Here is a 113,491-nt window from a genome sequence, read left to right as displayed (position 1 = left end):
CTGAAGCGCGCGCCGCAGCGCTACGACATCACCGTCTTCGGCGCCGAGCCGCATCCGAATTACGACCGTATCGCCCTCTCCTCGGTGCTGGCCGGCGAGAAGACGCTCGAGCAGATCGTCATCAACAGCCGCGACTGGTATGCCGAGAACGGCATCCGCCTGATCGCCGGCGACCCGGTGGTGGCGGTGGACCGGGCGCTGAAGACGGTCACCTCCGCCGCCGGCGTGACGCTCGGCTATGACAGGCTGCTGATCGCCACCGGCTCGAAGCCGCTGGCGCCGCCGATCCCCGGCCTCGGCCTGCCCGGCACCTGCGCGTTCCGGGACATCAACGATGTCGAGCTGATGCTGGCGGCGGCGCGCAGCCACAAGCGCGCCGTGGTCATCGGCGGCGGGTTGCTCGGCCTCGAGGCCGCCTGGGGCCTGAAGCGCCGCGGCATGGGCGTCGCCCTGGTGCATCTGATGCCGACGCTGATGGAGCGCCAGCTCGACACCCATGCCGGCATGCTGCTGCAGCGCGACCTGGACAAGCGCGGCATCGCCTTCTTCACCAATGGCCAGACCGAGCAGATCACCGGCACCGACCGCGCGACGGGCGTGAAGCTGGCCGATGGGCGGGAGATCGAGGCCGATCTCGTCGTCGTCGCCATCGGCATCCGGCCGAATGTCGATCTCGCCCGCGCCATGGATCTCGAGGTGAACCGCGGCATCGTCGTCGATGACGGGCTGCGGACCACCGAGGATGCCGACATCTTCGCCGTCGGCGAGTGCATCGAGCATCGCGGCCAGGTCTTCGGCCTGGTGGCGCCGATCTGGGAGCAGGCCAAGGTCTGCGCCGCCCAGCTCGCCGGCGAGGAGGAGGCGGTCTATGTGACGCCGGCGCTCTCCACCCGGCTCAAGATCACCGGCATCGACGTCTTCTCGGCCGGCGCGCTCGCCGCCGCCGACGAGGCCGATGAGGAGATCACCTTCGCCGATGCCGCCCGCGGGGTCTATCGCAAGCTGGTGCTGCGCGAGAGCCGGATCGTCGGCGCCGTCATGTATGGCGATGTCGCCGATGGCGGCTGGTACTTCCAGATGCTGCGCGAGGGCACGGATGTCGCCGCCATGCGCGACACCCTCATCCTCGGCCGCGCCGTCGCGACGGCCGCGCTCGGCGCCGCCGCGCCGGACCCGAACGCCGCCGTCGCCGCCCTGCCCGACACGGCCGAGATCTGCGGCTGCAACGGCGTCTGCAAGGGCGCCATCACCCGGGCCATCGCCGAGAAGGGGCTGACGACGCTCGAGGCCGTCCGCGCCCATACCAAGGCCAGCGCCTCCTGCGGCTCCTGCACCCCGCAGGTGGAGAGCCTGCTCGCCCTCTCGCTCGGCGACGGGTTCCAGAAGGCCGCCGGCGAGAAGCCGATGTGCAAATGCACCGCGCATGGCCATGACGCCGTCCGCCAGGCGATCCGCGAGCAGGGGATCAAGTCCATCCCCGAGGTGATGCGGCGGCTGGAGTGGAAGACCCCGGAGGGCTGCGGCTCCTGCCGCCCGGCGCTGAACTTCTACCTGCTCTGCGAATGGCCCGGCGAATACGTTGACGACGCGCAGAGCCGCTTCGTCAACGAGCGCATGCACGCCAACATCCAGAAGGACGGCACCTATTCCGTGGTGCCGCGCATGTGGGGCGGCCTGACCAATCCGAAGGAGCTGCGCGCCATCGCCGATGTCGCGGAGAAGTACGATGTCCGCGAGGTGAAGGTCACCGGCGGCCAGCGCATCGACCTCTTCGGGGTGAAGCGCGAGGACCTGCCCGCGGTCTGGCGCGACCTGAACGCCGCCGGCATGGTCTCCGGCCATGCCTATGCCAAGGGGTTGCGCACGGTGAAGACCTGCGTCGGCTCCACCTGGTGCCGCTTCGGCACCCAGGACAGCACGGGCATGGGCGTCGCGCTCGAGAAGATGACCTGGGGCTCCTGGCACCCGCACAAGGTCAAGCTCGCCGTCTCCGGCTGCCCGCGCAACTGCGCCGAGGCGACGATCAAGGATTTCGGCGTCGTCGCGGTGGATAGCGGCTGGGAGCTCTCGGTCGGCGGCAATGGCGGCATCCATGTCCGCGCCACCGACAAGCTCTGCAAGGTCGAGACCGAGGCGGAGGTGCTGGAATATTGCGGCGCCTTCCTGCAGCTCTACCGCGAGGAGGCGCGCTACCTCGAGCGCACCGCCCCCTGGGTGGAGCGCGTCGGCATCGACTACGTGAAGCGGCGGATCGTCGAGGATGCCGAGGGGCGCCGGGCGCTGCACGCGAAATTCCTGCACGCGCAGCAATTCATGCAGGTGGACCCCTGGGCCGAGCGCGCCGCCGGCGGCGCGGTGGCCGAGCCCTTCAAGACCCTCGTGGCGGCGGAGTAAGGCGCGATGGACGGCATGGTTGTGACGGGGCGCTGGACCGAGATCGGGCAGGTCGCCGACATCCCCCGCCAGGGCGCCCGCGTGGTGGCGAGCCGGATCGGCGACATCGCCGTCTTCCGGGCGCTGGACGACACGGTCTTCGCCACCCTGGACCGCTGCCCGCACAAGGGCGGCCCGCTCTCGCAGGGCATCGTGCACGGCCATGCCGTGACCTGCCCGCTGCACAACTGGGTCATCGACCTGCGGAGCGGCGAGGCCGCGGCGCCGGATACGGGCTGCGTCAGGCGCATCCCCGTCCGCGTCGAGGATGGCCGCGTCCTGCTGTCGCTGCCCGTCTGACGCCATCCGGAGAAGGAGAGAGCCCCATGTCCTATGTGACCCCCGCGGACTTCACCCGGACGATGATCGATGCCGGCGAGGCGAAGGTCTTCATGGCGACGCGCGACACGCTGATCCGCGCCTACATGGCCGGGGCGATCCTGGCGCTGGCCGCCGCCTTCGCCGTCACCGTCACGGTGCAGACCGGCCAGCCGCTGGTCGGCGCCATCCTCTTCCCGGTCGGCTTCTGCCTGCTCTACCTGATGGGCTTCGACCTGCTGACCGGCGTCTTCACCCTGGTGCCGCTGGCGCTGCTGGACCGGCGCCCCGGCGTCACCCTCGGCGGCGTGCTGCGCAACTGGACGCTGGTCTTCTTCGGCAATTTCGCCGGCGCGCTGACGGTCGCGGTGATGATGGCCATCATCTTCACCTTCGGCTTCACCGAGGCGCCGAACGAGGTGGGCAAGCGCCTCGGCAGCATCGGCGAGGGGCGGACCCTCGGCTATGCCGCGCATGGCGCGGCGGGGATGCTCACCCTCTTCATCCGCGGCGTGCTCTGCAACTGGATGGTCTCCACCGGCGTGGTGGCGGCGATGATGTCCACCTCCGTCCCCGGCAAGGTCATCGCCATGTGGATGCCGATCATGGTGTTCTTCTACATGGGCTTCGAGCATTCCATCGTGAACATGTTCCTCTTCCCCTCGGGGCTCATGCTCGGCGGCCACTTCACCTTCGTCGACTACATGCTGTGGAACGAGCTGCCGACGGTGGTCGGCAATCTGGTGGGCGGCCTCACCTTCGTCGGCCTGACGCTCTACGCGACGCATGCCCGCACCGCGCCGAAGCGGCAGGCGCCCGCGCCGGCGCTGCATGCCGGCATCGCGGCCGAGTGAGACACGGGCGATGACGCACGCCGTCCGCACCACCTGCCCCTATTGCGGCGTCGGCTGCGGCGTCCTGGCGGCGCCGGACGGCACGCTGAAGGGCGACCCGGCGCATCCGGCGAACCGGGGCCGGCTCTGCGTCAAGGGCGCGGCCCTTGGCGAGACGCTGTCGGAGGCCGGGCGGCTGCTGCACCCCACCGTCGCCGGCGCGCGCGCCTCCTGGGATGCGGCGCTCGACCTCGTCGCCGCCCGCTTCCGCGCGACCATCGCCGAGCACGGGCCGGATTCGGTCGCCTTCTACGTCTCCGGCCAATGCCTGACCGAGGACTACTACGTCGCCAACAAGCTGATGAAGGGCTTCATCGGCAGCGGCAACATCGACACCAACAGCCGGCTCTGCATGGCCTCCTCGGTCGCCGGCCACAGCCGCGCCTTCGGCGCCGATGTGGTGCCGGGGGTCTACGAGGATCTGGAGGAGGCCGACCTCGTCGTGCTGGTCGGCAGCAACCTCGCCTGGTGCCATCCGGTGCTGCACGGAAGGCTGCAGGCGGCCCGCGCCGCGCGGGGGACGCAGCTCGTCGTCATCGACCCGCGCGGCACCGCCAGCGCGGACGGCGCCGAACTGCACCTGCCGCTGCTGCCCGGCTCGGATGTCGCGCTCTTCGCCGGCCTGCTCGTGCATCTGGACGAGGCGGGGGCGCTGGATGCGGCCTGGATCGCCGCCCATGCCGAGGGCTTCGAGGCGGCGCTGGCGGCGGCGCGGGAGACGGCGCCGAACCTCTTCCGCGTCGCCGCCCTCACCGGCCTTGCGCTGGAGGAGATCCGCCGCTTCTACGCCCTCTTCGCCGCCACCGAGCGCAGCGTCACCGTCTACAGCCAGGGGGTGAACCAGTCCGCGGCCGGGACGGACAAGGTCAACGCCATCCTCAACTGCCATCTGGCGACCGGGCGCATCGGTCGGCCCGGCATGGGGCCCTTCAGCGTCACCGGCCAGCCCAACGCCATGGGCGGGCGCGAGGTGGGCGGCCTCGCCAACCAGCTCGCCGCGCATATGCGCTTCGACATGCCGGGCGCCCTGGACCGGCTGCGCCGCTTTTGGGGCGCGCCGAACCTCGCCACGCGGCCGGGGCTGAAGGCGGTCGAGCTGTTCGAGGCGGTGCGCGAGGGGCGGGTGAAGGCGCTCTGGATCATGGCCACCAACCCGGCCGACAGCCTGCCCCGCGCCGGCCGGGTGCGCGAGGCGCTGGCGGCCTGCCCCTTCGTCGTCGTCTCCGATTGCTGGGAGACGGACACGACGCGCCTCGCCCATGTCGTGCTGCCGGCCGCTGCCTGGGGCGAGAAGGGCGGCACGGTGACGAATTCCGAGCGTCGCATCTCCCGCCAGCGCCCCTTCCGCGCCCCGCCGGGCGAGGCGCGGCCGGATTGGTGGATGCTGGCCGAGCTCGGCCGGCGGCTCGGCTGGGCGGAGGCCTTCGCCTGGGACGGGCCGGCGGCGATCTTCCGCGAGCACGCCGCCCTCTCCGGTTTCGAGAATGGTGGCGAGCGGGTCTTCGACATCTCCGCCATGGCAGGGCTCGACGAGGCCGGCTACGAGGCCATGCAGCCCTTCCGCTGGCCGCTGCCGGCGGGGGCGACGGCGGAGGGCGGCCGGCTCTTCGCCCAGGGCGGCTTCCCGACGCCGGACGGCCGCGCCCGCTTCGTCGCCACGCCCTTCCGCGGCCTCGCCGTCGCGCCGGATGCCGAGTACCCCCTGCTGCTCAACACCGGCCGGTTGCGCGACCAGTGGCACACCATGACCCGCACCGGGCAGGTGCCGCGCCTCGCCCAGCACAGCCCGGTGCCGGCGGCCGGCTTCGCCCCCGGCGATGCGGCGCGGCTCGGCTTGGCGGCGGGCGGGCTGGTCCGCCTCGCCTCGCCGCATGGCGAGACGGTGCTGCGCGTCGCCATCGAGCCGGGCCAGCGCCCGGGCGAGGTCTTCGTGCCGATGCACTGGACCGACGACTTCACCTCCTCCGGCCCGGTGGACCGGCTGGTGGGGGCGGCGACCGATCCGGTCTCCGGCCAGCCGGAGCTGAAGGCGACGCCGGTGCGGGCCGAGCCGCTGCCGGTGCGCTGGCGCGGGCTGCTGCTGCATCGCCGGGCCCTGCGGCCGGAGGCGCCGGGCCTGCACTGGTCGCGGGTGCCCGTGGGGCAGCCAGTGGGGCAGGGGATGGGACAGGGGGTGGGGCAGGGGCATGTCCTCGAGCTCACCGGGGCGCTGCCGCTGCCGGCCGAGCTCGCGCCGCTGGTCGAGGCGCTGCTGGCCGCCCCCGCCGGGGCGGAGCAGGTGCATCTGGCCGATCCCGGCCGCGGCACCTGGCGCTTCGCCGCCCTGGTCGAGGGGCGGGTGGAGGCCTGCCTGTTCCTGCTGCGCGAGGGCAGCCGGGCCAGCCTGCCCGGAGGCGCCGCGCTGGCGGCGCTGCTGGACGGGCTGGTGGCCGAGGCCGCCCGGCCCGGCCTGCTCGCCGGGCGGGCCCTGGCGGCACGGCCCGCGGAGCGCAACATCTGCGCCTGCTTCGGCGTCGGCGTGGAGACGCTGCGCGCCTGCATCCGCGACCGCCGGCTGACCACCGCCGAGGCGGTGGGGGCGGCGCTGGGCGCGGGCAGCAATTGCGGCTCCTGCCTGCCCGAGATCCGGGCGCTGCTGTGCGAGGCGCAGGATGAGACGGAGGTTGCAGCCTGAGATGGCCGGCACATTCACCGTGACCCTCGACCTGACGGAGACGCCGGTGCTGCTCGCCGGCGGCGATGCGGAGCAGGCCGAGGCGCTGCTCGCCGCCGGCGCCAGGCTGCGCGTGGTCGCTCCGGCGCCAGGGCCGGCGCTCGCGGCGCTGGCCGAGGCGGGGCGGCTCACGCTGCACCGCCGCGCCGTGCTGCCGGCGGATCTGGACGGCGTGCGGCTCTGCGTCGTCGCGCTGGAGGGGGCGGCGGGCGAGGCGGTGGCGGCGATGGCGCGCGCGGCGGGCGCGCTGGTCAGTGCCGTCGCGGCGCCGCCGCGGGCCTGCCGCGGCCGGGCCAGCCTGGTCGGCGCCGGGCCGGGCGACCCGGCGCTGCTGACGGTGAAGGCGGTCCGCGCCCTGGAGACGGCGGATGTCGTGCTCTACGACAAGCTGATCGATCCGCGGCTGCTCGACCTCGCGCCTGCCGCGGCGCGGCGCATCGATGTCGGCAAGCGCTGCGGCCGGCATGCGATGAGCCAGGCGGCGATCAACCGGCTGCTGGTCGCCGAGGTGCGGCGCGGCGGCCATGTGGTGCGCCTCAAGGGCGGCGATCCCTTCGTCTTCGGCCGCGGCGGCGAGGAGCTGGAGGCGCTGCGCGCGGCCGGCGCCGCGGTGGAGGTGATCCCCGGCATCACCGCGGCGCTGGCCACCGCGGCGCGGCTCGGCCTGCCGCTGACGCATCGCGGCCTCTCCCGCAGCCTGCATCTCATCACCGCGCATGGGCGAGAGGGAGACGTGCCGCCGCATGACTGGCGGGCGCTGGCCGCGGCCGGCGGCACGCTGGCGGTCTATATGGGCGCGCGCACCCTGCCGCGCGTGGCCGAGGCGCTGCTCGCCGCCGGCATGCCGCCCGCGACGCCGGCCATCGCGGTGGAGAACGCGACGCTGCCGGGGGAGCGCCGCATCCGCCGGACGCTCGCCGACATCGCGGCGGCGGTGGCCGAGGCGGCGGTCGAGGGACCCACCCTCACCCTGATCGGCGAGGTGGTGGCGCTGGCCGGGACCGAGGCGCCCGCCGAGGCAGCGCGCCACGCCGCCTGACCTCTCCCCGCCGCCGCCGCGCGGCCGGCTGGAGCTGCGCCTCGGCCTCTGCTCCGAGCGCGGCGCCCGGCCGGCCAATGAGGACTACGCCGCCGCCTGGCTGGGCGAGCCGGGGCGCGGCGCCGGCAAGGGGGCGATCGCCGCGCTGGCCGATGGCGTCGGCGGCGCGAAGGGCGGCCGCGTCGCCGCCGAGCTGGCGGTGCGCGGGCTGATCGACGGCCTGCTCGGCCAGAGCGAGGCGCTCGGCCTCCGCCGCGCCGCCGGCCGCAGCATCGAGGCGCTGAACGGCTGGATCCACGCCCAGGCCCGCGCCGATGCCGGCCTCGCCGGCATGGCCTGCACCCTGACGGCACTGGTGCTGCGCGGGCGGCGGATGCATGTGCTGCATGTCGGCGACAGCCGCGCCTACCGCTTCCGCGACGGCGTGCTCACCCGGCTGACCACCGACCACCTGCAGCGCGCCGGCAACGTCCTCACCCGCGCGCTGGGGGCCGAGGAGAGCGTGCGCGTCGATCATGCCGAGGCGGCGGCGCGGCCGCATGACCGCTACCTGCTCTGCTCGGACGGGGTGCATGCCGGCCTGTCGGAGGCGCGGATCGCCGCCGAGCTGGGGCGCCGCGACGCGCCGGAGAAAACGGCGCGGCGGCTGGTGGCGGCGGCGCTGGCGGCGCCGACCGGCGACAACGCCACCGCCCTCATCCTCGACCTGCTCGACCTGCCCCTGCCCGACCAGGCCGATCTGGAGGCGGCGATCGACGCGCGGCCGATCCTGCCGGTGCCGAAGCCCGGCCTGGTGGTGGATGGCTATGCGCTGGAGGCGATGCTGGCCGACAGCCGCTACAGCCGGGTCTTCCGCGGCCGCGACACGCTGGCGCCGGACGCGCGCGCGGTGGTGCTGAAATTCCCCAAGCCCGGCACCGCCGCCGAGGCCAGCTTCCGCCGCGCCTATCTGCGCGAGAGCTGGATCGCCGCGCGGGTGCGCAGCCCCTTCCTCGGCGAGGTGCTGGAGCCGCCGCCCGAGCGCGCCTCCTGCCTCTATGCCGTCATGCCCTTCTATGGCGGCGAGACGCTGGAGCGGCGCATCCTGCGCGGCCCGCCGATCGGGCTGGAGCAGGGGCTCGGCATGGCCGCCGGCCTGTGCAAGGCGGTGGCGGCGCTGCATCGGGCCGGCGTCGTGCATCGCGACATCAAGCCGGACAACGTGCTGCTGCCGCCGGAAGGCGGGCTGCGGCTGATCGATCTCGGCGTCGCCCGGCTGCCGCATATGGAGGAGTTCGCCGCCGCCGACATCCCCGGCACGCCGAGCTTCATGGCGCCGGAGCTGCTGGCCGGCAGCGGGCCGGGCGACGAGCGCTCGGACCTCTACGCGCTCGGCGTCACGCTCTGGCGGCTCTTCGCCGGCGCCTATCCCTATGGCGAGGTCGAGGCCTTCTCCCGCCCGCGCTTCGGCGCCCCGGCCTCGCTGCTGGCGCGGCGCCCGGACCTGCCGGCCTGGCTGGACCAGGTGCTGGCCCGCGCCGTGGCGGTGGCGCCGGAGGAGCGGTTCGGCGATGCGGTGGAGCTGCTCTTCGCGCTGGAACGCGGCATGGCGGGCGGCGCCCCGGCCCGGCCGCGGCCGCGGGCGCTGCACGACCGCAACCCGCTGCTGTTCTGGCGCGTGGTGGCGGGCCTCCTCGCCCTGCTGCTGCTGCTCTCCTGGGCCAGAGCGTGATCGCCTGACGCCAACGGCATGAATGCCTCATTCATGCCGAGCGCCCGGATAGGCGCCGCGGCTTATGCCGCGAAGGCCCAGGCAAACCGGAGGTTTGCGCCCGGCGTCAGGTCCCGGCCACCGGCAGATGCGCCGCCAACTCGTCCACCAGCACCCGCTTGTTCTCGGCGTAGTCGACCGGCACCGCCACCAGATGCACGCCGCCGGCGCGGAAGGCCGCCTCCAGCGTCGGGATCAGCGCGTCGACGGCCTCGATCCGATGGCCCGTCGCGCCATAGGCCTCGGCATAGCGGACGAAATCCGGGTTGCCGAAGGTCATGCCGTAATCCGGGAAATGATCGACCGACTGCTTCCAGCGGATCATGCCATAGGCATTGTCCACCAGCAGCAGGACGACGAGGTTCAGCCCGAGCCGGACCGCCGTCTCCATCTCCTGGCTGTTCATCATGAAGCCGCCATCGCCGCAGACGGCGAGCACGCGGCGGTCCGGATGCAGCATCGCCGCCATCATCGCCGAGGGCAGGCCCGCCCCCATGGTGGCGAGCGCGTTGTCGAGCAGCAGGGTGTTGGCCACCGTGGTGCGGTAGTTGCGGGCGAACCAGATCTTGTACATCCCGTTGTCGAGCGCGACGATCCCGTCCTCCGGGATCACCTGCCGCACGTCGTGCACCAGGCGCTGCGGGGTGACGGGGAAGCGGTCCTCGGTGGCGCGGTCGGCGATCCGGGCCAGGATGCCCTCGCGCAGCGGCAGCAGGGCGCCGGCCCGGTGCAGCCTTCCCTCGATCCGGTCGGCGAGCAGCTCGAGACTCGGCCCGACATCGCCGATCACCTCGGCATGCGGGAAATAGACCTGCTCGACATGCGCCGGCGTGTAGCTGACATGGATCACCTGCGGCCCGCCCGGCCCCATCAGGAAGGGCGGCTTCTCGATGGTGTCGTGCCCGATCGCCAGGATCAGGTCGGCGCGCTCGATCGCCTCGTGCACGTAGTCGCGCTCGGAGAGCGCCGCCGTGCCCATGTAGAGATGGGTGCCGCCCGGCACCGTGCCCTTGCCCATCTGGGTGGTGAAGAAGGGGATGCGGGTGCGGCGGACGAAGCCGGCGAGCCCGGCCGTGGCGCGCGGGCGGCTGGCGGCGGCGCCGAGCATGACCAGCGGCCGTTCGGCCCGCAGGATCATCTCGGCGGCGCGGTCGAGCGCGGCGCGGTGCGCGACCGGGATCTCGACCGGATGCGGCGGGATGAGGGGCTGCGGGTCCGCCACCTCCTCGGCCGCGATGTCCTCCGGCAATTCGAGATGGACGGGGCCCGGCCGCTCCTCCTGCGCCACGCGGAAGGCGTCGCGCACTAGGGTCGGGATGGTGGCGGCGGCGACGATCTGCCGGGTGAGCTTGGTCAGCGGCCGCATGGTCGAGACGATGTCGACGATCTGGAAGCGGGCCTGGCGGCTGCTGAGGATGCCCTTCTGGCCGGTCAGCATCACCATCGGCATGGCGCCGAGATGCGCATAGGCGGCGCCGGTGACGAGGTTCAGCGCGCCGGGGCCGAGGGTGCTGAGGCAGACGCCGGGCCGGCCGGTGAGCCGGCCATGGGTCGCGGCCATGAAGGCGGCGGGCTGCTCGTGCCGGGTGAGGACCAGCTCGATGCGGGAGCGCCGCAGGGACTCCACGACATCGAGGTTCTCCTCCCCGGGAACGCCGAAGATGCGGTCGACGCCCTCGTTCTCGAGCGCGGCAACCAGCAGGTCGGACGCCTTGGTCATGTCGCTCACCTCCATCGCCGATATCCGGTGGTCAGAGCGTGCTCCCCCGCCGGGGGTTCACGGCACCGGGGCCCGGACGGGCGGGGACGGCTTGCGCCCGGCCGCGCCTGTCCCACAAGCTGCGCCCCGGGACGGGCCGCCGCCACGCGAACCCGACGGCCGGACTGGGCCGGCCAGACACAGAAGGACCAGCAATGTTCGAGCGCATCAAGGCGACATTGCTGTATTTCGACCGCGCCGTGCCGTTCCGGCTGAAGCCGGCGATCGTCACCACCCTGTTCTTGATCGCCCTGCTGCTCGTGCCGGTGCCGGAAGGCCTCACGCCCAAGGCCTGGGGGCTGGTCGCCATCTTCCTGACCACGATCCTGGCCATCATCCTCAAGGTGATGCCGATCGGCGTCATGGCGATGATGGCGATCGTGATCGTCTCGCTGTCGCAGGTGACCTCCACCTCCTCCCGCGGCGCCGTCGCCGATGCGCTGGCGAGCTTCGCCAACCCGCTCATCTGGCTCATCGTGGTGGCGATCCTGATCTCGCGCGGCCTGAAGAAGACCGGGCTCGGCAGCCGCATCGGCCTGATCTTCATCGCGCTGCTCGGCCGGCGGACGATCGGCATCGGCTACGGCCTGGCGATCTGCGAGCTGGTGCTGGCGCCCTTCACGCCGAGCAACACGGCGCGCGGCGGCGGCATCGTGCATCCGATCATGCGCTCGATCGCCACGGCCTTCGACTCCGATCCGGCCAAGGGCACCGAGCGCAAGATCGGCACCTACCTGGCGCTGGTGAACATGCATGCCAACACCATCACCTCCGGCATGTTCGTCACCGCCACCGCCCCCAATCCCCTGGTGGTCGACTACGTTGCGAGGGTGACCAACCAGACCTTCCACCTGACCTGGACCACCTGGGCGCTGTGCATGCTGGTGCCGGGCCTCGCCTGCCTCGTGCTGATGCCGCTGGCGATCGCCCGGCTATCGCCGCCCGAGATGCGCGTCACCCCGCATGCCGTCGAGTACGCCACGGCGGAGCTGCGGCGCATGGGGCCGGTCACCGCCAGCGAGAAGGTGATGATCGGCACCTTCCTGTTGCTGCTGGTGCTCTGGGCCAACCTGCCGGCGCTGCTGTTCGGGCCGGCCCTCACCCTCGACCCGACGGCGGTGGCCTTCGTCGGCCTCTTCGCCCTCATCATCACCGGCACGATCGACTGGGACGACGTGCTGTCGGAGAAGAGCGCCTGGGACACGCTGATCTGGTTCGGCGCGCTGGTGATGATGGCCGAGCAGCTCAACAAGACCGGCGTGATCGCCTGGTTCTCCAACGGCCTCAGGGACGGCATCCTCGCCGCCGGCCTCGGCTGGCAGGCGGCCGCGGCGCTGCTGGTGCTGCTCTTCGTCTTCTCGCACTACTTCTTCGCCAGCACCACCGCGCATATCAGCGCCATGATGCTCGCCTTCCTCACCGTCGGCGTGCAGATCGTGCCGCCCGGCTATCACGGGCTGTTCCTGCTCATGATGGTCGCCGGCTCGACCATCATGATGACGCTGACCCATTACGCCACGGGCACCTCGCCGATCATCTTCGGCAGCGGCTATGTCATGCTCGGCGCCTGGTGGCGCGTCGGCTTCCTGATGTGCGTCGGCGAGCTGCTGCTCTACGCCCTGCTCGGCGGGCTGTGGTGGAAGCTGCTGGGCTACTGGTGAGGCGGCGGCGCCGGCCGCCGCCCCGCCCTCAGGACACCCGGCGCAGATGCCGCACCGGCCGGCCCGGCGCCACCGCCGCCGCGGCGGCGACGATGGCGCGCACGTCCAGCCCGTGCTTGCCGTAGAGGTCCTGGATCGTGCCGGTCTGGCCGAAGCGTTCCACGCCGAGCGCCCGCTGCCGGTGGCCCTGCACCGAGCCGAGCCAGCTCAGCGTGGCCGGGTGGCCGTCCAGCACGGTGACCAGGGCGCAATGGTTGGGCAGCGGCGCCAGCAGGCGCTCGACATGCGAGACGGCGTCATGCTGCCCGGCCTCGCGCAGCCGCTGCGCCGCCAGCCAGCCGGCATGCAGCCGGTCGGCCGAGGTGACGGCCAGCAGCCCGACATCGCGCCGGTCCTCGGCCAGCAGCCCCACCGCCTGGATCGCCTCCGGCGTCACCGCGCCGCTGCAGGCGATGACGATCTGGGCATTCGGCCCGGGCGGCCGCAGCCAATAGGCGCCCTGCAGGATGTCGGCGGCGAGGGCGGGCGTCATCTCTCGCCGCGGCTGCTCGAGCGCGCGCGTCGAGAGCCGCAGATAGACCGAGCCGCCGGCCTCGTCCTGCAGCAGCGAGTCCGCCGGCGCCTCCTCCTCCCGCTGCACATGCGCGAGGGCGAAGCGCAGCACCACCGCCAGCTCGTCGAGGAAGGCCGGCTCGAAGCTCGCCAGCCCGTCCTGGGAGAGGCCGATCAGCGGCGTCTTGATCGACTGATGCGCCCCGCCCTCGGGCGCCAGGGTGACGCCGGAGGGGGTGGCGACCAGGATGAAGCGGGCATCCTGGTAGCAGGCATAGTTCAGCGCATCGAGGCCGCGCTCGATGAAGGGGTCGTAGAGCGTGCCGATCGGGATCAGCCGCTCGCCCTCGATGCTGTGGGCGAGGCCGAGCGCCGAGAGCATGAGGAAGAGGTTCATCTCGGCGATGCCGAGCTCCATGTGCTGCCCGTCGGGCGAGAAGCTCCAATTGAAGGTCGAGGGGATGCGCTCGCGCCGGAACAGGTCCGCCATCTCCTCGCGGGCGAAGAGGCCGCGGCGGTTCACCCAGGCGCCGAGATTGGTGGAGACGGTGACGTCGGGGCTGGTGGTGACGATGCGCCGGGCCAGCGCGGTGTCGGACTTCGCCAGCTCGTGCATCAGCAGCCCGAAGCCCTGCTGCGTGGAGGCGACGGGCTGGGCGGGCACCGGCAGCGCCTCCGGCACCGGCAGGGCGGGGGCGGAGAGGCGGCGCGGCCCGCCCTGGGCGAAGGGCACGGCGTCGAGGAAGGCGCGCAGCTCGGCCGCGGGCAGGTCGAGCCCCTCGAAGGGCTCCCATTCATGCCCCTCCCGCACCTGCATGGCGCCGCGCAGCACCTCGAGCTGCGCCGGGGTCATCAGCCCGGCATGGTTGTCCTTGTGCCCGGCCAGCGGCAGGCCGAAGCCCTTGATGGTGTAGGCGATGAAGCAGACCGGCCGGTCATGCGCCCGGGCCGCCTCGAAGGCCTCCAGCATGGTCGCCAGGTCGTGGCCGCCGAGATTGCCCATCAGCGCCGCCAGCTCCGCGTCGGAACGGCGGGCGATCAGCGCCGAGACCTCGCCCTGGTCGCCGAGCTCGTCCTGCAGCCGCTTCCGCCAAGCGGCGCCGCCCTGGAAGGTCAGCGCCGAATAGAGCTGGTTCGGGCAGGCCTCGATCCAGTCCCGCAGCCGCTCGCCGCCCGGCTCGGCGAAGGCCGCCTGCTGCAGCCGACCATGCCGCAGCACCACGACGTCCCAGCCGAAATTGCGGAAGGTGGCCTCCAGCCGCGACCACAGCCCCTCGCGCACCACGGCATCGAGGCTCTGGCGGTTGTAGTCCACCACCCACCAGCAATTGCGCAGCCCGTGCTTCCAGCCCTCGGTCAGCGCCTCGAAGATGTTGCCCTCGTCCATCTCGGCATCGCCGATGAGGGCGACCATCTTCCCCACCGGCCGGTCGCCGCCCCAGCCCTTGGCGCGCACATAGTCCTGCACCAGGGCGGAGAAGAGGGTCTGCGCCACGCCGAGCCCGACCGAGCCGGTGGAGAAATCCACCTCGACGCCGTCCTTGGTGCGGGAGGGGTAGGATTGCGCGCCGCCGAAGCCGCGGAAGGCCTCCATCTGCTCCCGGCTCTGCCGGCCGAGCAGGTAGTTGATGGCGTGGAAGACCGGCGAGGCATGCGGCTTCACCGCCACCCGGTCCTCCGGCCGCAGCGCCGCGAAGTAGAGCGCGGTCATGATCGTCGCCATGGAGGCAGAGGAGGCCTGGTGGCCGCCGACCTTCAGCCCGTCGCTGCTCGGCCGCAGGTGGTTGGCGTTGTGGATCATCCAGGTCGCCAGCCAGAGGGTCTTCTTCTCGAGCGCCGTGAGGGCGCGCAGCCGGTCGAGGGCCATGACGTTCCTGCCTGTTTCTTCGCGGGCATCCTAGGCCGCGATCTGGGGCGTTTCTCGTCGGATTGCATTGTCCCGAAGCGTCCCGGTGGCAGATTCTGCCAAAATAGATGGGGATTCGGGTGGGTCATGGCCGAGAAGGCGCTGGACGAGACGGATCGGCGGATCATCGCCATCCTGCAGGTGGAGGGGCGGCTGGCCATCCAGGAGCTCGCCGCGCGCTGCGGCCTCTCGCCCTCGCCCTGCCTGCGGCGCGTCCGGGCGCTGGAGGCGGCCGGCATCATCACCGGCTATGCCGCGGTCATCGACCAGGCGCGGGTCGGGCTGCCGGTGAGCGTCTTCGCCTCGGTGAAGCTGGAGCGGCAGCGGGAGGATGCGCTCGACCGCTTCGAGGCCAGCGTCGCCCGCTGGCCGGAGGTGGTGGATTGCTACCTGATGACCGGGCAGCGGGACTACCTGCTGCGCATCGTCGTGCGCGACATCGAGGCCTATGAGCGCTTCCTCAAGGACAAGCTGACGCGCCTCGACAGCGTCGCCTCCATCGAATCGAGCTTCGCGCTGGGGCAGGTGAAGCGCTCCAGCGCCCTGCCCATCGCCTGAGACCGAGCGCAGGCCGGTTGCACCACCCTGCGCCTTAGAGCGTGAATCACGCGATCAAACAACGGCCCAGACCATGGTCCGTGAACCCGAGTGAACGGATCATGGTCTGGGCGCCAGGCGCAAACCTCCGGTTCGCCTGGCTGCGCGGCATGAGCCGCGGCGCCCGTTCGGGCGCCCGGCCTTGCGGGCCGCGGGCCAGAACGTCGAGCGCCCGGCATGCGGCAGGCCTCAGTCCAGCTTCACATTCGCCGCCTGCGCCACGGCGCGCCAGCGCGTCACCTCCTCGGCGATGAAGCGGGCGAACTCGTCCGGCGGCAGCGGCGCCGCCACGGCGCCCAGCTCCTCGACCCGCGCCGCGAAGGCCCGGTCGCGGACCAGCGCCAGCACCGCCTCGGCGAGGCGGCCGGCGATCGGCGCCGGCAGGCCGGCGGGCGCGATCAGCCCGGCCCAGCCATTGGCCGAGAAGCCGGGCAGCTCGGCCGCCTCGGCGATGGTCGGGATCTCGGGCGCCTGCGGCATGCGCTGCGGCGCGGTGACGCCGAGCGCGCGCACCCGCCCGGCCCGGATATGCGGCAGGGCGGCGGCGAGGCTGTCGAACATCAGCGTCACGTTGCCGGCGATGAGATCGGCCATGGCCGGGCCGGAGCCGCGATAGGGGATATGCGTCAGCCGGATGCCGGCGCGCTGGGCGAAGGCCTCGGCGGCGAGGTGCAGGCTGCTGCCCGGCCCGCCGGAGGCGTAGTCGATGCTGCCCGGCGCCGTCTTCGCCCGGGCGATCAACGCCGGCAGGCCGGCGATGCCGAGCCGCGGATGCGCGACGGCGACCAGCGGCGTGGTGAAGACGAGCGCGATCGGCGTGAAGTCCCGCGCCACGTCATAGGGCAGCGTGTCCATGACGGCCGGGTTGATCGCCAGCGGGCCGGAGGAGGCCATGCCGAGCGTGTAGCCATCCGCCGGGGCATGCGCGATCGCCTCCATGCCCGGGATGCTGGCGCCGCCGCCGCGATTCTCGACGACAAGACCCTGCCCGGCCCCTTGGCCGAGCCGCTCGCCCAGCCGCTCCGCCAGCAGCCGGGCCATGATGTCGGTGGCCTGGCCGGGCGGGAAGGGCACCACGATCCGGATCGGCCGGGCCGGCCAGGCGGGCTGGGCCGCGCCCGGCTGCGCTGCGGCGGGCCGGGCCAGGGTGGGCAGGGCCAGGCTGGGCAAGGCGAGGGCGGGCAGGCCCGAAGCGAGGCCGGCCAGCGCCAGCAGGGCGCGGCGGCCTGGGCCGCCGGGTGAGGGTGGGGGCGGGGTCACGCCGCCTCCGCGCGGTTGCGCATGTGCCGGGCCAGCCCCTCGACCTGCGGCAGCACCAGCGGGCCGAGCGTGGGGTCCGCCACCTCCTCCGCCCAGGCGCGGCGGAAGCAGGCGAGCCAGCCCTCGATCTCCGCCCCGGCGATAGGCGCGTGCAGGTGGCGCCGGCGCAGCATCGGCGGGCCGTATTTGTCGGTGAAGAGCGGCGGCCCGCCGAGCCAGCCGGAGAGGTACTCGAACAGCTTCTGCTCGGCGCCGGCCAGGCTCTCCGGATGGAGGGCGCGGCAGGCGGCCGCCTCCGGCAGGCTGTCCATCAGGGCGTAGAAGCGGCGGGTGAAGCGGCGCAGCCCCGCCTCGCCGCCGATCCGCGCATAGGGCGTCGCCGCCGCCTCGCTCATGCCGGGCGCTGCGCGGCCAGCGGCTGCTGCAGCCGCAGCCAGCCCAGGGCGCAGACCGCGACCATCAGCAGGACGATCGAGTACCAGTTCAGCGGCGCCCAGCCGAGATGCTCGTGCAGGAAGCCGGCGAGGAAGCTCGCGCTCGCCGTGGTGCCGAAGACCAGGAAGTCGTTCAACGCCTGGGTCTTGCCGCGCTCGCTCGGGCGGTAGCAGGTGGTCACCATGGTGGTCGCGCCGACGAAGAGGAAATTCCAGCCGACGCCGTTCAACATCAGGGCGATGCGGAAATTCCACTCCGTGACGCCGCCGATGCCGGTGGCGATGCCGAGCAGCAGGATGGCGATGCCGGCCGCCATGACCGGCAGGGTGCCGAAGCGGTTGATCAGCGTGCCGGTGAAGAAGGCCGGCACGAACATGCCCAGCACATGCAGCATGATGACCAGATGCGCCTCGGTATGCGGCAGGCCGCAGGCGACGATGGCGATGGGCGAGGCGCTCATCAGGAAGGACATCAGGCCGAAGGCGGTCATCGCCGAGAGGACGGCGACGATGAAGCGCGGCTGCGCCGCGATCTCGCGCAGCGGCCGCGGCGGCAGCGGGTCGGCCGCCTCCCTCGCCTGCCCCGGCGCGGCGACGCCCGGCGCCTGCATCGGCGGGAAGCGGATGAAGGACATGATGGTGAAGACGGCGAGATGGACCCCGACCATGGCCGCATAGGTGCCGAGATAGAGCGGCGCCAGCTGGTGGTAGGTGAGCTTGACCAGGCTCGGCCCGAGGAAGGCGGAGATCACGCCGCCGGCGGTGACCCAGGAGATGGCCCGCGCCCGCCAATCCGACGGCACCAGCTCCACCGCCGCGAAGCGGTACATCTGCAGGCTGGCCACCGCATAGCCGAGGATCAGCCCGCCGATGCACATGGTGACGAGGCTGGCATGGTAGAGGCCGAGGCCGACCGTCGCCGCGCCGGTCATGCCGAGCAGCGAGCCGAGCCGGAAGCCGAAGCGCCGCCCCATCCGCTGCATCAGCAGCCCGGCCGGGAAGACCGAGAGCATGACGCCGAGATGCTGCATCGTCACCGGCAGGGTGGCGAGGTCGCGCTCCGGGAAGAAGGTGACGACCGAGATCGCGGTCGCCGCGAACATCATGGTGTTGCCGGACTGGCCGATCGCCTGGCAGCAGGCGAGGAGGAAGAGGTTGCGCCGCATGGCGCCATCGAGGTGCTGCTGCATCGGCCTTCAGGCGTTTCCCGCCGCGATCATCGCCGCCGGCCGGGGGCGCGGCAAGGGTGGCCCCGGCAGGGCAGGCATGCCGCCGGCGCCGGCCGGGGCGGCAGCGGCGGGCTGGGCAGCGGCGGGCCGGGCGGCGCGGGCCCGCGCCCCGGGTGCTCCCGCCCCCGGCCGATCTGGTCTATGGAGGCGGCAGGAGCCGTATCATGAACGCCATCGCCGACGAGATCGCCCGCCTGTTCGAGTCCGCCGCCCGCGCCGCCCGCGCCGCGGCGGAGCAGCTCGGGCGCGCGCCGCGACCGGCGAAGGATGCCGCGCTGCGGGCCGCCGCCGCCGCGCTCCGCGCCCGGATGGGGGCGATCCTCGCCGCCAATGCCGAGGACCTGGCTGGCGCCCCCGGCCTCTCCGCGGCCTATCGCGACCGGCTGACCCTCACCCCCGCGCGGGTCGAGGCGATGGCGCGCGGCCTGGAGGAGGTGGCGGAGCTGCCCGACCCGGTCGGCCGGACGCTGGCGGAATGGAGCCGGCCGAACGGGCTGCGCATTCGCCGCGTCGCCCAGCCCATCGGCGTCATCGGCATGATCTTCGAGAGCCGGCCGAACGTCACCGCCGATGCCGCGGCCCTCTGCCTGAAATCCGGCAATGCGGTGATCCTGCGCGGCGGCAGCGAGAGCCTGCGCAGCGCCGCCGCCATCCATGCCTGCCTCGCCGAGGGGCTGCGCGCCGCCGGGCTGCCGGAGGCGGCGGTGCAGGTCGCCCCCACCGCCGACCGCGCCTTCGTCGGCGCCATGCTGCGCGGCGCCGGGCTGCTCGACCTCATCATCCCGCGCGGCGGCAAGGGGCTGGTGACGCGGGTGATGGAGGAGGCGCGGGTGCCGGTCCTCGCCCATGCCGAGGGGCTCTGCCACACCTATGTCCACGCGGCGGCCGACCCCGCCATGGCGCGCCGCCTCCTCGCCAATGCCAAGATGCGCCGCACCGGCATCTGCGGCGCCACCGAGACGCTGCTGATCGACGCGGCCGTCGCCCCGGCCCTGCTGCCGGTGCTGGTCGCCGATCTGCGGGCGCTCGGCTGCGACTTCCGTGCCGATGACCGGGCCCGGGCCATCTGCCCGGAGCTGCCCGCGGCGGCGGCGGCGGATTTCTCCACCGAATGGCTGGATGCCCGGCTCTCCATCGCGGTGGTCGATGGCGTGCCGGCGGCGCTCGAGCACATCCGCCGCCATGGCTCGGAGCACACCGAGGCGATCGTCACCGAGGATGCGGCGGCGGCCGAGGAATTCCTCGCCGGCCTGTCCTCGGCCGTCGGGATGTGGAACGCCTCGACCCAGTTCTGCGACGGCGGCGAGTTCGGCTTCGGCGCCGAGATCGGCATCGCCACGGGGCGGCTGCATGCCCGCGGGCCGGTCGGGCTGGAGCAGCTCTGCACCTATCGCTACCTGGTGCTGGGGACCGGCCAGACGCGGCCCTGAGGGCCCGCCCGGGGCCCCGACCATGCGCTAGGCCGCTGTTTTCAGAGCATCTTCACTCATTCGCGGGATTCCACCCAAGGAGGATCTGCTCTAGACCATGGTCCGCTCACGCCGGTTCGCGGGCCATGGTCCAGCGCCTTGCTCGGTCGCGTGATTCACGCCTTCGGTGATTCCACCCCAGGCGATCACGCTCTAGCGTTCCGGCAATGATTCGCCTGGGAGATGCGCCCTTGCCGTCCCGTCCTCCCGGCCGCGCCCCGTCGCCGGCGCCCGGCCATACGCCATCCGGGCCGGCCGCGGGACCGCCCCCCGCCCGCCGGCGGCCGCGGTGACGGCCGGGCCGGGGCGCTGGGGCGACAACCGGCGGAGCCGCATCGGCCTTCTCGGCGGCAGCTTCAACCCGGCGCATGCGGGGCACCGGCACGTGGCCGAGAGGGTGCTGCGCCGGCTTCGCCTGGACCAGGTCTGGCTGCTGGTCTCGCCCGGCAACCCGCTGAAGCCGCGGCAGGGCATGGCCCCCTTCGCCGAACGGCTGGCGAGCGCGCGCCGCGTCGCCGATGGCCGGCGGATCATCGCCACCGATCTCGAGGCGCAACTCGGCACCCGCTACACCATGGACACGCTGACCTTGCTGCGCCGGCGCTTCCCGCGGGCTCGCTTCGTCCTGGTGGCCGGGGCGGACATCCTCGGCCAGCTGCCGCGCTGGAAGCACTGGCGGCGCATGGCGCGGGCGACGCCGATCGCGGTGCTGCCGCGGCCGGGCGAGACGCGGCGGGCGCTGCGGGGCGCGGCGGCGCAGGCGCTGGCGCGGCACCGCCGGCGGCCGGCGGCCCTGCTGGCCGGGCCGGCCCCGCCCCACGCGCCCTGGTGCCTGCTGCCGGCGCGGGAGCATGCGGCGAGCGCCACCGCCATCCGCGCGGCGCGCGCCGCGGGCTTGCCAGCGGGTGGGTCGCCGGGGCAAGGGGGCACGGATCCCCGGGGCGGAGCCCGCCCCGCGGGATCGCCCGAACCGACCATGCTTCGGGATGCAGGCTCCCCACCGGGCCGCCCCGCGCTGTAGACTGCGGCCGGGACGCGGCCAGGAACCGAACAGGAGGCGCATATCGCGCGCAGCCCGAAGGCCCCCGGCGGGGGCGAGAAAGCAAGCCGGCCCCGGCCAGCCACCGGCGCCGCGCGGAAGGGCGCGAAGCCCGGCCCGGCCCGGCCGGCCGCCAAGGGCGAGGCGGCGGCCGCGCCGAAGCGCGCCGCCCGGCCGCGCGTCGCGGCGCCCGCGCCGGCGCGCGCCCCCGCGGGCCCGAAGGCCGGCGCGGCGCTGCGCAAGCGGCAGATCGCCGCCGGGCCGGATGCCGTGCCGAAGCGGTCGCGCAAGCCGAAGGTCTCGCCCGACCGGCTGCAGCAGCTGATCGCCGCCGCGCACACCAGCCTCGAGGACGACAAGGCCGAGGACATCAAGGTTCTCGACGTCACCGGCCGGTCCGACTTCACCGACTGCATGATCATCGCCACCGGCCTGGTCGAGCGGCAGCTGCAGGCCATGGCGGTGCATGTCGAGGAAGCGCTGGAGAAGGCCGGCCTCAAGCTGCGCCGGAGCGACATCCAGGCCTCGCCGGACTGGGTGCTGATCGATGCCGGCGACCTGGTGATCCACCTCTTCCGGCCGGAGGCGCGGGCGACCTATGCGCTGGAGCGCATGTGGGGGCCGGAGAGCCCGGCACCCGAGGGCGCCGGCGAGCCGGCCGGCCAGGATGCCGCCGGCGGGGATGCGGCGGGCGGCTAGCCCGCCGCCGCGGCCCGACGCCCGGTGAGGCTGCCCTGAAGCCGCCGCGCCTGCTGGCCATCGGCCGGCTGAAGCCCGGGCCGGAGGCGGCGCTCTTCGCGCATTACAATGCCCGGCTGCGGCCGCCCTTCCAGGTGACCGAGCTGCCGGAGGCGCGCGGCAGCGCCGCCGAGACGCGGCGGCGGGAAGGGACGGCGCTGCTCGCCGCGCTGCCGGAGGCGGCGCTGCTGGTGGCGCTGGATCTCGGCGGCGCGGCGCCGGGCAGCGAGGCGCTGGCGGCGCTGGCGGAACGCTGGGAGGCGACGGGCCGGCCGCTCTGCTTCGCCATCGGCGGCGCCGAGGGGCTGGACGCGGCGGTGCTGGCGCGGGCCGATCACCGTCTCTCGCTCGGGCCCCTCACCTGGCCGCATTTCCTGGTGCGCGGCCTGCTGGCGGAACAATGGTACCGGGTGCAGGCCATCCGTGCCGGGCATCCCTATCATCGCGCCTGGCGGCCGGGCTGACCGGCCGCGCGTCGCGCTGGACAGCGATTGCCGGCGGCAGGACAGTCCGCCGGCACGGCTATCGGACGGGAGGCTGCATGCCCTGGCTGCTGCTCGCGGCGCTGCTCTGGATCGGGGTGCATGTCGGCATCGCCGGCACGCCGCTGCGCGGCGCCATCGTCGCTCGGGTCGGCGAGCCGGCGTTCCGCATCGGCTTCTCGGCCGTCTCGGTCCTCGCCATCCTGGCGCTGGTGAGCGCCTGGCGCCAGGCCGGGACCACGCCGCTCTGGTTCGCGCCGGACTGGCTGCGCTGGGGGCTGGTGCTGCTGATGCTGCCCGTCCTCATCCTCTTCGTCGCCTCGGTCGCGCGGCGCAACCCGACCGCGGTCGGCGGCGAGGGGGCGCTCGACGCCGAGCCCAGGGGCATCCAGCGGGTGACGCGCCATCCGATGCTGTGGGCCTTCGCGACCTGGGCGATGGTGCACATCCTGGGCAATGGCGACACGGCGGCGATCGTCTTCTTCGGCGCCTTCCTGGTGACGGCGCTGGCCGGCATGCCTTCGATCGACGCCAAGCTGGCGCGGCGGGCGCCGGCCGCCTGGTCGCGGCTCGCCTCCCGCACCTCCATCCTGCCCTTCGGCGCCATCGCCGCCGGCCGCAACCGGCTGGTGTTCGGGGAGATCGGCTGGGTGCCGCCGGTGGTCGGGCTCATCGCCTGGGCCGCGCTGCTGCACCTGCATCGCAGCCTGTTCGGCGTGGCGCCGGTGGCGATGGGCGGCTGATCCCGCCAGGGCTCGGACCGGCGCGCCGGCCGCAGCCCCGGCCGCCGGCAGACGGCCTCAGCCCTTGGCGTGCCTGGCGGCGAGGGCGAAATCCTGCTCCGGGTCGGCCGCGTCTCCCCGTCCCGCCCTGGCCCTGGCATTGAGGCTCTGCCGGATCTCCTGGGCGAGCCGCGTGCCGACGGCGTCCCAATGGAAGAGGTCCATGGCGCGGTGGCGGCCAGCCTGGCCCATGGCGCGGGCGCGGTCCGGATCGGCGAGGAGGCTGGCGAGGGCCTCGCCGAGGGCGAGCGGGTCGTTGGGCGGGACGAGCAGGCCGGTCTGGTCGGGCTGGACGATCTCGGCGAGGCCGCCGACCGCGGTGGCGACGACGGGCAGGCCGGCTGCCATGGCCTCGATGGCGGCGATGCCGGCGGGCTCGACGAGGCTCGGCATGCAGAAGACCGAGGCGGCGGCGAAATGCGGCGCCAACTGTTGGGGCGGCACGCGGCCGAGCGTCTGGATGCGCGGATGCGTGGTGGCCGGGGCGCAGCCGGCGATGGTGAGCTGGGCCTCGGGGAAACGCTCGGCGAGGCGCTCGAAGGCGGTGAGGAGGGTGGGGCCGCCCTTGCGCTCCCACTCGATGCCGACGAAGAGGATGCGTCCCGCCTGCCGGCCGGCTTCCGGGGCCGCAGGTGTGGGCGCGACATTGGCGCCGATGAAAACGGTGGCCACCCGGTTGGGATCGCAGCCATAGCCGCGGGTCAGCGTGCGGCGGACATGGCTGACGCTGACCAGGATCTTCTCGGCCCGGTGGTAGAGGTCGCGCTCGAGGGCGAGGAAGGCATCGGAGAGGAAGATGCGGTCGTCCTGCGCCGCGTACTCGCGGTTGCTGAGGATCGTGTGGTCCGTATAGACGAAGAGCGGCCGGCCGGGCAGGGCGGCGTTGCACAGGCCCTGGGTCTGGAAGACGAAGTCGAAGCTGTCGGCCTCGGCGGCGAAGCGCTCCTGGACGATGCGGGACAGCTTGCGGAAGAGATAGGGCGTGCGGAAGAAGAAGGCGTGGCGATCGGCCTGGCTGCGCAGGATCGACGGGCCGTAGGTGGCGACGCTGATGAGGAGGTTCGCGGCAATCTGGTCGTAGCGGCGCCGGATCTCGTCCTTGACGTCGAAGACGGTGAGATCGTGGTTGGGGAAGCGGCGGGCGAGCTGGGCCTGCAGCGCGGCGTTGGTGTGCGAGAAGGGGCCGAGCTGCACGAACAGGATTCGCCGGCGCCGGCCGGGCTGCCGGACCAGGGCCGGGTTGGCCAGGATGGCGGCCGGGGCAATCGGCGGGACCACCGGGGGCGGCGTCCGGAACGCAGGCAGAGTCATCATCTCCGATCCCACATCAACGCGATCCAATCGCGTGGCAGCGCTGGCGATGGCGCTGCGCGAGCCTGAACAGTCGGGGCAGGCGCCAATGCCCCCGGTGAACGCAACGCACCCCGTGTCGGCGGTCACGGGATACGCGTGGCAAGGTGTCTGGGTCCTGCGGTGCCGATGCGTTGGACGTCGTGCTTCCCGCATCCGGCCCGCCGCGCGTCCGGGCCGTCGCGCTGTGGCGCGGCCACGGATCGTGCGACGCGCCCTTGGCATCGGCCCCGGCGCCAGGCCGGGCCGACCGGATGGGTACGATGTCCGTCGCCATCGCCTCCGCAGGCCAGTCCTCGCCAAGGGGAAAGCTGTTACATGCCTTGGGTTGCTTCGGCGGGGGCAACGTCCGTCGCGTGGCGATCTGCTTCGATTGCGGATGATCGCATCGACGTCGTCACCAGGCCGGGTGCGGCCGGCGCTCCACGCCATCCGCCCCGCGCCGTCCGCCGCGGCGCCGCGGCGCGTTGCAAAGGGGGCGGGACGGGCCGCGCCATCGCGTCCGGCAGCGATCCGAAGGCGGCATCGTCGATGCTCCGCACTCGGTCATGCGCCGGAGGGCCGTTCCATGGTTTCGCGGCCGTCAGGCCCGGGCGGCCATCGGCCCGTGGCCGCCGGCGCGGCGGGCCGCGTCCATCGATGCGCAACCAGCGTGTCCGGGAGACCGGATGGTGGCCTGCGCCATGGCTGAATTGCCCCGGCGCCTGCCACGTCATGGGCGATTGCCGCCTGCCGCGGATGCCGATCACGTCCAGGCGATGCCTCTCGCAGGATCGGCCCGCGCCCCGCGCGGCGCTATCCCGGCCGGCGCCGCACGCCATCCGCCACCAGCGAGCAGCCGGCGACGGCGAGCAGGATCGCGAGGCCCGGCCACACCGCGGCCAGCGGCGCGCTGAAGATCATCTCCTGCGCGCCCGACAGCATGTTGCCCCAGGACGGCGCGGGCGGCTGGATGCCGAGGCCGAGGAAGCTCAGCGTGCTTTCGGCGAGGATGGCGCCGGCGACTGAGAGGGCGGAGGCGACGGCGATGGGCGTGACGATGTTGGGCAGCAGGTGCCGGACCAGCAGCCACGCCTCGCTGGCGCCGGCGATGCGCGCGGCCGCGACATAGTCCTGGCCGAGCTGCGCGAGGGCCGCCGCGCGGGCGAGCCTCGCCACGGGCACCCAGCCGAAGGCGACGAGGATGCCGGCGATGCGCAGGATGTCCGACAGGGCCTCGCCGCGCGGCAGGCCGATGCGGCTGGTATCGACCGCGGCCAGCACCACGAGCAAGGGCAGGCTCGGCAGCGCCAGCAACCCATCGGCGATGCGCATCAGCACCGCATCCGTCCAACCCCCGGCCCAGGCGGCCAGCAGCCCGATCGCGGTGCCGAGGCCGCTGGCGCCGAGCGCCACGGCGAGGGCGACGGCGAGGGAGACGCGGCCGCCATGGAGCAGCCGCAGCAGGATGTCGCGGCCGAGATCGTCGGTGCCGAGCGGATGCGCGCGGGAGGGCGGCTCGAAGCGCGCGAGCAGGTCCGGCAGGAAGGGATCGTGGCCGAGCCAGGCCTGCACCAGCGGCGCCGCCGCCGCCCCGGCGGCCAGCAGGCCGAGCAGCGCCAGGCCGAGCCCGAGCCGCGTCAAGGCGCCAGCCTCGGATCGAGCAGGCGCTGCGCGATGTCGGCGGCGAGCGTCGCCAGCATCGTCACCAGCGCCGCCAGGAGCAGGGCAAGAAGGGCGAGGTTGTAGTCGTTGCCCATGATCGCGTCGTAGATCAGCTTGCCCATGCCGGGGCGGGCGAAGATCGTCTCCGTCACCAAGGCGCCCGAGACGAGGCTGCCGGCATCGAGGGCGAGCAGCGTCACGATGGGGATGGCGGCGTTGGGGAAGGCGTGGCGCCAGAGGATGGCGCGTTCCGGCAGCCCCTTCATGCGGGCGGTGCGGACATAGTCGGCGCCGAGCTCGGCCTGCAGCGCCGCCTGGCCGTGCCGCGCATAGGCGGCGAGGTTGACGATGGCGAGGGTGGCGACGGGCAGGACGAGGTAGCGCAAGGCCTCGCCGGGCCCCGGCGCCTCGGCCGCGCCGCCGGCCGGCAGCCAGCCCAGCTCCACCGCGAAGAGGATGATGAGGAGGAGGCCGAGCCAGAAGGTCGGCGTCGACTGGGCGAGGATGGCGATGGCATCCACCAGCCATGCCGCCCGGGGCCGCACCGCGCCGAGGGCGCCGAGCGCCAGGCCGAGCAACAGGGAGAGGGCCAGGGACCAGCCGAGGAGCACGAGCGTCGAGCCGAGGGCGGGCCAGAGCACCTGCGCCGCGGGCACGGCGAACAGCCTGGAATGGCCGAAATCGCCCCGCAGGACCGCCGTGATCCAGGCCAGGTAGCGATTCGCCAGGGGCTGGTCCATGCCATGCAGGACCCGCATCCGCGCCACGTCCTCCGGCGTCAGATGCGGGTCCGACAGCATGGCGAGGTCCACCGGATCGCCCGGCATCGCCCCCATGACGAGCCAGGTGAGGGCGGAGACGAGGAGCAGCGTGACCGCGATCTGCAGGAGCCGGCCGGCGAGGAGTCGGAGCATCGGGGCCCGAGTCTATCGCGGGTCGCCTCCGGAATCGAAGGCTCCGCCGCTGCGGGTGGGCGTCGGCTCAGTCCACGATGTGGTAGCCGCCATCGACGTAGAGGGTGTTGCCGGTGATGCGGCGCGCCGCGTCCGAGACCAGGAAGGCCGTGGTCAGGCCGACATCCTCGATATCGACCAGGGCGCGCGCGGGCGCCTTCTCGGCGGCGCGGTTGAGCAAGGCGTCGAAATGCGCGAGGCCCGAGGCGGCGCGGGTCCGCAGGGGGCCGGGGGAGACCGCGTGCACGCGGATGCCCCGCGGGCCGAGCTCGGCGGCCATGTAGCGGGCCGCCGATTCCAGGGCGGCCTTGACCGGCCCCATCATGTTGTAGCCCTCGACCACCTGCGTGCTGCCGAGATAGGTCATGGTGACGAGGGTGCCGCCATCCGGCATGAGCGGCACGGCCAGCTTCGCCATGCGGATGAAGGAATGGCAGGAGACGTCCATCGCCGTCAGGAAGCCCGCGCGCGAGCAGTCCACCACCGGCCCGTGCAGATCCTCCTTCGGCGCGAAGGCGATGGAGTGCAGCAGGAAGTCGAGGCGGCCCCAGGCCTCGGCGATGCGGCCGAAGACCGCCTCGAGCTGTCCCTCCTGGCGGACATCGAGCGGCAGGAGCAGGGGCGCGGCGAGGCGGCGCGCCAGGGGCTCCACATGCGGCCGCGCCTTCTCGTTCAGGTAGGTGACCGCAAGCTCGGCGCCGAGGTCGCGGAAGGCCCTGGCGCAGCCCCAGGCGATCGACTGGTCGTTGGCGATCCCGGTGACGAGGCCCTTCCGGCCCTGCAGCGAGAGTTTGGACGTGTCGCTCATGCCGGTCTCCGTCGCGGCGGTGGTGGGACGGCGTCCATGACGCCGGGCCCGGGGCCATGGCCGGCGGCCTCCGCGAGGCCATCCGGCCGTGCCCCGGGGGCGGGGCTCAATGGGCCTGTCGCCCGATCACCGTCATCAGCCACATCGCCATCACCGCGAGTGTGATGAGGAGCCAGCGGACCGGGCGCGACAGGTGGGATGCATCCGCACCGATGACGACCAGGAGGAAGGCGGATAGCTGCACCAGCTTGGCGCTGATCGACATGACGGTGGACGCTGGCATCTCCCTCCTCATCCGAAGCCGCGCCGACCGGCCGGTGAAGCGACGCGGACCTTGCTGTCCCGCTGGCGACCGGAGGGGAGGGCGTCGTTCCTGCTCCGTTTCCCTCGGCGGGGCGTCAGGCGACAGGCGCCCTCCGCATCCTGGGATGTAACGCTGCGGCGCCGCATTTGCTGCGCCGCGATGCGGCGCAGGGCGCCGCGGCGGGTAATTCTGAAATAGAAATGGAATCCATGGAGGGCTCTCGGCCAGGCGCGGCAGGACCGGCCCTGAAACATGGCACGCCGCGCATGAACATCACGGCGACCACGCCGATTCGAGCCCTAATCCTCGCGCCGGTATTTTATTGCGATATCAGGACGAGACTGGTGATACCGAGAGTTACCGACCAAAGAGAGGAAATTTCACTTTCAAATTCCCTTGATTGTTGAAAAATAGCCCTGTTAGTAGCGCGCATCCAAAGAGCATCAACTCTGAGTAGATGATCCGAACCCCTCCTGGAGGCATCGCGCTGCATGGCGACGACACTCGGCTCCCTTGGCTTCGCGACCCCGCTCGGCGAACTGTCGACCCTGAGCGACGACCAGCTGAGCGCGGAACTGGCCGACTACAAGGCGACGGGCGCCACCTGGCTGCGCACCGACTTCTGGTGGGACCTGGTCAAGCCAACGGCCAATGGCGACTATGACTGGTCCACCGTCGATCGCGTGGTCGACGCCGCAACGGCGCATGGGCTCGAGGTCATCGGCGAGCTGCTCGGCCTGCCCTCCTGGGTGCAGGACAGCGGCGGCGTGGCCGCGAATGTCGATGCCTATGGCGATTTCGCCAGGGCCGCCGCGCAGCATTTCGGCGACCGAGTCGACTATTGGGAGATCTGGAACGAGCAGAACCTCTCCGGCTTCTGGGGCGGCCAGCCCGATGCCGCCGCCTATACCCAGATCCTGAAGGCCGCCTACACCGCCATCAAATCGGTCGATGGCAATGACTTCGTCATCTCGGGCGGCCTCTCCCCCGCCCCGGATTCGGGCAGCGGCTGGCAGAGCGCCGTCTCCTTCCTGCAGCAGATGTACGCCAACGGCGCCGAAGGCTATTTCGACGCCGTTGGCTTCCACCCCTATTCCTGGCCGCTGACGCCGGATGACGCGGCGTCCTGGAACGGCTTCCAGATCATGCAGGATGGCATCCGCGACCTGATGGTGGCCAATGGCGACGCCGACAAGCAGATCTGGATGACCGAGTTCGGCGCGCCCACCGATGGCGGCAGCGGCGCCGTCAGCGAGGCCGACCAGGCCACCATGCTGCAGCAGGCGATCGACTTCCAGAAGGACACCGCCTGGGCCGGCCCGATCCTCTACTACTCCTACAAGGACCGCGGCAGCGACAGCTGGTCCGGCTACTCGACCGAGAGCTTCTTCGGCCTCGTCCATACTGACGGCTCGCACAAGGCCGCCTATGACGTGTTCGCGGCCGCGGCGCTCGCATCCCCGGCGGAGGCCGCGCCCATCGTCACGACCGAGCCCGTGACGGCGACGCTCGGCAGCGGCAGCGACGCGCTGGTGCTGAAGATCTCGCAGGACGCCTATCAGGGCAGCGCCCAGTACACCATCGCGGTCGACGGCATCCAGGTGGGCGATACCCTCACCGCCGGCGCCGCCTACGGCACCGGCAGCGACACCGTCACCCTGCTGGGCGATTTCGGCGACGACGCCCAGACGATCACCGTGACCTTCCTCAACGATGCCTGGGGCGGCAGCAGCGACACCGACCGCAACCTGCATGTCGATGGTCTCTCGCTGAACGGCGAGGAGGTCGACGGCACCGTCGCGACCCTCGGTACGACCGGTTCGGTCGATTTCACCGTGAAGGCCGCGAAGACCGCCGCCTGATGCCGAGCGCAGGACGGTTTCACCGTCCTGCGCCCTCGGATGCCGGGCGCAACCCTCCGCTTTGCCTGGGCTTCGCCGCACTGGCGGCGGCGCCCGCTCGGGCGCTTGGCCCTGCGGGCCGCGGGCCAGCACGGCGTGCGCCGAGTATGATCTCCTGCCCGCGAGGTTCGTGGGTCAACCCACGGGCCTCGCGGACCGGCAGGCCGCTGAAGCAAAGACTGGTGTCGCCTTCGGAGCCTCTTCGCCCGTCCGAGGGTTTCCCCGCGAACGGGATCTGCTCTAACGCGGCGCCGCCGTGCCGCGCGCCGCGCCGGCGAGCTCGATCACCTCGGCGGTGATGCTGTCCTGCCGGATCTGCCGCTCCTCGGTGCCGAGCTCCGCCAGCATGCGCTCGATGTTGCTGCGCGCCGATGCCATGGCCGCGACGCGGGCCTCGTTCTCCGCGGCGAAGGCGATGGCCACCGCCTCCTGCAGCAGCGCATGGACGTATTCCTCCGCGAATCCCTCGACGAGCTGCCTCGGCGGCAGGTTGACGAGCGGCGGCTGCGCGGCGGGGCGGCCGTGGAAGCGGCGGTGGTCCAGCGGCAGCAGGGCGCGCGTCTCGACCTGCAGGCCGCGGTCCTGGCCCCAGTCCGGCAGGATGATGTCGATGCGCGACAGGCCGCGGTCGCGGATGGCGGCGTAGAGGGCCTCGCCGAGCCGGCGGGCCAGGCGCGGCAGGCCATCGACATGCGAGGCCATCGGGGCGCTCCAGGCCGCGGGCAGGCCCCGTTCGGCGGCGCGCGCGACGCCGCGCGTGCCGATGAGGAACAGCAGCGCGCCGCCGGCCTGCTGCCCGAGCCTTTCCAGGACCCGCTCGGTGAAGGCGCCGGCGAATCCCTGCTCGCCGCAGAAGGCGACGAGGCCGGGCGGGCCGGAGGCGCCGGCGGGCCCTGCGGCCCGGTCCGGCACCAGGGCGAGCGCCTGCGCCATGGCATCGGCCGCGACCTGCGCATAGGTGCGGATCGCCGGCAGCAGGTTGCGGCTCTGCTGGGCGCGCGCGGCCGCCATGCCGCGCATGGCGCCGACCACCGTGCCCAGCTGGCGGACCGTGTCGAGCCGCGCCGAGATCTCCGCCAGCCGGTCGGTCACGGCGCCGGCCCGGCCTGCCGCCCGGCAAGGGTGCGGAGGGCGGCGAGCAGCGCCGCGCGGTTGGCCGCGTCGAGCTGCCGCGTGCGGCCGATGGCTTCGACCTGCGCCGGCGCCTGCGCGTCGAGCCAGGCCGGCAGGGCCTGGCGGAAGGCGGCGATCTGCGGCGCCGCCAGGGCATCGAGCAACCCCTCGCGCAATGCCAGGGCGAGCGCGACCTCGTCGACCATGCGCAGCGCGGCGAAGCGCGGCTGGCTCAGCAGCAGGCGCATCCGCTCGCCGCGCGCGAGCTGCATCCGGACGCGGTTGTCGGACACGCCGCCGAAGCGCGTGAAGCTCTCCAGCTCGAGGAACTGGGTGTAGTCCAGCCGCAGCGTGCCCGAGACCTGGCGCAGCGCCGGCGCCTGGGTCTTGCCGCCGACGCGGCTCACGCTGGTGCCGACATCGACGGCCGGCTTCTGCCCGGCATGGAACAGGCCGGCATCGAGCACGATCTGGCCGTCGGTGATGGAGATCAGGTTGGTCGGGACATAGGCGCTGAGGTTGCCGGCCTCGGTCTCGGCGATGGGCAGGGCGGTCAGCGAGCCGCCGCCGAGCTCGGGCGAGAGCTTCCCGGCCCGCTCCAGCAGCCGGGAATGCAGATAGAAGATGTCGCCGGGAAACGCCTCGCGCCCCGGCGACTGGCCCGTCAGCAGGGCGATCTCCCGATGCGTCGCGGCGTGCTTGGTCAGATCGTCGACGACGATCAGGGCGTGCTGGCCGCGATCGCGGAAATACTCGGCCATGGTGAAGGCGGCGAAGGGCGCGATCCATTGCAGGCCGGGCGCGTCGGCCGCGCCGGCGACGACGAAGAGGCACCGCTCGGGCGCGCCGTGCCGGCGGACCGCGTCGATCACCCGCGCCACGGTGGCCGATTTCTGGCCGATGGCGACATAGACGCACACCATGTCGCTCGCCTGCTGGGCGATGATCGTGTCGACCCCGACCGCGGTCTTGCCGGTCGTGCGGTCGCCGACGATCAGCTCGCGCTGCCCGCGCCCGAGCGCGAAGAGGGCATCGACCACCAGCAGGCCCGTCTGCACCGGCTCCGTCACCAGCGCGCGGTCGATGATGCTCGGCGCCGGCCGCTCGATGGGCGCGCGCCCGGTCGCGGCCGGGGCCTCGCCGCCATCCAGCGGCCGGCCGAGCGGATCGACGACCCGCCCGAGCAGCGCCTCCCCGACCGGGACGCGCACCACCTCTCCCGTGCCGTGCACCACGTCGCCCGCCTCGATGCCGGTGTCGTCGTCCAGCAGCACGCAGCCGATGCGGTCCGCTTCCAGGACCTGGGCGAAGCCGAGCTGCCCCTTGTCGAAGCGCAGCACCTCGGAGAGCCGGGCCCGAGGCAGGCCGGAGACCAGGGCGATGCCGTCCCCGACCCGCTCCACCCGCCCGATCTCCTCCCGTTCGGGGGTCAGGTCGGCGGCCTCGACGCGGCGGCGCGTCTCCTCAAGCCAGCTGCTGGACATCGCGGACCTGCGGGGCGAGGGGGAGGGCGCGTGCCAGCCGTTCCAGGTCGGCGCGCCAGTTGCGGCGCAGCAGGGTGTGCGGCCCGCGCAGCTCGACGCCGGCGATCAGGGCCGGCTCGTGCCGGAATTCGAGGCGCGGCCCGGCGCCGAGCCGCTGCGCCACGTGGTCCCGCCATTGCGCCTGGATCTCCGGCGCCAGCGGCGTCGCGGTGGCGATGACGATGGCGTCGGCGGTGGCGAGGTCCCGCCTCGCGGCCTCCTGCAACTGGTCGATCTCCGTCGCCAGGCCGTCGAGCAGGGCCAGCGTGACCTGCCGCGGCGGCAGCAGGTCGAGCAGGCGGCGGGCCATCGCGACGGCAAGCTCGCCCGCCTCGGCCTCGAGCGTCTTGCGCTGCGCCGCGCGGTCCCGGTCGAGCACGGCATGCGCCTCGGCCAGGATGCGCCCGGCTTCGCCGCGCGCCTGGTCGAGCATCGCCTTGCGCTCCGCGGCCGCCTGGGCATGCGCCGCGGTGAGGATGGCGTCGCCCTCCCGCTGGAAGTCCCGCCGCCTGGCCTCGACGGAGGCCAGCTCCGCCTGCGCCGCGGCACGCGCCGTCTCCGCCTCCTGCAGCAGGCCGGCGGCGGCGGCGCGCCGCGCCTCGATCACCGCCTTGATGGGCTGGAAGAGGAAGTGCCGCAGTAGCCAGACCAGCACGAGGACATTGATGGCCTGGAGGCCCAGGGTCCACCAGTCGATATGCATCGGCTAGCCCCGGAAGGGGTTGGCGAAGAGCAGCAGCAGGGCGATGACCAGGCAGTAGATCGCGCAGGTCTCGATCATGGCGAGGCCGACGAAGAGGGTGCGCGAGACGACATTGGCCGCTTCCGGCTGCCGCGCGATGGCATCCATGGCCGCCGCGATCGAGCGCCCCTGGCCAAGCGCCGGGCCGATGGCGCCGATCGCCACGGCGAAGGCGGCCCCGAGGATGCTTGCGACCTCGATCAGGTTCATCTGTCGTTCCTCTCCCGTGCCTCGCCCGGCTCCCCCTCGACGGCACCGCCGATGAAGACCATGGCCAGCACGCTGAAGATGTAGGCCTGCACGGCGCCGGTCAGCAGCTCCAGCGCCATCAGGGGGACCGGCACCAGGAAGCCGACGAGGGACAACACGATGCCGATGACGAAGACGCCGCTCATCACGTTGCCGAAGAGCCGCACCATCAGGGCGAAGCTGCGGGTGAGAGTCTCGAGGATGTTGAGCGGCGCCATGAGGATGTTGGGATAGAGAAAATTCCGCAGGTAGCCGCGCCACCCGCGCACGCGCACGCCATGGACGATGACCGCCACGAAGACGATGAGGGCGAGCGCCGCGTCGGTCTCGATGCTGGCGGTGGGCGGCTCGATCCCCGGCACCAGGGAGGACCAGTTGGCAGTCAGGACGAAGAGGAAGAAGGTGCCGATCAGCGCGAGATAGGGCTCGGCGGGGACGCGCATCGTCTCGCGGATCTGCTGGTCGATGGTCTCGACCACGAGCTCGAGGGCGGCCTGGGCCCTGCCCGGCCGCAGCGCCAGCCGGCGCGTCAGCAGCCAGCTGCCGCCGGCCAGGGCCAGCATGAGGCCCCAGGTGACGAGGACCGGCGCCGAGAGCGGCAGCGGGCCGAGATGGAAGGCCGGATGGGTCTCGAGCGGCGACTGCATGGCGGCTATTCCCCGGCCGCCAGGGGCGGCGGCCGCACGAGGAGGCAGCGGGCCAGCAGCCACCCGGCTGCGACCGCCAGCAGCGGCCAGGCGCCCTGCAGCGCCGCCAGGACGAGGCCGCCCGCCGTCGCCGCCAGGCGCAGCGCTTGCAGCGCCAGGCCCCGGCCCGTGCGGCCGGCGGCGTAGAGCGCGGCGTTCCGCTCCAGGCCGCGGAAATGCAGCAGGCCGAGCAGCAGGCCGGGCAGGACCCAGAGGAGGTGCAGCAGGGTGCTCATGGCTTCTGCATCCATCGCCAGCCGGACCAGCAGCCGAGCCCGACGCCCAGCATCAACAGCGGCGCGCTCCAGAAGATGCCGGTCCCGAGGCTGCGGTCGATCCAGCGCCCGAGGAACAGGGCGAGCAGCGCCGGCACGACGATCATCCAGCCGAGCGTGCCGATCTGCGCCAGGTAGCGCGCCACGCTCGGCGGCCCCTCCCGGCGCGCCTGCCGCTCGCGCGCCGCGCGCAGCCGGGTGGAGCGGAACAGCGGGTCCTTCTCCGCCTCCTCGGTTTCCGTCACGAGGACAGGCCCAGGCTGTCATGGCCGGCGTGCAGGATGCGCACCACCTGCCGGATCACCCGCAGATGCCGCTGCGCCTCGGCGACGCGCTCGGTCCGCTCGGCATCGGCGGCGGCGAGGAAGTCGGCGAGCACCGTCCGCTCCAGCGCCTCGACGCTGTCGCCGAGCCGGCCCTCGCGCGTGGCGATGGCGATCTCGCGGCCGCCACGCACCGTCATGATGCCGCCGCGCACGGCGCAGTAGCCCGGCCGGCCATCGGCGCGCCGCCAGGACAGGACGGAGACGGCGAGCAGCGTCAGCAGGTCGGCATGCCCGGGCAGGATGCCGAAGGCGCCGCTGGCATCCTCGGCGCGCAGCGCGACGACGTCGCCGTGATCCGCGATCACCCGCACCGGATCGGTGAGGAGCAGCCTCACGCCGCCGCCTTCGCCTGGCGGGCCTTCTCCTTCTCCCGCGCCTCGTCGATCGTGCCGATCATGTAGAGGGAGCTTTCCGCCCAGTCATCCGTCTCGCCCTCCAGGATCGCGCGGCAGCCGGCCAGGGTCTCGGCGAGCGGCACCGAGCGGCCCGGCGTGCCGGTGAAGGCCTCCGTCACGCCGAAGGGCTGGGTGAGGAAGCGCTGCAGCCGCCGGGCGCGGTTGACCGCCTGGCGGTCGGCGCTGCCCAGCTCCTCGACGCCGAGCAGGGCGATGACGTCCTGCAATTCGCGGTAGCGGGCGAGGACCTGGCGGGCCCGGCCGGCGAGCGCCTCGTGCTCCGCCCCCACCACCTCGGGATCGAGCAGCACCGAGGCCGAGGCCAGCGGGTCGATCGCCGGATACATCCCCTCGGCGGCCATGGCGCGCGAGAGCGAGATCATGCTGTCCACATGCGTGGAGATGGCCGTCACCGCCGGGTCGGTGAAGTCGTCGGCCGGGACATAGACCGCCTGGATGGCGGTGATCGCCGCGCCCTCGACGGAGGCGATCCGCTCCTGCAGCGCCGCCACCTCGGTCGCCAGGGTCGGCTGGTAGCCGACGCGGGAGGGCGGCCGCCCGAGCAGGCCGGACACCTCGCTGCCGGCCTGGACGAAGCGGAAGACGTTGTCCATCAGCAGCAGCACGTTGCGCCGCTCGGCGTCGCGGAAGTACTCGGCCACGGTGAGCGCGGTGAGGCCGACGCGCCAGCGCGCGCCCGGCGGCTCGTTCATCTGGCCGTAGACCAGCACGGTGCGGTCGAGCACGCCGGAGCCCCGCATGTCGTCCAGCAGCTCATGGCCCTCGCGCGAGCGCTCGCCGATGCCGGCGAAGACGGAGATGCCCTGGTACCGCTCCGCCATGGCGCGGATGAGCTCCATCACCAGCACGGTCTTGCCGACGCCGGCGCCGCCGAACATCGCCGCCTTGCCGCCCTGGCCGAGCGGGACCAGCAGGTCGATCATCTTGATGCCGGTCTCGAACATGCGGACCGAGGCGCTCTGCCGGGCCAGGGGCGGCGGCGGGCGATGGATCGGCCAGCGCGGCGTCTCCGCCGGCAGCGCCCGGCCGCGGTCGCGCATCCGGCCCGCGACATCGAGCAGGCGCCCGAGCACCGCCTCGCCGACCGGGACCAGGAGGGGGCCGCCCAGCGGCTGCACCGGCGTGCCGCGCTGCAGCCCCTCCGTCGCGTCCAGCGCGATGGCGCGCACCGTATCCGGGCCGAGATGGGACTGCACCTCGAGCAGGATGTCCCCGGCCTCCGGCCGGGCGATCCGCAGCGCATCGTCGATGGCGGGCAGGGCCCCGGCGCCGAAACGGATGTCGAGCACCGCGCCGCGGACCGCGACGACCTGGCCCGGCGCATCCGGCCTGCCATCCGCCGCCATCACGGCCCCGGCATCCTGGTTGAGCATGACGCTCATCCTTCACCCGCACCTTGAGCGACCGGAGCAGATCGCGTTCGGATGGACGCATCCGAACGCGTGAAGATGCTCGCAAAACCACACGCTGGAGCATGCTGCGTGAACGCATGTGAACGCAGCATGCTCCATGCCGCGTCGGCACGGTAGCGCCGTCGCCCCGTCGGCGTCGAGGCGCAATGCCGCTCGTTACGGCGGGCGCGGTCAGCCGAGGGCGAGGAGGATCCGGTCGGCCAGCAGGGCGAGGCCTGCCGTCAGGACCGTCGCGGCCAGGACGGTGGTGGCGCGGCGACCGCGCCCGGCCCGCTGCAGCCAGGCCAGGACCGGCAGCAGCAGGGCGACGGCGGCGAGCTGCCCGGCCTCGACGCCGAGGTTGAAGGCCAGCAGGGACCAGACCAGCATCTCCCGCGGCAGCTCCAGCTCCAGCAGCGCGCCGGCGAAGCCCAGCCCATGCACCAGGCCGAAGGCGAAGCCCTCGATCCAGCGCCGCCGGGACGGCCGGGCCAGCAGCAGGTTCTCGGCGGCGACATAGACGATCGAGAGCGCGATCAGCGGCTCGACGATCTCCGGCGGCACCGAGACGATGCGCAGCACCGCGAGGGCGAGGGTGAGGCTGTGCGCCAGCGTGAAGGCGGTGACGATGCCGAGGATGCTGCCGAGGCCGCCGCCGCGCAGCAGCAGCGCGCCGAGGAACAGCAGGTGGTCGAAGCCGGTCAGGATGTGCTCGATGCCGAGCCGGAAGAAGGCCGCCGCGCTCGTCTCCATCGGGGGCGCGGGATCCGCTTCGGCCGTGCCGAGGGCGATCTCGACCACGCGCCGATCCGGCTCGAAGACGAATTGCCGGACCGCGTCCGGCAGCGCGATCCGCGCCAGGGTGTGGAAATCCGGGCCCAGCCGGTCGACGAGGTCGTCGCGCAGCGTCAGGCGTTCGATGCCCGCCGGGCAGGCATAGTCGACGGTCGCGACCAGGGAGGCGCGCTCGGCGGAGGGCGGCGCGACGCCGCCGGGCACCGGCGCGCAGGGCGTGCCGTCGGCGCGGATCTCGACATGGCGCGCGATGAGGGAGGGCAGGCTGTCATAGGCGCCCCCGAGCGGCGCCAGCGCATCCGGCCCGAGGGTGAGGCGATAGCGCAGGGTGCTGCCGAGCAGGCTCACATCGGCATAGCCGGTGCGCCCGGCGACATGCGCCGAGGACCAGGAAAGGGACGCCAGCAGCAGGGCGAGGCCGCCGAGCAGCGCCAGCCAGGCCCGGCGCGGCCGGAAGGTCACGGGTCGGCCATGGCGGTCAGCACGGCCTCCCATTCGGCGCCGACGAAGCGGGACATGAGATAGAGCCGCGCATCGCCCTTGAGCCGCATGTATTGCAGGAACTCCTCCGGATTGCGGGCGCCGAACGAGGCCGTGACGAGCGCCGCGCCCGCCTCGTCGTAGAGAGCGAGCCGGAGCGCCGGCGGATCCAGCCCGAAGGGCGCGGCGTCGAGCCCGGCCAGCTCCTCCGGCTCCATCACCCGCACCGGCCCGGCGTTCCGCATCATCTTCAGCGCCGTCTCGATGCGCGCCGCCACCGCCTCCGGCGGCCGGCCTTCCGCCATGGCCCAGCCCGCCCCGTCCCGGCGCAGCCGCAGCGGGCGCCCGGCCGCGCGGCCGAGCTCGATGCGGCGCACCTGCTCGGGCGCCGCCGCCATCACGCCCTTGGCCTCGAAGCGGGCGAACTGGCGCTGCACCGGCATGGCGCCGCTGACGACCATGGCCCCGAGATAGGCCAGGGCGAGCAGCGCGAGCAGCGGCGCCAGCAGGCGAGGGCGGGTCATCGGCGCCGCCACCAGACGATGCCGCCGAGCGCGACGGCCAGCAGCGGCATGAGCAGCACGGTGAGGACGAAGATGAAGGTGAGCTGCCGCCCGGTGAGCGCGACCAGCGGCGCGACGGGGATGCGGGCGGCGACCGCCGCCTGCCGCTCCTCCCGCGCCAGCCAGCGTGCGGCGCCGAGCAGGAGGTCGCTGTTCGCCATGTAGGGCAGGAAGGAGTTGCTGGCGAAGTCGCCATCGCCGATGACGATGGCCCGCATCGGCCGCTCCGCGCCGTCGAGCCGGCCCTCGGCCGCCACGCCCAGCACCCGGATGCCGGCCCGCGGCGTGGCGTCGGCCACCTTTGCCCCCGCCCGTGGCCCCGCCCCTGGCCCCGCGCCGGCCTCCTCGGCCTCCTCGACGACGCGCGTCGGCACCGGCGCGACGGGGCGCGCATAGCTGTCCCGGCTGCTCGAGAGCAGCGGCCGCACCTCGAGGCCGGCCTGCGGCGGCAGCAGCGTGAAGGGGCGGATCCCGGGATAGAAGGTGAGCGACACGGCGCGGGTCACCGGATGCGGATCGTAGCCGGTGACCGCGACCATCTCGGGATCGGTCGAGTAATGGCTGAGCGGATCGACGACCACCTGCTGTTCGGCCCGCAGGCCGAGGGCGTCGAGGAGGCGGGCGAGCTCGGGCTCGACCACGAAGCCGAGGTCGAACAGCAGCAGGGCCGAGCCGCCGCGGCGCAGATAGGCGCGCAGCGCCAGGCTCTCGGCCGGCAGGAAGGTGGTGCGCGGGCTCGCATCGATCAGCAGGGTGCAGTCGGCCGGCACCTCGGGCCGCAGCGCGAGCAGGAGGCGGCGGACATCGTAGCCCTGCGCCTCGAGCGCGCGGCGCAGCCGCCCGGCGCCGTGCCCCGGCATCTCGACCACCTGCGAGGCGGCGTCGCCATGGCTGTGGCCGCCCAGGCCCTCGAGATGCGTGTGGTACTCGAAATTGTCCATCGGCAGCTCGCCATGGCCTTCGAGGAAGCAGGCGGTGATGCTGTGCCGGCGCAGGGCGCGCTGGATGCCGAGCGCGATCTCCGTCTCGTCCGTGCCCTGGACCAGCACCCGCCGGCCGTCCGTCTCGATGACGGCGGCGTTGTAGATCTGGATGGACTGCCGCCGGGCCAGGCTCGGCTCCCGGTCGGGATCGACCACCGTCACCTTCAGCAGCGGGTTGCGGCGGGCCATGACCTGGAGGAGGTCGCGCGTCCGCCGGGCCTCGGCATCCTGGCCGCGGTAGAAATAGGTGAGCGACACCTCCTGCGGCAGCGCGTCGATCGCCTGCATGGCGGCGGCCGAGGGCGTGTAGGCCTGCTCGCGCGTCAGGTCGATATGGGCGTCGTGCAGGGTGAGGGCGAGATTGGCCAGCACCGCGGCGCCGAGGCCGGCGAGGAGCACGGCCAGGCCGTAGAGCCGCGCCTGCCAGCGGGGGCGGCGGAGCTGCAGCGGCAGGCCGAGGGCGGCGACGAACAGGACCAGCGTGGCGACGAGCCAGCCCGCGCCCCAGAGCAGCGTGCCGAGATCGGGGCCGTCATGCTCCATGGTCAGCGCCGCACCAGGGCGCGCACCGTGAGGAACAGCCCCAGCAGCGCCAGCACCAGGAAGAAGCCGAAATCGGAGAGGTACATCGCGCCGACCGCGAAGGGGGTGAACCGCGCCAGCAGCGACAGGCCGAGCACCCAATTGTCGGCCGGGGCGGGCAGCACCGCGGCCCAGCTGTCGATCGCCCAGAGCAGGCCGAACAGGCCGAGCGAGACCACCGCCGCGACGATCTGGTTGCTGGCGAGGGCGGAGACGGCCAGCCCGATCGCCACCAGCGCCGCGCCCAGCAGCAGCAGCCCGAGATAGCCGGAATAGACCGGCCCCCAATCCGGCGCGCCGAAGCGGCCGAGGATCAGCGCATAGACCAGGGTGCCGGCGATCATCGCCAGCAGCAGCAGCATCGAGGCGGCGAATTTGGCGAGCACGATCTCCGCCTCGTGCACCGGGGCGGTCAGCAGCAGCTCGAGCGTGCCGCCGCGGCGCTCCTCGGCGAATTGCCGCATGGTCACCAGCGGCACGAGCAGGATGAGCTGCACGGCCGCCTGGAAGAAGATGTGCGCGAGCGTCGCCTGCTTGGTCAGGAACAGCGTCACCGCGAAGGTGTAGCCGTTCAGCAGCAGGAAGACGGCGATCACCGCATAGGCGATGGGGGAGGCGAAGAGGGCGCGGGTCTCCTTCTCCGCCAGGGCCAGGAAGCGCGTCAATGGATCGCCTTGCTCGCGGTCAGCCGCAGGAAGAGGGTCTCGAGGTCGGAGGGGGCATCGAGCGGCTCCAGGCTGGCGAGGCCGAGGCCGTGGAGCCGGGCGGCGATGCGCCCCGCCGCCGCCGCATCCTCCGCCTCGAGCCGCCATGCGGCGAGGCCCGGCTCCGCCTCCGGCTCGGCCGCCAGGCCAAGGAGGCCCGGCACCGCGCCGAGCGCCTGCGCCACCGCCGCCGCCTGCGCCGCGGGCGCGCGGAGGCGCAGCCCGATGCGCTGGCGGCGCTGGCCGATCCGCTGCACCGTCAGCAGCCTGCCATCCAGCAGGATCGCCACCCGGTCGGCCACGCGCTCCATCTCGGCCAGGATGTGCGAGGTGACGAGCACCGCGCAGTCGCGCGCCATGTCGCGCAGCAGGCCGCGCAGCTCGATGACCTGGCGCGGATCGAGGCCGTTGGTCGGCTCGTCGAGGATCAGCAGCCGCGGCCCGTGCAGCACCGCCTGGGCGATGGCGACGCGCTGCCGGTAGCCGCGCGACAGGCGGCCGATCGGGGTCTCCGCCACCGCGTCGAGCGCGAGGCGGCGCCGGGCCTCCGCCATGCCGCGGCGCAGCGCCGCCTCGGGCAGCCCGTGCAGGCGGCCCATGAAGTCGAGGAATTCGTTCACCCGCATATGGCCGTAGAGCGGCGCGTTCTCCGGCACGTAGCCGATCCGCGCCCGTGCCGCCCGGCCATCCCGCACCACGTCGATGCCGTCGATGCGCACCGTGCCGGCGCTCGGCTGCAGATAGCCGGTCAGGATGCGGAGGATGGTGGTCTTGCCGGAGCCGTTCGGGCCGAGGAGGCCCAGCACCTCCCGGTCCTGGACCTCGAAGCTCACGTCATCGACGGCGCGATGGCGGCCATAGGCCTTGCTCAGCCCCTCGACGGAGACGACGACCATGGGGCGAGGGTTCCTGCGATCCATCCAGGCGCGGGCCATTCAGGCGCGGGCCGGCCCCGGGGCCGGCCCGTTGCGCGTCGGCCGGATGGGCTCAGTCGTAGAATTCCGGGGCCTTCTTCATGGCCTTGAAGGCGTCCGGGTCGTGCGCCGTGAAGAAGTTGGCGTTCTGCGTCGCCATCATCATCCGGATCCACTCGAAGGCGGTGAAGAAGCCGGTCGGCGAATAGGCCAGGCTGATGCTGGGCGGCACGTTCTTCTCGACGTTCTCGCGGAAATAGACGTTGTCGCCGGTGAGGATGGTGAGGCCCGTGTTCTTCAGCCGCACCGTCATCATCTGGCTGCCCGGCGTATGCGCGACCCAGCGCTTCACGATGAGCGTCCCGTCGCCGAAGAGGTCGAGATCGCCATCGAGCTGGATCATCTTGACGGCGTTCGGGTTGTCCGTGTTGGCCGAGCGCAGCGGCATGACGTCGCCGATCATGTAGGGCCCGCCGGTCCCCGGCTCCGGCCAGAAGGCGTTCTGGATCTCCGTCTTCTGCACGACGATGGTCGATTTCGGGAATTTCCCGACATTGCCGCCATGGTCGAGATGCAGGTGGCTCGGCACGACATAGGCGATGTCGTCCGGGGTGAGGCCGATCTTCTTCAGCTGCGCGTCGATCGCCACGTCGGGCGTGTTCACCGGCTTCATCGCGGTGAAGGCGGCGCCCCAATAGCCGGGGTCGGTGATGATCCGGTCGTTGTTGCCGGTGTCGAACAGCACGTTGCCCTTCGGATGCCGGATGAGATAGAAGCCGACTGGCACCTGGATGGCGGGCTCCATCGGCGCGTTGTTCACCAGCGCGCCCTTGCCGAGCGTCAGCGCGCCCGAGCTGAAGGCGTAGAGCTTGAGGTCCTGCGCCCTGGATGGATGGCCGAGGCACAGGCCTGCAACGATGGCAGCCATGGCTGCCATGCCCTTCCGGAACATAAGCCCCTCCCCTTCTGCTTTTGGCTCGCGCAACGAACCGCGACCTATTACGCGCGGCGCGTCACCGCGCGTCAAGCATCTCCCCAGTCAGCGCAAGGGGAGGGCGCAAGGCGCGGGGCGGCGGCCTACAGGCTGGCCACCAGGCTGAAGCGCACCGCCAGGGGCTCGACCGGGTGGAAGTGGCGGTCGGCGATGCCCTCCGGCGGCTCGCCCGGCAGGCGCGAGGCGTAGAAGTAGTCGATCTGGCTCGCCTTGATATTGAACAGGTTGTAGGCGTCGAGGAAGGCCTGCAGGCCGTTGGCGAAGCGGTAGCCGATGCGCGCATTCACCAGCGCGGTGGCGCGGGAGCGTTCGCTGTCGTCCTCGGTGAGGGGGCGCGCGCCGAAATAGCGCAGCCTCGCCGTGCCGAACCAGCCGAGCCCCCGGTCGAGCGTGACGCCGGCCGCCATGACCAGGTTGGGCGCGCCGGGGATGTGCCGCCCCGCCCCCTCGCCATCCGAGAACCGCGCCCGCGTCGCGCTGACATCGAGGTCGAGGCCGAGCCAGGGCAGCGGCCGGTAGTGGTTGGTCCATTCGATGCCGAGCCGCCGGCTGGGCCGGCTCGCCTCGGTGGTCCCGGCATCGCCGACGAACAGGATCTCCGAGCCGAGGGTGAGCGCGAAGACGGCGAGGCGGCTGTCGAGATCCGGGATGGCGCGCGTGGCGATGCCGATCTCGGCGCCGCGCGCCCGCACCAGCAGCGGCACGCGGGAAAGCGGGGTCAGCCGGTCGTTCGGATCGACCTGGATGGTGGCGCCGCGCAGGTCGTTGCTGTGGAAGCCGGTGCCGGCATTGAGGAAGAGCTCCGTCGCCCACCAGGGGCCGAGCACCAGGCCGAGCTTGGGGCTGGCGATCCACTCGCCGGCCTCCCCCGAATTCGCCGCCGTGTCGCTGCGCACCCGGCCGCCGACCCAGTCGCCGCGGAGGCCGCCCGTCAGCCGCAGCCAGTCCAGCGGCCGGATCACCGTGTCGCTGAAGACGCCGAGGCTGTGCTGCTCCACCCGGTCCTCCCGCACCGTCGAGAGCAGGCTGCGGCTCGCCGAGCGGAACAGGCCGAGGCGGATCGCGTCATGCCGGGCCTGCACCCCGATGCGCGTCTCGGCGGCGCGGCCGAACAGGGTCCAGGGCAGGCTGTGCGTCGCCTCGCCGCCGAGGATCCAGCGCCGGTCCCGCTGCAGGAACTGGTCGCCGTTCACCGGATCGTCGAGGAAGTAGGTGAAGTTGTTGTAGAGATCGAGCGTCGAGCGGATGGCATAGGCGCTCACCCGCGTGGTGCCGTAATCGCCGGTGCGCGCCCAGCGGCCGGAGAGGCTGGCGCGCCGGGCGCGGCCGCCATCGGTCGGGTCGAGCGTGCCGAAGCGGTCGATCAGGCCCTCCGAGAAGGCGCGCGCCGCGACCTGGTCGGTGGAGTGCCAGCGCCCGGCATAGGCCATGCCGGTCAGCGAGACGCCGTCCAGCTCGGTGCCCTGGCTGTAGCGCAGCATCCCGTTGGCGCGGCGCAGCGCATCCGGGCGGTCCCAGGGCCCGTCATAGGTCGTGGCCTCCACCGCGCCGAGCAGGCGGCCGGCGCCGAGCGCCGTCGAGCCCGCCGCCAGCCCGCGCCAATAGCCGAAGCTGCCGACCGTGCCCTGCAGGATCGGCCGGTCGAGCGTGTTGACCAGGCCGAGGCGCAGGCTGCCGGCCGTGGCGAAATCACCGTCATCGGCGTAGTAGGGGCCCTTGCGCACCCGGATGCCGTCGAGCAGCTCGGGGATGAGGAAATTGGTGTCGGCATAGCCCTGGCCATGCGCATGGGTCGGCATGTTGACCGGCATGCCGTCGATCTGGATCGCAAGGTCGGTGCCGTGGTCGAGGTTGAAGCCGCGCAGGAAATACTGGTTCGCCTTCCCCTCGCCGCTGTGCTGCGTCACGATCAGGCCGGGCGCGGCCTCCAGCACCTCGCCGGTCCGGGCGATGGGACGCGCGGCGATCTCCTCGCGCGGCACATCATGCGCGCTGGCGGCGGGGTCGGGCTCCGGCGCGGCGTCGGTCACCTCGAGCGGGGGCAGCGTCAGGGTCTGCGCTGCGGCCAGGCGCCCGGAGGCCAGCATGGCCAGGCACAGCAGGGCCCCCGCTCCGGCACGGCGCATCCCCCCTCCTTCGCGCTCCTCATACGAAGCGTTCGATTGCTCATACCGACCTTGCCGATGATGGCGGCGGGCGGACAGGATGTCGATATCGGGAGGCAGGCTTGGACCGCATCACCATCACCATCGACGAGGCGCTGCTGGCGACGATCGACGCGCTGGTGGCGGAGAAGGGCTATGGCAGCCGGTCGGAGGCCATCCGCGACCTGGTGCGCGCGGCGGCGAAGCGCGACGCGGCCCCCGAGCTGCCCTGCATCGCCACCCTCTCCTACGTGTACGACCACGCCGTCCGCGGCCTGGCGCAGCGGCTGGCGCAGGCCCAGCACGACCATCACGATCTCGTGGTGGCGATCCAGCAGGTGCAGCTCGATCATCAGGCCCGGCTCGAGATCGTGGTGCTGCGCGGCCCGTCGGACGCCGTCCGGCGGTTCGCGGATTCGGTCACCAGCCAGCGCGGCGTCCGCCACCATGCCCTGCACCTCGTCCCGGCCCGGCTTGAGGAGACGCGCCACGACCATGGCGCCGGGGCGCACCGGCATCTGCACGTCCATGCCTGAGGCCGGCGGCCCGCGCCAGGCGCGGGGCCGGCCGCGGCGGCGGCGAGGCGGGGCATCAACAATACGCTGCCGGACAGGCCTGTGAATCGCCGCCCCGGTTGCCGTCGGATAGCCTGTCGCCGTGTTCCGATGCTGCGTGGATCCGCTGCGACCGGATCGGCCGGGCTTGTCGTCGTGCGCCCACTGCGCGCCGCAGAGGGGCCGTGACGGCACGGGCGGGCCGGGGCTGCGGGCCAGGGGGCGCAATGGGTCGCGGCCGGTTCGCCGCGCGGCAACCGGAGAGGCGGCATGGCGAGGATGATCGCGGGGGACAGGACCGGGCCGACCGGCAGGCGGGGCCGGCCCGGCCTCGCCTGGGTCGCGGCGGCGGTCCCCGTCCTCGGCCTCGTGGCCGTCCTGCTCCACCGCATGATCGGCGCCGCGCCGCCCTCCGACTGGTCGGCCATCGCCGAGGCGGCCGGCCGGGAGGCGGTCGCCCAGGCGCTGCCGGCGGGCGAGGCGAGCCCCGACTGGCGCGAGCTGGTGGTCTATCGGTTCAACGCGGCGCTCGAGGAGGAGCGCGGGGTCTGCGGCCGCGTGCTGGCCGGCCCGCGCACCGGCGGCACCTGGGCGGATTTCGCCGTCCGCGTGCGGCTGGAACGGCCGGCGAGCGGCAGCCGGCCGGCCACGACCAGCACGGAGGTCTTCCTCGCCGACGGGCCGGGCGGCATGCGCGCGCTCTATCTGGCGCGGCAGCGCTTCTGCCGCGACGCGACGGCCTCCCCGCCCGTGCAGCCCGCGCCGACGACGGATGCGCCGCCCCCGGCCGCCCCGCCCATGGCGCAGGGAGCGCCCGCTGGCCCGGCGGCGCCGGCCGCCGTCACCTCCGGCGCCCCCGCCGCCGCGCCGGCCGAGGGCGGCGGCGCCCGCCCGGCCGCGCCCGTGCTCGGCCGGATCGCCGTGCGCTCGCCGGTCAACCTGCGCACCGGGCCCGGCGGCGGCGCCTCGGTGATCGGCGTGCTGCCGCGCGGCAAGACGCTCGACATCCTCGAGCGGGCGCCCGGCGGCTGGATGCGCGTCGGCGACCCGGCCCCGCTCGGCTGGGTGCATGCGAGCCTCGTGCAGACGCTGGAGTAGGGCGGCCGCGGCGCGGCCCCGCGGCCTGCGGGCCGGGGCGCGATCCGCTATGCTGCGGCGCGAGTCGCCGGACGAGGCCGCATGCATCGCCCCGAGGATGACGCCGACCTGGCGCTGGAGACGGAGCTCTTCGGGACGCTGGTCGTGCCGCAGGGCGCGGCGCGTGCCGAGGCGCTGCGGGCGCTGGCCGCCCGCGCCGCGGTCTATGCCACCCGGGCGCGGGGCGAGGGCACGCGACGCGCCTACCGCTCGGCCTGGCAGGCCTATGCCGGCTGGTGCCGCGGGCTCGGCCGCAACCCGCTGGCCGGCGACCCCGAGACCATCGCCATGTATGCCGTGGGCCGGGCGGATGCGGGCCTCGCCGTGGCCAGCCTGCGCGTGCACCTGGCGGCGATCCAGGCGGCGCATCGCCTGGCCGGCGTGCCGCTCGACCCGCGCGACCCGCGCCTCGCCATGGTGCTGGAGGGCATCGCCCGCAGCCACGGCGTCCGGCCGCGCCGCCGCGCCGCCGCGGCGGGGCCGGAGGCGCTGCGCCTCATGCTCGCCGCCTGCCCGCCCGGCGGCACCGCGCGCGGGGCGCGCGACCGGGCCATGCTGCTGCTCGGCTTCGCCGCGGCGCTGCGGCGGAGCGAGCTGGTGGGCCTTGCGCTCGGCGATGTCGAGCTGGTGCCCGGCCGCGGGCTGCGCCTGCTGGTGCGCCGCTCCAAGACCGATCCGCAGGGCCGCGGGGAGGAGGTCGCGGTCTGCGCCAACCCGGAGGAGGACGGCTTCTGCCCGGCCGCCGCCCTGGCGGGCTGGCTGGCCTTCCGGCGGCGGGCGCCGGACCTGGCGGGCGGCGGCAGCGATGCCGGGCGGCCGCTCTTCTGCGCCGTGACGCGGCGGGACCGCCCGACCGGCGCCGGGCTGTCCGACAAGGCGGTGTGGCGGCTGGTGAAGCAGGCGGCGGCGGCCGGCGGGCTGCCCGATCCCGGCCGCTATTCCGGGCACAGCCTGCGCGCCGGGCTGGCCACCGCGGCGGCGGAGGCGGGCGCCGGGCTCGGCGACATCATGCGCCAGACCCGGCACCACTCCAGCGAGGTCGCGCTGCGCTACCTGCGGCCGGCCGATCTCTGGCGCAACAACGTCACCGGCCGCGTCCTCCGCCGCAAGCCCGACGCGGCCTCCTGAGCCCGGGCCGGGCAGCCCGCATCAGGGCCTCACGCCGTTGCCGGCCCTTCGGGAAAAGCCTGTTTCGTTTGTGATTCGCAACTAGATTCTGTACTGATGATTATGGCTCGGTTCCCATAGGAACTACTCGCTGGTTCGTCTGCAATAATGCAACGACAATGGGACTGAGCAATGCAGGCAAAATCCTTGCTGGGGTTGGCCTTTGGCCTCCTCGCCTCCGCCGCGGCCGTCGTCGCGCCGCTGCGCCCGCACCCCGCCGCGGCGGCCGCGACGACCGCGACCATGGCGGTGTCCGCGACCGTGCTGTCGACCTGCCTCGTCGTCGCCCTGCCGATGGTCTTCGGCAACTACGCGCCGACCGCCGCCTCGGACGCGCAGGCGGACCTGACCGTCACCTGCACGCCGGGCACCACCTACACGCTGAGCCTCGACAAGGGCCTCGGCAGCGGCGCCACCCTCGCCCAGCGCGCGATGAGCTTCCTGACCAACTCCCTGACCTACTCGCTCTACACCACGGCGGCGCGCAGCGTGGTCTGGGGCGACGGCACCGGCGGCACCGCCACCGTGACCGGGACGGGCACCATCCTGCCCCAGCTCATCACCGTCTACGGCCGGATCCCCGCCTCGCAGAACACGGCGCCCGGCATCTACACCGACGTGGTGACGGTGACGCTCACCTACTGAGAACGCCCCACGAAACCGCTGCGCGGCTACGCGGCGGCCCCATGGAGCCCCGCCTGCCCAGGGCCCGCCTGCCGCGGCAACGCCGCGGCAGGACAAGGGGCGGCGACGGGTCCGATGGGCGCCCTGAACCGGCGGGGCCGCGGCCTTCGACGAGGAGCACCACCATGGTCCGCAAACTCATCCCGATCCTGGCCGGGGCTGCGCTGGCGATGCTGGCGGCGCTCCCCGGCGGGCCCGCCCGGGCGGCCTCGATCGAGGTCGCGCCGGTCGTCATCGCCCTCGCGCCCGATCAGCGCAGCGCCGTCGTCACGCTGACCAACAGGAGCGGCGAGCCCACGGCGGCGCAGCTGCGCGCCTTCGCCTGGCGGCAATCGGCGACGCAGGAGGAGCTGGCGCCGACCGAGGAGCTGCTGGTCAGCCCGCCGGTCTTCCGGCTGGCGCCGGGCGCGTCGCAGGTGGTGCGGCTGGTCCTGCGCCCGGCCGCGGCGGCGGCCGAGCGCAGCTTCCGGCTGCTGGTGGACGAGCTGCCGCCGCCCATCCCCGGCGCGACCGGCGTGCGCATGGCGCTGCGCCTGTCCCTGCCCGTCTTCGCCCCGCCGCCCGCCGCGCCGCCGGCGGCGCTCGCCTGGCGGCTCTCGCCGGAGGGCCGGCTCAGCGTGACCAACACCGGCCAGCGGCATGAGCGGCTGACGGAGCTTCGGCTCACCGCCGCGGATGGCAGCGTGATCCCGCTGCAGGCCCCGGCGACGCCCTATGTCCTGGCCGGCGCGGAGCGGCACTGGGTGCTGGCCCGGGCGCAGCGGCCGGGCCAGGCGATGCGCCTGGCCGGGCGCGCCACGGGCGGCAGCTTCGAGGTGACGCTCGGGCCCGCGCCGCGCTGAGCGGCGTGCCCGCGCCGGGGGCGGTCCGGGGAGAGACCGTGCCGCCCCGGCCGGCGCCCCGCGGCCGGCCTCGTGCCACCCTGACGGGGCCCGTGGCGCGCCGGGTCCGTCGCGACCAAGTCATCAACCTATTAGTTTATTTCTTGATAATAACGAAACCACCGCGGCGAAGACTCCCAGCCCTCACCGAGCGATGCGATGTGGCCTGTTCTTGGAGGCAAGACGGCGATCCCCGGGGCGGGCCGAGAGCGGCTCCCAAGGGCCGGGCCGCGCGCCGCCCTTGCCTGCCTGCTCGCCATCGCCCCGGTCGCGGCGGCCGGCGCCGGCGAGCGGCCGCTGCTGCTCGAGGTGGTGCGGAACGGCCAGCCCATCGGCAAGATCGGCGAGTTCCTCGACCAGGACGGCGCCCTCTCGGCCGCGGCCGAGGAGCTGCGGAGCCTCGGCATCGCCGTGCCGCCGGAGGCGCAGGGTCGGGTCGCGCTGCAGGGCCTGCGCGGGCTGCGCTATCAGCTCGACGAGGCCGCGCAGCAGATCCGCCTCACGGCCGAGGATGCCGCCCTCCTCGCCACCGAGCTCGGCCCGCCGCCGCGCCAGTTCGTCGCGCCGGAAGCGGGGTGGGGCGGCCTGCTGAATTACGACCTCCTCGGCACCTCGGCGGCGGGGCGGGCGCTCGGCGCCGGCTTCCTCGAGGCCCGCCTCTTCAGCCCCTTCGGCCTGCTCTCGAACAGCCTGCTCGCCTATACCGAGCGGCAGGGCGCCCAGGCGCCCGTCATCCGCCTCGACACCAGCCTCGTGCATGACGACCCGGACTCGCTGCGCCGCTACACGCTCGGCGACGTCATCAGCGGCGGCCTGGCCTGGACGCGCCCGGTCCGCATGGGCGGCGCGCAGGTGGCGAGCCATTTCGGCATCCGGCCCGACCTGGTGACCTTCCCGGTGCCCAGCATCGGCGGCTCCGCCGCCGTGCCCTCCAGCGTCGACGTGCTGGTGAACGGCGTCCGGCAATTCTCCGGCACGGTCGAGCCGGGGCCCTTCGCCGTGCGCCAGCTTCCCCTCTTCACCGGCGCCGGCGAGGTGGCGGTGGTGGTGCGCGACGCGCTGGGCCGCGAGACCACCAGCACGCTGCCCTTCTACGCCACCGGCTCCCTGCTCGCGCCCGGCCTCGCCGCCTATTCCGCCGAGGCCGGGCTGGTGCGCCGCAGCTACGGCCTGCGCAGCGACGACTACCGCGAGGCCGCGCTCAACGGCACGCTGCGCTACGGCCTCGCCGACTGGCTCACGGCCGAAGGCCATGCCGAGTTCGCCGGCCAGCTCGCCATGGGCGGCGCCGGCGCCGTCCTCGCGCTCGGCACGCTCGGCATCGCCTCCGCCGCGGCCGCGGCCAGCACCTCGCGGAGCGCGGCCGGCGCCAGGAGGGGCACGGGCTGGCAGCTGGCCGCCGGCCTCGAGCGGGCGGGCCGGCGCTTCAGCCTGGCCGGCTCGATCATCATGGCCAGCCGCGACTTCAACGATCTCGCCGGCCTCGCCGGGGATCCGGTGCCCCGCCGGGTGGCCCGCGCCAGCCTCGGCCTGCCGCTCGGCGATCTCGGCACCCTGGCCCTGGCCTTCGCCCATATCGACCGCGGCGACCGCCTCCCGGCTGCCGATGCCGCCCTGGCCGGGGCGGTCACCGGCCGGACCACGATCCTCTCCCTGACCTACACCCGCGGCCTGTTCAACCGCGCCACCCTCTATGCCACCGCCTATGGCGATCCCGGCGGCCGGCAGGGCGCCGGCGCGATCCTCGGCCTCTCCTTCGCGCTCGGCATGCGCAGCGCCGCCAATCTGAACGTCGGCCATGACGGCGGCGGCACCTATGGCGGGATGCAGGCGAGCCAGTCGGCGGCGCTGCCCGGCGAGTGGGGCTGGCGCCTCTACGACACCGAGGGCAGCCTCTCGCGGCATCTCGGCGAGGTCGAGTACCGGGCGAACTGGGCGCGGATGACGGCCGGCCTGGACCAGGTGGCGGGCCGCACCGCCGCGCGGGCCGGGATCCAGGGCTCGCTCGCCACGCTCGGCGGCGGCGTCTTCGCGGCGAACCTGATCCAGGACAGCTTCGCCGTCGTCGAGACCGGCCAGCCGCAGGTGGCGGTGACGCAGGAGAACCGGCCGGCCGGCCGCACCGACGGCGCCGGGCGGCTGCTGGTGACGGGGCTGCGCTCCTACGACAACAACCGCCTGGCCATCGACACCGGCAACCTGCCGATCGACGCGGCGGTGGGCGAGACCAGCCGCGTGGTGCGGCCGCTCAACCGCTCCGGCGTCCTGGTGCGCTTCCCGATCACCCGCGGCACCAGCGCCCGGGTGCGGCTGGTCGATGCCGCGGGGGCCGAGCTGCCGATCGGCGCCGTGGCGGTCCTGGCGGCGAGCGGCGCCGCGGCGCCGGTCGGCCATGGCGGCGAGACCTTCTTCGACGGCCTCGCGGCCGAGAACCGGATCGCCGTCACCTTGCCCGATGGCCGGGGCTGCGCCGCCCGCTTCGCCTTCGCGCCGAGCGCGGACAGCCTGCCCCTGCTCGGGCCCGTCCCATGCCGATAGGAGACCCCATGCGCCGCATCGCCTGCCTGATCCTGCCGGCCTTCGCGGCGCTGCTCGGCGGCCCGCCGGCCGCGGCGCAGGTCTGCACCGTCTCGACCGCCGGCACCGCCTTCGGGGTCTACGACCCCTTCGCCGCCGCGCCCACGGACTCGGTCGGGTCGGTCACGGTGCAGTGCCAGGCCGCCGTGGCGATCGGCATCTCCTACAGCGTCGCGCTGGGGCCCGGCGGCAGCGGCAACGGCGCGGCGCGGCTGCTGCGGAGCGGCGACAGCAGCCTCGGCTACCAGCTCTACAGCGACGCGGCGCGCACGCAGGTCTGGGGCGACGGGACGGGCGGGGGCCGGGCCGTGTCCGGGCTGCTCCTGCTCACCCTGGGGCGGCTGTCGCTCCTCAACAGCCTGCCCGTCTATGGGCGGATCGCCGCCCGGCAGAACGTCGCCGCCGGCTCCTATGTCGACACCATCCAGGTCCTGCTGACCTATTGAGGCGGCCAGCAAGGCCGGGCGGCGGCGCCTACCAGCGATGCACCAGGCTGCCGATGATGGTGCGGCGCAGCCCCCAGAAGCAGGAGGAGGCGCTGCCGCAGGAGGCCACGTACTCGGTGTCGAACAGGTTCGAGACGTTGAGGGCGAGCTGCGAGCCCTTGAGGCGGTCGGAGAGCTGCGCGAGGTCGTAGCGCAGGGCGGCATCGACCAGCGTCACCGAGGGGACGATCAGCGCATGCGCGTTGCCCGCCGGGGTGTTGCCCTGGAAGCGGATGCCCGCGCCGATGCCGAGCCCGGCCAGCCGGCCGGCGGCGGGATCGAAGGCGTAGTCGGCATAGAGCCCGGCCGTGGTCATCGGGATGCCGTTCGGGCGCTTGCCCTTCTCCGCCGCGACGTTGCTCTGGGTGATCTCCGGGTCGAGATAGGTGTAGGCGGCCCGGAGGCTGAGGCCGCGGGAGAGGGTGGCGACCCCCTCCGCCTCCACGCCGCGCACGCGGATCTCGCCGGTCTGCACCTGGTTGAGGGCGTTGTTCGGATCGGTCGTCAGCACGTTCTGCTGCGTCAGGTGGAACAGCGCGAGCTGGGCGAAGCTGTTGCTGCCGGGCGGCTGGTACTTGACGCCCACCTCGTACTGCTCGCCGGTCGTCGGCACGTAGGTCTGGCCGAAGAAGCCGGTGCCGAGCTGCGGCTGGAAGGAGGTGGCGTAGCTGACATAGGGGGCGAGGCCGTTGTCGGCGAGATAGACCAGCCCGGCGCGCCAGGTGAGCCTGCCGTCGTCCTGGCTCTGCTTGCTGCCGGCGCCGATGCGGCTGCGGGTGATGGTGTCCACCCAGTCCTGGCGCAGCCCGACGGTCAGGGCCCAGCGGTCGAAGCGGATCTGGTCCTGCAGGTAGAGGCCGAACTGGTTCGCCGCCTGCCGGCTGTTCGACAGCGGCGAGAGCGCCGGCGTCGATCCGCTGTAGACCGGCGCGTAGAGGTCGATCGGGCTGGCGACGGCGCCCTGCTGGCGGCTGGCATACAGGCTGTTCGCATAGTCGAAGCCGGCCAGCACGGTGTGCCGCAGCGGGCCGGTGGCGAAGCGCGCCTCGCCCTGGTTGTCCACCTGGAAGGAGGTCAGGGTGTTGTAGGCCTGGAAGGCGTAGCGGTTGAGCGTGCGCTGGTCCGGCCGCAGGCCGAGGCCGTAGGTCTGGTACCAGTCGATGTCGGTATGGGCGTAGCGGACGTTCTGCCGCACCGAGAAGACCTGGTCGAAGCGGTGCTCGAGCTCGTAGCCGATGCCGTACTGCGTCCGGTCGAAGTGGTCGGTGTCCTTGTTGCCGGTGAAGCGGTTGGTCGGGATGCGGCCGTAGACGGAGGGGTAGACGGTCCCGAGCGCCGGCAGGAATTCGTCGCCATGCGTGGCGTCGCGCTGGTAGTAGCTGAGCAGGGTGAGCTTGGTGTCGGCGCTCGGCCGCCAGGTCAGGGCCGGGGCGATGAAGTAGCGGTCGTTCTTCACCTCGTCGACCTGGGTGCCGGAATCCCGCGCCAGCCCGGTGACGCTGTAGGAGAACACCCCGTCGCTGTCGAGCTTGCCGCTGCTGGTGAAGGCGGCCTGCAGCCGGTCGAAATTGCCGGCGGAGAGCCGCACCTCGTTCTGCGGCGCCTCGGTCGGGCGCCGCGACACCAGGTTGACGACGCCGCCCGGGGCGATCTGGCCGTAGAGGACCGAGGCCGGGCCGCGCAGGACCTCGATCCGCTCCATGCCATAGGGCTCGAGCATCCCGGTCAGGTTGCCGAAATGGTAGCGCAGCCCGTTCAGGAACACGCTGCTGGTATCGGCCTGGAAGCCGCGCAGGAAGAACCAGTCGTAGCGGTTGTCCGGCCCGTAGGGCTCGCCCCGCACGCCCGGCGTGTAGCGCAGCGCCTCGCCGACCGTCTGCACCTGCCGCGCGTCCAGCTCGTCGCGCGTCACGACGGAGACGGATTGCGGCACCTCGAGGATCGGCGTGTCGGTCTTGGTGCTGGTCCGGGCGTCGGAGGCCACGAAGCCCTGCACCGTGCCGCCGCCGCGGCCTTCGACCTCGAGCGTCGGCAGCGCCACCGTGCCGGCGCCCAGGGTTGAGGCGGGGGTTGCGGCCGGGGCGGGGGCCGGCTGGGCCCGCGCGGCCTGCAGGCCGAGGCCGAGCAGGGCCGGCCCGGCCATGAGGGCACATCCGAGGCGCCTGCGCCCTGCCACCGACAACGCCATCCGTTCCACGCTCCTGTGCCGCACCGCAACGGCGGGAGCGCCCTATGCAATTGATTCTCAATCCCGACAACCGGTTCGGGCGGTCTCGATACGTATCCATTTCATGGCCGGCGCATGACGGCCGCGGCATCTGCGCGAGGCCACGGCCCGCGGGGCCGAGCGCCCGGCCGGGCGCCGTCGCCAGTGCGGCGAAGGCCCAAGGCAAATCGGAGGCTTGCGCCCGGCGCTTGAGGAGGCGGGACGGTGCGACCGGCCTGCGCTCGGTCTCAGGCGGCGCTGCGCGTGCCCTGCGGCGGCATGGCCTCGGCGAGCCGCGTCGCCTCCGCCGCCGGCATGGGCCGGCCGAGCAGGTAGCCCTGCACCTCGTCGCAGCCGACGCCGGAGAGGGCGGTGAGCTGCTCCTCGGTCTCCACGCCCTCGGCGGTGATGCGCAGGTCGAGGCTGTGGCCGAGGCCGATGATCGATTCGATGATCGCCGCCGCCTTGCCGTCGCGCCGCAGCTCCCGCACGAAGGCGCGGTCTATCTTCAGCGTGTCGAAGCGGAAGCGCCAGAGATAGGCGAGGCTGGAATAGCCGCTGCCGAAATCGTCGAGCGCGATCTCGACGCCGAGGGCGTGCAGCGCCTCGAGCGTCGTCAGCACCGCCTCGGTGTGCTCGAGCAGCAGGCCCTCGGTGATCTCGAGCGTCAGCCGCCCGGGCGCCAGGCCGCTCTCCGCCAGCGCGCTGCGGACGGCCTGCAGCACCTCGCCGCGGCGGAACTGCGCCGGCGAGAGGTTGACCGCGACGCCGACCGGCGCCGGCCAGCGCGCCGCCTCCCGGCAGGCGGTGCGCAGCACCCAGGCGCCCACCGGCAGGATCAGGCCGGTCTGCTCCAGCAACGGGACGAACTCCGCCGGCGAGACCACGCCGCGGCCCGGATGGCTCCAGCGCAGCAGGGCCTCGAAGCCCATCAGGCGGCGGCTGCGCAGGTCGAAGACCGGCTGGTAGTGCAGCGCGAATTCCTCCGCCGCGGCCGCCTGCCGCAGCGCGCCCTCGAGCGAGTGGCGGGCGGTCAGCGCCGTGTCCATGCCGGCCTCGAAGAAGCGGGCGGTCCCCTGGCCGTCGGCGCGCGCGCGCTCCAGCGCGATGCCGGCGCGGCCGAGCAGGGCCTCGGCCGTGAGGTCCGGGCCAGCGACGGCGATGCCGGCAATGGCGCCGCAGATCAGCGGCCGGCCGTCCAGCGTGTAGGGATGCGACAGCGCATGCACGAGGCGGCCGGCGAAGCGGGCCGCGGCCTCGGGCTGCAGCCCGCCCCGCTGCAGCACCGTGAACTCGGTCGGGCCGATGCGGGCGATGACATCCTCGTCCCGGGCGGCGGCGTGCAGCCGCTCCGTGGCCTGGCGGACCAGGGCATCGACGCCGTCCTGGCCCTGGGTGTCGCGGATCGCGGCGATCCCGTCGAGCTCGAGCAGGATGAGCGCGGCGGGGCGGTCCGGCTGCGCCGTGGTCAGCGCCGTCGCCAGCTCGGCCTGGAGCGGGTCGGCCTCCGCCGGGCCGCCGGGGCGGCGCGCCGCGCGGCCCGTCTCGCCTGGCGCCGGGGGCCAGGCCAGCAGCGCGGCGAGGGCGAAGAGCCCGGCGGCGCAGGCGGCGGCCTGGCTGGGCGTGGCGCCGATGAGGCTGGCGCCGCCCAGCAGGCCGCATCCCAGGCCCGTGACGGTCGCCGCCCCGAGGGCACGCGCGCCGTGGCGGTGCCAGGCGGGCGGCGTGGTCGAGACGCTTGAGGGCATGGGGGGTCTGTTCCACACGATAGCGGCAGGTTGCGGTGCGATTGGTTGAGAAACGGCTAGCGGAACCGTACCGTGCCGCTTGTACCGTTCGGCGCAGATGCATGGCCCGGCCAGGCGGGCATAGCTTGGCGACTGCGAAGCGCGAGCGGCTATTGCAGCGGGAGCGGCCGGGACTCCATCGTTTTCTGCCTGAATTGTACTTAGGGAATTTATACCGAAAGTTGCCAATTCCACGCGAAAAACCAGTTGGTTTATTTAGCATATGTATCCATGGACTGTTATGTGACTTACAAAGAAACAAGAATTTGATTAAAGTTGTGCATTCGTAACTGTAAAAATTTCCATCTGAAATCTAGTCCCTGGTAATGGCCGCGCACCGCGCGCGCCACAGGACCGGCAGCACGCATGGAGCTTGACATGGTTATCAGTGAGTCAGGGCAGAACTCGAGTTTCGGGACCCTGGCGCGCCTGCTGCAACGGCTTCCCTCCTATCTCTCGGACATCCGGCGGCACCCCCGCTGGGCCGCCATCCTGCTGCTCGGCCGCTTCGTGCCGGCGCGCGACGTGGCCCGCGGCATCGCCGCCCTGGCCAAGCCGGCCGCGGTCATCCCGGAAACGACAGCGGACGCCCTGTCGCCCATGAAGATCTCGGAGGCGGTGACGGAATTGCGGGACGCCGGCATCTGCACCGGCCTCACCCTGCCGAGGACTACGGTCGCTGCCATCCGTGACTTCGCCGAAACCACGGCCTGCTACGGCAACCTCGACCGCCGGCAGCCCTTCCTCGCCTCCGAGCACGCGGCGGCGGAGCAGCGCTACGACCGCCGCATCCTCGTCGCGCATTTCCTCGACCGGACGCTCGACTGCCCGGCGGTCCGCGAGGTGGCGCAGAACCGCTGGCTGCACTCGGTCGCCACCGGCTATTTCCGCGCCGCGCCGACCCTGCTCGACACCCGCCTCTGGTGGAGCTTCCCGACCAGCACGCCCGACCAGTCGGAGCTGGCCATCGCCTCGCAGGACGCCTTCCACTTCGACCTGGACGACTGGAAGCAGCTCAAATTCTTCTTCTACATCACCGATGTCGACATGGAGGCCGGCCCGCATCGCTTCGTGCGCGGCAGCCATGCGCGGCGGCCCCTCTCGCACCAGTTCTCCATGTTCGTCGGCCGCAGCGACGAGGAGATCACCCGGGTCTACGGCACCCGCGCGATCCAGACCCTGACCGGCCCGGCGGGGTCGGGCTTCGCCGAGGACCCCTTCGGCTACCACACCGGCACAAGGGTGCAGCGCGGCCGGCGCCTCATCCTCGAGGTCTCCTACGGCATCAGCAACATGACGATGAAGCCCGGCTCGCACTGAGGCGGGGGCGCCAGGGCCACCAGGCCGGCGGGCATCGCCGGACGACCATCCGAGCGGAAGAACTGCCATGGCCGGCGGGCGCCAAGCCCGCCGGCCATGGCAATTGCGGGCCGTCCCGTCCGCCGCCGGGATTTGCCAAGCCGGCGAGGCTGCGACAGGCTCGCCCCGGACAAGGCCGCCCGCGGCGCGGCCCAGGCAATCCCCGGGGGGCGGAACACCATGAAGCTCGGTCTCGCGCTCGGCTATTCCGGCGCGCATTTCAACCTCCCGGTCGAGCTGGCGCAGCGCGCCGAGGCGCTCGGCTACGACACGGTCTGGACCGCCGAGGCCTATGGCACCGATGCGGTCTCGCCGCTCGCCTATCTCGCCGGCAAGACGCGGCGCATCCGCCTCGGCACCGGCATCATGCAGCTCGCGGCGCGGAGCCCGGCCAATGCCGCGATGTGCGCCGCGACCGTCGATGCGCTCGCCGGCGGCGGCCGCTTCATCGCCGGGCTCGGCGTCTCCGGGCCGCAGATCGTCGAGGGCTGGTATGGCGAGCCCTGGGGCCGGCCCTATTACCGGCTGAAGGACTATGTGGCGATCATGCGCAAGATCTTCCGCCGCGAGGCGCCGGTGACGCATGCGGGCAAGGAGATCAGCCTGCCCTATACCGGCGAGGGGGCGCTCGGCGTCGGCAAGCCGCTGAAGTCGATCCTGCACATGAATCCCGACATCCCGATCTATCTCGGCACCGGCAACGAGGCGACGGTGAAGCTGACCGCCGAGATCGCCGATGGCTGGCTGGCGCTCGGCTTCGTCCCCGGTTCCCTGCCGGAATACCTGCCCTGGCTGGAGGAGGGGTTCCGCCGCGCCGAGGCGGCGACCGGCCGCCGCAAGACCCGCGCCGACTTCACCATCCAGGCCTCGGTGCATGTCGAGGTCGCCGAGGATGTCGGCGCCGCCTTGCAACGCTTGAAGCCCGAGGTGGCGCTCTATGTCGGCGGCATGGGGCACCGCGACAAGAATTTCCACAAGGACATGATGATCCGCCGCGGCTTCGGCGAGGCGGCGGAGCGGGTGCAGGAGCTCTACCTCGCCGGCCGGAAGGAGGAGGCGATCGCCGCCGTGCCGGATGAGTGGGTGGACCAGAAATCCCTGGTCGGCCCGCCGGCCCGCATCCGCGCGCGCTACCGCGCCTGGGCGGACTCCGGGGCGGATGCGCTGACCGTGCGCTCCCGCCAGCCCGAGGCGATCGAGGTGATGGCCCAGGCAGCCGGGCTGAACGGCCCCGGCGCCGCGACGGAGGACCGGGCATGAGGATCGGCGTCTTCTACTTCCCGACCGATTACGGCATCGATCCCGGCGAGCTCGGCGCGGCGCTGGAGGCGCGGGGCTTCGAGAGCCTCTTCGTCTGCGAGCACACGCATATCCCGGTCAGCCGGCGCTCGCCCTTCCCGGGCGGCGGCGAGCTGCCGAAGCGCTACATCCACACCCACGACCCCTTCGTCGCCCTCTCCTTCGCCGCCGCCCGGACGCAGCGCCTGCGGCTCGGCACCGGCGTCTGCCTGGTGCCGCAGCGCGACCCCATCGTCACCGCGAAATCCGTCGCCAGCCTCGACCGTCTCTCCGGCGGCCGCTTCGAATTCGGCATCGGCGGCGGCTGGAACGTCGAGGAGATGGAGGATCACGGCGCCCGCTACCCGACGCGCTTCCGGCTGATGCGCGAGCGCGTGCTGGCGATGCAGGCGCTCTGGACCGAGGAGGTGGCGGGCTTCGCGGGCGAGTTCGTGAAGATCGAGCCCTCCTGGCTTCACCCCAAGCCCTTGCAGCGCCCGCATCCGCCGGTGCTGCTCGGCGGCGAGACGGACCACACGCTGAAGCGCGTGGTGGAGTTCTGCACCGGCTGGTTCCCCCGCGCCGGCGCCGGCTTCGACCCCGCCGAGGCGCGGCGCCGGCTGGATGCGGCGGCGAGGGGGGCCGGGCGCGACCTGAAGACGCTCTCCATCACCGTCTTCCGCGCGCCGCCCGAGGCCGCGGCGCTCGCCCCCTACCGCGCCGCCGGCATCGACCGCGTGCTGCTCGAGGTGCCGGATCTCGACCGCGACGGCATCCTCCGCCGCCTCGACGAACTGGCGCCGCTGGCGCGGGGCTGAGGGCATGGGGCTGGCGATCGGCCTCGGCCTGATGGACTACCCCTTCGCCAGCGCCGCGGGGTTCTGGCGCTGGGTCGATCTCTGCGAGCAGGCGGGGGCGGATTCCCTCTGGCAGACCGACCGGCTGGTCAGCCGCGCCCCCATCCTCGAATGCCTGACCATGCTGGCCGCCGTCGCCGGCCGCACGCGACGGCTGAAATTCGGCATGAACGTGCTCTCGCTGGCGCAGCGGGAGCCGGTGCTGGTGGCCAAGCAATGCGCCACCATCGACATGCTCTCCGAGGGGCGGCTGCTGCCCGCCTTCGGCATCGGCAGCCCGCTGGCGCCGGAATGGGCGGCGATGGGCCTCGACACGGCGACGCGCGGCGGCCGCACCGACGAGGCGCTCGAGGTCATCACCCGGCTCTGGCGGGAGGAGAGCGTCGATTTCGCCGGCCGGCATTTCCGCCTGGCCGCCGCCAGCATCGCGCCGCGCCCGGCGCAGGCGGCGCTGCCGGTCTGGATCGGCGGCAGCTCCCCGGCGGCGATCCGCCGCACCGCCCGCTTCGGCACCGGCTGGCAGGCGGGCGGCGAGACGCCGGAGGAGGCGGGCGAGGTCATCGCCGCCATCCGGCGGGAGGCGGCGGCGCTCGGCCGGCGGATCGACGCGGACCATTACGGCGCCGGCTTCGCCTTCTGGTTCGGCCGGCCGGAGGAGGCGCCGGTGCAGCAGGCGATGGCCGCCTATCGCGCCCGCACCGGCCGCGACCCGGCGCGCGGCATCGTCGCCGGCGGCGCCGAGGAGATCCTCGCCCGCATCGCCGGCTATGCCGCGGCCGGGGTGAGCAAGTTCATCCTGCGCCCGCTCGGCCGCGGCAACGAGGCGCCGCTGGCGCAGACCCGGCTGCTGCTGGAGCAGGTGCTGCCGCGCCTCGGCGAATTGCGGCCCGCCATGCCCCCTGGCCCGCCCGCCGCCGCGCATTGACAGGCGGCGGGGGCTGCCCCGCAATGCCGACGAGAGCACGAGAGCGGGGGCCAGCATGGATCACCCGGGCACGGCCGACCCGGTGGCCGCCGCGGCGGCGCTCGGCCCGCTGATCGCGGCCTCGGCGCCCGGCATCGAGGCGAGCCGGTGCTTCCCGCCCGAGCTGGCCGAGGCGCTGCACCGCGCGCGGCTGCTGCGCCTGCTGCTGCCGCGCTCGGCCGGCGGCGAGGAGGTCGATCCCGGCACCTATCTGCGCGCGATCATCGAACTGGCCGGGCACGATGCCTCGGTCGCCTGGAACACCTATGTCGCCAACAGCGCCACGCTGATCGCGGCGATGCTGGAGCCGGAGGCGGCGGCGGCGATCTTCGCCGATCCGCGCGCCGTCATCGCCTGGGGGCCGCCGAACGGGGTGGTGGCCGCGGTGGTGCCGGGCGGCTACCGCGTCTCCGGCCGCTTCGACTTCGCCAGCGGCTGCCGCATGGCGAGCTGGATGGGCGTGCACTGCCCGGTGCGCGAGGCGGATGGCAGCCTGCGCCCGAACGCGCTCGGCCGGCCGGCGATCCGCACGTTGCTCTTCCCGGCCGGCGCGGCGCGGCTGATCGAGAGCTGGGACGCCATCGGGCTGCGCGGCACCGGCTCGGACTCCTATGCGGTGGAGGATCTCTTCGTCCCGGAGCGCTTCAGCGCCAGCCGGGAGGAGCCGGAGAGGCGGCGGGAGCGGGGGCCGCTCTACGCCTTCACGCATCAGGGCCTCTATGCGGTCGGCGCCAGCGGCGTCGCGCTCGGCACGGCCGGGGCGATGCTGCGCGCCTTCATGGCGCTCGCCATGGGCAAGACGCCGCGCGGGCAATCCCTGCTGGCCGAGGACGCGCTGGTGCAGGCCGAGGTGGCGCGGGCCACGGCGCAGCTCGGCGCGGCGCGCGCCTGGCTGCTCGAGATGCTCGGCGAGATGCAGGCCGCGGCCCGGCCGGAGGCGCCCCTGCCGGTCGAGGCGCGGGCGCGGCTCAGGCTCGGCTGCGCCCATGCCATCCAGGCGGCGATCACGGTCGGCGATGCCGCCTACCGCGCCGCCGGGATCGACGCGATCCGCCCCGGCAGCCCCTTCGAGCGGCGCTTCCGCGACCTGCACACGCTCTCGCAGCAGATCCAGGCGCGCAGCGCGCATTTCGCCGCCGCCGGCCAGGTGCTGCTCGGCAGCCTGACCCTCGCCGCGCCGGCCCTCCGGCAGGCCACGGCGCAAGGGGCGGCCGAGGCGGGCTGGCCGAACCGCGAGATCCAGCTCGTCACCGGCTTCGGCCCCGGCGGCGGCACCGATCTGGTGGCGCGCGCCATCGCCGCGCATATGGAGAAGACGCTCGGCGTCTCCATCGTGGTGCGCAACACGCCGGGCGCCGGCGGCACGCTCGGGCCGACGCGCATCGCCCAGTCCAAGCCCGATGGCTACACCTTCGGCCTGGTCGGCTTCTCTGCCCTGGTGGTCGCGCCGCTCACCATGGACCTGCCCTACAGGCCCTGGGAGAGCTTCGACTTCCTCGGCGTCACCTCGGAGCTGCGCATCGGCATCCCGGTCGGCCCCTCCCTGCCGCATGTCCGGACCCTGGCCGAGTTCATCGCCGAGGGCCGCAAGCGGCCGCTCGCCATCGCCAGCACCAATCCGGGCTCGGCCGTCAGCTTCTTCGACCTGCAGCGCCTCGCCGGGCTGCAGATGACCTATGTGCAGATCCCGAGCATCGCCGAGGCCGGCACCCAGGTCGCGGGCGGGCATATCGACAGCTACACCGGCACCTCGGAGATGATCGGCCTGGTGAAGGGCGGCACCGTCCGCATGCTGGCCAGCGCTAGCATCGACCGCTGGCCGGAATTCCCCGAGGCGCCGACGCTGATCGAGCAGGGCTACGAGACGGCGACGCGCCAGCTCATCATCTGGGCCGGGCCGGCCGGGCTGCCGCCCGGCATCCGCGACCGGCTGGAGGCGGCGCTGCTCGCCGCGGCGCGGGCGCCGGAGGTGATCGCGCGGCAGGAGGCGGCGAGCATCGCGCCCCGCCCGCTGCCGCGGGCCGAGGCCCTGGCGGTGATGCAGGCGGTGCGGCCGGGCGTCGAGGCCGCGCTCGCCGCCGCCGGCATGGTGCGCAAGCGCGGCTGATCCCGGGGCGGCCGGTCCGCCGGCGGGCGCGATGCGGGCTCGCCGTCCGGCGCGCCTTGTGGTCTTTTGGCCGGCTCTGGGGCTGCCGAGGACGCCAATTTGCCTGCAAAGCTCACGCCGCGTGCGCATCGCCTCGCGCTCGCCTCGATGGCAGGGCTGGTCGGGATCACGGGCGCGCTGCTCTGGCGGGAGTTCGACAGCACCCGCGCCGCCGCGGCCTGGGTCCAGCACACCTATGCGGTGCTCGACGCCTCGCGCCGGCTGCAATTGCTGCTGTGGGAGGCCGAGACCGGGCAGCGCGGCTTCCTCCTCACCGGGCGCGAGGACTATCTGCGGCCCTATGAGGACGCGCTCGGCCAGATCACCCTGCTGCAGGGCGACCTGCGCCGGCTGACGGCCGACAACCCGACGCAGCAGGAGCGGATGCTGACCCTGGCCGCCACCATCCAGCGCCGGCTGGAGGTGATGGCGCAGGCCATCCGGCTGCGCCGCGACCTCGGCCTGGAGGGGGCGCAGCAATTCGTGCAGGGCGATCTCGGCCGCGTCCTGATGGGCAGCATCGAGTCGATCCTCAGCGAATTGGAATCGGGCGAGAACCGGCTGCTGACGCAGCGCATCCGCGAGTCCGAGGCGACGCAGCTCCGGGCGCGCTGGCTGGCCGTCGCGGGCACGCTGCTCTCGATCGGGCTGCTGCTGCTGGCCGGGCGCCTGCTGGGCCTGGCGCGTCAGCGGCTGGCCAATGCGGAGGCGGCGCAGCGGACCCTGGCGCAGCAGCTCGCCACCTCGATCGACAGCATCAGCCAGGGCATCGGCGTCTTCGATGCCGAGGGCCTGCTGCAACGCTGGAACCCCTGCTTCCCCGTCCTGCTCGCCCTGCCCGAGGCGGCGTTGCGGCCCGGCCTGCCCTATGCCGAGGTCGCGGCCCGCGCCGCCGAGGCGGCGCGGACGGAAGCCTTCCTCGAGACCACGGCGCAGATCCGGCACGGCCGCGGCGGCCGCTCGCCGCGCGAGCCGGTGGTCTATGAGCGGCATCGCGCGACGGATGACCGCAGCCTGGAATTCCACCGCACCCCGATGCCGGAGGGCGGCTTCGTGCTGACCGCGACCGACGTCACCGAGCGCGTGCGCAGCGCCGCCACCGCCCGCGACGCGCAGCGCATGCAGGCGATGGGCCAGCTCACCGGCGGCATCGCGCACGACTTCAACAACCTGCTCGCCGTCATCCTCGGCAATCTCGAGCTCATCCGGCCGAAGCTCGATCCCGGCAGCCCCCTGCTGGTGCGCATCGACCGGGCGATCTGGGGCGCGCGGCGCGGCGCCGCGCTGACCCAGCAGCTCCTCGCCTTCGCGCGCAAGCAGCCCTTGGCGCCGGCGCCGATCAACGTCTCGGCGCTGCTGCCGGACATGGCGAACCTGCTGCGGCGGACGCTCGGCGCGCATATCGAGGTGCGGGTGGTGGACGCCGCCGGCCTCTGGCCCGCCATGGCGGATGCGACGCAGGTGGAGAGCGCGCTGCTGAACCTGGCGCTGAACGCCCGCGACGCCATGCCGGAGGGCGGCCGCCTGACCATCGAGGCGGCGAACAAGGTGCTGGATGCCGATTACGCCGCCCGCCACGCCGAGGTGACGCCGGGCGACTACGTGATGCTCGCCGTCTCCGACACCGGCTGCGGCATGCCGCCCGAGGTGCTGGCGCGGGTCTTCGAGCCCTTCTTCACCACCAAGGAGCCGGGCAAGGGCACCGGGCTCGGCCTCGCCATGGTCTTCGGCTTCGTCAAGCAGTCGGGCGGGCATGTGAAGGTCTATTCCGAGCCGGGCGAGGGCACGACGGTGCGGATCTACCTGCCGCGTGCCATCGCCGGCCTCACCGCCGGCGCGCTGCATCCGGTCGCGCCGGCCGCGCTCCCGGGCGGCAATGCCGCGGTGCTGCTGCTCGAGGACGATGCCAGGGTGCGCGAGGTCACCGCCGCGATGCTGCGCGAGCTCGGCTATGGCGTGCAGGAGGCGGGCGACGGCGCCGAGGCGCTGCGGCTGGTGGAGGCAGGGGCGCCGATCGACCTGCTGCTCGCCGATATCGTGCTGCCCGGCGGGATGAAGGGCAACGAGGTGGCGCGGCGCCTGGCGCCGCTGCGCCCCGGCCTGCGGGTGCTGTTCATGTCGGGCTACACCGAGAATGCCATCGTGCATCACGGGCGGCTGGATGACGGCGTGCATCTCATCGGCAAGCCCTTCACCCGCGAGCAACTCGCCCTGAAGATCGCCGAGGTGCTGCGCCGGCCGGCCGCCTCGGCGCAGACCGCCACGCCGGAGGGCTAGAGCAGATCCCGATCAGGTGGACACACGCGAACGGAACATGCTCCCGCGATGCGGCGCGCGGCCGTCGCAGGGACTCGGCGGGCGCGCCCCCGGCGCCGCCGTGCCGGGCGTCACTCCGACAGCGCCGCCGGCCGGGCCAGCGCCAGCAGCAGCCGGCGCGGCGGCCGCGGCGCCGCGCCGGCGGCGGGGCCGAGCGCCGCGACCACCGCCTCCGCCTGCTCCTGCGCCAGCACCCGCGGCAGGCCCGGCCGCAGGACCACGAGATGCGCCACCAGCTCGGCGAAGGCGCTGTCGGGGTCGCGGCCGCGCGCCAGCAGGCGGCGGTAGCGGCAGGCGGCCCCCTGCAAATGGGGCGGCACCTCGGGCAGAGCGCCCGGCGGAGGCGGTGAGGGGGCGTCGGCCATGGCCGGACTAGAACATAGCATGAACAAACTTTCCAGCGGGACCGGCGCCTCGTCTGCGTCGGAGGGCAGGCGGTCCCTGGATCCTATTTTCACTCTCCATGATGATGGAATGTGGCCCGGATGGGCGGGTAATTCTTGACAGAATCGTCGTGATTTCGCAGCTTGCGTCATGCGCGGTCGGAGATCGGCGGCGCGGGCCCTGGAGGGGGACGCATCGGATCGGGCGACGACGCTGCGACGACAAGGAGCTGGAGCCATGGCCGCGACCGCGCGTGAACGGATGATGCTCTGGGGCGTGATCGCTTGAGGCGGCTGCACCGGACGCCTGAATCACGCGGTCGAACAATGGCCTGGAGCAGATCCCGATCAGGTGGACTCACCTGATCGGGTGACGATGCTCTGAAAACAATGGTCTAGGGCGCCTCACCTCCCTTTCCCACTTGTCCGAACGAACCCCCGCGGTCGTGCCGCGCTGCCTAGGAGCTGCCATGCCCATTGCCTGCCCGACCCCCCGCGCCGCGCGCCCGTCCCGCCCTGGCCCTGGCCCGTCCCGGCCCATCGCCGCGGCGCGCCGGGAGGCCGCCCGAGGATGATCGGCCAGGCGCTCCGCACCCTGCTGGTCTTCGCCGCGCTGCTCGGCGCCCTGACGATGGCCGGCCTGGTGCAAGTGTCGCACCCGCCATCGCCCGCGCTCGAGCGCCTGCGCTGAGGCGAGGGCCGCGGGCCCGCCCCGATCCGGGCGCGATTCCCTGGTGACGGGGCCGCCCGCCGCCCCGCATGCTTGGGCCAGGCCGGGCGTCCGACCCGGGCGGGGGATACGGAGGAACGTCGCATGGCCCACCCGCTGCAATTCATCGGCATGATCTCGCACCGGCGGCAGTCGGAGATCCATCCGCCGGAGGGTGCGGTGGTGGACCCGCCCTACATCGCCCGCTTCGCCCAGGCGCATGAGGCGGCCGGCTTCGACCGCATCCTCGTCGCCTGGGGCAGCAGCAGCCCGGATGCCTTACTCGTCGCCTCGCACGCCGCCGCGGCCACGACGCGCATCGGCTTCATGGTGGCGCACCGGCCGGGCTTCATCGCGCCGACGCTCGCGGCACGGCAATTCGCCAGCTTCGACCAGTTCTCCGGCGGCCGCGCCGGCATCCATGTCATCAGCGGCGGCAGCGATGCCGAGCAACGCAAGGATGGCGACTTCCTGCCGCATGACGAGCGCTATGCCCGCTCGGAGGAATACCTCGCCCTGCTGAAGCGGCTCTGGACCGAGCCGAAGCCCTTCGACCATGCGGGCCGCTACTACCGCTTCGAGGGCGGCTTCGCCGAGGTGAAGCCGCTGCAGCGGCCGCACATCCCGGTCTTCTTCGGCGGCTCCTCCGACATCGCCATCGAGATCGCCGGCCGGCTGGCCGATGTCTACGCCTTCTGGGGCGAGACGCTCGACCAGGCGCGCGAGACCATCGCCCGGGTGCGGGCCAGCCTGGCGCGGGCCGGGCGCGACCCGGCGGGCCTCCGCTTCAGCATGTCCTTCCGCCCGGTGCTGGCGGGGACCGAGGCGGCAGCCTGGGCGCGGGCCGATGCCATCATCGAGCGCATCCGCGCGCTGCGCGCGACCGGCTCGGGCGGCCGCAAGCCGGAGAGCATCGGCTCGCAGCGGCTGCTCGAGGCCGCCTCGGGCGGCCGGGTGCGCGATTCCCGCCTCTGGACCGAGGTCGCCGCGGCGGTCGGCGCCGGCTCCAACACCACCGCCCTCGTCGGCACGCCGGAGCAGGTGGCCGAGAGCCTCGCCGCCTACCACGCCCTCGGCGTCGACACCTTCCTCATCCGCGGCTTCGATCCGCTGGAGGATGCCGAAGAGTATGGCCGCAGCCTGCTGCCGGCGGTGCGCGACGCGGTCGCCCGGCGCGGCGTGCCGGCGGCGGCGGAATAGCGATGCGCCTCGGCCGCCGCGCCGCCCTCGCCACCCCCGCCGCGCTGCTCGCCGCGCCGGCGCGGGCGCAGGACTTCCCCGAGCGCACGGTGCGCCTCATCGTGCCCTTCACCCCGGCCGGGCAGACCGACATCATGGCCCGGCTGGTGGCGCAGCGCCTGCAGACGGATTGGGGCAAGCCGGTCGTCGTCGAGAACCGGCCGGGCGGCAATGCGCTGATCGGCGCCGAGACGGTGGCCAAGGCGCCGCCGGATGGCCATACGCTGCTCGCCTGCACGGTGACGCATGCGATCAACGCCTCGCTCTTCCCGCAGGCGCCCTATGATTTCCTGCGCGACCTGCGGGCGCTGACCCTGCTCGGCTCGCTGCCGCTCGTCGTCGTGGTGCGGCGCGAGGCGCCCTGGGCGGACCTCGCGGCCCTCGCCGCGGCGGCGCGCGGCGGGCAGCGGCTGAATGGCGGTTCCTCCGGCACCGGCTCGGCGCCGCATCTGGGGCTCGAGCTGTTCCGCCGCGCCGCCGGGGCGGGGGCGAATCTCGTGCATGTGCCCTATCGCGGCGGCGCGCCCTCGGTGACCGACCTGGTCGCCGGCAATCTCGACCTCATCGTCTCCAACTTGCCGGAATGCATCACCCAGGTGCAGGCCGGCACGCTGCGGGCGCTGGCGGTGACGGAGCCGGAGCGGCACCGCCTGCTGCCGGCGGTGCCGACCAGCGCCGAGGCCGGGCTGCCGGCGCTGCGCATGACGAGCTGGACCGCGATCCTCGCCCCGGCCGGCCTGCCGGAGCCGCTCGCCGCCCGCATCGCCGCGGCGACGCGCCAGGCGCTGGCCGATCCGCTGCTGCGCGACAAGGCGGCGGAGCTCGGCTTCGCGCTGATCGGCGCCGGGCCGGAGGAGAGCCGCCGCTTCGTCGCGGCGGAGGTGCAGCGCTATGCGCAGATCATCGCCGAGGCGGGGATTCGGGCGGACTAGATCCCCACGACGTCGCTGCGCGCCGTCGTGGGGGCCCCGGTGAGGCTCTCAAGCGCAAGATGCGTCACAGCCAGCCGAGGCAAAGCCTCGGCTGGGCAACGGGAGGCGCGGGGTGGGGCGGGCGTGCTGGCGCCCCGCGGCAGCGCGCAGCGACGTTCGCGGGGCGCTCTCAAAGGCGCCGCAGCAGCTCCGCCTTCTTGGCGGCGAATTCCTCGTCGCTGAGGATGCCCTTCTCCCGTAGCCCCGCCAGGCGCTCGATCAGGGCGAGCGGGTCGCCGCCCTCCGGCGCGGCCTGCGGCGGCGGCGCCATGGGCGATGCGGCCGCGGCAGGCGCGGGTGCGGAAGGCGGCGCCATGGGCGGCGCGGCGGGCGCTGCATCGAGCGGCTGCAGCTCCTCCAGCCGCACCGTGCCCTGGTCGGTCGAGAAGCTGAGCGACTGCCCCGCCCCCTGCTGCTGCGAGGCGCCGTAGATCTGCCGCGTGCCGGTGTCGTAGAGGCTGGTCCGGCCGCCCTGCTGCACGGCGAGCCGCCGCGCCGCCGGGAAATAGGCATAGCGCATGTCGTTCTGGCCGCCGCTGCTCGCCGGCGCGCCGAGCTCGGCCGGCCACCAATTGCCGCCGAAGCCGCCGCCGAACCCCTCCCCGAACCCGCCCGCCGCGGCGCCGGGCGCGGGCGCGGCGAAGACCGGCCCCTCCCGCAGCAGCCCGGCCAGCTCGGTGCAGAGCGCATCGACCCGGGCGCGCAGGCCCTGGTTGAACATATCGCCCACCATGATCATGCCGCCCTGCGACCACTGGCCCATGCCGCCGAGCTCGGGATGGCTGAACTGCGCCATGCCGCCGCCGCCCTGCACCAGGGCCTGCAGCAAGGTCGCGGCGGCGTCGGCGCTGACGCCGTGCCGCGCGGCGATGTCGTCGAGGCGCCGGCGCGCCTCCGGGGTCAGGTCCTGCATGCGGGGGCTCCGAGGGGGTGACGCCTTCCATAGGGGAATCGGTCGCCGCGGTCATTCACGCCTCACGGCGCGGCGGAGCCCGGCTTGGTCGGCTGCCGGGGCGTGCCAATATCGACCGGATGGCCCCCCTCTCCATCCTCGACCTCTCGCCCGTGCCGGACGGCAGCGATGCCGGCCAGGCGCTCCGCAATTCCATCGACCTCGCGCAGCATGCCGAGGCGCTCGGCTATCGCCGCTACTGGATGGCCGAGCACCACAACATGCCGGGCATTGCCAGCGCGGCGACGGCGGTCTGCCTCGCCCATGTCGCGGCGGCGACGCAGCGCATCCTGGTCGGCGCCGGCGGCATCATGCTGCCGAACCACGCGCCGCTGATCATCGCCGAGCAGTTCGGCACGCTGGCGGCGCTGCATCCCGGCCGCATCGAGCTCGGCCTCGGCCGGGCGCCGGGGACGGACCAGATCGCGGCGCATGCGATGCGGCGCAACCTCGCCTCGGACGAGGACCAGTTCCCGCGCGACGTGGTCGAGCTCATGCGCTACTTCGCGCCGGCCGAGCCGGGGCAGCGGCTGCGCGCGGTGCCGGGCGAGGGGCTGCAGGTGCCGCTCTGGATCCTCGGCTCCTCCACCTTCGGCGCCCAGCTCGCCGCCATGCTCGGCCTGCCCTATGCCTTCGCCTCGCATTTCGCGCCCGGGATGATGATGCAGGCGATCGCCCTCTACCGCGAGCGCTTCCGCCCCTCGGCGCAGCTCGCGGCGCCGCGCGTCATGCTCGGGCTGAACGTCTTCGCCGCGCCGACCGACGAGGAGGCGCGGTATCTCTATTCCTCCTTGCAGCAGGCCTTCCTCAACCTCCGCCGCGGCATGCCGGGCAAGCTGCCGCGGCCGGTCGAGGGCTTCGAGGCGCGGATCGATCCCGGCGGGCGGGCGATGCTGGAGAATGCGCTGGCCTGCTCGGTGGTCGGCGGGCCGGAGACGGTGCGGCGCGGCCTCGCCGACTTCCTCGCCCGCACCGGCGCCGACGAGGTGATGGTGACGGCGCAGATCCACGACCCTGCGGCGCGGAAGCGCTCCTTCGAGATCCTGGCGGCGGTGCAGGCGGGGATGGCGAAGGCGGCCTAACGACGTTTCCCGTGTCACAGGATCCGTGGCATTCCCGCCGAGAATGACGTCGTCGTCAAACAAGCCAAGCTCCGCAACTATACGGGCATCGGCGCCGGCGGCAGTCTGCAGCGCTATCTGCCGCTCGGTTACTTTACCGTAAGCAAGGGCAGGGTAGAGCTGCCTATGGACCGGATCCTGGCGGCCTGACCATGCACTACGCCCTGCCCCTGATGCTCCTGTTGGCCGGCTGCGGCTCGATTGATGCCGTCAGCCAAGGCCGCTCCCTTTCCTTCATTGAGCGAGAGCGGCACGGGCAGATGGTCAGCATGATCGGCATCCGCCGCTCGCAATTCCTGGGCGCCTTCACGGTCGAGGACGAGCAGATCATTGCCGCCGAGGGCGGCAAGATTGCCGCCCGCCTTTGCGGCGGCGAGACCGAGCTGGTCAGCGCCGTGCGCGTTCGTCCCTCGTCCACCGTCGATCTCCGCTATCGCTGCCTCTAGGCTTCTGCTCCTGAGAGCGTGCCGGTGAGCCTCGATACGCTTCAGGTATGTCACAGCCTGCCGCGGCGAAGCCGTGTCAGGGCAACGGAAGGCGGCCGGTCGGCGCCCTCAGCCGGCGCCGAGCAGCCGCCGGATCTTCCGCACCGCGCTGTCCGGCGTGGTGAAGACCGGCCGGCCCGTCGCCTCGGCGACCAGCGGCGCCGCCCGCGCCAGGCTGAACTGCGCCAGCGCGATCACGTCGCACGTGGCCAGGCGCCGCGCCGCCTCGGCGGCCAGCCGGTCATGCGTCGCGCCGTCGCCGGCATCGAGCGCGGCGAGCGAGCCCTCGGCATGGCAGGGGACGAGCTCGACATCGGCCGGGAATTCCGGCGGCATGCTCTGCAGCGTGGGCGCGAAGCTCGCCAGCAGCCCGATCCGCGGCCGCCTTCCGCCCGCCGCCTCGCGCGCGGCGGCCACCGCCTCCTCGATCATCGCCTCGTTCGGCTTCAGCACCGGGCGCGGCGCCTGCTCGGCCGCCACCGCCTCGATGCAGGGGCCGAAGGCGGAGCAGGTGAAGAGGATGCCGGCCGCCCCGGTGCCCACCGCATAGCGCGAGAGGGTCAGGAACCGCTCCGTCATCGCCGGGGTCAGCGCGCCGGCCCGCGCCAAGTCGGCCGAGAGGCTGTCATCCAGCAGGTTCATCAGCACCGCCTCGGGCCAGGCGCGGGCGAAGGCGGCCTCGATCGGCGGCGGCGAGTGCCGCAGGGCGTGGATCAGCGCGATGCGCATGGGGCGGGTTCCGATCAGCGCGCCATGGTGCAGCGCTTGAGCGTCGAGGGGAATTCCGAGCAGCCGGGGAAGGCGATCTCGTCCGGCCCCTTGCGCTCCACCTTCAGCGCGTTGGGCCCGGCGGCGCAGCCGAAGCCGGCATCGGGCGCCGGCCGCGCGCCCATCGGGCCGAGCACCGGCGCGGCCTGGGCGAAGCGGAATTCCAGCCCGTTCGCCGCCTCGGCCACCGTCTCGATGATCCGCTCGCGATAGGCGGTGTCGAGCACCGAGACGCGCATGACGATGTCGCGGGTGAAGATCACCGTCGGGTTGCCGAAGCAGGCCGGGGTGCCGGCATCGCCGGGCGGGAAGATGCCGCCGGTCCAGGCCCCGAAGACCCATTCATGCGGCGGCCCCTGGCGCGGCTGCGCCGGGCTATCCGCACTGCGCGGCTGCGCCGGGCTATCCGGGCTGCGCGGCTGCGCCTGGGCGTCCGTGCTGCGCGGCTGCGCCTGGCCAGTCGTGCCGCGCGGCTGCGCCGCGGCATCCATGCCCCCCATCAGGGGCAGCCCCAAGGCCAGCAGCAGGGCCCAATGCCGCATCCGACGTCCTCCGCTCCGAGTCTGGCGCCTATCTAGAGCGGATGGCCCCGGGGCGGAAATGCCCGGCGGCGTGAATCGCCCGTCATGCGCCGCTCAGGCCAGCGCCGGCCGCGGCGCCGGCGCCGGGTCCCGCACCGGCAGGTGCACCAGCGCGGCGAAGGCGGCGGCGAGGATGCAGATCACCCACATCAGGTCGTAGCTGCCGGTGCGGTCGAAGACCACGCCGCCGAGCCAGGCGCCGGTGAAGCCGCCGATCTGGTGGCCGAGGAAGACCAGGCCGAAGATCGTCGCCAGCCAGCGGGTGCCGAAATTCCGCGCGCAGAGCGCGACCGTCGGCGGCACGGTCGAGAGCCAGAGCAGCCCCATCACCGCCGAGAAGGCCAGCACGCTCACGGTGGTCTTCTCGGCGAAGAAGAAGATCGTCATCACCACGGCGCGCGAGGCGTAGATGGCCACCAGCAGCTCCCGCCGCCGCCAGCGGGTGGAGAGCTCGCCCGCCCCGAGGGCCCCGGCGATGTTGAACAGCCCGATCAGGCTGATCGCCCCCGCGCCCACCGCCGCCGGCAGATGGCAGGAGGCGACGAAGCCTGGCAGGTGGATCGCCAGGAAGGAGACATGCAGGCCACAGACGAAGAAGCCGCAGAAGAGGAACCAGAAGCTCGGCGTGTGGATGGCGAGGCGGAGCGCCTCCATCGCCGTCTGCTCGGCCACCGCCAGGGCCGGCTTCGGCGGCGGCCGGTCGTTCAGCGGCAGGGCGAGGGGGATCATCAGCAGCGAGCCGAGCGCGACCGCCACCAGCGCCGCCTGCCAGCCGAGGCCGAGGATGCCGAGCTGCACCACCGGCACCACCAGGAACTGGCCGAGCGAGGAGCCGGCGGTGCCGAGGCCGGTGGCGCGGCCGCGCTGCGCCTCCGGCAGCAGCCGGGTGAGGCTCGCCATGATCACCGGCATGCCGGCCGCCGAGACGGCCGAGCCCATGACCAGCCCGGCGAAGAAGGTGAAGAAGGGCAGGCCCTCCGAGAAGGCCATGCCGAGCACGCCGGTGAACTGCAGCAGCGCCCCGGCCATGATCACCTGCCGGGCGCCGATGCGGTCCGCCACCTGCCCCCAGAGCGGCTGGGTGAGGCCGTTGACCAGCACCTGCAGCGCGATGGCGAAGCCGAAGCTGGAGGCCGACCAGCCATGCGCCGTGGTCATGGGCGCCAGGAACAGGCCGAAGGTCTGGCGAAACCCCATGGCGAGCGCGGCGCAGGCCACGCCGCAGGTGATGAGCAGCCCGACCGGGACGCCGCCTCCTGCCATCCGGACGCGCATGCCACCCCTCCTGCCCTACATCCCGCAAGCCATGATCCCATTGCGGCCCTGCTTGGGACAACTGCGTTGGATGCATGGCGAGAGGGGGCCGGCATGGGCGCATCGCAGGGCAGGGCCGGCCGGACACGCGCTCGGATGTTGCGCTGCGGCAGGCAATCGTGCCAAGCCGGCCCCCTCCGGCGCGGCCCCGCCGCCGGGGCCGTCGTTCCACCGCATGCCGCGCCGCCCAGGGCCGCCCCCAGGACCACCGGAGCGGTGGCCGGCGCAAGGGATCCGAGAATGTTGCGTGCCCTCTATGACCGCGTGCTGGCGCTGTCGGCGCATCGGCGCGCGCCGGCCTGGCTGGCCGGCGTCAGCTTCGCCGAGAGCAGCGTCTTCCCGATCCCGCCGGACGCCATGCTGATCCCGATGTGCATCGCGCGGCCGGACCGGGCCTATCGCTATGCGCTGATCTGCACCATCGCCTCGGTGCTCGGCGGCATCGCCGGCTATGCCATCGGCTATTTCCTGTTCGAGACGCTGGCCGAGCCGGTGCTGCGCGCCTACGGCTATGCCGATGCGCTGCTGCGCTTCGAATCCTGGTACGAGCGCTGGGGCGCGCTGGTGATCCTGATCAAGGGGCTGACGCCGATCCCCTACAAGATCGTCACCATCGCCTCCGGCGCCGCCAAGTTCAGCTTCCCGATCTTCCTCGCCGCCAGCCTGGTGACGCGGGCGGCGCGCTTCTTCCTGCTCGCCTTCCTGCTGCGCCGCTTCGGCCCGCCGATCCGCGACTTCATCGAGCGGCGGCTGACCCTGGTGACGACCGGCGCAGCGGCCGGCATCCTCGCCGGCTTCCTGGCGTTGCGATACCTCTAGCAGTCCCCACGACGTCGCTGCGCGCCGTCGCGGGGGGCCGTGATGCGCTCAGGGCCCGATGCGCGTCACAGCCTGTCGCGGCGGAGCCGCGCCAGGACAACGGGTGGCGACCGTATCCGCCTCCGCCATCCGTTTGGGACGCCCGCCGAACCTGTCGCTTCCCGTTGCCCTGCCACGGCTTTGCCGTGGCAGGCTGTGACGCATCTGCGACCCGAGGGCCCCACCGGGGTCCCCATGACGTCGCGCAAGCGATGTCATGGGGAATCACTCCCGCCAGGGATGCCTCTCCCACAGCGCCGCGTAGTGGCGCTGCATCGCCACCAGCTCGGCACGGTACTCGTCCGGCCCCAGCAGGCGCAGCGGCAGGGCAAGCTGGGTGGCCAGCGCCTGCCATTCGGGATCGGCGACGGCCCGCTGCGCCGCGGCGACGAGCCGCTCCAGCACCGGCCGCGGCAGGCCGGCCGGGGCGGCGAGGCCGCGCATCGAGCCCTCCACCACGTCGAAGCCCTGCTCGCGGAAGGTCGGCACCTCCGGCATCACCGCCCAGCGGCGGAGGCCCATCTGGCCGATCGGCCGGAACAGCCCCTGCCGGTAGTCGCCGATCGCCTCGCCCATATTGGTCACCGCCAGCTCGATCTGGCGCGAGACGGTGGCGGTGCGCACCGGGGCGCCGCCGGCGAAGGGAACATGCAGGAATTGCGTGCCCGTCACCCGCTGCAGCGCCAGCATGGCCAGGTGGTCGTCGGAGCCGATGCCGGAGGTGCCGTAGCTGATCTGCCCCGGCCGGCGCCGCGCCTCCGCCACCAGCTCGGCGACGCTGCGGATCGGGCTGTCCGGCAGCACCCAGATGGCGCCCGGATCGTCGACGATGTTCAGCAGCGGCAGCAGGTCGTCCAGCCGGAAGCGGGCCTGCGGCCGCTCGAGCGGGATGGTGACGATGGTCGGCGTGTTGAGGAAGCCGATGGTGTAGCCATCGGGCTTCGACCGGGCGAGCTCGGTGAAGCCGATCTCGCCGCCGGCGCCGGGGCGGTTCACCACCGCGATGGGCTGGCCGAGATACCGCTCCATGATCCGCGCCAGCGGCCGGGCGGCGACATCGGTGCCGCCGCCGGCCGGATAGGCGAGCACCATGGTCAGCGGCCGGTCGGGGAAGGGGCCGGCGCCCTGGGCTTGGCCCTGGGTCTGGCCCGGGGTCTGGCCCTGGGCCTGGCTTTGCGCCAGGCCGGGGCGGGCGAGCGGCGCGGCCATCAGCCCGGCGAGAAGGGCGCGTCTCTGCATGATGGTTCCTCCCGGGCGGGCACGTCCGCGCGCGCTTGGCGGGGATCGGACCATGGCGGGGAGCGGGGGCGCAACAGCATCCTCGGGAGACGCCGGCGCGCGTTGGGGCAGGCGGGCCGCCGGCCCGGGCCGCGCCCACCGGCGACGGAACGGCAATTCAGGGAGAGATCGACATGGAGGTGGCATTCCTCGGCCTGGGCCAGATGGGCACGGGCATGGTGGGCCGGCTGCTCGAGGCCGGGCACCGGGTGACGGTCTGGAACCGCGACGGCGCCAAATCCGCGCCCTTCGCGGCCCGCGGCGCCCAGGTCGCGGCCAGCCCGGCCGCGGCGGCGCGGGCCGGCACCGCGATGACGATGCTGGCGAACGACGCGGCGGTCGAGGCGGTGGTGTTCGGCGCGGCGGGGCTGCTGGCGGCCGGGCCGGGCCTGCTGCATGTCTCCTGCAGCACGGTCGGCACCGCGCTGACCGAGCGGCTGACGGCGGCGCATGCCGCGGCGGGGCAGCGCTTCGTCTCGGCGCAGGTGCTGGGGCGGCCCGAGGTGGCGGCGGCGGGCCGGCTCTCGGTGATCGCGGCCGGCCCGCCCGCGGATCTCGATGCCGCGCAGCCGCTCTTCGAGGCGATCGGCGCCGGCACCACCCGCATGGGCGAGCGGCCGGTGATGGCGACGGCGGCGAAGATCGCGCTCAATGCCGGCATCCCGGCGATCATCCAGATGCTGAGCGAGCAGCTCCGCATCGCCGGCGCGCATGGCGTCCCGCCCGCGCGCCTGCTCGAGCTGCTGCGGGCGGCGGATTACGGCAACCGCATGATCGGCAGCTACGGGCCGCTCATCGCCGAGCAGCGCTTCGAGCCGGCCGGCTTCCCGATGCGGCTGGGGCGCAAGGATGTCGGCCTCGCCCTGGCGGCGGTGGAAGGGGCGGCGGTGGAGGGGGCGGCGGCGGATGCGGCCGGGCTGCCGCTCGTCGCCTGGATCGCCGCCCGCATGGACGCGATCATCGCCGCCGGCGGCGGCGAGCGGGACTGGTCGGCGCTCGGCCAGCCGCCCGCGGCGGGGTGAGCGGAGCGAGGTCTGGAACACCTATCGAAGCCGTCGCTGCCCGGGGCCTTGCCGCGGCAGGCCGTGGCGTTCCTTGGGCAGGCGGGGACTCCCCGGGGCCCCGCGAAGCCGCGACGCGGTTGCGTGGGGCGTTCTCACTCCTTCCAGGGATGCATCGCCCAGAGCTTCGCATAGTGCTCGCGCAGCGCCAGCAGCTCGGTCTTGAAGGCGTCGGGGCCGAGGAAGCGCAGCGGCAGGCTCTGCTGCGCCGCCGCCTTGCGGAATTCGGGGTCCTCCACCGCGCTCCGCACCGCCCGGGCCAGCCGCTCCAGCGCCGGCTGCGGCACGCCGGCCGGCGCCGCGACGCCGCGCATCGAGCCCTCGACGAGGTCGAAGCCCTGCTCGCGCGCCGTCGGCACGTCCGGCGTCACCTCCCAGCGCCGGGTGCCGAGCTGGGCCAGCGGCCGCACCAGCCCCTGCCGCGCATCGGCGACGCCCTCGGCCATGTTCACCACCGCGACCGGCAGGTTCTTCGAGAACAGCGCGGTGCGCACCTGCGAGGAGCCGGCGAAGGGGATGTGCAGGAAGCTGGCGCCGGTCTGCCGTTCCAGCGCCAGCATCGCCAGGTGGTCGTCGGAGCCGATGCCGGTGGTGCCGTAGCCGATCGTCCCCGGTGCCTGCTTCGCCGCCTCCACCAGCTCCTTCAGGCTGCGCCAGGGGCTGTCCGGCAGCACCCAGATGCCGCCCGGATCGTCGACGATGTTGGCGATCGGCACGAAATCCTCGAGCTGGAAGCGCGCCTGCCGCTCGATCGGGATGGTGACGATGGTCGGCGTGTTGATGAAGCCGATCGTGTAGCCATCGGGCTTCGACCGGGCGAGCTCGGCCCAGCCGATCTCGCCGGCGGCGCCCGGGCGGTTCACCACCACCACCGTCTGGCCGAGATCCTTCTCCATCGACCGCGCCAGGGTGCGCGCCGCGGTGTCGGTGCCGCCGCCCGCGGCATAGGCGACGATCATCGTCACGGGGTGGTCCGGGAAGGCCGGCTGCGCCCGGGCCGGGGCCGCGGGGAGGAGGGGGGCGGCAAGGCCCAAGGCGGCGACCAGGGACAGATGACGACGGCGCATGGACGATTCCCGGACCCGGCGCCGCGCCGGACGCGCGGCCCGCGGTCATTGCTGTTGCGGCCCGGTCTGCCGCGGGCCCTCGGGCCGGATCGGATCATGCCGGCCGCGGCAAGTCCATCCCCGCCCCGCCGGCCGGCGCCGCCGCATGCCCGGCGCACGCCGTTCCGGCCCGCGGGGCCGAGCGCCCGGATGGGCGCCGCCGGTCACGCCGCAAGGCGCGCCTGTCCGCGCGACGCGGCGAAGGCCCAGGCGAACCGGAGGGTTGCGCCCCGTCTCAGCCGCCTTCGCCCCTGGCCTGCGCCGCATGGCCCGGCAGGACGCTGGCGAGCGCCGCGGCCAGGGCGTGCCGCTGATAGGGCTTGCGCAGCACGGCGACCGCGCCGGCCTCGCGCCCCTCCAGCGGCCCGGCGCTGCCATAGCCGGTCGCCAGCAGATAGGGCACGCCGCGGGCCGCCAGGGCCTCGGCCACCGGGAAGATCAGCTCGCCGCCGCCGAGATTGATATCGAGCACCGCCGCGGCGAGGCGGGGCTCGGACGCCGCCAGCCGCTGCGCCTCGGCCAGGGTGCGGGCCGGGCCGACCACCTCGCAGCCGAGCTCGCGCAGCCCGGTCTCCAGCTCGAGGGCCAGCAGCGCCTCGTCCTCGGCCACCAGCACGCGCGGCGGCGGGCCGCCCGGATCGGTCCAGGCCGGGCGCGGCGCCACCGCGGCCGGGCGCCCGGACCGGTCCAGGCCGGCCGCGGCCCGGGCCGCCGGCGCGGCGTTGTCCAGCGCGGCGTTGTCCGGCGCGGCGCGGGCGGCCGGCAGGGTGAGGGTGGCGCGCAGACCGGCGGGATCCCAGTCGAGCGCCAGCCGCGCCCCGAGCTGGCGCTCGGCGAGCTGGGTGACCAGCCGGATGCCGAAGCTGCGGCGGGCCGGCGGGCCGTCGAGCCCAGGGCCGCCGCGCTCGGTCCAGGTCAGGCGCAGCGCCTGGTCGGCGGGCAGGAATTCCCAGGCGATGCACACCTCGCCGCCCGGCACCGAGAGGGCGCCATGCTTGGCGGCGTTGGTCGCCAGCTCGTGCAGCAGCATGGCGACGGGCTGCACCGCCTCGGCCGAGAGCCGGGCCGGCGGGCCGGAGAGGCGCACCTTGCCCATATGCGCGGGCAGCTCGCTCTCGGCCAGGGCCCGCAGCTCCGCCCCGGTCCAGGCGCCGCGGGCGAGCAGCGCATGGGCGCGCGCCATGGCGGTGATGCGGCCCTCGGCGGCGGTGGCGAAGGCGGCCGGCGTCACGTCGCGCGGCGCGAGGCGGATGAGGGAGAGGGCGACGGCGAGCGCGTTCTTGGCGCGGTGGTCCACCTCGCGCAGCAGCAGCACCAGGTGCTCCTCCGCCTCGCGCTTCGCCGCCGCGCGGGCGCGCAGCGCGGCGCCGGTCTCGGCGAGGGCGGCGCGGACCCCGGCGACCTCGCGCACCCGGGCCGGCGGCCGTGGCGGCGGCGGCTGGTCGCGCGCCACCACCGCGGCATCGGCGCCGAGCGCCTCGATCTCCTCGCCGAGCCGGGCGCCGAGGGCCAGGGTGAGGAGGGCGGCGAGCGAGACGGCCAGCACCCCGCTCGCCGCGGCGATGAGCACGGCCCGCCGCAGCGGCCCGTCGATGGCGGCGCGCGGCACGGTGAGGGCGAGGGTCCAGTGGCCGACGGGCAGGCGGCGCAGCGCGGCGTAGCTCGGCACGCCGGCGCGCGTGACCGCCCGGACGGTCGCCGCCGCCGCGCCGCCCTGCTGGAAGGCGGTGACCCAGTCGATCGCCGGCTGCGCCAGATAGGCCTCCTGCTGCGTCGACCGGGCGAGGATCGTGTGCCGCTCGTCGATCAGCGTGGCGATCCAGCCCGGCGGCAGGTGCTGGCTGCCCAGCGCCAGGCCGAGGCTCTCGGGCCGCAGGGTGGCGGCGAGCAGGCCGATCCGCTGGCCCGCCCGCTCGACCGGCAGGGCGACGCCGACCACCAGCCGGCCATCGGCCGCCTCGACGAGGAGCGGCGAGACGGTGAGCGGCGGGGTGGCGGCGATGCCGTTCCAGGGGAGCTGCTGCGGGCCGGGCAGGCGCAGCGGCGCCGGGCCCGGCGGCGGCCCGCCGGGCGGCAGCAGGGTATCGACCCGCGCCTGGCCGGCGGCATCGAACAGGATGATGCCGTGCAGCACCGCCGGGCGGTCCCGGACGAGGAGCTGGGCGCGCCGGTGGAAGACCTCGGGGTCGCCGCTGCCGGGCGGCGCGGCCAGCGCGGCCTCGAGGCTCGGGGCGCTGGCGAGGACGCGGAGCGCGGCCGCGGTGATCTGCAATTCCCGGTCGATATCGGCCTGCAGCGCCTCGGCGGTGCGGACCAGCTCGTGCAGCGCGGCGGTGCGGGCATTGGCCGCGATCCACCAGGCGAGGCCGATGGCGAGGGCGAGCAGGGGCAGGCCGGTGACCAGGGCGAGCCCGAGCAGGTGCATGCGGAACCGCATCGGCCGGCGCCGCCGCGGGACAGGGCCGGGCATGGGCGGGCGAGCCTCCGTCGGGCTCCCGCGACGATCCATCACACCCTGTCCTCCCGGGCGGTTTTCATGTCCAGGAATAGAATAGGGCTGGATCGCAAGCGGGAAGGGTCAGGCGGACGATCGTTCCTGGCGGGGACCGGCGGCGCGGATGCCCGGCGCCGCGCGGCCGGGGCGGATGCGCCCGGGCGGCGGGCCGCCGGCCCTCAAGCCGGCGGCCGGCGATGGCGACCCATCCAGGGCCCCACCGGCGGTTCCCTCGGCGCCGGGCGCGACCCTTCGGTTCGCCCGGGCCCTTGCGGCATCGCACCGGCGGTCGCGCCGGACGGCGCGACCCGCGGCGCTCGGCATGAGCGCAGCCGTCATGCCGTCGGCGTCAGTCGGCGGCGAGCGCCATCCGGCTACGGTTCAGGCGGGCGAGGACATGGTCCTCGGCCGCATCCACCACCTGCTCGGTCTCCTCGGGCGTGAAGACATGCCCGGCGCCCGGCAGGATGCGGTAGTCGATGCTGATGCCGCGCTGGGTGTTCAGCTTGTCCACCAGCTTGCGGACCGAGCTCTCGGGCACCAGCTCGTCCTCCGCCCCGTGATAGATCAGCCCGTTGCAGGGACAGGGGGCGAGGAAGCCGAAATCATAGTGGCTGGCCGGCGCGGCGATGGAGACGAAGCCGCCCATCTCCGGCCGCCGCATCAGCAGCTGCATGCCGACATAGGCGCCGAAGGAGTAGCCGGCGACCCAGAGGCTGTGGGCATTCGGGTTGACCGCCTGCAGGAAGTCCAGCGCCGAGGCGGCGTCCGAGATCTCGCCGATGCCGCCGTCGTAGCGGCCCTGGCTGCGGCCGACTCCACGGAAGTTGAACCGCAGCGTGGAAAATCCCATCGCCTGGAAACGCTGATACAGGGCGTGAATGACCCGGTTGTTCATCGTCCCGCCATGCAGCGGGTGGGGGTGGAGCAGCAGAGCCACCGGCGCATTCGGCTGCTTGGAATGGTGGTAACGGCCTTCGAGCCGGCCATCGGGGCCGGCGAACATGACCTCAGGCATCGTCCCTTGGGTCCAATTCCTGTTGCGCCGGGTCTGCTCGGGCCATCGGCGCGGGCGCATCCCGCACGACAGCCCAGGCGCGCCGTGGCGCTTGGTGGGGAAGACCTGGCTGACCACGCCCGGGCTCCCCTCGGCACTGAGTCAGTGATGCCGAGAGGAGCCCGGGAGCGCCACCCACTGGCCGATCGGTACCGACTGTCACGCCCCAATAGTTGACTGGGTCAGTCGGGTAATCTAGCCTGCCGATCGACGCCCTGATGGGGCGCCGGAGGCGGAAGGCATCGGTACCGGTGTCGTCCAGTCGTCCCTGGGGCTGTCTCCCGTCCCCCAGGGTGGCGGGACTATAGAGACGCAGCGGCGAGTTTCATAACGGAATCAAGGCATGGCGCCCATGTTTCCCATTCCTGGCCGGCGCGCTGCCCCTGGCCTCTCCATTGGAGGATAATAACCGCCATGCGCCTTTCCACCCGTGGGCGATATGCGGTCATGGCCATGGTGGAATTGGCCGTGCGCCAGCAGCCCAATTCAACCGCCATACGTGATTGCCGTCCTGTTAGCCTGGCGGAGATCGCGCATGCTCAACTCTTGTCGCTTGCCTACCTGGAACAACTCTTCGGCCATCTGCGGCGCGCCGGGCTCGTCGCCTCCGCCCGCGGCCCGGGGGGCGGCTACCGCCTGGCGCGGCCCGCCGCGGCGATCACCATGGCCGACATCATCGAGGCGGTGGACGAGCCGATCCGCGCCACGCGCTGCGAGGAGGGCGCCGCCGGCTGCCTCGGCGGCGAGCGCTGCCTCACCCACGATCTCTGGTCCGAGCTCAGCGAGCAGATCCACCTCTTCCTCGCCCATGTCACCCTGGCCGATGTGGTGCGGCGGCAGGTGAAGGGCCGCGCCGCGCCGCCCGCCCTCGCGGCCGGCTGCCCCGCCCCGCCCACCCCCGACAGCCCGCCCGGCCCCGGCCTGACGGAGGCGGCGCAGTAGCGCCGGACCGGCCCTGGACCCGCTCTATCTCGACGCCAACGCCACCGAGCCGCTGCGGCCGGCGGCGCGGGCGGCGGCGATCGCCGCGCTGGAGGCGGGCGGCAACCCCTCCTCGGTGCATGCCGCCGGCCGCGCCGCCCGCCGGCGGCTGGAGGAGGCGCGCGAGGCCCTCGCCGCCCGCTTCGGCGCCCGCCCGCGCGACGTCGTCTTCACCGGCGGCGGGACGGAGGCGAATGCGCTGGCGATCCACGGCCTCGGCCGCGGCCGGCGGTTGCTGGTCGGGGCGACCGAGCATCCCGCGGTGCTGGCGGCGGCACCCGGGGCCGGGGTGATCCCGGTGCATCCGGACGGCACGGCCGACCTCGCGGCGCTCGCCGCGCTGCTGGCCGAGGGCGGCCCGGCCCTGGTCTGCCTGATGGCGGCGAACAACGAGACCGGCGTGCGGCACCCGCTGGCCGAGGCCGCGGCGCTCTGCCGCGCCGCCGGGGCGCTGCTGCATGTCGATGCGGTGCAGGCGGCCGGGCGGCTGCCGCTCTCGCTCGCGGCGCTCGGCGCCGACAGCCTGGCGCTCTCGGGCCACAAGCTCGGCGGGCCGGCCGGGGCGGGGGCGCTGCTGCTGCGCCCGGGGCTGGAGCTGCCGCCGCTGATCGCCGGCGGCGGGCAGGAGCGCGGCCGCCGCGGCGGCACCGAGCCGCTGCCGGCCATCGCCGGCCTCGCCGCCGCGCTGCTGCCGCCCGAGGCCGCCGCGGCGGAGGCGGCGCGGCTGGCGGCGCTGCGCGACCGGATCGAGGCCGGGATCAGGGCGATCGCGCCCGAGGCGGTGATCGCCGGGGCGGCGGCGCCGCGCCTGCCGAACACGAGCTGCATCCTGCTGCCCGGGGCGCCGGCGGAGACGCAGGTGATCGCGCTCGACCTGGCGGGCCTGCGCGTCTCGGCCGGGGCGGCCTGCTCCTCGGGCAAGGTGGCGCGGAGCCCGGTGCTGGCGGCGATGGGCTTCGGCGCGCTGGCCGGCTGCGGGCTGCGCGTCTCGCTGCCCTGGGACGCGCCGGAGGAGGCGCCGGAGCGGTTCCTGGCGGGGTGGGCGGCGATGCGGGGGAGGGTGGGGCGGAGGGTGGCGTGAGGGAGCGCACGGTTTCCGCCTCTGCCGCTTCGCGTGGCCTGAGCATGCCACAACCTGCCGCATTGATGCCGTTCGCGCGGCGGCAGCTATCTGAGATGAATGGAAAGCAAATTTGCAGTTATCGTCGCGTCTTATGCCGGACTATGGCTACAACCGATCCATCATCCGTCTGTTTCACTCCTACTAATTCCCATTCATGAGGAATTTTCTCGGTGTTCTTGGTGATGATATCACGCCACTTAGCGATATCGGCTAGTGTGGGTAGGCCTGGAATTTCTGGAAGGCTTTCATAATGCTCATTCTTGTCCATTTTTGTCTCCGTTAGACGCGTTACTGCTGGAGGATGTAAGTCCGTCATCACGGATTTGCGAGCTAGAGCTAAGGTATTTACGCCTGAGTAGCAGCCGAGAGTGAAGCTTATTGCTGATCCGAAAGCTGCCAAGATGCCCAGCCAGAGCGGCACCATATGAAAGGGCTTCGCGCTCGTATCTTCATTGAAAAGGCGAAGCTGGGTGATATAAGCCATAATAAATCCAAATAAAACACTCACTATGCCAGCGCAAAACCAGAAAAGAGACGAACTTAAATCAGGTGAGTGTGCAGAAGATTCAGATTTCGATGATATTGCTCCGAGATAGGACAGAACGGCAATAGCCGATCCTCCATTTGTAATTGCCAGCATTTTTAATGCTTCGACAGATATGGTGCCGAGGCTTTTAAACGTCTCCGTCTTGTGCCAGTCACTCATTTTCTTTTTGTTGGCCTGGGCTCGACTGGTTTTGCAAGTCGTTGGTCATGACTTCGGGCGGTTTTTCCAAACACACGCTCAAAAGTCTGTCCCTTTTTCGCCAGGTCTCATCGCCAGAGCAGTCTCTATAAACTGCGCGGATTGCGTTTTTTCCTCTCTCTTTTCGATGCGAACTTTGGGCTTGGGACCCATCTTGCCCCTCACTGGGTTTAGCCGTTCCGTACGCTAAGCGCTTGCCTACTACGCCGTGCACCGCTCGCTCGATGCGGGGGAAGCTACTGAAGCTAAGGACCCGCCGCGCGTTATAACGGAAATCGTACTCGGCCAGATAGCGGTGAAGGTGTTGCTCCCGGAGGTGCTGGTGGATGCTCTTTAGGCCCCACTTCGCGTATGCCTTCCCGGCTGCAATGGGCCATGAACCACGCGGCCTCGTAGCCAGTCTCCAGGGGGCAGTGGATCTGGTACGCTGAGACGCCTTTCTCACTCGACGCCATGCTAATTTTCCTATTATACCTCACCGGTTGCGCGATGGAGGTCCGCCATGGGTCCGTCCGTACTGTCGCCGCCGGCCTCCCCGCCTGGGTCCCTCCCTGGCGCGCGCCTCGGCCTCAACCCACCCCTACCGCACCCCGCCGGGGATTTGTCCGAACGCCGCAACCGCCGCCCCGATCGCGGCAACCACGCTGGTGCCATACCCGCCGGCAGGGGCTTTGTCCGAAACCGTCCCGACCGCCGCCACCCCACCCCCGGGGTATTTGTCCGAATCCCACACCCACCCCACCCATGCGCCGCACCGATCCCGGCCATCGCCCGCCGCACCCTCCCGCACCGCCGCCCGGGGTGCCACATACTCCCCGCCATGCCGCGCCCGAACCGCCCCCTCTATCTCGACAACCAGGCGACGACGCCGGTCGATCCGCGCGTCCTCGCCGCCATGCGCCCCTGGTGGGAGGAAAACTTCGCCAACCCCCACAGCGTCGAGCACGCCATGGGCCGGGCGGCGGAGGAGGCGGTGGAGGCGGCGCGGGCCGAGATCGCCGAGCTGATCGGCGCCGAGGCGCGGGAGATCGTCCTCACCTCCGGCGCCACCGAGGCGAACAACCTCGCCATCAAGGGCGCCGCCCGCTTCGCCGCCGGGCAGGACAGCCCCCGCCGCCGCATCGTGACCCTCGCCACCGAGCACAAATGCGTCCTCGAGAGCGTGCGCGACCTCGCCGCCGAGGGGTTCGAGCCGGTGGTGCTGCCGGTGCGGCCGGACGGGCTGGCGGATCTCGCGGCGCTGCGGGCGGCGCTCGATGATCGCACCCTGCTGCTCTCGGTCATGGCGGTGAACAACGAGACCGGGGTGGTGCAGGACCTTGCCGCCATCGGGGCGCTGGCCAAGGCGGCCGGGGCGCTGTTCCACACCGATGCGGCGCAGGCGGCCGGGCGCATCCCGCTCGATGTGGAGGCGATCGGCGCCGACCTGCTCTCGCTCTCGGGCCACAAGATCTACGGGCCGAAGGGGATCGGCGCGCTCTATGTCCGCCGCCGGCCGCGGGTGCGCCTGGCGCCGCTCTTCTCCGGCGGCGGGCAGGAGCGTGGCTTGCGCTCCGGCACCCTGCCGGCGCCGCTGGTGGTCGGCTTCGGCGAGGCGGCGCGGATCGCCGCCATCGAGGGGCCGCTCGATGCCGGCCGCATCCGGGAGCAGCGGGACATCCTATTCAACGCCCTGGCGCGGGCGGTGCCGGGGCTGCGGCTGAACGGCCACCCGGAGCAGCGGGTGCCGGGCAACCTCAACCTCACCTTCCCCGGCGGCATCGATGCCCAGGCGCTGATGCGGGCGGTGCCGGAGCTCTGCGTCTCCACCGGCTCGGCCTGCTCCTCGGCGGCGGTCGAGCCCTCCTATGTGCTGCGGGCGCTCGGGATTCCCGAGGCGGAGGCGCGCGCGACCTTGCGGATCGGGATCGGCCGCTTTACCTCGCCCGCGGATGCGGACCAGGCCGCGGCGCTCCTCGCCGGGGCCTGGCATACCCTGACCCAGGCGGAGCAGTAGGACACGATGCCCAGGATGACCTTCATCGAGCGCGACGGCACGCGCCGCGAGGTGGACGCGCCGCTCGGCCTCTCGGTCCTGGAGATCGCGCACAAGCACGGCGTCGATATCGAGGGCGCCTGCGAGGGCTCGCTCGCCTGCTCCACCTGCCATGTCATCGTCGACCCCTCCTGGTTCACCCGGCTGCAGGCGCCGACCGAGGATGAAGAGGACATGCTGGACCTCGCCTTCGACCTGCAGGAGACCAGCCGGCTCGGCTGCCAGCTCATCATGACCGAGGCGCTGGACGGGCTGGTGGTGTCGCTGCCGGCCGGCACCCGCAACGCGGGCGGCTGAGGGCATGGCGGCGGCCCGGACGGCTCCCTCCAATGCCCCTTGGGAGGATGGCTTCGGCCGGGAGGGCGGGCTGTTCCGCCGGCTGCGGGCGGCCTGCGCCGCGGACTGGCAGGCCTATACCTGGCATCCCTTCGTCCAGGGCCTCTCGGCCGGCACCCTGCCGCTGCCCGCCTTCCGGCGCTACCTGATCCAGGACTACCTCTTCCTGATCCATTTCGCCCGCGCCAAGGCGCTCGCGGTCTTCAAGGCCGAGAGCATCGAGGCGATGCGGGACAAGACCACGGCGATCGCGGCGATCCTCTCCGAGACGCTGATGCACCTGAAATACTGCGAGGGCTGGGGCATCCCGGAGGCCGAGGTGCGGGCGACGCCCGAGAGCGCCGAGACGGTGAGCTACACCCGCTACGTCATCGATCGCGGGCTTGCCGGCGACATCCTCGACCTCGAGGTGGCGCTCGCCCCCTGCACGGTCGGCTATGGCGAGGTGGCGCTGCGCATCCTCGCCGACCCGGCCCGCCGGGGCGAGGGCAATGCCTATCAGAGCTGGATCGACACCTATGCCGACCCTGGCTACCAGGCGATGGCCCGGGCGGCGGCGGCGCGCATCGACGCGCTCGGCGACAGCCATGGCGGGGAGGCGCGCTTCGCCACGCTGAGCGCCACCTTCGCCGAGGCGGCGCGGCTGGAGGCGCGCTTCTGGCAGCAGGGCCTCGACGCCGCGGCCGGCCAGACGGCTGCCTATGAGCGGGCGCAGCCGTGATGGCGCGGCCATGAGGATGCTCGTGGCCCCCCTCATGGCGCAGCCATGAGGATCCTGGTCGCCATGTCGGGCGGCGTCGACAGCAGCGTCGTCGCCGGCCTGCTGCGCGAGCAGGGGCATGAGGTGATCGGCGCCACGCTGCAGCTCTACGACCATGGCGCGGCGACGGCCCGCAAGGGCGCCTGCTGCGCCGGGCAGGACATCCACGATGCCCGCCGCGTCGCCGACCGGCTCGACATCCCGCACTACGTCCTCGACAAGGAAAGCCGCTTCGGCGAGGCGGTGGTGCGGGACTTCGCCGACAGCTACGCCCGCGGCGAGACGCCGATCCCCTGCGTGCGCTGCAACCAGTCGGTCAAGTTCCAGGACCTGGTCGGCCTCGCCCGCGACCTCGGCGCCGAGGCGCTGGCGACCGGCCATTACGTGCGCCGCATCGAGGGGCCGGGCGGCGCCGAGCTGCACCGCGCCGTCGATCCGCAGCGCGACCAGAGCTACTTCCTCTTCGCCACCACGCCGGCGCAGCTCGGCGTCTGCCGCTTCCCGCTCGGCGACTATCCGGACAAGGCGGCGGTGCGGGCGGTCGCGGCGCGGCTCGGCCTGCCGGTGGCCGAGAAGCCGGACAGCCAGGATATCTGCTTCGTGCCCGAGGGCCGCTACCACGCGGTGGTGGCGAAGCACCGGCCGGATGCGGCGGAGCCGGGGGAGATCGTGCATCTCGATGGCCGGGTGCTCGGCCGCCACCAGGGGATCGCGCGCTACACGGTGGGGCAGGGGCGGGGCCTCGGCACCGCCTCGCAGGATGGCGCGGAGCCGCTCTATGTCGCCGGGCTGGATGTGGCGCGGCGGCGCGTGCTGGTCGGGCCGCGCCAGGCGCTGGCCCAGGCCGAGGTGGTGGTGGGCGAGGTGAACTGGCTCGCCCCGCCGCCCGAGGGCCCTTTCCGCTGCGAGGCCAAGCTGCGCGCCCGCGAGGCGCCGCGGCCTGTGGTCGCGGCCTGGGATGCGGCGGCGGGCCTGCTGCGGGTGCGGCCGGAGGAGCCGGCCATCGCCGCGCCGGGCCAGGCCTGCGTGCTCTATGCCGGGGAGCGGGTGCTGGGCGGCGGCTTCATCCGCCGCCGCGAGCCCCTCGGCGCCGTGGCCTGACCCCCGGGAGGGGCGCACCGCACGCATGCCTGCCGCGAGGCGCCGCCAGGCCTGCGCCGCCGGCGGCACCCCATCTCCTGCAGCGAGGGACCGGTGACCGGGGCGCATGGGGCGTCCCGCCACCCGAGTGTGATCGCCTGAGGGGGACTCCACCGAAGGCGTGAATCACACGATCAAACAACGCGCTAGACCACGATCCGCGAACCGGAGTGAGCGGATCGCGGTCTAGGGTCTCGCGGAAGGAGAAGGACCATGGTCTCCGTCATCGGAGGCTTTCTGACGCTGACCCTCGGCACGGCGCTGTTCGGCTGGGGCGCGGCGGTGCGCGGCGCCATGGAGCATGACGGCACGCTGCGCCAGGCCGGGCGCCTGCCGCGCGGCGCGGCGCAGGAAGCGAGCTGAGCTGCATGGCCTGATGGGGGACCGCTCCCCCACCAGGCCGCCGGGCCGGAACCTGGCATCGGCCGGCGCTGTTGCTGCTGGGCGTCCGGGCAGAGGGGGCCGCCTTGCAGATGTCGCTGCGTCGCCAGCCATGGCTCGTCGCCACCGGCTTCGTCATCGGCCTGCTCGGCCTGGCCTTCCTCGGGCTCGGCCTCTGGCTGGTCGCCCTCGGCGGCAGCCTCTACTACGCGATCACCGGCCTCGCCCTGCTGGCCTGCGGCCTGGCCCTGACGATGCGGCGGGCCTGGGGCTTCTGGCTCTATGGCCTGATCCTGCTCGGCACCCTGGCCTGGGCGGTCCATGAGGTCGGCCTGGATGGCTGGCAATTGCTGCCGCGCCTCTTCGCGCCCGCCCTGTTTGGTGTCTGGCTGTGCATGCCCTGGGTCGCGGGCCGGCTCGGCGCGCGGGGGATCGGCGGGCGCTGGCGCTGGTCGGGCGCCCTGGCCTGCCTGGCGCTGGCGCTGCTGGTCATCGGGGCGGGCTACCGCACCACCGCGGCGCGCCATGTCCAGCATGCCCCGGTCGCCACGGCCGCCGCCGCGCCGGCCACGGACCCCGCCCTGCCCGAGGATGAGTGGCGCCATTACGGCCGCGGTGCCGATGGCCGCCGCTATTCGCCCCTGGCGCAGATCACCCCGGACAACGTGGCGCAGCTCGCCCTCGCCTGGAGCATCCGCACCGGCGACCTGCCGCGCGAGGCCGAGACGAAGAACGGGCGGGAGTTCAACTTCGAGGCCACGCCGATCAAGCTCGGCAACCGCCTCTATCTCTGCACGCCGCACCGGCACGTCATCGCCCTCGACGCCACGACCGGGCGGCAGCTCTGGCGCTTCGATCCGGAGAACGACACCAGCGCCAACGAATACCTGGCCTGCCGCGGCGTGGCCTATGCCGAGGCGCCGGCCGAGACCGGCTGCCCCCGCCGCATCGTCAGCACCACCGCCGATGCCCGGCTCTTCGCGCTCGATGCCGAGACCGGCCGCCCCTGCCCAGGCTTCGGCGAGGGGGGCTTCGTCAGCCTCACCGACCATCTCGGCCCGACGCCGCCGGGCTTTCACTTCATCACCTCGCAGCCGCTGGTGGTGCGCAACCGCATCGTGTTGGGCGGCTGGATCTACGACAACCAGGCCGAGGGCGAGCCCTCCGGCGTGGTCCGCGCCTATGACGCCGTGACCGGGGCGCTGGCCTGGGCCTGGGACCTGGGGCGGCCCGACCCGACGGCGCCGCTGGCGCCCGGCGAGACCTATACCCGCGGCACGCCGAATGGCTGGGGCACCTACACCGCCGATCCGGCGCTCGGGCTGCTCTATGTCCCGCTGGGCAATGCGACGCCGGACTATTACGGCGCCCGGCGCCGGCCCTTCGACGAGGCCTATTCCAGCGCCCTGGTCGCGCTCGACATCGAGACCGGCCGCGAGCGCTGGCACGTCCAGACCGTGCATCACGACCTCTGGGATTTCGACCTGCCGGTCGGGCCCTCGCTGGTCGATCTCCCGGGCCCCGGCGGCGGCACCGTCCCGGCGCTGGTGCAGACCACCAAGATGGGCAAGCTCTTCCTGCTCGACCGCCGCGACGGGCATCCGCTGGCCGAGGTGCAGGAGCGGCCGGTGCCCGGCGACCCGCTGCCGGGCGACCGGATCTCGCCGACCCAGCCGGACCCGGTCGGCATGCCCGATCTCGGGCCGCCGCCGCTCGCGGAGGCGGATAGCTGGGGCGCGACCCCGCTCGACCAGCTCTGGTGCCGCATCGAGTTCCATCGGCGGCGCTACGATGGCCCCTACACGCCGCCATCGCTGCAGGGCAGCCTCTTCTACCCGGCCTTCGACGGCGTGATCGACTGGCACGGCGCCGCGATCGACCCGACGCGCCACCTGCTCATCGCCAATGCCAGCTACATCCCCTTCGTCGTCGACACCATGCCGCGGGAGGAGGCGCTCCGGCGCGGGCTCATCAAGCCCTGGGCGGGCTTCGACAGCCAGGAGCCCTATCCGAAGCCGAGCCGCTTCGCGGTCGGGCCGCAATACGGGACGCCCTACACCACCGTCGTGGATCCCTGGCTCGGGCCGCTCGGCGCGCCCTGCCATGCGCCGCCCTGGGGCAAGCTCGTCGCCATCGACCTGCAGACCCGCAGGATCGCCTGGGAGCGCGTGGTCGGCACGACGCGCGACATGAACCTGTTCGGCACGCACGCCAATCTTCCCCTGCCGACCGGCATGTTCAACATCGGCGGCACGATGGTCACGGCCGGCGGGCTGGTCTTCATGGGCGCGACGGCGGACGACTACATCCGCGCCTTCGACCTGCGCGACGGCCGGGAAGTGTGGCGGGCGCGGCTGCCGGCCGGCGGGCAGGCCAATCCGATGAGCTATCGGGGCAGCGACGGGCGGCAGTATGTCGTGATCGCCGCCGGCGGGCATGGCGGGCTGCGCACCAGGAGCGGCGACTACGTCAAGGCCTATGCGCTGCCGCCGGGGGCGGGGACGGAGGCGGGCGGGGCGCGATAGGGGCGGGACGACCCGGACAACACGCCCCGGGGCAACGCGCCATGGAATGGTACCTGGGGCCGGACTTGAACCGGCGACCCCGGCATTATGAGTGCCGTGCTCTAACCAGCTGAGCTACCCAGGCGCGCGGTGCCGGGGTATGGCGGCTTTCGCCGGCGAAGGCAAGCCGTCCCGAACCGCCGGTCCGGCCGCGCAGCTATCCGGGCCGTGCTTTGTCTGCCGGTCCCGCTCCGGCTATGCCGGCATGGGGAACGCAGCGCCCGTCGGGGACGTTGGCATTCCCCGGTCGGGGCCGAAGCCGGGGTGGCTGTAGCATGGGCGGCGAGGTCGAGCAGACGGGTCTGACCGAAGCCGTCCTTGCCGGTGGCGGCGAGCTGTCGCGACTGATCTTCGCCTATCCCTGGGAGCGGACGCCGCTCGGCGCCATCGCCGGCTGGCCGTCGAGCCTGCGCACCACCATCGGCCTCATCCTCCGCTCGCCGGTGCCGATCGTCACGCTCTGGGGCGAGGACGGCATCATGATCTACAACGATGCCTATTCGGGCTTCGCCGGCGGGCGGCATCCGCGGCTGCTCGGCTCCAAGGTGCGCGAGGGCTGGCCCGAGGTCGCCGACTTCAACGACAACGTCATGAAGGTCGGCCTCGCCGGCGGCACCCTGTCCTACCAGGACCAGGAGCTGACGCTGCACCGCTCGGGCGTGCCGGAGCAGGTCTGGATGAATCTCGACTACTCCCCGGTGATCGGCGAGAGCGGCCGGCCCGAGGGCATCGTCGCCATCGTCGTCGAGACCACGGCCAAGGTGCAGGCCGAGCGCCGGCTGCGGGAGACGGCCGAGGCGCTGGCGCAACTCAATGCCGAGCTCGAGCGCCGGGTCGAGGAGCGCACGGCCGAGCGCGACCGCATCTGGCGCAACTCCCGCGACCTGCTCGCCGTGCTGCGGGCGGATGGCGTGTTCCGCACGGTCAACCCCGCCTGGCGCGAGATCCTCGGCCATGCGCCCGAATCGCTGATCGGCCGGCATTTCCGCGACATCATCTGGCCCGAGGATGCGGCGCTGACCGAGGGCGTGGTGGCCGCGGCCGCGGCCGGGCAGGACCTCACCGGCTTCGAGAACCGCTACCGCCACCAGGACGGCACGCCGCGCTGGATCTCCTGGCACAGCTCGGCCGAGGGCGAGGACATCTTCGCCTATGGCCGCGACATCACCGCCGAGAAGGGCCGCGCCCAGGCCCTTGCCGAGGCCGAGGAACGGCTGCGTCAGGCGCAGAAGATGGAGGCGGTCGGCCAGCTCACCGGCGGCATCGCGCACGACTTCAACAACCTGCTGACCGGCATCGTCGGCAGCCTGCAGATGATCCAGACGCGCATCGCCCAGGGCCGGGTCGATGGGCTCGACCGCTACATCCTGGCCGCGCGCGGTGCCGCCGACCGGGCCGCGGCGCTGACCCATCGCCTGCTCGCCTTCTCGCGCCGGCAGACCCTCGATCCCCGCCCGCTCCAGATCAACCGGCTGGTCGCCGGCATGGAGGAGCTGATCCGGCGCACGGTCGGGCCGGCCATCGCGCTCGAGGTGGTGGCCTCGGGCGGGCTCTGGACCACGCTGGTCGATGCCAACCAGCTCGAGAATGCCCTGCTCAACCTCTGCATCAACGCCCGCGACGCCATGCCCGAAGGCGGCCGGCTGACCATCGAGACCGCCAATCGCTGGTTCGACGACCGGACGGCGCGTGGCCATGACCTGCGGCCCGGGCAGTATGTCTCGCTCTGCGTCAGCGACACCGGCGTCGGCATGACGCCCGAGGTCGCGGCGCGCGCCTTCGATCCCTTCTTCACCACCAAGCCGCTGGGGCAGGGCACCGGGCTCGGCCTGTCGATGATCCACGGCTTCGCCCAGCAATCCGGCGGCCAGGCGCGGATCTATTCCGAGCCTGGGCAGGGGACGACGGTCTGCCTCTACCTGCCGCGGCATCTCGGCGCCGAGGCGGATGCCGATGGGGCGCCGGCGCCGGCGCCGGCGCCGCGGGCCGAGCGGGGCGAGACGGTGCTGGTGGTGGATGACGAGCCGACGGTGCGCATGCTGGTCGGCGAGGTGCTGGGCGAGCTCGGCTATGCGGCGCTCGAGGCGGCGGACGGCGCCGCGGGGCTGCAGATCCTGCGCTCGGCGCGGCGCATCGACCTGCTGGTGACCGATGTCGGCCTGCCCGGCGGCATGAACGGCCGCCAGCTCGCCGATGCGGCGCGCGAGCTGCGGCCCGGGCTGAAGGTGCTGTTCATCACCGGCTATGCCGAGAACGCGGCGATCGGCCATGGCCATCTCGCGCCGGGGATGCAGGTGATGACCAAGCCCTTCTCGGTGGAGGCCATCGCCCGGCGCATCCGGGCGATCATCGAGGCGCGGTAGGGGCGGCGCCCCGGCGGGCCGGGGTCGAGGGTTGCCCCGCGGCGCGGCGGTTCGCTCAGTGCAGCCGCGGCGCCTTGAGGAAGGCGCGGCGGTCGGCCGAGGCGAGGGCGACCTCGCTCTGCCCGTCGTCGCGGAGGATGCTCAGCCGCACCCTCGCCCCGGCATTGCCGCTGGCCCAGACCGCCCGCCAGAGCCCGGCGAGGTCGGAGACCGGCGTGCCGCCGACCGCGAGGATGCGGTCGCCCTCCTGCATCCCGGCCTTCTGCGCCGGGCCGCTGCGGGCCATGGAGCTGACGACGACGCCGCCCTCGTCCTCGGTCGCGTAGAGGCCGAGCCAGGGCCGCGCCGGCCGGTTCGGCCGGCCATAGGCCAGCAGGTCGCCGAGGACCGGCGGCAGCAGGCTCGCCGGCACCACCATGTTGAGGTCGACGCGCCGCCCCTTGCCGTCCTGCTGCTGCATGACGAGGGAGCCGATGCCCATCAGCCGGCCGTCGCCGCCGAGCAGCCCGGCGCCGCCCCAGGAGGGATGCGCCGGCGCGGTGAAGATCGCGTCCTCCACCATGTATTCCCAGTAGCCGGCGAATTCCTGCCGCGCCGCGATGGTGCAGCGCAGCGCGTGCTTGCGGCCGCCGGCCGAGGCGAGGACGCAGGTGTCGCCCGGCCGCGGCGCCGCCTCCGTCTCGATCGGCAGGGCGGGCAGGTCCAGCCGGCCGAGCGCCTGGATCAGCCCGAGCCCGGTTTCGAAATCATGGGCGAGGGCGTGCCCCGGGATCGCCCGGCCGTCATGCGTGGTCAGCCAGATGGTCTCGGCCTCGGTCACCAGGTAGCCGATGGTGGCGATGAGGCCGTCCGGCCGGATGACGACGCCGCTGCCGGTGCGTTCGGTGCCGAGCGTCTGGGCGGTGAAGGCGTCCGCCGGCACCAGGGCCTTCACCGCGACGACGGAGCGCAGCACCTGGTCCAGGTCGAACTCATGCTCGGTTGGGTCCGGCTGCAGGTCCGACGGGATTTCCCATTCGCTGCTTGGCATCCTCTCTGTCCGCTCCGTTCCCGGGGGTGGCCCTCCGGCCGACTATCGGCCGAACCGGCCGCGCCGCCAACGCGGGATGGCCGCGAGCGGTTGGCGGCGATGGGGAGGAGGAGGCGCGGATGGCGGTGAAGATGCTGATTCTTGGCGCCGGGGGCCATGGGCGGGCGCTGATCGAGCTGATCCGCGACCTCGGCGGCATCGAGATCGCCGGCCTCGTCGATGCCGCGCCACGGGGGCCGGCCATGCTCGGCGTGCCGGTGCTGGGCGACGAATCGGCGCTGCCGGGGCTGCGGGCGGCCGGCATCGGGCTCGCCTGCCTGGCGATCGGCGCCGCGCCCGCCCGGCTGGCGGCGGCGGCGCGGCTGGCGGCGCTCGGCTTCGCCTTCCCGCCGCTGCTGCACCCTTCCGTGATCCGCGCCGGCAGCGCCGAGCTCGGCGAGGGCAGCGTGGTGCTGCCGCGCGCGGTGCTCGGCGCCGCATCCCGGGTCGGGCGCTTCTGCATCGTCAACACCGGGGCGATCCTCGAGCATGACGTGGAGCTGGGGGACGGGGCGCATTGCGCGCCCGGCAGCGTGCTCTCGGGCGGCGTCCGGGTGGGGGCGGGGGCGCTGATCGGCGCCGGGGCCGCCTGCCGGCCGCTGGTGGCGATCGGCGCCGGGGCGGTGGTCGGCCTCGGCGCGGCGGTGACCGAGGACGTGCCGCCCGGCGCCGTGGTCGGCGGCGTGCCGGCGCGGCGCCTGAAGGATGCCTGATATGAAGCGCCCATCGGCAGCCCCCTGGGCGCCGGGCGCGCACCTCCGGTTCGCCTGATCGGGGCGGTTGCCTCGGGCTGGCTGATGGACCGGATGGACGGCAACCTCGTGATCGCCGCCTGCTTCGGGCTGACCGCGGCCGCGGTCCGGGCGATCGGCCAGGCGGCGGGCCAGACGGCGCTGCTGGTCAGCGCGCGGCGCATCCGGCGGAGCCCAATATCCCGTCGCCCTTTTGCCGCCGCTTCCGGCAGGATGCCGCAAGCCTGGGCAAATTCGGGCCGGGCCGCCGCCCTGGCGCCGCCTGGGGCCGGGCAGGCGTGGCACGCATGCTGCTAGGTTTGCTGCAACGGCCCCGTCCGGGCCATCGCAACGGAGACCGCCGACCTGCACGGCACCAGCCCCCTGCAGCCGACCGCCGCGAAGGCGCGCGGCGCCATCGAGTTCGCCGCCGTCACCAAGCGCTTCGCCGGCGGCGCCGTCGCCGTCGATGCGCTCGACCTGCGCATCGCCGCCGGCAGCTATGTCTGCCTGCTCGGCCCCTCGGGCTGCGGCAAGACCACGACGCTGCGGCTGCTGGCCGGGCATGAGCAGCCGACCACCGGCGACATCCTGCTCGACAACACGAACATCGTCGGCCTGCCGCCCGCCCGGCGGGGCACGGCGATGATGTTCCAGTCCTATGCGCTGTTCCCGCATCTCTCGGTGCTCGACAACGTCGCCTTCTCGCTGCGCATGCGCGGCATCGGCAAGGCGGAGCGGCACGCCAAGGCGCAGGCGGCGCTGCGGCTGGTGGAGATGGACCCCTACGCCGCGCGGCTGCCGGCGCAGCTCTCGGGCGGCCAGCAGCAGCGCGTGGCGCTGGCCCGCGCCCTGGTGACCAACCCGGCGACGCTGCTGCTGGACGAGCCGCTCTCCGCCCTCGACCCCTTCCTCCGCGGCCGGGTGCGGGCCGAGCTGAAGCGCTTCCAGCGCGAGCTGGCCATCAGCTTCGTTCATGTCACCCACAGCCAGGACGAGGCGCTGGCCCTGGCCGACCATGTGGTGCTGATGCGCGCCGGGCGGATCGAGCAGCAGGGCAACCCGGAGGCGCTGTTCGACCGGCCGCGCACCGCCTTCGTCGCCCGCTTCATGGGCGGGCACAACGTCTTCGCGCCGGAGGGCGGCCGGCTGTTCGCCGTGCGCTGCGACCGCACCCGCATCGCCGCCGAGGGCAGCGGCGCGGCGGGCGTGCCGGCGACGGTCACCGGCGTCGAGTACACCGGCACCGGCTTCGCTGTGGCGCTCGCCGGGGCGGGCGGCGAGGACTACTCCGTCGCCCTGACCGAGGCGGCCCTGCACGCGCATCCCGTCGCGCCCGGGCAGCGGGTCACGCTCGCCTGGGATGCGCAAGACAGCCGCCCGCTCGCGGATGCCCCCGCGGCCGGGCCATGACCTGAGGAGGAAGACCATGGACCATACGGGGATCGGCCGGCGCGGCGCGCTCAAGGCCGCGGCCGGCATCGCCGCCGGGCTGGCGGCGCCGGCGGTGCACGCGCAGGGCGCGGTGTCGCTGCGCTATGTCGGCACCGCGGTGAACCAGCACCAGGGCATCAAGGACAAGGTCAAGGAAGACCTCGGCATCACCCTCGACTACATCCCCGTCACCTCGGACGACGTGGTGCGGCGGGCGGTGACGCAGCCGAACAGCTTCGACATCCTCGATTCCGAATACTGGATGCTGAAGAAGATCATCCCCTCCGGCAACCTGGTCGGCATGGATGCGAAGCGGATCAAGCGCGCCGACGAGATCACCAGCGTCTTCCTCAAGGGCGAGGTCGGCGGCAGGAAGATCGGCGGCCAGGGCACGGCGCCCTGGAAGGTGCTCTACCTGCCGGCGGCGAGCGCGAAGAGCTTCGCGCCGTCGCAGACCGAGTACCTGACGCTGATCCCGACCACCTACAATGCCGACACGCTCGGCATCCGGCCGGACAAGATCGGCCGGCCCATCGGCTCCTGGGCCGAGTTGCTGAACCCGGAGTTCAAGGGCCGCGCCTCGATCCTCAACATCCCCTCGATCGGCATCATGGACGCGGCGATGGTGGTCGAGGCCACCGGCCAGCACAAATACGCCGACAAGGGCAACATGACGAAGGCCGAGATCGACCTCACCATGAAGGTCCTGACCGAGGCCAAGCGCGCCGGCCAGTTCCGCGCCTTCTGGAAGGACTTCAACGAGAGCGTCAACCTGATGGCCTCGGGCGAGACGGTGATCCAGTCCATGTGGTCGCCGGCCGTCACCAAGGTGCGCAGCATGGGCGTGCCCTGCGTCTACCAGCCGCTGAAGGAAGGCTACCGCGCCTGGGCCGCCGGCTTCGGCCTGCCGAAGACCCTCTCCGGCCGCAAGCTCGACGCCGCCTACGAGTTCATCAACTGGTTCCTCTCCGGCTGGGCCGGCGCCTTCCTCAACCGGCAGGGCTACTATTCGGCGGTGCTGTCGACGGCGAAGGCCAATATGCAGCCCTATGAGTGGGATTTCTGGATGGAGGGCAAGCCGGCGGCGCAGGACATCAAGGCGCCGGACGGCACGGTGATGGAGAAGGCGGGCGCGGTGCGCGACGGCGGCAGCTTCGAGGCGCGCATGGGCGCCGTCGCCTGCTGGAACGCGGTGATGGACGAGAACGACTACATGGTCAGGAAGTGGAATGAGTTCATCGCGGCCTGATCCGGTGCGGCCCGAGCCGGTGACGATGGCCGAAGGGCGGGGCGGGGCGAGCCTCGCCTCGCCCGAGGCGGTCCTGGAGGCGGGCGCGGTGGCGGCCCCGGCGGCCGCGCCCGCCCCGGTGCTCGCCGCCGCGCCGCCGCCGCGCCGCGCCTGGGCGCCGCTGCTGCAGGCGGCGCCGCTCTGGCTCGTGCTGCTGCTCTTCTTCGTCTTCCCGCTGCTGGCGACCGGCGTCGTCAGCCTGTGGAACTACACCGAATACTCGCTGGTCCCCGACATCACCCGGCGCAACTACGTCGAGATGTTCGAGGGCTGCGGCAACCTCTCGGACGGGCTCTGCACCACCTTCCGCACCTATCTCTCGACGCTCCGGCTCTGCGGCATGGTCTGGGCCATCACCCTGCTGCTCGGCTTCACCGTCGCCTATTTCCTCTGCTTCCACATCCGCTCGGACGGCGTGCGCATGGCGCTGTTCCTGCTCTGCACCGCGCCCTTCCTCACCTCCAACGTCATCCGCATGATCTCCTGGATCCCGCTTCTGGGGCGCGAGGGGGTGGTGAACCACGCGCTGCTGGCGATGCGCCTGGTGGACCAGCCGCAGGACTGGCTGCTGTTCTCGGAATTCTCCGTCGTGCTCGCCTTCGTCCACCTCTACACGCTGTTCGTGGTGGTGCCCGTCTTCAACAGCATGATGCGCATCGACCACCGGCTGCTGGAGGCGGCGCGGGATGCCGGGGCCAGCGCCTGGCAGACCATCTGGCACGTGGTGGTGCCGCTGGCCAAGCCCGGCCTCGTCATCGGCTCGATCTTCGTCATCGTCCTGGTGATGGGCGATTTCGTGACCATCGGCGTCATGGGCGGGCAGCAGATCGCCTCCGTCGGCAAGGTGATCCAGGTGCAGATGTCCTACCTGCAATTCCCCGCCGCGGCGGCGCAGGCGATGGTGCTGCTGGCGCTGGTGCTGGTCATCATCGCGGTGATGACGAAGCTGGTCGACATCCGGCGGGAACTCTAGCCATGGAGGAACGCCGCGGCCTGGGCTTCTGGCTCCTCGCCCTCTTCTTCGCCCTCTTCGTCCTGTTCCTCTACGGGCCGACGCTGACCATCCTCGTGCTCTCCTTCCAGGGGGTGGATGGCGGGCTGACCTTCCCGCTGCAGGGCGTCTCGACGCATTGGTACCAGACGCTCTGGAAGGGCGTCGGCGTGGTCGATATCTGGGCCGCCTTCCGCCGCTCGGTGAAGCTCGGCCTCGTCGTCATGCTGCTGACGACGCTGATCTCGCTCTCGGCCGGCTATGCCTTCCGCCGCCGCTTCCCGGGCCAGGGGCTGCTCTTCCACCTCACCATCGCCAGCCTCATCGTGCCCTCGATCGTCGTCTCGCTCGGCATCGCCCTCGAATTCCGGCTGATCGACGATGCGGTGAAGGCCTATGCCGAGGCGCATTCGGTGGGCTGGCTCGCAGACTACGCCACCGCCATGGGCCTCTTCACCTCCGGCCTCGGCGCCCACCTCACCTGGACGCTGCCCTTCGGCCTGCTGATCATGTTCGCCGTCTTCAACCGCTTCCCTGCCCAGCTCGAGGAGGCGGCGCGGGATCTCGGCGCCTCGCCCTGGCAGGTCTTCCGCCATGTGGTGCTGCCGCTGATCGCGCCGAGCCTGGTGGGCGTCGCGCTGTTCGGCTTCACCCTCTCCTGGGACGAGATCGCCCGCTCCTCCCAGGCGATCGGCGACCTGAACACCCTGCCGCTCGAGCTGCAGGGGCTGACGACGACGGTGACGACGCCCGAGATCTACGCCCTCGGCACGCTGACCACCGGCGTCTCGGTGCTGGTGATCGGCCTCTCCTTCGCCGCCATCGCCCTCTGGCGGCGGCTGCGGCTGAGATCGGCGGCGTGAATGGGACATTCATGCCGAGCGCCCAAATGAGCGCTCTAGGCTCCTGTTTTCAGAGCATCTTCACCCGATCAGGTGGGCTCACCTGATCGGGATCTGCTCTGGTGGCACGCAGCCAAGGGTTGCGGAGCAAATCGCCCGGCATCTGAGGGTCGCTGTTGATGTGCCACCATCGACAGCCATCGGCATCAGGCGCGCCTGACGTTCCAGGGATAGGGCGAGGTGCCCTTCAGCACGCCCGTCAGGCCGCGATGGGCGGTGCGGATGAAGAACTGGCCGAGCGGCAGGAAGGGCACGGCCTGCCAGCTCTCCTGCTGGATCGCCTCGGCCAGCCGTTGCTGCTCCGCCGCGCTGTCGGCGAGGAGCCAGGCGGCGGTGAGCTGCTCGACCGTGTCGTTGCGGTACCAGCCGAACCAGCCGCGCTCGCCCTGGCCGCGGATCGGTGCGTTGACCGCCGGGTTCATGATGGAGATGCCCGGCCACCAGGTGTGGAAGATGCTCCAGCCGCCCTTGTCCACCGGCTCCTTGCTGGTGCGCCGCTGCACCAGGCTGCCCCAGTCCATCTCCTGCAGCTCGACGGTCATGCCGCAGCGCTGCAGCAGGTCGGCGGTGATCTGGCCGAAGGGGCCGATGGTCGGGAAGTCGGTCGGGTTGAGGACGACGACGCGCTCGCCCTTGTAGCCCGCCGCCTGCAGCATCTGCCGCACCCGCGCCGTGTCGCGCGGCCCGTCCAGCGCCCCGCTGCCGGCCGTGGTGCCATAGGGCGTGCCGCAGGGCCACATGGAATGGCAGACGCGCCAGGCCTCCGGGTCGTTGGCGGTCACCGCGCGGACATAGTCCTCCTGGTTCAGCGCATGCAGCACGGCGCGGCGGATGGCCGGGTTGTCGAAGGGCGGCTGCAGGAAATTGAAGCGGCAGACGCCGATATAGCCGAGCAGGTTGTTGATCTCGACGGTGATGCCGCGGCCGCGGCGGAGCGCCGGGATGAGGTCGGCGTTCACCTGCTCCCACCAATCGACCTCGCCCGATTGCAGCGCCGCGGCGGCGGTGGCGCTGTCGGGGATGATGACCCATTCCACCCGCTCGAAATGCGCCAGCTTGCCGCCGGCGGTGCGGCTCGGCGGCTCCTGCCGCGGCACGTAGCCGGCATGCCGCGCATAGACGACGCGGCTGCCCGAGACATACTCGCCGGGGACGAAGCGGTAGGGGCCGGAGCCGATGATCTCCGGCACCTGCTGGAAGGGATCGGTCCTGGCCAGCCGCTCCGGCATGATGAAGGCGCCGTTGGCGAAGGGCTTGGCCAGCGCTTCCAGCAGCAGCGGGAAGGGCGCTTTCAGCCGGATGCGCAGTGTGCGGTCGTCGACCGCCTCGAAGGCCTCGACCGCGGCGCCGAGCGACTGGCCGAAGGTGTCGCGCCGCGCCCAGCGGGCGAGGCTGGCCGCGCAGTCCCGCGCCAGCACCGGCTCGCCGTCATGGAAGCGCAGGCCCTCGCGCAGCCGGATGGTCCAGGTCCGGCGGTCCTCGGAGGCCTCGTGCCCCTCGGCCATCTGCGGCCGGACCTGGAAATCGTCGGTCAGGCCGAAGAGCGTGTCGAAGACGGTCCAGGCATGGTTCTCGGTGACGCCGGCGGTGGTCCAGATCGGGTCGAGCGAGGTGAGGTTCGCCTGCGGCACCATGCGCAGGGTGCGGGCCCGCGGGTCCTGGGCCAGGGCGGGGCCCGCGAGCGGCGCGGCTGGCAGGGCGGCCGCCGCCTTCAGGAGGCTGCGTCTGTGCATGGCAGGGCGTCCGGACGTCTCTGTCCGCCATGCTGCCACCCTTTCCCGCCGCGACGGAAGCGCGCCCGACCTCAGGCGCCCAACCTCAGGCGCCCAACCTCAGGCAGGCGAGAGCCGGGTCAGCTCCGCCTCGATCCGCGCCAGCGGGATCGGCTTGATCAGGACCGCGTCGAAATCCGCGAGGCTCTCCGGCTCGGTCAGCGGCAGCAGGGCATCCGCCGTCGCCGCCACGACGCGGCCGGTATAGCCGCCCTCCCGCAACTGCCGGGCCAGGTCGCGCCCGTCGGTCATCGGCAGGTGGCAATCGACCAGGATCAGGTCGAAATGGCCGGCCGCCAGGGCCGCGGCGGCGCCGACGGCATCCATGCAATCCTCGACCTCGGCGCCGTTGGCCTCGCAGGCGATGCGCATCAGGCGCCGGGCCGCCTCGTTGTCGTCGACGATGAGCACGCGCGTCGCCGTCACGGCCGGCCGGTCCTTCCCGCCATCTGCGGGACGCCCGGCGCCCCGACATCCAACATCCCCGCCTCCCTGCCATTCCCGCCCGTCCCCGGCCTGCCCCGGGGAGGATCCCACCCCGCTGCGGGGGCGCCGTCCGGCGCCGGCTGGTCGGCCGCCGGCCAGGCTCGCGCCACACTGGGCCTCGACACACTCGGTCCCCCCACGCGATGCGCGCTATGAGGCGCTGCAATAAAACTTTCAGGGGCGCGGCGCGCCTCACAAGAGCGCCAGGGCGGACCAGGCCCTGGCCTGGGCCCGCGCCTGGCGGGCACCGGGCCGCTACGCCGCCTTGACCGTGTTGCGCAGCCGGCCGATGCCGTCGATCTCGCACTCGATGACATCGCCCGGCTGCAGCGTGCGCGGCGGCTGCATGGCGTAGCCGACGCCCTCGGGCGTGCCGGTGATGATGACGTCGCCCGGCCGCAGCGTGAAGCCGATCGAGAGCTGGTGGATGATCTCCTTCACGTCGAAGATCATCTTCGAGGTGTGGCTGTCCTGCCGCTTCTCGCCGTTCACCCAGAGCCGGATGCCGGTGTTCAGCGCGTCGAGCTCGGCGGCGGGGATGATCCAGGGGCCGAGCGGGCAGGAGCGGTCGAGCGACTTGCCCTTGAACCACTGGCCGTAGCGCCGCTGCAGGTCGCGCCCGGTCACGTCGTTGCCGATCGTCCAGCCGAAGACGTGGTCGAGCGCCCGCTCCTTCGGGATGTCGTGGCCCTCGGTGCCGATGACGACGGCCAGCTCCACCTCGTAGTCGAGCCATTCGGTGACGCCCTTATGGGCGGGGATCCAGTCCTCCGGCGCGATGACGCAATCCGGCGCCTTGGTGAAGAATTGCGGGTATTTCGGCAGCTCCGAGCTGGTGATGCCGCGCGTCCGGTCGCCCTCCGCGACATGGTCCATGTAGTTGCGGCCGACGCAGAAGACGTTGCGCCGCGGCCGCGGGATGGGGGCGAGGAGCCGCCAGGCGCCGGCGTTCAGCACCGCGCCGGGGGGCGGGGTCTCGGCCAGGGCCCGGACGGCGGCGAGCGCCGCCGGGCCGGCCTCGATCAGCGCCAGCATGTCGCCGGCGCCGGGCGCGCCGGGGACCGCCGAGAGGTCGAGCATGCGCCCGTCCTCGAGCGCCACGCCGATGCGCGGGCCCTTGGCGTCGGTAAAGCTGGCCAGCCGTGTCATGAGTCGTTCCTCCCCGTCCTCGATGCTCCGCGCCGCAGGGGAGCCCGCGCGACGGCCCCTGGCAAGCCCCGGCCATCCAAGCACTTTGTTTATGCCTTGCCGCCTAGCCTGCCGCCGATAGCGATCGTGAAGGTGGCATGCCCCAGGACGATGATTTCGCCCGGTTGGCTGCGGCGCTCGGCGTGCCGGGGCTGCTGTACCGAAGCTTCGGCAACGCCCCGGTCCGGCCCGGCGAGGCCGCGTCGCCCGCGCCCCCGGCGCTGGGCTGGGCGATGGGGCCGGGCCGGGCCGGCCGCCCCGAGGCCGGCGCCGGCTGGCGGCCCCGGCCCGTCGCGGCCCCCGAGGCCTGGCCGTTGCTCGCGCCGCTCTTCGCGCCCGCCGCCGCCGGGGAGGCGCCGGCCGGGACCCTGGCCCGCCTCCGCGCCGCGCCGGGGGCCGCGGAGCGCCGGCCGGCCGCCACCCCCTTCCTGCCCGACCCGCTCTTCGCCCCGCGCCCCGCGCGCGGCGCCGGCCTCCGCTGAAGGCCCGCCGCCGATGCCCCTGCTCTGCATCGCCTCGCCCAAGGGCGGCGTGGGCAAGACCACCCTCGCCGCCAACCTCGCAGACGCCCTGCGGCGCCAGGGGCGCCGCCTGCTGGCGATCGATCTCGATCCGCAGAACGCGCTGCGCCTGCATTTCGGCGTGCCGCTCGAGGAGCGCGCCGGCTTCCTCGCCGGGCTGCCGCGCGGCATCGCCTGGCGCGACGCCATCCGCCGGACGCCCTCCGGCGTCGCCCTGCTCCCCTTCGGCACCATCGCCGCGGCCGAGGCCCTGGCGGTGACGGCGGCGCTCGAGGCCTCGCCCGCGCTGCTCACCGGCCCGGTGCGCGAGATGCTGGCGGATCCCGCCCTGCTGGTGGTCGCGGACCTGCCGCCCGGGCCGTCGCGGGCGCTGGAGCTGCTGGCACCGCTGGCGAGCCTCGTCCTCGTCGTGCTGCTCGCCGACGCCCAGGGCGTGGCGCTGGTGCCCGAGATCGAGAGTGGCCGCTTCCTCGGCCTCGGCGGCCTGGCCGGGCCGGCCCCTTCGCGGCTGCGCCTGGTGCTGAACCAGGTCGATCAGGAGGCGCGGCTCTCGCGCACCGTCGCGGCGGCGATGGCGCGGCATCTCGGCCCCCGCCTGCTCGGCGCCCTGGCGCGCGAGGAGGTGGTGGCCGAGGCGCTGGCGGAGCAACGCCTGCTGCTCGACAGCGCGCCCGCGAGCCAGGCGGCGCAGGACCTGCGCGACCTGGCCCAGGATGTCGCCGCGGCCCTGCCCCGCGTGGCCGAGCCGGTCGCCGCGGGGTGGGCGCGATGAACGCGCCGCTTCGCCGCGAATGCCTGGCCGGGCTGCCGCTGGCGCGCAGCCGCGTCGGCGGCGCCCTGCTGGCGGCGCTCGGCCTGGTCCTCGCCGCCATTATCATCCTCACCCCGCTGGCGCCGGAGGCGCAGGGCGTCTTCGCACTCGGCGGGCTGCTGGTCGCCCTGCTGATCGGGCGCTTCCGCGGCCGCGCCGCGACGCTCGCAGCCTCGAGGCGCGGCTGGCGGCGGTGGAGGCCGCCATCGCCCAGCGCGACTGGGACAAGGCGAATGCCCTGCTGGTCGAGACCCGCGCCATGGCGCCGGACGACGCGCGGGTCTCGCTGATGAAGGCGCGCATCGCCCGCGCCGCCGGCCAGGGCGGCCGGGCGCCGCGGGCGCTGGAGCGGGCGCAGCAGCAGATGGCGGCGCGCGGCGGCGCCATGCCGGCCGTGGCCATCGGCGCCGCAGCCGGGGAGGGCGGGCAGGGCAACCCCTTCCGCACCCCGGCCCCGGGGCCGGCGGCCAGCCTGCCGCCCGGCCTCGACCCGGTGGCCGCGGAGGTGGCGCGCGAGCTGACGGCGGTGCGGGAGGAGACGGCGGGGCGGCTGCAGGCCACGCTCGGCCTGCGCGTCCGCTCCGGCACGGCGGGGCTCGATCGGCTGGGCGAGGTCTCGGCGGCGCAGAGCGTCGCGCTGCCCGGGCGGCTGCTCGGCGGCCAGGTCAGCGCCTCGGTGACGCCGGTGGCGATCACCACCGGCCAGATCGAGACCGGCAACCTCGCCCTGTTGCGCAGCGTCGGCACCAATGCCCTGGCGCCGGCGCTGCGCCAGCCGCCCGGCCAAGCCATGGGGCCGAGCCAGGTGGCGCGCGACCGCGCCGTGCCGCGCGACGACAGCGCGGCGGGCGTCGCCCTCGGCCTCGCCTACAGCTGCAACGCCGTCACCGCCGATATCGGAACCACGCCGCTCGGCTTCCGGCAGCAGGCCGTCATCGGCGGCGTCGAGCTGGCGCCGGCGCTGAACGACACGCTGCGGCTGCGGGTGACGGCCGGGCGGCGGGCGGTGACGGACAGCCTGCTCGCCTGGGCGGAGGTGCGGGACCCGAATTCCGGCCAGTCCTGGGGCGGCGTCACCCGCCATGGCGGGCGGGTGCAGCTCGAGATCGGCAGCAAGCCGGTCGGCTTTTATGTCGGCGGTGGCTATGCCGAGTTCCGCGGCGACCACGTGGCGAAGAACAGCCGCGTCGAGGCCGGGGCCGGCGCCGCCTGGAGCATCCTGCGGCGGCCGGAGGAGACGCTGATCGCCGGGCTCGACCTGGTCTATTTCGGCTACGACAACAACCAGCGCCTCTTCACCTATGGCAATGGCGGCTATTTCAGCCCGCAGAGCTACGTCGCGGCGAACATCCCGCTCGACTGGCGGCGGCGCGAGGACGACCTGGCCTGGCGGGTGGGCGGCACCATCGGCTACCAGGCCTACAAGGAGGATGCGGCGAGATACTTCCCGCTCGATCCCGGGCTGCAGGCGCAGGCCGAGACCGCCGCGGCCGGCGACCCCTCGCTGCGCGCGGCGCAGCCTTCCGCCACCAAGTCGGGCGTCACCGGCGGCGTGCGCGGCGACATCGAGTATGCCGTCACCGGCAATCTCAAGCTCGGCGGGCTGCTCCGCCACGACCGGACCGGCGACTGGAACGAGGCGCGCGGCCTGCTCTTCGCGCGCTACCGCTTCGGTCCCTGATCCGGCCGTGGCCTCACCCGCCGGCCGGCACCGCGATCTCCAGCCAGCCGCGCGCATCCATCCGGGCGGCATCGCCCGGGCGGAGCAGCACGGTGGTGGTGGCACTCTCGACGATCGCCGGCCCGGCGATGGCCTGGTCCGGGGCGAGCGTCTCGAAGCGATGCACCGGCGCCGCCACCTCGCCGCCGGCGAGGCGGATGCGGCGCGTGCCGGCCGGCGCCGCCGCTGCCCCGCCCTCCCGCCCCGCCACCGCCTGGCGCGGCAGCAGCCCGGTCGCGGCGAGGCGGGCATTCACCAGCACCACCTCCTCCTCGGGCAGGTCGTAGGTGAAGAGGGCGCGGTGGCGGGCATGGAAGGCGGCGCGGATCTGCCCGGCGAGGTCGGCGCCCTGCCAGTCGATCTCGTCGAGCGGCACGGCGATCTCGAAGACCTGCTCGCCATAGCGCATGTCGGCGGCGCGGCGGGCCACCACCTCGCCGCCATGCCAGCCGGCCATGCGGGCGCGGCCCTCCGCCTCCAGCCCGTCGAAGAGGTCGCGCAGCGCGGCATCCGGCGGCAGGCCGCCCGGCGTCACCACGCTGCGCGAGAGCTCGTAGCGCAGGTCGGTGTGCAGCATCCCCCAGGCCGAGAGCCCGGCGGCGAAGAGCGGCACGGCGGCGCGGCGCAGGCCGAGCTCGCGCGCGACGGCCGTCGCATGCAGCCCGGCGGCGCCGCCGAAGGCGAGCAGGGCGAAGTCGCGCGGATCGACGCCGCGGCGCACCGTCGCCAGCCGCACCCCATCGGCCATGCGGGCATTGACCAGGTCGTGGATGCCGGCGGCGCAGGCCGCGGGGGCGATGCCGAGCCGCCCGGCGAGGCCGGCGACCGCGCGCTCGGCCGCGGCGCGGTCGAGCTGGCGCGCCCCACCCAGGAAATTCCCGGCATCGAGATAGCCGAGCACGAGGTTGGCGTCGGTGACGGTCGGCTCGGTCCCGCCCTGGCCGTAGCAGGCCGGCCCCGGCACCGCGCCCGCCGAGCGCGGCCCGACCTGCAGCGTCCCGCCCGGGCCGAGATGCGCGACGGAGCCGCCGCCGGCGCCGAGCGTCACGATGTCGAGGCTCTCGAGGGCGATGCGCTCGCCGCCGACGCTGCGGCCGCGGCCGAGCGTCGCCTCGCCGCCGGCGACCAGGGCGATGTCGGTCGAGGTGCCGCCCATGTCGAAGGTGACGAGGTCCTGGCCGAGCCCCTGTTCCGCCAGCGCCACCGCCGCGGCGACGCCGCCGGCCGGGCCGGAGAGGGCGGTGCCGACCGCGAGCCGCGCCGCCTCGGCCAGCGGCGCGACGCCGCCATGCGAGAGGATGACGAAGAGCGGGCCGCGATAGCCCGCCGCCTCCAGCCGCCCGGCCAGCCGGCCGAGATAGCGGGAGACCACCGGGCCGACATAGGCGTTCACCGCGGCGGTCGAGAAGCGCTCGAACTCCTTGATCTGCGGCAGCACATCGGCCGAGCAGGTGACGAAGGCGTCCGGCAGGGCGGCGGCGACCGCCGCGGCCGCGGCATGCTCGTGCGCCGGCGCCGCCCAGCTGTGCAGGAAGCCGATCGCCACCCCCTCCACCTTCTCCTCCCGCAGCCGGGCGATCGCCGCCTGCAGCGAGGCGGGGTCGAGCGGCAGTTCCTCCCGCCCGTCCGGCCGCAGCCGCTCCCGCACGCCGAGGCGCAGCCGCCGCGGCACCAGCGGCTCCGGGGCGGGCAGGCGGAGGTCGTAGCGCTCGGGCTTCAGCCCCTCGCGCATCTCGATCACGTCGCGATGCCCCTCGGTGGTCAGCAGCCCGATGCGGGCGCCCTTGCGCTCCAGCAGGGCGTTGGTCGCCACCGTGGTGCCATGGACGATGCGGAGCGTCTGCTGCAGCAGCTCGCCCAGGGTGAGCTGCAGCGCGGCGGCGAGGTTGCGCAGCCCCTGGATCACCCCTTCCGACTGGTCGGCCGGGGTGCTGGCGGCCTTGGCCAGGGTCTGGCTGCCGTCGCCGGCGATGCCGACCACATCGGTGAAGGTGCCGCCGACATCGATGCCGATCCGGTAGGTGCAGCCGGCCGGGCGGCGGCGGCCGGGCTCCTCGGGGGCGAGGCAATCGGGCGGCGTCATGGCGTGTAGCCCTCGGCCGCGTCGCGCGCCCGGGCGGCCGGGTCGCGCCGCGCCGGCGGCCCCCAGCCACCGCCGCCGCCGGCCTCGATGAGCAGCCGGTCGCCGGGCGCGATGGCGATGCCGACCTCCTTGGTGCGCAAGACCCGCTCCGTGCCGTCGGCGCGGCGCAGCCGGTAGCGGTGCGGGCTGCCATCCTGGCCGCCCAGCAGGCCGGCGGCGCCGTGCCGCACGCCGTCGCCGGCGGTGTTGGCGCGGCAGGGCCCGTCGCTCTCCACCCGGAGGGTGAGCTGGCCGCCCAGGCCGCCGCGATGCTGGCCGTCGCCGGCCGAGCCGGGCAGCAGCTCATGCGCCTCGAAGAGCAGGGGGAAGCGCGCCTCGGCCATTTCGACGCTGCCGAATTTCAGCCCGCCGGCGGAATGCCATTCGCCGGCGCTCGACCAGCCATCGCCGCCGGAGGAGCCGCCGCCGCCCGGCCGGGCGTGGAAGAGGTGCCAGACGAAGGGCCTTCCGGCGCGGCGGGCGTCCTGGCCGGTGATCGCCACCCGGAAGCGCCGCCCCCAGCCGCCCATGGCGCGCTCCGGGCAGCAATGCTGCAGGGCGCGGATGATGGCCTCGACGATCTCGTTCGAGCAGTGGGAGGTGCACATGGTCACCGGCGCCCCCTCCCGCGCCCAGACCACGGTGCCCTCCCGGGCGATGACCTCGAGCGGGCGGAAGGCGCCGTCGTTCTTCGCCACCTCCGGGTCCAGCAGGAACGCGAAGGCCATCGCCACGGCGCTGCGCATGTTGGGATAGCTGGAGTTCACGAAGCCGGTGGTCTGCGGGTCGCTCTCCGACAGGTCGACCACCAGCGTCTCGCCCCGCTTCGTCACCCGGGCGCGGATCGCCACCTCCTCGCGGTCGAAGCCGTCGTCGTCGAGGAAGGCCTCGCCGAGCCAGCTCCCGTCCGGCCAGGTGGCGAGGATGCGCCGCGCATGCGCCTCGGACAGGTCGAGGATGGCGGAGACGGCCTCCGCCATGGCCGGGGCGCCATAGCGCGCCAGCAGGGGGTGCAGCCGCATCTCCCCGAGCCGGGCCGCCCCGATCATCGCCATCAGGTCGCCACGGAAATCGCGTGGGATGCGGGTGTTGGTGGCGAGCATGCGGAGCAGGTCCTCCCGCAGCCCGCCGCCTTCGCCGAGCCGGATCGGCGGGATGCGCAACCCCTCCTGCCAGATCTCGCTCGCGCCTGGGTTGTAGCCGCCATGGGTGGCGCCGCCGATATCGGACTGGTGGGCGCGGACGACGGACCAGAAGCGCAGCGCCGCATCGGCGAAGACGGGGATGACGATGGTGAGGTCGGGCAGGTGGCTGCCGCCATGGTAGGGGTCGTTCAGCAGGAAGGTGTCGCCCTCCCGGATGTCGCCGGCGAAGGCCTCGGCCACCGCCCGCGTCGCCCAGGGCATGGCCCCGACATGCACCGGGATATGGTCCGCCTGCGCCACCAGCCTCCCCTCGGCGTCGCAGAGCGCGATGGAGAAATCGCGCGAGGAGTTCAGGATCTGGCTATAGGAGGTCCTGAGCATCGCCTCGCCCATCTCCTCCACGATGGCGCGGAGGCGGTTGTCGAGGACGGCGAGGGTGACCGGGTCGGGCGCGGGGCGCCCGCCGGAAGCGTCAGCGGGGGTGGCCATGCCGGAACGCTCGGCCGGGCGCCCCGGGGCCGTCAAGCCACGCTGGCGGAATGGCGAGTCCCCGGCCGGCCTCCCCGTGATAAGGACCGCGCCTTGCGCCTGCCCCAGGACGCCGGCCCGCCGGCGCGGAGATCATGAGCATCACTTATCTGCGCAGTCCGCAGCCCGGCCTGCTGGCCAGGCCGCTGGCCGCGGCCTCGCCGGCGGCACGGCTGCGCCGCCTGATCGAGGCGAGCTTCGTGCCGCTGCTGTTCCTCGGCGCCGCCCTGCTGTTCCGCGGCATCGGCTTCACGGTGACGGTGATCGACACCGATGAGGGCCTCTACCTGGTGCAGGCGCGGGAATGGCTGCGCGGCGCCTGGCCGCTGGTCGCGGTCTGGGACATGCACCCGGTTGGCGCGCCGGCGCTCTACGCCGCCGCCATCGCGCTGTTCGGCGAGAGCATCGCCACCATCCGCATGCTCGGCATCACCTGCGTCGCCGCCACCGGCTGGGCCCTCTACGGCCTGGTGCGGGGGGCTGGCGGGGCACGGCCGCTGGCGCTGGCGGCGGGGCTGCTCTACATCGCCCATACCGTCGTGCTGTTCGGCCTGGCCAGCAACACCGAGGTGCTCTTCGCGCCCCTGGTCGTGGCGAGCGTCGGGCTCGGCCTCAGGGCCGCGGTGCGGGCCGGGACGACGGGCGAGGGGCCGCGCTGGGGCGAGCTGGCGCTGATGGGCCTCGCCATGGGCTGCGCCTTCACCATCAAGCCGGTGGTGACGCCGGAGGGCTGCCTCGCCTTCGGCCTGCTGACCCTGCCGGCGCTCTGGCGACGGGCGCTGCGGCCGGGGCGCTTCCTCGCCATGGCGCTGGCCTATGCGGCGCTGGTGCTGCTGCCGACCGCGCTCTTCGCCCTGGCCTATGCGTCCCAGGGGCATCTGGCGACCTTCGTCGACGGCTCCTTCCTGGCGCCGATGCGCTATTCCGAGGCCCGGCTCAGCCTCGCCGAGGCGCTGCAGCGGGTGCAGGTGGCGGTCATGGTGCTGCTCTGGCCGCTGCTGCTGGCGCTCGTCGCCCTGCTCGGCTGGGGGCGGCGGCGGGGCACCGGGGGGCGGCTGACCCGCGTCGCGCTGCTCTGGTTCGCCTGCGCCAGCCTGGCGATCATCGGGCCCGGCTACTACTTCCCGCACTACTTCCTGATCTGGCTGCCCGCCCTCTCCGTCCTCGCCGCGCTCGGCGCTTGGCGCCTGGCCCGGCTGGCGCGGCCGCGGCGCGCGCTCGCGGTCTTCGCCGCGCTGGTGACGGTGGTGGCGGTCGAGGCCTGGCGGCAGGAGGCGACGGTCCGCGTCGGCCGCGGCACCGGCATCTGGAACCCCGACCCGGTGCAGGAGGTGGTGCGGGCGGTCCGCGCGCGGCTGCGGCCGGGCGATGCCGTCTTCATCGCCAATTACCATCCGGTGGTCTACGCGCTGACCGATGCGCGGCTGCCGACGCGCTTCGTCTTCCCGGCGCACCTGACCGGCAATTTCACCGAGGTCGCCGATCTCGACACCGATGCCGAGCTGCGCCGCATCCTGGCGACGCGGCCGCGCGTCGTGGTGGTGGACCGCGGCTGGTGGTGGCAGATGCGCCCGGATGCCGCGGCGCTGCTGACCGAGCTGCTGCAGCGCGACTACGTGCTGGAGACGACGGTGGCCGAGGAGCGCGGGCCGATCGAGCTCTGGCGGCCGAGGGAGGGCGCGGGTTTGCATCCCCCGCCGGCTGACGCATCATCCCCCTGACAGAACGGGGGGAACGCCGATGAGCGATGCCAAAGACATGCGGATCATGGCCGAGGGGCTGCGCTTCCCGGAGGGGCCGATCGCCCTGCCGGACGGCAGCGTCATCCTGGTCGAGATCGCCGCCGGCCGCATCACCAAGGTCGCGGCGGACGGCACGACGAGCGTCCTCGCCACGCCGGGCGGCGGGCCGAACGGCATCGCCATGGGGCCGGGCGGCAAGATCTTCTGCTGCAACAACGGCGGCTTCCTCTGGCATGAGGAGCCGGGCGTCCTCCGCCCCGCCGGCGTGCCGGCCGACTATGCCGGCGGCCGGATCGAGGTGATCGACCCGGCGACGGGCGACGTCACCCGGCTGTATGACCGCTGCGGCGAGCACACGCTGAAGGGGCCGAACGACCTCATCTTCGCGCCCAAGGGCAGCCCTGGCGAGGGCGGCTTCTGGTTCACCGATCTCGGCAAGGTCCGGGGGCGGGACCGCGACCATGGCGGTGTCTACTGGGCGGCGAGCGACGGCTCGAGGATCGTCGAGGCGGCCTTCCCGATCTTCGGCGGCGCCAATGGCGTCGCCCTCTCGCCGGATGGCCGCACCCTCTACGTGGCGGAGACCGAGACCGGCCGGCTCTGGGCCTGGGACATCGAGGGGCCGGGCGTGGTGAGGAAGGACCCCTGGCCCTCGACCAATGGCGGCCGGATGATCTGCCAGTTCCCCGGCTATCGCCGGCTCGACAGCGTCGCGCCGACGGCGGCGGGCAATGTCTGCGTCGCCACGCTGGTGAGCGGCGAGATCACCACCGTCTCGCCCAAGGGCGAGATCCTGCGCGTGGTGAAGATGCCGGAGCGCATGCCGACCAATATCTGCTTCGGCGGCAAGGACATGCGGACGGCCTATGTCACGCTGTCGCTGACCGGCAAGCTGGTGGCGTTGCCCTGGGACGAGCCGGGGCTGGAACTGCCCTTCGGCTGAG

Annotated in this window: 98 protein-coding genes and 1 tRNA gene (1 of these 99 running past the window's edge); 54 read left to right on the top strand and 45 right to left on the bottom strand. The window is 73.3% G+C overall.

Features of this window, described 5'->3' with window-relative positions:
* The 6 genes in view from nirB to DOO78_RS07140 are tightly spaced (at most 28 nt apart) and all read left to right on the top strand, a layout consistent with a single transcriptional unit that may run on beyond the window.
* Positions 1–2,394: the 3' portion of a nitrite reductase large subunit NirB gene (nirB, locus tag DOO78_RS07165; RefSeq protein WP_111469089.1), read on the top strand. 75 nt of this gene lie to the left of the window's left edge; 2,394 of the gene's 2,469 nt are visible here — the last part of the coding sequence; its start codon lies beyond the left edge, outside the window; the stop codon is at positions 2,392–2,394.
* 6 nt (positions 2,395–2,400) lie between these two features.
* Positions 2,401–2,733, top strand: a complete 333-nt coding sequence (nirD, locus tag DOO78_RS07160) for a nitrite reductase small subunit NirD (protein WP_111469042.1) — start codon at positions 2,401–2,403, stop codon at positions 2,731–2,733.
* A 26-nt stretch (positions 2,734–2,759) separates the two neighbouring features.
* Positions 2,760–3,605: a formate/nitrite transporter family protein gene (locus tag DOO78_RS07155; protein WP_111469041.1), complete on the top strand. Its 846-nt coding sequence runs from the start codon at positions 2,760–2,762 to the stop codon at positions 3,603–3,605.
* Positions 3,606–3,615: 10 nt separating this feature from the next.
* Entirely contained in the window at positions 3,616–6,318 is a 2,703-nt protein-coding gene (locus tag DOO78_RS07150) for a nitrate reductase (protein ID WP_111469040.1), read from the top strand.
* A gap of 1 nt (position 6,319) precedes the next feature.
* Complete coding sequence (gene cobA / locus DOO78_RS07145; RefSeq protein WP_111469039.1) at positions 6,320–7,396, top strand: uroporphyrinogen-III C-methyltransferase; 1,077 nt, start codon at positions 6,320–6,322, stop codon at positions 7,394–7,396.
* 28 nt (positions 7,397–7,424) lie between these two features.
* Positions 7,425–9,107, top strand: a complete 1,683-nt coding sequence (locus DOO78_RS07140; protein ID WP_341538232.1) for a bifunctional protein-serine/threonine kinase/phosphatase — start codon at positions 7,425–7,427, stop codon at positions 9,105–9,107.
* Between the two features lie 106 nt (positions 9,108–9,213).
* On the opposite strand, the gene DOO78_RS07135 is transcribed toward DOO78_RS07140, so the two are convergent.
* Positions 9,214–10,866, bottom strand: coding sequence for an acetolactate synthase large subunit (locus tag DOO78_RS07135; protein WP_111469088.1), 1,653 nt, complete (start codon positions 10,864–10,866; stop codon positions 9,214–9,216).
* Between the two features lie 194 nt (positions 10,867–11,060).
* Between DOO78_RS07135 and DOO78_RS07130 the strand changes: the two genes are divergently transcribed.
* Positions 11,061–12,566, top strand: coding sequence for a DASS family sodium-coupled anion symporter (locus DOO78_RS07130; RefSeq protein WP_111469037.1), 1,506 nt, complete (start codon positions 11,061–11,063; stop codon positions 12,564–12,566).
* 28 nt (positions 12,567–12,594) lie between these two features.
* On the opposite strand, the gene DOO78_RS07125 is transcribed toward DOO78_RS07130, so the two are convergent.
* Positions 12,595–14,985 carry a transketolase gene (locus DOO78_RS07125; protein WP_111469036.1) on the bottom strand — a complete coding sequence of 797 codons (2,391 nt, stop codon included), beginning with the start codon at positions 14,983–14,985 and terminating at the stop codon, positions 12,595–12,597.
* A 126-nt stretch (positions 14,986–15,111) separates the two neighbouring features.
* On the opposite strand from DOO78_RS07125, the gene DOO78_RS07120 reads away from it, so the two are divergent.
* Positions 15,112–15,582, top strand: coding sequence for an Lrp/AsnC family transcriptional regulator (locus DOO78_RS07120; protein WP_111469035.1), 471 nt, complete (start codon positions 15,112–15,114; stop codon positions 15,580–15,582).
* 228 nt (positions 15,583–15,810) lie between these two features.
* On the opposite strand, the gene DOO78_RS07115 is transcribed toward DOO78_RS07120, so the two are convergent.
* The 3 genes from DOO78_RS07115 to DOO78_RS07105 are packed head-to-tail and all read right to left on the bottom strand — an operon-like array spanning position 15,811 to position 18,505.
* On the bottom strand, positions 15,811–16,881 hold the full coding sequence (locus tag DOO78_RS07115; protein ID WP_243634434.1) for a Bug family tripartite tricarboxylate transporter substrate binding protein: 1,071 nt from the start codon (positions 16,879–16,881) through the stop codon (positions 15,811–15,813).
* Entirely contained in the window at positions 16,878–17,276 is a 399-nt protein-coding gene (locus tag DOO78_RS07110; RefSeq protein WP_111469034.1) for a group II truncated hemoglobin, read from the bottom strand. Before DOO78_RS07110 ends, DOO78_RS07115 begins: the two co-directional genes overlap by 4 nt.
* Positions 17,273–18,505, bottom strand: a complete 1,233-nt coding sequence (locus DOO78_RS07105; RefSeq protein WP_111469033.1) for an MFS transporter — start codon at positions 18,503–18,505, stop codon at positions 17,273–17,275. The genes DOO78_RS07110 and DOO78_RS07105 overlap by 4 nt, the downstream gene beginning before the upstream one ends.
* Positions 18,506–18,708: 203 nt before the next feature.
* Between DOO78_RS07105 and DOO78_RS07100 the strand changes: the two genes are divergently transcribed.
* From DOO78_RS07100 to DOO78_RS07080, 5 genes are all read left to right on the top strand, one after another.
* Entirely contained in the window at positions 18,709–19,974 is a 1,266-nt protein-coding gene (locus tag DOO78_RS07100) for a glutamate-5-semialdehyde dehydrogenase (protein ID WP_111469032.1), read from the top strand.
* Positions 19,975–20,302: 328 nt separating this feature from the next.
* The gene (locus tag DOO78_RS07095) at positions 20,303–21,034 is read left to right on the top strand and encodes a nicotinate-nucleotide adenylyltransferase (protein WP_111469031.1); all 732 of its coding nucleotides are present in this window, start codon (positions 20,303–20,305) and stop codon (positions 21,032–21,034) included.
* A 288-nt stretch (positions 21,035–21,322) separates the two neighbouring features.
* Positions 21,323–21,751: a ribosome silencing factor gene (gene rsfS / locus DOO78_RS07090; RefSeq protein ID WP_243634433.1), complete on the top strand. Its 429-nt coding sequence runs from the start codon at positions 21,323–21,325 to the stop codon at positions 21,749–21,751.
* Positions 21,752–21,801: 50 nt separating this feature from the next.
* The gene (locus tag DOO78_RS07085) at positions 21,802–22,254 is read left to right on the top strand and encodes a 23S rRNA (pseudouridine(1915)-N(3))-methyltransferase RlmH (protein WP_408887564.1); all 453 of its coding nucleotides are present in this window, start codon (positions 21,802–21,804) and stop codon (positions 22,252–22,254) included.
* 77 nt (positions 22,255–22,331) lie between these two features.
* Complete coding sequence (locus DOO78_RS07080) at positions 22,332–23,015, top strand: NnrU family protein (protein WP_111469029.1); 684 nt, start codon at positions 22,332–22,334, stop codon at positions 23,013–23,015.
* Between the two features lie 57 nt (positions 23,016–23,072).
* Here DOO78_RS07080 and DOO78_RS07075 read toward each other — a convergent pair whose 3' ends face one another.
* From DOO78_RS07075 to DOO78_RS27405, 5 genes are all read right to left on the bottom strand, one after another.
* Entirely contained in the window at positions 23,073–24,332 is a 1,260-nt protein-coding gene (locus DOO78_RS07075) for a glycosyltransferase family 4 protein (RefSeq protein WP_165838770.1), read from the bottom strand.
* Positions 24,333–25,199: 867 nt separating this feature from the next.
* The gene (locus DOO78_RS07070) at positions 25,200–26,027 is read right to left on the bottom strand and encodes an ABC transporter permease (protein ID WP_111469027.1); all 828 of its coding nucleotides are present in this window, start codon (positions 26,025–26,027) and stop codon (positions 25,200–25,202) included.
* Complete coding sequence (locus DOO78_RS07065; protein WP_111469026.1) at positions 26,024–26,962, bottom strand: ABC transporter permease; 939 nt, start codon at positions 26,960–26,962, stop codon at positions 26,024–26,026. The genes DOO78_RS07070 and DOO78_RS07065 overlap by 4 nt, the downstream gene beginning before the upstream one ends.
* Positions 26,963–27,029: 67 nt before the next feature.
* The gene (gene fabI, locus DOO78_RS07060; RefSeq protein WP_111469025.1) at positions 27,030–27,809 is read right to left on the bottom strand and encodes an enoyl-ACP reductase FabI; all 780 of its coding nucleotides are present in this window, start codon (positions 27,807–27,809) and stop codon (positions 27,030–27,032) included.
* Positions 27,810–27,915: 106 nt separating this feature from the next.
* Positions 27,916–28,074 (bottom strand): hypothetical protein, encoded by a 159-nt coding sequence (locus DOO78_RS27405; protein ID WP_165838769.1) that lies wholly within the window; start codon positions 28,072–28,074, stop codon positions 27,916–27,918.
* 530 nt (positions 28,075–28,604) lie between these two features.
* On the opposite strand from DOO78_RS27405, the gene DOO78_RS07055 reads away from it, so the two are divergent.
* The gene (locus DOO78_RS07055; RefSeq protein WP_111469024.1) at positions 28,605–29,975 is read left to right on the top strand and encodes a carbohydrate-binding domain-containing protein; all 1,371 of its coding nucleotides are present in this window, start codon (positions 28,605–28,607) and stop codon (positions 29,973–29,975) included.
* Between the two features lie 279 nt (positions 29,976–30,254).
* Here the strand turns inward: DOO78_RS07055 and DOO78_RS07050 are convergent, their stop codons facing one another.
* The 16 genes from DOO78_RS07050 to DOO78_RS06975 all read right to left on the bottom strand — a co-directional run bounded on the left by DOO78_RS07050 (position 30,255) and on the right by DOO78_RS06975 (position 44,876).
* A complete protein-coding gene (locus DOO78_RS07050) occupies positions 30,255–31,106 on the bottom strand; it encodes a F0F1 ATP synthase subunit gamma (protein ID WP_111469023.1) in 852 nt (283 codons plus the stop codon).
* Positions 31,103–32,611 carry a F0F1 ATP synthase subunit alpha gene (locus DOO78_RS07045; RefSeq protein ID WP_111469022.1) on the bottom strand — a complete coding sequence of 503 codons (1,509 nt, stop codon included), beginning with the start codon at positions 32,609–32,611 and terminating at the stop codon, positions 31,103–31,105. The genes DOO78_RS07050 and DOO78_RS07045 overlap by 4 nt, the downstream gene beginning before the upstream one ends.
* A complete protein-coding gene (locus DOO78_RS07040) occupies positions 32,592–33,353 on the bottom strand; it encodes a F0F1 ATP synthase subunit B family protein (RefSeq protein WP_111469021.1) in 762 nt (253 codons plus the stop codon). The genes DOO78_RS07045 and DOO78_RS07040 overlap by 20 nt, the downstream gene beginning before the upstream one ends.
* Positions 33,354–33,356: 3 nt before the next feature.
* On the bottom strand, positions 33,357–33,602 hold the full coding sequence (locus DOO78_RS07035; RefSeq protein WP_111469020.1) for a F0F1 ATP synthase subunit C: 246 nt from the start codon (positions 33,600–33,602) through the stop codon (positions 33,357–33,359).
* Positions 33,599–34,288 carry a F0F1 ATP synthase subunit A gene (locus DOO78_RS07030; protein WP_111469019.1) on the bottom strand — a complete coding sequence of 230 codons (690 nt, stop codon included), beginning with the start codon at positions 34,286–34,288 and terminating at the stop codon, positions 33,599–33,601. Before DOO78_RS07030 ends, DOO78_RS07035 begins: the two co-directional genes overlap by 4 nt.
* Before the next feature lie 5 nt (positions 34,289–34,293).
* Positions 34,294–34,563 (bottom strand): N-ATPase subunit AtpR, encoded by a 270-nt coding sequence (locus DOO78_RS07025; RefSeq protein ID WP_165838768.1) that lies wholly within the window; start codon positions 34,561–34,563, stop codon positions 34,294–34,296.
* The gene (locus DOO78_RS07020; protein WP_111469017.1) at positions 34,560–34,847 is read right to left on the bottom strand and encodes an AtpZ/AtpI family protein; all 288 of its coding nucleotides are present in this window, start codon (positions 34,845–34,847) and stop codon (positions 34,560–34,562) included. Before DOO78_RS07020 ends, DOO78_RS07025 begins: the two co-directional genes overlap by 4 nt.
* Positions 34,844–35,263 (bottom strand): F0F1 ATP synthase subunit epsilon, encoded by a 420-nt coding sequence (locus DOO78_RS07015; protein ID WP_111469016.1) that lies wholly within the window; start codon positions 35,261–35,263, stop codon positions 34,844–34,846. The genes DOO78_RS07020 and DOO78_RS07015 overlap by 4 nt, the downstream gene beginning before the upstream one ends.
* Positions 35,260–36,726, bottom strand: coding sequence for a F0F1 ATP synthase subunit beta (atpD, locus tag DOO78_RS07010; RefSeq protein ID WP_165838767.1), 1,467 nt, complete (start codon positions 36,724–36,726; stop codon positions 35,260–35,262). The genes DOO78_RS07015 and atpD overlap by 4 nt, the downstream gene beginning before the upstream one ends.
* Positions 36,727–36,927: 201 nt before the next feature.
* A complete protein-coding gene (locus DOO78_RS07005; RefSeq protein WP_123060009.1) occupies positions 36,928–37,992 on the bottom strand; it encodes a HupE/UreJ family protein in 1,065 nt (354 codons plus the stop codon).
* On the bottom strand, positions 37,989–38,534 hold the full coding sequence (locus DOO78_RS07000) for a hypothetical protein (RefSeq protein WP_128080018.1): 546 nt from the start codon (positions 38,532–38,534) through the stop codon (positions 37,989–37,991). Before DOO78_RS07000 ends, DOO78_RS07005 begins: the two co-directional genes overlap by 4 nt.
* Positions 38,531–40,099: a GldG family protein gene (locus DOO78_RS06995; RefSeq protein WP_111469013.1), complete on the bottom strand. Its 1,569-nt coding sequence runs from the start codon at positions 40,097–40,099 to the stop codon at positions 38,531–38,533. The genes DOO78_RS07000 and DOO78_RS06995 overlap by 4 nt, the downstream gene beginning before the upstream one ends.
* Positions 40,100–40,101: 2 nt before the next feature.
* Positions 40,102–40,803, bottom strand: coding sequence for an ABC transporter permease (locus DOO78_RS06990; RefSeq protein ID WP_165838766.1), 702 nt, complete (start codon positions 40,801–40,803; stop codon positions 40,102–40,104).
* Complete coding sequence (locus DOO78_RS06985; protein ID WP_165838765.1) at positions 40,800–41,738, bottom strand: ABC transporter ATP-binding protein; 939 nt, start codon at positions 41,736–41,738, stop codon at positions 40,800–40,802. Before DOO78_RS06985 ends, DOO78_RS06990 begins: the two co-directional genes overlap by 4 nt.
* A gap of 91 nt (positions 41,739–41,829) precedes the next feature.
* On the bottom strand, positions 41,830–42,693 hold the full coding sequence (locus DOO78_RS06980) for an N-acyl homoserine lactonase family protein (protein WP_165838764.1): 864 nt from the start codon (positions 42,691–42,693) through the stop codon (positions 41,830–41,832).
* 140 nt (positions 42,694–42,833) lie between these two features.
* The gene (locus DOO78_RS06975) at positions 42,834–44,876 is read right to left on the bottom strand and encodes a TonB-dependent receptor (protein WP_111469009.1); all 2,043 of its coding nucleotides are present in this window, start codon (positions 44,874–44,876) and stop codon (positions 42,834–42,836) included.
* 101 nt (positions 44,877–44,977) lie between these two features.
* Here DOO78_RS06975 and nikR point away from each other — a divergent pair, with 101 nt between their 5' ends.
* The 7 genes from nikR (at position 44,978) to DOO78_RS06940 (ending at position 52,340) form a co-directional block, all read left to right on the top strand.
* Entirely contained in the window at positions 44,978–45,430 is a 453-nt protein-coding gene (nikR, locus tag DOO78_RS06970) for a nickel-responsive transcriptional regulator NikR (protein WP_111469008.1), read from the top strand.
* A gap of 288 nt (positions 45,431–45,718) precedes the next feature.
* Positions 45,719–46,546 (top strand): SH3 domain-containing protein, encoded by an 828-nt coding sequence (locus DOO78_RS06965; RefSeq protein ID WP_128080017.1) that lies wholly within the window; start codon positions 45,719–45,721, stop codon positions 46,544–46,546.
* Between the two features lie 81 nt (positions 46,547–46,627).
* Positions 46,628–47,713 carry a tyrosine-type recombinase/integrase gene (locus DOO78_RS26910; RefSeq protein WP_123060008.1) on the top strand — a complete coding sequence of 362 codons (1,086 nt, stop codon included), beginning with the start codon at positions 46,628–46,630 and terminating at the stop codon, positions 47,711–47,713.
* A gap of 195 nt (positions 47,714–47,908) precedes the next feature.
* Positions 47,909–48,397, top strand: a complete 489-nt coding sequence (locus DOO78_RS06955) for a Csu type fimbrial protein (RefSeq protein ID WP_165838763.1) — start codon at positions 47,909–47,911, stop codon at positions 48,395–48,397.
* 164 nt (positions 48,398–48,561) lie between these two features.
* Positions 48,562–49,278, top strand: coding sequence for a fimbrial biogenesis chaperone (locus DOO78_RS06950; protein WP_165838762.1), 717 nt, complete (start codon positions 48,562–48,564; stop codon positions 49,276–49,278).
* Between the two features lie 198 nt (positions 49,279–49,476).
* On the top strand, positions 49,477–51,855 hold the full coding sequence (locus DOO78_RS06945) for a fimbria/pilus outer membrane usher protein (protein ID WP_111469004.1): 2,379 nt from the start codon (positions 49,477–49,479) through the stop codon (positions 51,853–51,855).
* 8 nt (positions 51,856–51,863) lie between these two features.
* Positions 51,864–52,340 carry a Csu type fimbrial protein gene (locus tag DOO78_RS06940; RefSeq protein WP_165838761.1) on the top strand — a complete coding sequence of 159 codons (477 nt, stop codon included), beginning with the start codon at positions 51,864–51,866 and terminating at the stop codon, positions 52,338–52,340.
* 28 nt (positions 52,341–52,368) lie between these two features.
* On the opposite strand, the gene DOO78_RS06935 is transcribed toward DOO78_RS06940, so the two are convergent.
* Complete coding sequence (locus DOO78_RS06935) at positions 52,369–54,522, bottom strand: TonB-dependent siderophore receptor (RefSeq protein WP_243634432.1); 2,154 nt, start codon at positions 54,520–54,522, stop codon at positions 52,369–52,371.
* Positions 54,523–54,833: 311 nt separating this feature from the next.
* A complete protein-coding gene (locus DOO78_RS06930; protein ID WP_111469001.1) occupies positions 54,834–56,333 on the bottom strand; it encodes a putative bifunctional diguanylate cyclase/phosphodiesterase in 1,500 nt (499 codons plus the stop codon).
* 417 nt (positions 56,334–56,750) lie between these two features.
* On the opposite strand from DOO78_RS06930, the gene DOO78_RS06925 reads away from it, so the two are divergent.
* The 6 genes from DOO78_RS06925 to DOO78_RS06900 all read left to right on the top strand — a co-directional run bounded on the left by DOO78_RS06925 (position 56,751) and on the right by DOO78_RS06900 (position 65,253).
* The gene (locus DOO78_RS06925) at positions 56,751–57,692 is read left to right on the top strand and encodes a phytanoyl-CoA dioxygenase family protein (protein ID WP_111469000.1); all 942 of its coding nucleotides are present in this window, start codon (positions 56,751–56,753) and stop codon (positions 57,690–57,692) included.
* A 219-nt stretch (positions 57,693–57,911) separates the two neighbouring features.
* On the top strand, positions 57,912–58,991 hold the full coding sequence (locus DOO78_RS06920; RefSeq protein WP_111468999.1) for an LLM class F420-dependent oxidoreductase: 1,080 nt from the start codon (positions 57,912–57,914) through the stop codon (positions 58,989–58,991).
* Positions 58,988–59,827 carry an LLM class F420-dependent oxidoreductase gene (locus DOO78_RS06915; protein WP_111468998.1) on the top strand — a complete coding sequence of 280 codons (840 nt, stop codon included), beginning with the start codon at positions 58,988–58,990 and terminating at the stop codon, positions 59,825–59,827. Before DOO78_RS06920 ends, DOO78_RS06915 begins: the two co-directional genes overlap by 4 nt.
* 4 nt (positions 59,828–59,831) lie before the next feature.
* The gene (locus DOO78_RS06910; protein ID WP_111468997.1) at positions 59,832–60,791 is read left to right on the top strand and encodes an LLM class flavin-dependent oxidoreductase; all 960 of its coding nucleotides are present in this window, start codon (positions 59,832–59,834) and stop codon (positions 60,789–60,791) included.
* A 55-nt stretch (positions 60,792–60,846) separates the two neighbouring features.
* Positions 60,847–62,937 carry a tripartite tricarboxylate transporter substrate-binding protein gene (locus tag DOO78_RS06905; protein ID WP_111468996.1) on the top strand — a complete coding sequence of 697 codons (2,091 nt, stop codon included), beginning with the start codon at positions 60,847–60,849 and terminating at the stop codon, positions 62,935–62,937.
* 99 nt (positions 62,938–63,036) lie between these two features.
* A complete protein-coding gene (locus DOO78_RS06900) occupies positions 63,037–65,253 on the top strand; it encodes a CHASE3 domain-containing protein (protein ID WP_207802811.1) in 2,217 nt (738 codons plus the stop codon).
* Positions 65,254–65,363: 110 nt separating this feature from the next.
* On the opposite strand, the gene DOO78_RS06895 is transcribed toward DOO78_RS06900, so the two are convergent.
* Positions 65,364–65,612: a hypothetical protein gene (locus tag DOO78_RS06895; protein ID WP_165838760.1), complete on the bottom strand. Its 249-nt coding sequence runs from the start codon at positions 65,610–65,612 to the stop codon at positions 65,364–65,366.
* 877 nt (positions 65,613–66,489) lie between these two features.
* Between DOO78_RS06895 and DOO78_RS06890 the strand changes: the two genes are divergently transcribed.
* Together DOO78_RS06890 and DOO78_RS06885 are read left to right on the top strand one after the other, a co-directional pair.
* Complete coding sequence (locus DOO78_RS06890) at positions 66,490–67,584, top strand: LLM class flavin-dependent oxidoreductase (RefSeq protein WP_111468993.1); 1,095 nt, start codon at positions 66,490–66,492, stop codon at positions 67,582–67,584.
* A 2-nt stretch (positions 67,585–67,586) separates the two neighbouring features.
* On the top strand, positions 67,587–68,555 hold the full coding sequence (locus DOO78_RS06885; protein ID WP_111468992.1) for a Bug family tripartite tricarboxylate transporter substrate binding protein: 969 nt from the start codon (positions 67,587–67,589) through the stop codon (positions 68,553–68,555).
* A 169-nt stretch (positions 68,556–68,724) separates the two neighbouring features.
* Here DOO78_RS06885 and DOO78_RS06880 read toward each other — a convergent pair whose 3' ends face one another.
* A complete protein-coding gene (locus tag DOO78_RS06880; protein ID WP_111468991.1) occupies positions 68,725–69,507 on the bottom strand; it encodes an SHOCT domain-containing protein in 783 nt (260 codons plus the stop codon).
* A 119-nt stretch (positions 69,508–69,626) separates the two neighbouring features.
* Between DOO78_RS06880 and DOO78_RS06875 the strand changes: the two genes are divergently transcribed.
* Both DOO78_RS06875 and DOO78_RS06870 read left to right on the top strand, forming a co-directional pair.
* Positions 69,627–70,628 carry an LLM class flavin-dependent oxidoreductase gene (locus tag DOO78_RS06875; RefSeq protein ID WP_111468990.1) on the top strand — a complete coding sequence of 334 codons (1,002 nt, stop codon included), beginning with the start codon at positions 69,627–69,629 and terminating at the stop codon, positions 70,626–70,628.
* 191 nt (positions 70,629–70,819) lie between these two features.
* Complete coding sequence (locus DOO78_RS06870) at positions 70,820–71,113, top strand: hypothetical protein (RefSeq protein ID WP_111468989.1); 294 nt, start codon at positions 70,820–70,822, stop codon at positions 71,111–71,113.
* A 108-nt stretch (positions 71,114–71,221) separates the two neighbouring features.
* Here the strand turns inward: DOO78_RS06870 and DOO78_RS06865 are convergent, their stop codons facing one another.
* The 3 genes from DOO78_RS06865 to DOO78_RS06855 form a co-directional block, all read right to left on the bottom strand.
* Positions 71,222–71,881 (bottom strand): arylsulfatase, encoded by a 660-nt coding sequence (locus DOO78_RS06865; protein WP_111468988.1) that lies wholly within the window; start codon positions 71,879–71,881, stop codon positions 71,222–71,224.
* Between the two features lie 14 nt (positions 71,882–71,895).
* On the bottom strand, positions 71,896–72,462 hold the full coding sequence (locus DOO78_RS06860) for a hypothetical protein (protein ID WP_111468987.1): 567 nt from the start codon (positions 72,460–72,462) through the stop codon (positions 71,896–71,898).
* 93 nt (positions 72,463–72,555) lie between these two features.
* Entirely contained in the window at positions 72,556–73,776 is a 1,221-nt protein-coding gene (locus DOO78_RS06855; protein ID WP_111468986.1) for an MFS transporter, read from the bottom strand.
* Positions 73,777–74,055: 279 nt separating this feature from the next.
* On the opposite strand from DOO78_RS06855, the gene DOO78_RS06850 reads away from it, so the two are divergent.
* Positions 74,056–74,634, top strand: coding sequence for a YqaA family protein (locus tag DOO78_RS06850; protein ID WP_111468985.1), 579 nt, complete (start codon positions 74,056–74,058; stop codon positions 74,632–74,634).
* A gap of 264 nt (positions 74,635–74,898) precedes the next feature.
* Here DOO78_RS06850 and DOO78_RS06845 read toward each other — a convergent pair whose 3' ends face one another.
* Entirely contained in the window at positions 74,899–75,912 is a 1,014-nt protein-coding gene (locus DOO78_RS06845; RefSeq protein ID WP_128080015.1) for a tripartite tricarboxylate transporter substrate binding protein, read from the bottom strand.
* 173 nt (positions 75,913–76,085) lie between these two features.
* Between DOO78_RS06845 and DOO78_RS06840 the strand changes: the two genes are divergently transcribed.
* Positions 76,086–76,973, top strand: a complete 888-nt coding sequence (locus tag DOO78_RS06840) for an NAD(P)-dependent oxidoreductase (RefSeq protein ID WP_111468983.1) — start codon at positions 76,086–76,088, stop codon at positions 76,971–76,973.
* Positions 76,974–77,107: 134 nt separating this feature from the next.
* On the opposite strand, the gene DOO78_RS06835 is transcribed toward DOO78_RS06840, so the two are convergent.
* From DOO78_RS06835 to DOO78_RS06825, 3 genes are all read right to left on the bottom strand, one after another.
* Entirely contained in the window at positions 77,108–78,079 is a 972-nt protein-coding gene (locus tag DOO78_RS06835; RefSeq protein ID WP_111468982.1) for a tripartite tricarboxylate transporter substrate binding protein, read from the bottom strand.
* A 274-nt stretch (positions 78,080–78,353) separates the two neighbouring features.
* Positions 78,354–80,543 (bottom strand): HWE histidine kinase domain-containing protein, encoded by a 2,190-nt coding sequence (locus DOO78_RS06830; protein ID WP_128080014.1) that lies wholly within the window; start codon positions 80,541–80,543, stop codon positions 78,354–78,356.
* 418 nt (positions 80,544–80,961) lie between these two features.
* Entirely contained in the window at positions 80,962–81,630 is a 669-nt protein-coding gene (locus DOO78_RS06825) for an alpha/beta hydrolase (RefSeq protein ID WP_111468980.1), read from the bottom strand.
* 453 nt (positions 81,631–82,083) lie between these two features.
* On the opposite strand from DOO78_RS06825, the gene DOO78_RS06820 reads away from it, so the two are divergent.
* Together DOO78_RS06820 and DOO78_RS06815 are read left to right on the top strand one after the other, a co-directional pair.
* Positions 82,084–82,611 carry an Rrf2 family transcriptional regulator gene (locus tag DOO78_RS06820; protein WP_111468979.1) on the top strand — a complete coding sequence of 176 codons (528 nt, stop codon included), beginning with the start codon at positions 82,084–82,086 and terminating at the stop codon, positions 82,609–82,611.
* Between the two features lie 13 nt (positions 82,612–82,624).
* Positions 82,625–83,731, top strand: a complete 1,107-nt coding sequence (locus tag DOO78_RS06815) for a cysteine desulfurase family protein (RefSeq protein ID WP_111468978.1) — start codon at positions 82,625–82,627, stop codon at positions 83,729–83,731.
* Between the two features lie 118 nt (positions 83,732–83,849).
* Here DOO78_RS06815 and DOO78_RS27050 read toward each other — a convergent pair whose 3' ends face one another.
* The gene (locus tag DOO78_RS27050) at positions 83,850–84,479 is read right to left on the bottom strand and encodes a hypothetical protein (protein ID WP_128080013.1); all 630 of its coding nucleotides are present in this window, start codon (positions 84,477–84,479) and stop codon (positions 83,850–83,852) included.
* A gap of 859 nt (positions 84,480–85,338) precedes the next feature.
* Between DOO78_RS27050 and DOO78_RS06805 the strand changes: the two genes are divergently transcribed.
* From DOO78_RS06805 to DOO78_RS06785, 6 genes are all read left to right on the top strand, one after another.
* A complete protein-coding gene (locus DOO78_RS06805) occupies positions 85,339–86,514 on the top strand; it encodes a cysteine desulfurase family protein (protein WP_111468976.1) in 1,176 nt (391 codons plus the stop codon).
* Between the two features lie 6 nt (positions 86,515–86,520).
* On the top strand, positions 86,521–86,850 hold the full coding sequence (locus tag DOO78_RS06800; protein WP_111468975.1) for a ferredoxin family 2Fe-2S iron-sulfur cluster binding protein: 330 nt from the start codon (positions 86,521–86,523) through the stop codon (positions 86,848–86,850).
* Between the two features lie 4 nt (positions 86,851–86,854).
* Positions 86,855–87,610 carry a TenA family protein gene (locus DOO78_RS06795; RefSeq protein ID WP_111468974.1) on the top strand — a complete coding sequence of 252 codons (756 nt, stop codon included), beginning with the start codon at positions 86,855–86,857 and terminating at the stop codon, positions 87,608–87,610.
* Positions 87,611–87,655: 45 nt separating this feature from the next.
* On the top strand, positions 87,656–88,750 hold the full coding sequence (gene mnmA / locus DOO78_RS06790; RefSeq protein ID WP_111468973.1) for a tRNA 2-thiouridine(34) synthase MnmA: 1,095 nt from the start codon (positions 87,656–87,658) through the stop codon (positions 88,748–88,750).
* 252 nt (positions 88,751–89,002) lie between these two features.
* Complete coding sequence (locus DOO78_RS27400) at positions 89,003–89,152, top strand: hypothetical protein (protein ID WP_165838759.1); 150 nt, start codon at positions 89,003–89,005, stop codon at positions 89,150–89,152.
* A gap of 110 nt (positions 89,153–89,262) precedes the next feature.
* Entirely contained in the window at positions 89,263–91,695 is a 2,433-nt protein-coding gene (locus DOO78_RS06785; protein ID WP_111468972.1) for a membrane-bound PQQ-dependent dehydrogenase, glucose/quinate/shikimate family, read from the top strand.
* A gap of 47 nt (positions 91,696–91,742) precedes the next feature.
* Here the strand turns inward: DOO78_RS06785 and DOO78_RS06780 are convergent.
* Positions 91,743–91,819, bottom strand: a tRNA-Met gene (locus DOO78_RS06780).
* Positions 91,820–92,009: 190 nt separating this feature from the next.
* On the opposite strand from DOO78_RS06780, the gene DOO78_RS06775 reads away from it, so the two are divergent.
* Positions 92,010–94,097 (top strand): hybrid sensor histidine kinase/response regulator, encoded by a 2,088-nt coding sequence (locus DOO78_RS06775; protein ID WP_165838758.1) that lies wholly within the window; start codon positions 92,010–92,012, stop codon positions 94,095–94,097.
* A gap of 55 nt (positions 94,098–94,152) precedes the next feature.
* Here the strand turns inward: DOO78_RS06775 and DOO78_RS06770 are convergent, their stop codons facing one another.
* The gene (locus tag DOO78_RS06770) at positions 94,153–95,127 is read right to left on the bottom strand and encodes a S1C family serine protease (RefSeq protein ID WP_111468971.1); all 975 of its coding nucleotides are present in this window, start codon (positions 95,125–95,127) and stop codon (positions 94,153–94,155) included.
* 131 nt (positions 95,128–95,258) lie between these two features.
* On the opposite strand from DOO78_RS06770, the gene DOO78_RS06765 reads away from it, so the two are divergent.
* The 6 genes from DOO78_RS06765 (at position 95,259) to DOO78_RS06740 (ending at position 100,473) form a co-directional block, all read left to right on the top strand.
* Entirely contained in the window at positions 95,259–95,879 is a 621-nt protein-coding gene (locus DOO78_RS06765) for a NeuD/PglB/VioB family sugar acetyltransferase (RefSeq protein WP_165838757.1), read from the top strand.
* 93 nt (positions 95,880–95,972) lie between these two features.
* Positions 95,973–96,215 carry a hypothetical protein gene (locus tag DOO78_RS06760; RefSeq protein WP_128080012.1) on the top strand — a complete coding sequence of 81 codons (243 nt, stop codon included), beginning with the start codon at positions 95,973–95,975 and terminating at the stop codon, positions 96,213–96,215.
* Positions 96,216–96,242: 27 nt separating this feature from the next.
* The gene (locus tag DOO78_RS06755) at positions 96,243–97,310 is read left to right on the top strand and encodes an ABC transporter ATP-binding protein (protein ID WP_341538231.1); all 1,068 of its coding nucleotides are present in this window, start codon (positions 96,243–96,245) and stop codon (positions 97,308–97,310) included.
* A gap of 16 nt (positions 97,311–97,326) precedes the next feature.
* Positions 97,327–98,580: an ABC transporter substrate-binding protein gene (locus DOO78_RS06750; RefSeq protein ID WP_111468967.1), complete on the top strand. Its 1,254-nt coding sequence runs from the start codon at positions 97,327–97,329 to the stop codon at positions 98,578–98,580.
* Positions 98,561–99,592, top strand: coding sequence for an ABC transporter permease (locus tag DOO78_RS06745; RefSeq protein WP_243634431.1), 1,032 nt, complete (start codon positions 98,561–98,563; stop codon positions 99,590–99,592). The genes DOO78_RS06750 and DOO78_RS06745 overlap by 20 nt, the downstream gene beginning before the upstream one ends.
* Before the next feature lie 2 nt (positions 99,593–99,594).
* The gene (locus DOO78_RS06740; protein WP_111468966.1) at positions 99,595–100,473 is read left to right on the top strand and encodes an ABC transporter permease; all 879 of its coding nucleotides are present in this window, start codon (positions 99,595–99,597) and stop codon (positions 100,471–100,473) included.
* 185 nt (positions 100,474–100,658) lie between these two features.
* On the opposite strand, the gene DOO78_RS06735 is transcribed toward DOO78_RS06740, so the two are convergent.
* From DOO78_RS06735 to DOO78_RS06725, 3 genes are all read right to left on the bottom strand, one after another.
* On the bottom strand, positions 100,659–102,245 hold the full coding sequence (locus tag DOO78_RS06735; protein WP_111468965.1) for an ABC transporter substrate-binding protein: 1,587 nt from the start codon (positions 102,243–102,245) through the stop codon (positions 100,659–100,661).
* Between the two features lie 99 nt (positions 102,246–102,344).
* Positions 102,345–102,710, bottom strand: a complete 366-nt coding sequence (locus DOO78_RS06730) for a response regulator (RefSeq protein WP_111468964.1) — start codon at positions 102,708–102,710, stop codon at positions 102,345–102,347.
* 315 nt (positions 102,711–103,025) lie between these two features.
* On the bottom strand, positions 103,026–103,919 hold the full coding sequence (locus DOO78_RS06725; RefSeq protein ID WP_111468963.1) for a fumarylacetoacetate hydrolase family protein: 894 nt from the start codon (positions 103,917–103,919) through the stop codon (positions 103,026–103,028).
* A 137-nt stretch (positions 103,920–104,056) separates the two neighbouring features.
* On the opposite strand from DOO78_RS06725, the gene DOO78_RS06720 reads away from it, so the two are divergent.
* Genes DOO78_RS06720 through DOO78_RS06710 form a run of 4 tightly spaced genes read left to right on the top strand, consistent with a single transcriptional unit; the run spans position 104,057 to position 106,971 of the window.
* Positions 104,057–104,440, top strand: a complete 384-nt coding sequence (locus tag DOO78_RS06720) for a hypothetical protein (protein WP_111468962.1) — start codon at positions 104,057–104,059, stop codon at positions 104,438–104,440.
* 13 nt (positions 104,441–104,453) lie between these two features.
* Positions 104,454–105,251 (top strand): cellulose biosynthesis protein BcsQ, encoded by a 798-nt coding sequence (bcsQ, locus tag DOO78_RS06715; RefSeq protein WP_111468961.1) that lies wholly within the window; start codon positions 104,454–104,456, stop codon positions 105,249–105,251.
* The gene (locus DOO78_RS27395) at positions 105,248–105,580 is read left to right on the top strand and encodes a hypothetical protein (RefSeq protein ID WP_165838756.1); all 333 of its coding nucleotides are present in this window, start codon (positions 105,248–105,250) and stop codon (positions 105,578–105,580) included. Before bcsQ ends, DOO78_RS27395 begins: the two co-directional genes overlap by 4 nt.
* Positions 105,484–106,971: a cellulose synthase subunit BcsC-related outer membrane protein gene (locus DOO78_RS06710; RefSeq protein ID WP_111468960.1), complete on the top strand. Its 1,488-nt coding sequence runs from the start codon at positions 105,484–105,486 to the stop codon at positions 106,969–106,971. Before DOO78_RS27395 ends, DOO78_RS06710 begins: the two co-directional genes overlap by 97 nt.
* Positions 106,972–106,984: 13 nt before the next feature.
* On the opposite strand, the gene DOO78_RS06705 is transcribed toward DOO78_RS06710, so the two are convergent.
* Together DOO78_RS06705 and DOO78_RS06700 are read right to left on the bottom strand one after the other, a co-directional pair.
* A complete protein-coding gene (locus DOO78_RS06705) occupies positions 106,985–109,093 on the bottom strand; it encodes a hydantoinase/oxoprolinase family protein (protein ID WP_111468959.1) in 2,109 nt (702 codons plus the stop codon).
* Positions 109,090–110,766: a hydantoinase B/oxoprolinase family protein gene (locus DOO78_RS06700; protein WP_111468958.1), complete on the bottom strand. Its 1,677-nt coding sequence runs from the start codon at positions 110,764–110,766 to the stop codon at positions 109,090–109,092. Before DOO78_RS06700 ends, DOO78_RS06705 begins: the two co-directional genes overlap by 4 nt.
* Positions 110,767–110,900: 134 nt before the next feature.
* Here DOO78_RS06700 and DOO78_RS06695 point away from each other — a divergent pair, with 134 nt between their 5' ends.
* Together DOO78_RS06695 and DOO78_RS06690 are read left to right on the top strand one after the other, a co-directional pair.
* Positions 110,901–112,526, top strand: a complete 1,626-nt coding sequence (locus DOO78_RS06695) for an ArnT family glycosyltransferase (RefSeq protein ID WP_111468957.1) — start codon at positions 110,901–110,903, stop codon at positions 112,524–112,526.
* A gap of 19 nt (positions 112,527–112,545) precedes the next feature.
* Positions 112,546–113,490, top strand: a complete 945-nt coding sequence (locus tag DOO78_RS06690) for an SMP-30/gluconolactonase/LRE family protein (RefSeq protein WP_111468956.1) — start codon at positions 112,546–112,548, stop codon at positions 113,488–113,490.
* Position 113,491 lies beyond the last annotated feature (1 nt).

The organism is Roseicella frigidaeris, from assembly GCF_003258945.1.
Taxonomy (GTDB): domain Bacteria; phylum Pseudomonadota; class Alphaproteobacteria; order Acetobacterales; family Acetobacteraceae; genus Paracraurococcus; species Paracraurococcus frigidaeris.
Note: the sequence above shows the minus strand (reverse complement) of the source record. Positions and strands in the feature narration are given on the sequence as shown.

Bases quoted from the DNA above. Each gene is read 5' to 3' on its own strand.
- DOO78_RS06975 (WP_111469009.1), bottom strand. From the start codon at position 44,876: ATGCGCCGTGCCGGAGCGGGGGCCCTGCTGTGCCTGGCCATGCTGGCC.
- DOO78_RS06705 (WP_111468959.1), bottom strand. From the start codon at position 109,093: ATGACGCCGCCCGATTGCCTCGCCCCCGAGGAGCCCGGCCGCCGCCGC.
- DOO78_RS07120 (WP_111469035.1), top strand. From the start codon at position 15,112: ATGGCCGAGAAGGCGCTGGACGAGACGGATCGGCGGATCATCGCCATC.
- DOO78_RS07155 (WP_111469041.1), top strand. From the start codon at position 2,760: ATGTCCTATGTGACCCCCGCGGACTTCACCCGGACGATGATCGATGCC.
- DOO78_RS06770 (WP_111468971.1), bottom strand. From the start codon at position 95,127: ATGCCAAGCAGCGAATGGGAAATCCCGTCGGACCTGCAGCCGGACCCA.
- DOO78_RS06745 (WP_243634431.1), top strand. From the start codon at position 98,561: ATGAGTTCATCGCGGCCTGATCCGGTGCGGCCCGAGCCGGTGACGATG.
- DOO78_RS06835 (WP_111468982.1), bottom strand. From the start codon at position 78,079: ATGCGCCGTCGTCATCTGTCCCTGGTCGCCGCCTTGGGCCTTGCCGCC.
- DOO78_RS06850 (WP_111468985.1), top strand. From the start codon at position 74,056: ATGTTGCGTGCCCTCTATGACCGCGTGCTGGCGCTGTCGGCGCATCGG.
- DOO78_RS06915 (WP_111468998.1), top strand. From the start codon at position 58,988: ATGAGGATCGGCGTCTTCTACTTCCCGACCGATTACGGCATCGATCCC.
- cobA (WP_111469039.1), top strand. From the start codon at position 6,320: ATGGCCGGCACATTCACCGTGACCCTCGACCTGACGGAGACGCCGGTG.
- DOO78_RS06735 (WP_111468965.1), bottom strand. From the start codon at position 102,245: ATGCACAGACGCAGCCTCCTGAAGGCGGCGGCCGCCCTGCCAGCCGCG.
- DOO78_RS06885 (WP_111468992.1), top strand. From the start codon at position 67,587: ATGCGCCTCGGCCGCCGCGCCGCCCTCGCCACCCCCGCCGCGCTGCTC.
- DOO78_RS07150 (WP_111469040.1), top strand. From the start codon at position 3,616: ATGACGCACGCCGTCCGCACCACCTGCCCCTATTGCGGCGTCGGCTGC.
- DOO78_RS06820 (WP_111468979.1), top strand. From the start codon at position 82,084: ATGCGCCTTTCCACCCGTGGGCGATATGCGGTCATGGCCATGGTGGAA.
- DOO78_RS06890 (WP_111468993.1), top strand. From the start codon at position 66,490: ATGGCCCACCCGCTGCAATTCATCGGCATGATCTCGCACCGGCGGCAG.
- DOO78_RS06865 (WP_111468988.1), bottom strand. From the start codon at position 71,881: ATGCGCATCGCGCTGATCCACGCCCTGCGGCACTCGCCGCCGCCGATC.
- DOO78_RS06690 (WP_111468956.1), top strand. From the start codon at position 112,546: ATGAGCGATGCCAAAGACATGCGGATCATGGCCGAGGGGCTGCGCTTC.
- DOO78_RS27395 (WP_165838756.1), top strand. From the start codon at position 105,248: ATGAACGCGCCGCTTCGCCGCGAATGCCTGGCCGGGCTGCCGCTGGCG.
- DOO78_RS06700 (WP_111468958.1), bottom strand. From the start codon at position 110,766: ATGGCCACCCCCGCTGACGCTTCCGGCGGGCGCCCCGCGCCCGACCCG.
- DOO78_RS06740 (WP_111468966.1), top strand. From the start codon at position 99,595: ATGGAGGAACGCCGCGGCCTGGGCTTCTGGCTCCTCGCCCTCTTCTTC.
- DOO78_RS06725 (WP_111468963.1), bottom strand. From the start codon at position 103,919: ATGACACGGCTGGCCAGCTTTACCGACGCCAAGGGCCCGCGCATCGGC.
- DOO78_RS06935 (WP_243634432.1), bottom strand. From the start codon at position 54,522: ATGGCCGGGCCGGCCCTGCTCGGCCTCGGCCTGCAGGCCGCGCGGGCC.
- DOO78_RS07110 (WP_111469034.1), bottom strand. From the start codon at position 17,276: ATGAGCGAGGCGGCGGCGACGCCCTATGCGCGGATCGGCGGCGAGGCG.
- DOO78_RS07135 (WP_111469088.1), bottom strand. From the start codon at position 10,866: ATGACCAAGGCGTCCGACCTGCTGGTTGCCGCGCTCGAGAACGAGGGC.
- DOO78_RS07000 (WP_128080018.1), bottom strand. From the start codon at position 38,534: ATGACCCGCCCTCGCCTGCTGGCGCCGCTGCTCGCGCTGCTCGCCCTG.
- DOO78_RS06765 (WP_165838757.1), top strand. From the start codon at position 95,259: ATGCTGATTCTTGGCGCCGGGGGCCATGGGCGGGCGCTGATCGAGCTG.
- DOO78_RS06785 (WP_111468972.1), top strand. From the start codon at position 89,263: ATGTCGCTGCGTCGCCAGCCATGGCTCGTCGCCACCGGCTTCGTCATC.
- DOO78_RS06840 (WP_111468983.1), top strand. From the start codon at position 76,086: ATGGAGGTGGCATTCCTCGGCCTGGGCCAGATGGGCACGGGCATGGTG.
- DOO78_RS06800 (WP_111468975.1), top strand. From the start codon at position 86,521: ATGCCCAGGATGACCTTCATCGAGCGCGACGGCACGCGCCGCGAGGTG.
- DOO78_RS06930 (WP_111469001.1), bottom strand. From the start codon at position 56,333: ATGCCCTCAAGCGTCTCGACCACGCCGCCCGCCTGGCACCGCCACGGC.
- DOO78_RS07055 (WP_111469024.1), top strand. From the start codon at position 28,605: ATGGCGACGACACTCGGCTCCCTTGGCTTCGCGACCCCGCTCGGCGAA.
- DOO78_RS06695 (WP_111468957.1), top strand. From the start codon at position 110,901: ATGAGCATCACTTATCTGCGCAGTCCGCAGCCCGGCCTGCTGGCCAGG.
- mnmA (WP_111468973.1), top strand. From the start codon at position 87,656: ATGAGGATCCTGGTCGCCATGTCGGGCGGCGTCGACAGCAGCGTCGTC.
- DOO78_RS07040 (WP_111469021.1), bottom strand. From the start codon at position 33,353: ATGCATATCGACTGGTGGACCCTGGGCCTCCAGGCCATCAATGTCCTC.
- fabI (WP_111469025.1), bottom strand. From the start codon at position 27,809: ATGAGCGACACGTCCAAACTCTCGCTGCAGGGCCGGAAGGGCCTCGTC.
- DOO78_RS06775 (WP_165838758.1), top strand. From the start codon at position 92,010: ATGGGCGGCGAGGTCGAGCAGACGGGTCTGACCGAAGCCGTCCTTGCC.
- DOO78_RS06720 (WP_111468962.1), top strand. From the start codon at position 104,057: ATGCCCCAGGACGATGATTTCGCCCGGTTGGCTGCGGCGCTCGGCGTG.
- DOO78_RS06905 (WP_111468996.1), top strand. From the start codon at position 60,847: ATGGATCACCCGGGCACGGCCGACCCGGTGGCCGCCGCGGCGGCGCTC.
- atpD (WP_165838767.1), bottom strand. From the start codon at position 36,726: ATGAGCGTCATGCTCAACCAGGATGCCGGGGCCGTGATGGCGGCGGAT.
- bcsQ (WP_111468961.1), top strand. From the start codon at position 104,454: ATGCCCCTGCTCTGCATCGCCTCGCCCAAGGGCGGCGTGGGCAAGACC.
- DOO78_RS07100 (WP_111469032.1), top strand. From the start codon at position 18,709: ATGAACGCCATCGCCGACGAGATCGCCCGCCTGTTCGAGTCCGCCGCC.
- DOO78_RS06940 (WP_165838761.1), top strand. From the start codon at position 51,864: ATGCGCCGCATCGCCTGCCTGATCCTGCCGGCCTTCGCGGCGCTGCTC.
- DOO78_RS06830 (WP_128080014.1), bottom strand. From the start codon at position 80,543: ATGCACCTGCTCGGGCTCGCCCTGGTCACCGGCCTGCCCCTGCTCGCC.
- DOO78_RS06870 (WP_111468989.1), top strand. From the start codon at position 70,820: ATGCACTACGCCCTGCCCCTGATGCTCCTGTTGGCCGGCTGCGGCTCG.
- DOO78_RS07030 (WP_111469019.1), bottom strand. From the start codon at position 34,288: ATGCAGTCGCCGCTCGAGACCCATCCGGCCTTCCATCTCGGCCCGCTG.
- DOO78_RS06760 (WP_128080012.1), top strand. From the start codon at position 95,973: ATGGACGGCAACCTCGTGATCGCCGCCTGCTTCGGGCTGACCGCGGCC.
- DOO78_RS27400 (WP_165838759.1), top strand. From the start codon at position 89,003: ATGGTCTCCGTCATCGGAGGCTTTCTGACGCTGACCCTCGGCACGGCG.
- DOO78_RS07080 (WP_111469029.1), top strand. From the start codon at position 22,332: ATGCCCTGGCTGCTGCTCGCGGCGCTGCTCTGGATCGGGGTGCATGTC.
- DOO78_RS07065 (WP_111469026.1), bottom strand. From the start codon at position 26,962: ATGCTCCGACTCCTCGCCGGCCGGCTCCTGCAGATCGCGGTCACGCTG.
- DOO78_RS07105 (WP_111469033.1), bottom strand. From the start codon at position 18,505: ATGCAGCAGCACCTCGATGGCGCCATGCGGCGCAACCTCTTCCTCCTC.
- DOO78_RS06845 (WP_128080015.1), bottom strand. From the start codon at position 75,912: ATGCAGAGACGCGCCCTTCTCGCCGGGCTGATGGCCGCGCCGCTCGCC.
- DOO78_RS26910 (WP_123060008.1), top strand. From the start codon at position 46,628: ATGCATCGCCCCGAGGATGACGCCGACCTGGCGCTGGAGACGGAGCTC.
- DOO78_RS07035 (WP_111469020.1), bottom strand. From the start codon at position 33,602: ATGAACCTGATCGAGGTCGCAAGCATCCTCGGGGCCGCCTTCGCCGTG.
- DOO78_RS27405 (WP_165838769.1), bottom strand. From the start codon at position 28,074: ATGTCGATCAGCGCCAAGCTGGTGCAGCTATCCGCCTTCCTCCTGGTC.
- DOO78_RS06995 (WP_111469013.1), bottom strand. From the start codon at position 40,099: ATGGAGCATGACGGCCCCGATCTCGGCACGCTGCTCTGGGGCGCGGGC.
- DOO78_RS06980 (WP_165838764.1), bottom strand. From the start codon at position 42,693: ATGGCAGCCATGGCTGCCATCGTTGCAGGCCTGTGCCTCGGCCATCCA.
- DOO78_RS06795 (WP_111468974.1), top strand. From the start codon at position 86,855: ATGGCGGCGGCCCGGACGGCTCCCTCCAATGCCCCTTGGGAGGATGGC.
- DOO78_RS06925 (WP_111469000.1), top strand. From the start codon at position 56,751: ATGGTTATCAGTGAGTCAGGGCAGAACTCGAGTTTCGGGACCCTGGCG.
- DOO78_RS27050 (WP_128080013.1), bottom strand. From the start codon at position 84,479: ATGAGTGACTGGCACAAGACGGAGACGTTTAAAAGCCTCGGCACCATA.
- DOO78_RS06750 (WP_111468967.1), top strand. From the start codon at position 97,327: ATGGACCATACGGGGATCGGCCGGCGCGGCGCGCTCAAGGCCGCGGCC.
- DOO78_RS06855 (WP_111468986.1), bottom strand. From the start codon at position 73,776: ATGCGCGTCCGGATGGCAGGAGGCGGCGTCCCGGTCGGGCTGCTCATC.
- DOO78_RS06920 (WP_111468999.1), top strand. From the start codon at position 57,912: ATGAAGCTCGGTCTCGCGCTCGGCTATTCCGGCGCGCATTTCAACCTC.
- DOO78_RS06950 (WP_165838762.1), top strand. From the start codon at position 48,562: ATGGTCCGCAAACTCATCCCGATCCTGGCCGGGGCTGCGCTGGCGATG.
- DOO78_RS06985 (WP_165838765.1), bottom strand. From the start codon at position 41,738: ATGGTCGTCGTCTCCGTCGAGGGGCTGAGCAAGGCCTATGGCCGCCAT.
- DOO78_RS06805 (WP_111468976.1), top strand. From the start codon at position 85,339: ATGCCGCGCCCGAACCGCCCCCTCTATCTCGACAACCAGGCGACGACG.
- DOO78_RS07125 (WP_111469036.1), bottom strand. From the start codon at position 14,985: ATGGCCCTCGACCGGCTGCGCGCCCTCACGGCGCTCGAGAAGAAGACC.
- nirD (WP_111469042.1), top strand. From the start codon at position 2,401: ATGGACGGCATGGTTGTGACGGGGCGCTGGACCGAGATCGGGCAGGTC.
- DOO78_RS07130 (WP_111469037.1), top strand. From the start codon at position 11,061: ATGTTCGAGCGCATCAAGGCGACATTGCTGTATTTCGACCGCGCCGTG.
- DOO78_RS06910 (WP_111468997.1), top strand. From the start codon at position 59,832: ATGGGGCTGGCGATCGGCCTCGGCCTGATGGACTACCCCTTCGCCAGC.
- DOO78_RS06825 (WP_111468980.1), bottom strand. From the start codon at position 81,630: ATGCCTGAGGTCATGTTCGCCGGCCCCGATGGCCGGCTCGAAGGCCGT.
- DOO78_RS06945 (WP_111469004.1), top strand. From the start codon at position 49,477: ATGTGGCCTGTTCTTGGAGGCAAGACGGCGATCCCCGGGGCGGGCCGA.
- DOO78_RS06875 (WP_111468990.1), top strand. From the start codon at position 69,627: ATGGCCCCCCTCTCCATCCTCGACCTCTCGCCCGTGCCGGACGGCAGC.
- DOO78_RS06965 (WP_128080017.1), top strand. From the start codon at position 45,719: ATGGCGAGGATGATCGCGGGGGACAGGACCGGGCCGACCGGCAGGCGG.
- DOO78_RS07025 (WP_165838768.1), bottom strand. From the start codon at position 34,563: ATGAGCACCCTGCTGCACCTCCTCTGGGTCCTGCCCGGCCTGCTGCTC.
- DOO78_RS07045 (WP_111469022.1), bottom strand. From the start codon at position 32,611: ATGTCCAGCAGCTGGCTTGAGGAGACGCGCCGCCGCGTCGAGGCCGCC.
- DOO78_RS06860 (WP_111468987.1), bottom strand. From the start codon at position 72,462: ATGCGGCATTGGGCCCTGCTGCTGGCCTTGGGGCTGCCCCTGATGGGG.
- DOO78_RS06880 (WP_111468991.1), bottom strand. From the start codon at position 69,507: ATGCAGGACCTGACCCCGGAGGCGCGCCGGCGCCTCGACGACATCGCC.